107 protein-coding genes, 2 tRNA genes and 1 riboswitch (2 of these 110 running past the window's edge) are annotated in these 113412 nt (G+C 62.0%); of the genes, 59 read left to right on the top strand and 50 right to left on the bottom strand.

Annotation, left to right across the window (positions count from 1 at the left end):
- The 4 genes from DOM58_RS12610 to DOM58_RS12595 all read right to left on the bottom strand — a co-directional run.
- Positions 1-1664, bottom strand: partial view of a TRAP transporter large permease gene (locus tag DOM58_RS12610; RefSeq protein WP_110693137.1) — the 5' portion only. The gene continues 202 nt to the left of window position 1, outside the view; only the first 1664 of its 1866 coding nucleotides appear in the window; it begins with the start codon at positions 1662-1664; its stop codon lies beyond the left edge, outside the window.
- Positions 1665-1740: 76 nt separating this feature from the next.
- A complete protein-coding gene (locus DOM58_RS12605) occupies positions 1741-2742 on the bottom strand; it encodes a TRAP transporter substrate-binding protein (RefSeq protein ID WP_110693136.1) in 1002 nt (333 codons plus the stop codon).
- A gap of 99 nt (positions 2743-2841) precedes the next feature.
- Entirely contained in the window at positions 2842-3585 is a 744-nt protein-coding gene (locus tag DOM58_RS12600; protein ID WP_188113818.1) for a GntR family transcriptional regulator, read from the bottom strand.
- 80 nt (positions 3586-3665) lie between these two features.
- Positions 3666-4433, bottom strand: a complete 768-nt coding sequence (locus DOM58_RS12595; protein ID WP_075560496.1) for an SDR family oxidoreductase — start codon at positions 4431-4433, stop codon at positions 3666-3668.
- Between the two features lie 644 nt (positions 4434-5077).
- Here DOM58_RS12595 and dapB point away from each other — a divergent pair.
- The 4 genes from dapB to greA all read left to right on the top strand — a co-directional run bounded on the left by dapB (position 5078) and on the right by greA (position 11234).
- On the top strand, positions 5078-5887 hold the full coding sequence (dapB, locus tag DOM58_RS12590; protein WP_110693134.1) for a 4-hydroxy-tetrahydrodipicolinate reductase: 810 nt from the start codon (positions 5078-5080) through the stop codon (positions 5885-5887).
- 384 nt (positions 5888-6271) lie between these two features.
- Complete coding sequence (gene carA / locus DOM58_RS12585) at positions 6272-7429, top strand: glutamine-hydrolyzing carbamoyl-phosphate synthase small subunit (RefSeq protein ID WP_075560498.1); 1158 nt, start codon at positions 6272-6274, stop codon at positions 7427-7429.
- A gap of 102 nt (positions 7430-7531) precedes the next feature.
- A complete protein-coding gene (carB, locus tag DOM58_RS12580) occupies positions 7532-10765 on the top strand; it encodes a carbamoyl-phosphate synthase large subunit (protein ID WP_110693133.1) in 3234 nt (1077 codons plus the stop codon).
- Complete coding sequence (gene greA / locus DOM58_RS12575; protein WP_075560500.1) at positions 10758-11234, top strand: transcription elongation factor GreA; 477 nt, start codon at positions 10758-10760, stop codon at positions 11232-11234. Before carB ends, greA begins: the two co-directional genes overlap by 8 nt.
- 220 nt (positions 11235-11454) lie before the next feature.
- Here greA and yhbY read toward each other — a convergent pair whose 3' ends face one another.
- Positions 11455-11781 (bottom strand): ribosome assembly RNA-binding protein YhbY, encoded by a 327-nt coding sequence (gene yhbY / locus DOM58_RS12570; RefSeq protein WP_075560501.1) that lies wholly within the window; start codon positions 11779-11781, stop codon positions 11455-11457.
- Between the two features lie 297 nt (positions 11782-12078).
- On the opposite strand from yhbY, the gene rlmE reads away from it, so the two are divergent.
- From rlmE to hemG, 19 genes are all read left to right on the top strand, one after another.
- A complete protein-coding gene (rlmE, locus tag DOM58_RS12565; protein ID WP_110693132.1) occupies positions 12079-12756 on the top strand; it encodes a 23S rRNA (uridine(2552)-2'-O)-methyltransferase RlmE in 678 nt (225 codons plus the stop codon).
- A gap of 90 nt (positions 12757-12846) precedes the next feature.
- A complete protein-coding gene (gene ftsH, locus DOM58_RS12560) occupies positions 12847-14814 on the top strand; it encodes an ATP-dependent zinc metalloprotease FtsH (protein ID WP_110693131.1) in 1968 nt (655 codons plus the stop codon).
- Between the two features lie 158 nt (positions 14815-14972).
- Positions 14973-15887, top strand: a complete 915-nt coding sequence (folP, locus tag DOM58_RS12555) for a dihydropteroate synthase (RefSeq protein WP_245392256.1) — start codon at positions 14973-14975, stop codon at positions 15885-15887.
- Positions 15884-17269, top strand: coding sequence for a phosphoglucosamine mutase (gene glmM, locus DOM58_RS12550; RefSeq protein WP_110693130.1), 1386 nt, complete (start codon positions 15884-15886; stop codon positions 17267-17269). The genes folP and glmM overlap by 4 nt, the downstream gene beginning before the upstream one ends.
- A gap of 79 nt (positions 17270-17348) precedes the next feature.
- The gene (gene tpiA, locus DOM58_RS12545; RefSeq protein WP_110693129.1) at positions 17349-18098 is read left to right on the top strand and encodes a triose-phosphate isomerase; all 750 of its coding nucleotides are present in this window, start codon (positions 17349-17351) and stop codon (positions 18096-18098) included.
- Positions 18099-18102: 4 nt separating this feature from the next.
- A complete protein-coding gene (gene secG / locus DOM58_RS12540; protein ID WP_075560507.1) occupies positions 18103-18483 on the top strand; it encodes a preprotein translocase subunit SecG in 381 nt (126 codons plus the stop codon).
- An 84-nt stretch (positions 18484-18567) separates the two neighbouring features.
- Positions 18568-18654 (top strand) — tRNA-Leu (locus tag DOM58_RS12535).
- 151 nt (positions 18655-18805) lie between these two features.
- A tRNA-Met gene (locus DOM58_RS12525) sits at positions 18806-18882 on the top strand.
- A 175-nt stretch (positions 18883-19057) separates the two neighbouring features.
- Complete coding sequence (rimP, locus tag DOM58_RS12520; protein ID WP_075560508.1) at positions 19058-19519, top strand: ribosome maturation factor RimP; 462 nt, start codon at positions 19058-19060, stop codon at positions 19517-19519.
- 121 nt (positions 19520-19640) lie between these two features.
- Entirely contained in the window at positions 19641-21134 is a 1494-nt protein-coding gene (nusA, locus tag DOM58_RS12515; RefSeq protein ID WP_075560509.1) for a transcription termination factor NusA, read from the top strand.
- A 27-nt stretch (positions 21135-21161) separates the two neighbouring features.
- Positions 21162-23687 (top strand): translation initiation factor IF-2, encoded by a 2526-nt coding sequence (gene infB / locus DOM58_RS12510; RefSeq protein ID WP_110693127.1) that lies wholly within the window; start codon positions 21162-21164, stop codon positions 23685-23687.
- A gap of 66 nt (positions 23688-23753) precedes the next feature.
- The gene (gene rbfA, locus DOM58_RS12505) at positions 23754-24191 is read left to right on the top strand and encodes a 30S ribosome-binding factor RbfA (protein WP_110693126.1); all 438 of its coding nucleotides are present in this window, start codon (positions 23754-23756) and stop codon (positions 24189-24191) included.
- Positions 24191-25117: a tRNA pseudouridine(55) synthase TruB gene (gene truB / locus DOM58_RS12500; protein ID WP_110693125.1), complete on the top strand. Its 927-nt coding sequence runs from the start codon at positions 24191-24193 to the stop codon at positions 25115-25117. The genes rbfA and truB overlap by 1 nt, the downstream gene beginning before the upstream one ends.
- A 137-nt stretch (positions 25118-25254) precedes the next feature.
- Positions 25255-25524, top strand: coding sequence for a 30S ribosomal protein S15 (rpsO, locus tag DOM58_RS12495; protein WP_075560513.1), 270 nt, complete (start codon positions 25255-25257; stop codon positions 25522-25524).
- A gap of 291 nt (positions 25525-25815) precedes the next feature.
- The gene (gene betC, locus DOM58_RS12490; RefSeq protein ID WP_110693124.1) at positions 25816-27330 is read left to right on the top strand and encodes a choline-sulfatase; all 1515 of its coding nucleotides are present in this window, start codon (positions 25816-25818) and stop codon (positions 27328-27330) included.
- Positions 27331-27510: 180 nt separating this feature from the next.
- A complete protein-coding gene (locus DOM58_RS12485) occupies positions 27511-29100 on the top strand; it encodes an ABC-F family ATPase (protein WP_110693123.1) in 1590 nt (529 codons plus the stop codon).
- An 83-nt stretch (positions 29101-29183) separates the two neighbouring features.
- On the top strand, positions 29184-29816 hold the full coding sequence (locus DOM58_RS12480) for a cysteine hydrolase family protein (protein WP_110693122.1): 633 nt from the start codon (positions 29184-29186) through the stop codon (positions 29814-29816).
- 191 nt (positions 29817-30007) lie between these two features.
- On the top strand, positions 30008-31375 hold the full coding sequence (locus tag DOM58_RS12475; RefSeq protein ID WP_223162180.1) for an aryl-sulfate sulfotransferase: 1368 nt from the start codon (positions 30008-30010) through the stop codon (positions 31373-31375).
- Positions 31376-31480: 105 nt separating this feature from the next.
- Positions 31481-32974 (top strand): protoporphyrinogen oxidase, encoded by a 1494-nt coding sequence (gene hemG / locus DOM58_RS12470; protein ID WP_110693120.1) that lies wholly within the window; start codon positions 31481-31483, stop codon positions 32972-32974.
- A 55-nt stretch (positions 32975-33029) separates the two neighbouring features.
- Here hemG and DOM58_RS12465 read toward each other — a convergent pair whose 3' ends face one another.
- From DOM58_RS12465 to DOM58_RS12445, 5 genes are all read right to left on the bottom strand, one after another.
- A complete protein-coding gene (locus DOM58_RS12465) occupies positions 33030-33863 on the bottom strand; it encodes an HAD-IIA family hydrolase (RefSeq protein WP_110693119.1) in 834 nt (277 codons plus the stop codon).
- 100 nt (positions 33864-33963) lie between these two features.
- Positions 33964-34896: a 2-hydroxyacid dehydrogenase gene (locus DOM58_RS12460; protein ID WP_110693118.1), complete on the bottom strand. Its 933-nt coding sequence runs from the start codon at positions 34894-34896 to the stop codon at positions 33964-33966.
- A 19-nt stretch (positions 34897-34915) separates the two neighbouring features.
- Positions 34916-36523, bottom strand: coding sequence for a gamma-glutamyltransferase (locus DOM58_RS12455; RefSeq protein ID WP_223162178.1), 1608 nt, complete (start codon positions 36521-36523; stop codon positions 34916-34918).
- Entirely contained in the window at positions 36520-37626 is a 1107-nt protein-coding gene (locus DOM58_RS12450) for a serine hydrolase domain-containing protein (RefSeq protein WP_245392255.1), read from the bottom strand. The genes DOM58_RS12455 and DOM58_RS12450 overlap by 4 nt, the downstream gene beginning before the upstream one ends.
- Positions 37627-37729: 103 nt before the next feature.
- Complete coding sequence (locus DOM58_RS12445; protein WP_110693117.1) at positions 37730-38707, bottom strand: TDT family transporter; 978 nt, start codon at positions 38705-38707, stop codon at positions 37730-37732.
- A 154-nt stretch (positions 38708-38861) separates the two neighbouring features.
- On the opposite strand from DOM58_RS12445, the gene DOM58_RS12440 reads away from it, so the two are divergent.
- Positions 38862-39755 (top strand): LysR substrate-binding domain-containing protein, encoded by an 894-nt coding sequence (locus DOM58_RS12440; RefSeq protein WP_110693116.1) that lies wholly within the window; start codon positions 38862-38864, stop codon positions 39753-39755.
- 152 nt (positions 39756-39907) lie between these two features.
- Here DOM58_RS12440 and DOM58_RS12435 read toward each other — a convergent pair whose 3' ends face one another.
- The gene (locus DOM58_RS12435; RefSeq protein WP_075560523.1) at positions 39908-40372 is read right to left on the bottom strand and encodes a DUF2501 domain-containing protein; all 465 of its coding nucleotides are present in this window, start codon (positions 40370-40372) and stop codon (positions 39908-39910) included.
- 266 nt (positions 40373-40638) lie between these two features.
- Here DOM58_RS12435 and DOM58_RS12430 point away from each other — a divergent pair, with 266 nt between their 5' ends.
- The 10 genes from DOM58_RS12430 to DOM58_RS12385 all read left to right on the top strand — a co-directional run bounded on the left by DOM58_RS12430 (position 40639) and on the right by DOM58_RS12385 (position 50052).
- A complete protein-coding gene (locus tag DOM58_RS12430; protein WP_075560524.1) occupies positions 40639-40827 on the top strand; it encodes a hypothetical protein in 189 nt (62 codons plus the stop codon).
- Positions 40828-41009: 182 nt separating this feature from the next.
- Positions 41010-42230, top strand: coding sequence for a 5-demethoxyubiquinol-8 5-hydroxylase UbiM (gene ubiM / locus DOM58_RS12425; RefSeq protein ID WP_110693115.1), 1221 nt, complete (start codon positions 41010-41012; stop codon positions 42228-42230).
- Between the two features lie 107 nt (positions 42231-42337).
- A complete protein-coding gene (gnd, locus tag DOM58_RS12420; RefSeq protein ID WP_110693114.1) occupies positions 42338-43240 on the top strand; it encodes a phosphogluconate dehydrogenase (NAD(+)-dependent, decarboxylating) in 903 nt (300 codons plus the stop codon).
- A gap of 366 nt (positions 43241-43606) precedes the next feature.
- The gene (gene nrdH, locus DOM58_RS12415) at positions 43607-43831 is read left to right on the top strand and encodes a glutaredoxin-like protein NrdH (protein WP_075560527.1); all 225 of its coding nucleotides are present in this window, start codon (positions 43607-43609) and stop codon (positions 43829-43831) included.
- Positions 43832-43913: 82 nt separating this feature from the next.
- Positions 43914-44318, top strand: a complete 405-nt coding sequence (nrdI, locus tag DOM58_RS12410; protein WP_110693113.1) for a class Ib ribonucleoside-diphosphate reductase assembly flavoprotein NrdI — start codon at positions 43914-43916, stop codon at positions 44316-44318.
- The gene (gene nrdE / locus DOM58_RS12405) at positions 44300-46477 is read left to right on the top strand and encodes a class 1b ribonucleoside-diphosphate reductase subunit alpha (RefSeq protein WP_245392254.1); all 2178 of its coding nucleotides are present in this window, start codon (positions 44300-44302) and stop codon (positions 46475-46477) included. The genes nrdI and nrdE overlap by 19 nt, the downstream gene beginning before the upstream one ends.
- A 97-nt stretch (positions 46478-46574) precedes the next feature.
- Complete coding sequence (nrdF, locus tag DOM58_RS12400; RefSeq protein WP_110654928.1) at positions 46575-47555, top strand: class 1b ribonucleoside-diphosphate reductase subunit beta; 981 nt, start codon at positions 46575-46577, stop codon at positions 47553-47555.
- Between the two features lie 198 nt (positions 47556-47753).
- Positions 47754-48515, top strand: coding sequence for a hypothetical protein (locus DOM58_RS12395; RefSeq protein ID WP_110693111.1), 762 nt, complete (start codon positions 47754-47756; stop codon positions 48513-48515).
- 160 nt (positions 48516-48675) lie between these two features.
- Positions 48676-49296 (top strand): NUDIX hydrolase, encoded by a 621-nt coding sequence (locus DOM58_RS12390; RefSeq protein ID WP_075560531.1) that lies wholly within the window; start codon positions 48676-48678, stop codon positions 49294-49296.
- Between the two features lie 99 nt (positions 49297-49395).
- Positions 49396-50052: a tellurite resistance TerB family protein gene (locus DOM58_RS12385; protein ID WP_110693110.1), complete on the top strand. Its 657-nt coding sequence runs from the start codon at positions 49396-49398 to the stop codon at positions 50050-50052.
- Between the two features lie 58 nt (positions 50053-50110).
- Here the strand turns inward: DOM58_RS12385 and DOM58_RS12380 are convergent, their stop codons facing one another.
- Positions 50111-51346: an MFS transporter gene (locus DOM58_RS12380; RefSeq protein ID WP_110693109.1), complete on the bottom strand. Its 1236-nt coding sequence runs from the start codon at positions 51344-51346 to the stop codon at positions 50111-50113.
- Positions 51347-51521: 175 nt separating this feature from the next.
- On the opposite strand from DOM58_RS12380, the gene DOM58_RS12375 reads away from it, so the two are divergent.
- Positions 51522-52103, top strand: coding sequence for a TetR/AcrR family transcriptional regulator (locus DOM58_RS12375; protein ID WP_110693108.1), 582 nt, complete (start codon positions 51522-51524; stop codon positions 52101-52103).
- A 12-nt stretch (positions 52104-52115) separates the two neighbouring features.
- On the opposite strand, the gene DOM58_RS12370 is transcribed toward DOM58_RS12375, so the two are convergent.
- The 14 genes from DOM58_RS12370 to DOM58_RS12305 all read right to left on the bottom strand — a co-directional run bounded on the left by DOM58_RS12370 (position 52116) and on the right by DOM58_RS12305 (position 65272).
- Positions 52116-53165, bottom strand: a complete 1050-nt coding sequence (locus DOM58_RS12370; RefSeq protein WP_110693107.1) for an EscU/YscU/HrcU family type III secretion system export apparatus switch protein — start codon at positions 53163-53165, stop codon at positions 52116-52118.
- Positions 53166-53199: 34 nt separating this feature from the next.
- Positions 53200-56742 carry a hypothetical protein gene (locus DOM58_RS12365; RefSeq protein ID WP_110693106.1) on the bottom strand — a complete coding sequence of 1181 codons (3543 nt, stop codon included), beginning with the start codon at positions 56740-56742 and terminating at the stop codon, positions 53200-53202.
- A 174-nt stretch (positions 56743-56916) separates the two neighbouring features.
- Positions 56917-57735, bottom strand: coding sequence for a type III secretion system export apparatus subunit SctT (gene sctT / locus DOM58_RS12360; protein WP_110693105.1), 819 nt, complete (start codon positions 57733-57735; stop codon positions 56917-56919).
- Positions 57736-57765: 30 nt separating this feature from the next.
- A complete protein-coding gene (gene sctS, locus DOM58_RS12355) occupies positions 57766-58035 on the bottom strand; it encodes a type III secretion system export apparatus subunit SctS (RefSeq protein WP_075560538.1) in 270 nt (89 codons plus the stop codon).
- Between the two features lies 1 nt (position 58036).
- Entirely contained in the window at positions 58037-58696 is a 660-nt protein-coding gene (gene sctR / locus DOM58_RS12350; RefSeq protein WP_075560539.1) for a type III secretion system export apparatus subunit SctR, read from the bottom strand.
- Positions 58689-59861: a type III secretion system cytoplasmic ring protein SctQ gene (gene sctQ, locus DOM58_RS12345; RefSeq protein ID WP_157957539.1), complete on the bottom strand. Its 1173-nt coding sequence runs from the start codon at positions 59859-59861 to the stop codon at positions 58689-58691. The genes sctR and sctQ overlap by 8 nt, the downstream gene beginning before the upstream one ends.
- The gene (locus tag DOM58_RS17490) at positions 59858-60340 is read right to left on the bottom strand and encodes a hypothetical protein (RefSeq protein WP_075560541.1); all 483 of its coding nucleotides are present in this window, start codon (positions 60338-60340) and stop codon (positions 59858-59860) included. Before DOM58_RS17490 ends, sctQ begins: the two co-directional genes overlap by 4 nt.
- Positions 60337-61764, bottom strand: a complete 1428-nt coding sequence (locus DOM58_RS12335; RefSeq protein ID WP_110693102.1) for a FliI/YscN family ATPase — start codon at positions 61762-61764, stop codon at positions 60337-60339. The genes DOM58_RS17490 and DOM58_RS12335 overlap by 4 nt, the downstream gene beginning before the upstream one ends.
- Positions 61761-62348, bottom strand: coding sequence for a type III secretion system stator protein SctL (gene sctL / locus DOM58_RS12330; RefSeq protein WP_110693101.1), 588 nt, complete (start codon positions 62346-62348; stop codon positions 61761-61763). Before sctL ends, DOM58_RS12335 begins: the two co-directional genes overlap by 4 nt.
- Entirely contained in the window at positions 62345-63031 is a 687-nt protein-coding gene (locus DOM58_RS12325; protein WP_110693100.1) for a hypothetical protein, read from the bottom strand. The genes sctL and DOM58_RS12325 overlap by 4 nt, the downstream gene beginning before the upstream one ends.
- Positions 63028-63774, bottom strand: a complete 747-nt coding sequence (sctJ, locus tag DOM58_RS12320; RefSeq protein WP_280951139.1) for a type III secretion system inner membrane ring lipoprotein SctJ — start codon at positions 63772-63774, stop codon at positions 63028-63030. The genes DOM58_RS12325 and sctJ overlap by 4 nt, the downstream gene beginning before the upstream one ends.
- A 78-nt stretch (positions 63775-63852) precedes the next feature.
- Positions 63853-64299 (bottom strand): hypothetical protein, encoded by a 447-nt coding sequence (locus DOM58_RS12315; protein ID WP_223162177.1) that lies wholly within the window; start codon positions 64297-64299, stop codon positions 63853-63855.
- Positions 64300-64521: 222 nt separating this feature from the next.
- Positions 64522-64719, bottom strand: a complete 198-nt coding sequence (locus DOM58_RS12310; protein WP_075560545.1) for a hypothetical protein — start codon at positions 64717-64719, stop codon at positions 64522-64524.
- Positions 64720-64807: 88 nt separating this feature from the next.
- Positions 64808-65272, bottom strand: a complete 465-nt coding sequence (locus tag DOM58_RS12305; RefSeq protein WP_110693098.1) for a type III secretion protein — start codon at positions 65270-65272, stop codon at positions 64808-64810.
- A 458-nt stretch (positions 65273-65730) separates the two neighbouring features.
- Here DOM58_RS12305 and DOM58_RS12300 point away from each other — a divergent pair, with 458 nt between their 5' ends.
- On the top strand, positions 65731-66525 hold the full coding sequence (locus DOM58_RS12300; RefSeq protein WP_223162176.1) for a tetratricopeptide repeat protein: 795 nt from the start codon (positions 65731-65733) through the stop codon (positions 66523-66525).
- A 13-nt stretch (positions 66526-66538) separates the two neighbouring features.
- On the opposite strand, the gene DOM58_RS12295 is transcribed toward DOM58_RS12300, so the two are convergent.
- The 7 genes from DOM58_RS12295 to DOM58_RS17595 all read right to left on the bottom strand — a co-directional run bounded on the left by DOM58_RS12295 (position 66539) and on the right by DOM58_RS17595 (position 73112).
- Positions 66539-67006, bottom strand: a complete 468-nt coding sequence (locus DOM58_RS12295; protein WP_139313544.1) for a hypothetical protein — start codon at positions 67004-67006, stop codon at positions 66539-66541.
- A gap of 47 nt (positions 67007-67053) precedes the next feature.
- The gene (locus DOM58_RS12290; RefSeq protein ID WP_110693096.1) at positions 67054-68397 is read right to left on the bottom strand and encodes a type II and III secretion system protein family protein; all 1344 of its coding nucleotides are present in this window, start codon (positions 68395-68397) and stop codon (positions 67054-67056) included.
- Positions 68398-68611: 214 nt separating this feature from the next.
- Positions 68612-70798 (bottom strand): type III secretion system export apparatus subunit SctV, encoded by a 2187-nt coding sequence (gene sctV, locus DOM58_RS12285; RefSeq protein WP_110693095.1) that lies wholly within the window; start codon positions 70796-70798, stop codon positions 68612-68614.
- On the bottom strand, positions 70795-71187 hold the full coding sequence (gene sctY / locus DOM58_RS12280; protein ID WP_110693094.1) for a type III secretion apparatus assembly chaperone SctY: 393 nt from the start codon (positions 71185-71187) through the stop codon (positions 70795-70797). The genes sctV and sctY overlap by 4 nt, the downstream gene beginning before the upstream one ends.
- A 31-nt stretch (positions 71188-71218) precedes the next feature.
- Positions 71219-71647, bottom strand: a complete 429-nt coding sequence (locus DOM58_RS12275) for a hypothetical protein (protein WP_157957537.1) — start codon at positions 71645-71647, stop codon at positions 71219-71221.
- Positions 71648-71710: 63 nt separating this feature from the next.
- Positions 71711-72664 carry a SctD/MshK family protein gene (locus tag DOM58_RS12270; protein WP_110693092.1) on the bottom strand — a complete coding sequence of 318 codons (954 nt, stop codon included), beginning with the start codon at positions 72662-72664 and terminating at the stop codon, positions 71711-71713.
- A 274-nt stretch (positions 72665-72938) separates the two neighbouring features.
- Positions 72939-73112: a hypothetical protein gene (locus DOM58_RS17595; RefSeq protein WP_167369271.1), complete on the bottom strand. Its 174-nt coding sequence runs from the start codon at positions 73110-73112 to the stop codon at positions 72939-72941.
- Positions 73113-73774: 662 nt separating this feature from the next.
- Positions 73775-73879, top strand: a riboswitch (yybP-ykoY riboswitch).
- A 76-nt stretch (positions 73880-73955) separates the two neighbouring features.
- Between DOM58_RS17595 and mntP the strand changes: the two genes are divergently transcribed.
- Both mntP and DOM58_RS12260 read left to right on the top strand, forming a co-directional pair.
- Complete coding sequence (gene mntP, locus DOM58_RS12265) at positions 73956-74537, top strand: manganese efflux pump MntP (protein WP_075560743.1); 582 nt, start codon at positions 73956-73958, stop codon at positions 74535-74537.
- A gap of 67 nt (positions 74538-74604) precedes the next feature.
- Complete coding sequence (locus tag DOM58_RS12260) at positions 74605-75216, top strand: cyclodeaminase/cyclohydrolase family protein (RefSeq protein ID WP_110693091.1); 612 nt, start codon at positions 74605-74607, stop codon at positions 75214-75216.
- Here the strand turns inward: DOM58_RS12260 and DOM58_RS12255 are convergent.
- The 3 genes from DOM58_RS12255 to rhtA form a co-directional block, all read right to left on the bottom strand.
- Positions 75211-75816, bottom strand: coding sequence for a LysE family translocator (locus DOM58_RS12255; RefSeq protein WP_110693090.1), 606 nt, complete (start codon positions 75814-75816; stop codon positions 75211-75213). The genes DOM58_RS12260 and DOM58_RS12255 overlap by 6 nt on opposite strands.
- A gap of 143 nt (positions 75817-75959) precedes the next feature.
- Positions 75960-76793 (bottom strand): AraC family transcriptional regulator, encoded by an 834-nt coding sequence (locus DOM58_RS12250; RefSeq protein ID WP_110693089.1) that lies wholly within the window; start codon positions 76791-76793, stop codon positions 75960-75962.
- A gap of 146 nt (positions 76794-76939) precedes the next feature.
- Positions 76940-77833, bottom strand: coding sequence for a threonine/homoserine exporter RhtA (rhtA, locus tag DOM58_RS12245; RefSeq protein WP_245392253.1), 894 nt, complete (start codon positions 77831-77833; stop codon positions 76940-76942).
- A gap of 97 nt (positions 77834-77930) precedes the next feature.
- On the opposite strand from rhtA, the gene DOM58_RS12240 reads away from it, so the two are divergent.
- Positions 77931-78503 (top strand): helix-turn-helix domain-containing protein, encoded by a 573-nt coding sequence (locus tag DOM58_RS12240; RefSeq protein ID WP_110693087.1) that lies wholly within the window; start codon positions 77931-77933, stop codon positions 78501-78503.
- 80 nt (positions 78504-78583) lie between these two features.
- On the opposite strand, the gene DOM58_RS12235 is transcribed toward DOM58_RS12240, so the two are convergent.
- Positions 78584-79060, bottom strand: coding sequence for a carboxymuconolactone decarboxylase family protein (locus tag DOM58_RS12235; protein ID WP_110693086.1), 477 nt, complete (start codon positions 79058-79060; stop codon positions 78584-78586).
- Positions 79061-79189: 129 nt separating this feature from the next.
- The gene (gene pdxR, locus DOM58_RS12230; protein WP_110693085.1) at positions 79190-80629 is read right to left on the bottom strand and encodes a MocR-like pyridoxine biosynthesis transcription factor PdxR; all 1440 of its coding nucleotides are present in this window, start codon (positions 80627-80629) and stop codon (positions 79190-79192) included.
- A gap of 89 nt (positions 80630-80718) precedes the next feature.
- Here pdxR and DOM58_RS12225 point away from each other — a divergent pair, with 89 nt between their 5' ends.
- From DOM58_RS12225 to DOM58_RS12215, 3 genes are all read left to right on the top strand, one after another.
- Positions 80719-81171, top strand: coding sequence for a GNAT family N-acetyltransferase (locus DOM58_RS12225; RefSeq protein WP_110693084.1), 453 nt, complete (start codon positions 80719-80721; stop codon positions 81169-81171).
- On the top strand, positions 81168-81761 hold the full coding sequence (locus DOM58_RS12220; RefSeq protein WP_157957536.1) for an FMN-dependent NADH-azoreductase: 594 nt from the start codon (positions 81168-81170) through the stop codon (positions 81759-81761). Before DOM58_RS12225 ends, DOM58_RS12220 begins: the two co-directional genes overlap by 4 nt.
- Positions 81762-82020: 259 nt before the next feature.
- Positions 82021-83628, top strand: a complete 1608-nt coding sequence (locus DOM58_RS12215; protein ID WP_110693082.1) for an inorganic phosphate transporter — start codon at positions 82021-82023, stop codon at positions 83626-83628.
- 107 nt (positions 83629-83735) lie between these two features.
- Here the strand turns inward: DOM58_RS12215 and DOM58_RS12210 are convergent, their stop codons facing one another.
- Positions 83736-84527, bottom strand: a complete 792-nt coding sequence (locus DOM58_RS12210) for a helix-turn-helix transcriptional regulator (RefSeq protein WP_110693081.1) — start codon at positions 84525-84527, stop codon at positions 83736-83738.
- A gap of 126 nt (positions 84528-84653) precedes the next feature.
- Here DOM58_RS12210 and DOM58_RS12205 point away from each other — a divergent pair, with 126 nt between their 5' ends.
- The 5 genes from DOM58_RS12205 to ampC all read left to right on the top strand — a co-directional run bounded on the left by DOM58_RS12205 (position 84654) and on the right by ampC (position 90547).
- A complete protein-coding gene (locus DOM58_RS12205) occupies positions 84654-85325 on the top strand; it encodes a hypothetical protein (RefSeq protein ID WP_110693080.1) in 672 nt (223 codons plus the stop codon).
- 31 nt (positions 85326-85356) lie between these two features.
- Positions 85357-85914 (top strand): 2Fe-2S iron-sulfur cluster-binding protein, encoded by a 558-nt coding sequence (locus DOM58_RS12200; RefSeq protein ID WP_110693079.1) that lies wholly within the window; start codon positions 85357-85359, stop codon positions 85912-85914.
- A complete protein-coding gene (locus DOM58_RS12195) occupies positions 85911-86912 on the top strand; it encodes an FAD binding domain-containing protein (protein ID WP_110693078.1) in 1002 nt (333 codons plus the stop codon). Before DOM58_RS12200 ends, DOM58_RS12195 begins: the two co-directional genes overlap by 4 nt.
- On the top strand, positions 86909-89251 hold the full coding sequence (locus DOM58_RS12190) for a xanthine dehydrogenase family protein molybdopterin-binding subunit (protein ID WP_110693077.1): 2343 nt from the start codon (positions 86909-86911) through the stop codon (positions 89249-89251). The genes DOM58_RS12195 and DOM58_RS12190 overlap by 4 nt, the downstream gene beginning before the upstream one ends.
- Positions 89252-89359: 108 nt before the next feature.
- Entirely contained in the window at positions 89360-90547 is a 1188-nt protein-coding gene (gene ampC / locus DOM58_RS12185) for a class C beta-lactamase (RefSeq protein ID WP_110693076.1), read from the top strand.
- Positions 90548-90596: 49 nt separating this feature from the next.
- Here ampC and acuI read toward each other — a convergent pair whose 3' ends face one another.
- Together acuI and mqo are read right to left on the bottom strand one after the other, a co-directional pair.
- On the bottom strand, positions 90597-91598 hold the full coding sequence (gene acuI / locus DOM58_RS12180; RefSeq protein WP_342588593.1) for an acrylyl-CoA reductase (NADPH): 1002 nt from the start codon (positions 91596-91598) through the stop codon (positions 90597-90599).
- 113 nt (positions 91599-91711) lie between these two features.
- Entirely contained in the window at positions 91712-93319 is a 1608-nt protein-coding gene (mqo, locus tag DOM58_RS12175) for a malate dehydrogenase (quinone) (RefSeq protein WP_075560566.1), read from the bottom strand.
- A 376-nt stretch (positions 93320-93695) separates the two neighbouring features.
- On the opposite strand from mqo, the gene DOM58_RS12170 reads away from it, so the two are divergent.
- Entirely contained in the window at positions 93696-94205 is a 510-nt protein-coding gene (locus DOM58_RS12170; RefSeq protein ID WP_110693075.1) for a DUF6438 domain-containing protein, read from the top strand.
- Between the two features lie 22 nt (positions 94206-94227).
- Here the strand turns inward: DOM58_RS12170 and DOM58_RS12165 are convergent, their stop codons facing one another.
- Positions 94228-95130: a LysR family transcriptional regulator gene (locus DOM58_RS12165; protein ID WP_110693074.1), complete on the bottom strand. Its 903-nt coding sequence runs from the start codon at positions 95128-95130 to the stop codon at positions 94228-94230.
- A gap of 176 nt (positions 95131-95306) precedes the next feature.
- On the opposite strand from DOM58_RS12165, the gene DOM58_RS12160 reads away from it, so the two are divergent.
- The 5 genes from DOM58_RS12160 to DOM58_RS12145 all read left to right on the top strand — a co-directional run bounded on the left by DOM58_RS12160 (position 95307) and on the right by DOM58_RS12145 (position 98771).
- Positions 95307-96275 (top strand): zinc-dependent alcohol dehydrogenase family protein, encoded by a 969-nt coding sequence (locus tag DOM58_RS12160; protein WP_223162175.1) that lies wholly within the window; start codon positions 95307-95309, stop codon positions 96273-96275.
- Positions 96276-96435: 160 nt separating this feature from the next.
- Complete coding sequence (locus DOM58_RS17485; RefSeq protein ID WP_157957535.1) at positions 96436-96609, top strand: hypothetical protein; 174 nt, start codon at positions 96436-96438, stop codon at positions 96607-96609.
- A 157-nt stretch (positions 96610-96766) separates the two neighbouring features.
- Positions 96767-97303 (top strand): gamma carbonic anhydrase family protein, encoded by a 537-nt coding sequence (locus DOM58_RS12155; protein WP_110693072.1) that lies wholly within the window; start codon positions 96767-96769, stop codon positions 97301-97303.
- A 148-nt stretch (positions 97304-97451) separates the two neighbouring features.
- Positions 97452-97778, top strand: coding sequence for a thioredoxin family protein (locus DOM58_RS12150; protein ID WP_110693071.1), 327 nt, complete (start codon positions 97452-97454; stop codon positions 97776-97778).
- A gap of 60 nt (positions 97779-97838) precedes the next feature.
- The gene (locus DOM58_RS12145; protein WP_110693070.1) at positions 97839-98771 is read left to right on the top strand and encodes a DUF808 domain-containing protein; all 933 of its coding nucleotides are present in this window, start codon (positions 97839-97841) and stop codon (positions 98769-98771) included.
- Positions 98772-98815: 44 nt separating this feature from the next.
- Here the strand turns inward: DOM58_RS12145 and DOM58_RS12140 are convergent, their stop codons facing one another.
- The gene (locus DOM58_RS12140; protein WP_075560571.1) at positions 98816-99391 is read right to left on the bottom strand and encodes a gamma-glutamylcyclotransferase; all 576 of its coding nucleotides are present in this window, start codon (positions 99389-99391) and stop codon (positions 98816-98818) included.
- A 223-nt stretch (positions 99392-99614) separates the two neighbouring features.
- Here DOM58_RS12140 and DOM58_RS12135 point away from each other — a divergent pair, with 223 nt between their 5' ends.
- Positions 99615-100265: a hypothetical protein gene (locus DOM58_RS12135; RefSeq protein ID WP_223162174.1), complete on the top strand. Its 651-nt coding sequence runs from the start codon at positions 99615-99617 to the stop codon at positions 100263-100265.
- 25 nt (positions 100266-100290) lie between these two features.
- On the opposite strand, the gene DOM58_RS12130 is transcribed toward DOM58_RS12135, so the two are convergent.
- From DOM58_RS12130 to DOM58_RS12115, 4 genes are all read right to left on the bottom strand, one after another.
- A complete protein-coding gene (locus DOM58_RS12130) occupies positions 100291-100563 on the bottom strand; it encodes a hypothetical protein (protein ID WP_075560573.1) in 273 nt (90 codons plus the stop codon).
- Between the two features lie 125 nt (positions 100564-100688).
- On the bottom strand, positions 100689-102062 hold the full coding sequence (locus DOM58_RS12125) for a uracil-xanthine permease family protein (RefSeq protein WP_110693069.1): 1374 nt from the start codon (positions 102060-102062) through the stop codon (positions 100689-100691).
- A gap of 107 nt (positions 102063-102169) precedes the next feature.
- Positions 102170-102589 (bottom strand): YkvA family protein, encoded by a 420-nt coding sequence (locus DOM58_RS12120; protein WP_110693182.1) that lies wholly within the window; start codon positions 102587-102589, stop codon positions 102170-102172.
- 283 nt (positions 102590-102872) lie between these two features.
- Positions 102873-103853 carry an AraC family transcriptional regulator gene (locus tag DOM58_RS12115; protein ID WP_110693068.1) on the bottom strand — a complete coding sequence of 327 codons (981 nt, stop codon included), beginning with the start codon at positions 103851-103853 and terminating at the stop codon, positions 102873-102875.
- A gap of 79 nt (positions 103854-103932) precedes the next feature.
- On the opposite strand from DOM58_RS12115, the gene DOM58_RS12110 reads away from it, so the two are divergent.
- The 3 genes from DOM58_RS12110 to DOM58_RS12100 all read left to right on the top strand — a co-directional run bounded on the left by DOM58_RS12110 (position 103933) and on the right by DOM58_RS12100 (position 108833).
- The gene (locus DOM58_RS12110; protein ID WP_110693067.1) at positions 103933-105165 is read left to right on the top strand and encodes an MFS transporter; all 1233 of its coding nucleotides are present in this window, start codon (positions 103933-103935) and stop codon (positions 105163-105165) included.
- 242 nt (positions 105166-105407) lie between these two features.
- A complete protein-coding gene (gene pgm / locus DOM58_RS12105) occupies positions 105408-107072 on the top strand; it encodes a phosphoglucomutase (alpha-D-glucose-1,6-bisphosphate-dependent) (protein WP_110693066.1) in 1665 nt (554 codons plus the stop codon).
- A 12-nt stretch (positions 107073-107084) separates the two neighbouring features.
- A complete protein-coding gene (locus tag DOM58_RS12100; protein ID WP_110693065.1) occupies positions 107085-108833 on the top strand; it encodes a DUF4153 domain-containing protein in 1749 nt (582 codons plus the stop codon).
- A 55-nt stretch (positions 108834-108888) separates the two neighbouring features.
- Here the strand turns inward: DOM58_RS12100 and stpA are convergent, their stop codons facing one another.
- Positions 108889-110163, bottom strand: a complete 1275-nt coding sequence (gene stpA / locus DOM58_RS12095; RefSeq protein WP_110693064.1) for a glucosylglycerol 3-phosphatase — start codon at positions 110161-110163, stop codon at positions 108889-108891.
- A gap of 297 nt (positions 110164-110460) precedes the next feature.
- Between stpA and DOM58_RS12090 the strand changes: the two genes are divergently transcribed.
- Both DOM58_RS12090 and DOM58_RS12085 read left to right on the top strand, forming a co-directional pair.
- On the top strand, positions 110461-110949 hold the full coding sequence (locus DOM58_RS12090) for a pyridoxamine 5'-phosphate oxidase family protein (RefSeq protein WP_075560580.1): 489 nt from the start codon (positions 110461-110463) through the stop codon (positions 110947-110949).
- 151 nt (positions 110950-111100) lie between these two features.
- Positions 111101-112138, top strand: a complete 1038-nt coding sequence (locus DOM58_RS12085; protein ID WP_110693063.1) for a CNNM domain-containing protein — start codon at positions 111101-111103, stop codon at positions 112136-112138.
- Positions 112139-112172: 34 nt separating this feature from the next.
- On the opposite strand, the gene phnE (DOM58_RS12080) is transcribed toward DOM58_RS12085, so the two are convergent.
- Both phnE (DOM58_RS12080) and phnE (DOM58_RS12075) read right to left on the bottom strand, forming a co-directional pair.
- Positions 112173-112985: a phosphonate ABC transporter, permease protein PhnE gene (phnE, locus tag DOM58_RS12080; protein WP_110693062.1), complete on the bottom strand. Its 813-nt coding sequence runs from the start codon at positions 112983-112985 to the stop codon at positions 112173-112175.
- Positions 112982-113412, bottom strand: partial view of a phosphonate ABC transporter, permease protein PhnE gene (gene phnE / locus DOM58_RS12075; protein WP_075560583.1) — the 3' portion only. The gene runs 370 nt beyond the window's last position; only the last 431 of its 801 coding nucleotides appear in the window; the start codon falls outside the window, past its right edge; its stop codon occupies positions 112982-112984. The genes phnE (DOM58_RS12080) and phnE (DOM58_RS12075) overlap by 4 nt, the downstream gene beginning before the upstream one ends.

The following is a 113412-nucleotide window of genomic DNA, read 5'->3' as shown; positions in this document are numbered from 1 at the left end:
ATGCCCAGCTGGATGGGGTCGATACCAGCATTGATCATCATCGGCAGGAACAGCGGAGCGATGATCAGCATGGCCGGGGTGAGATCCAGGAACATGCCTGCCGCCACCAGCACGAGAATGAGAATGAAAAAGAGCCCCAGCGGCCCCTCTGCCGCCGTACCGGCCCAGCCGACGATCGCCTGAGGCACCTGCTCGGCGATCAGGACCCAGGCAAAAGGTACCGACGACGCGATGATGAATCCGATCAGGGCAGCGTCCATGGCACAGTCACTGAAAGCACGGTAGAACGTTTTCCAGCCGTACTCCTTGAACACCATTTTCCCCAGGATAAAGGTCCAGAAGAGGGCAACGACGCCTGCCTCGGTGGCCGTTATGATCCCGAAGCGAATCCCGCCCAATACCCCGACGGTGATGACCAACACGGGCAGAGCGCGGAGAAAGCTGTTACGCACGGTCAGCCACGGGGCGTGCTCGCTGGAGGACTGATAGTCGCGTCGAACCGAAATGGCATAGGCGACGCCCATCAGGGCCAGCGCGATCAACACCGCCGGTAGCACGCCTGCCGTGAACAGCTTGGCCACCGAAACGTTGGCGACGGAGGCATAGACCAGCATCGCGATAGCCGGCGGCACGACATTGGGCAGTATCGCCGAGGAGGCGCTGACGGCACAGGAGAACGCCGGCGAATAGCCACGCTTGACCATCTCGGGAACGAGGATTTTGGTGCTGCTGGCGGCATCGGCACTGGACGAACCGGAGATGCCACCCACCATCAGGCTGTTGAGAATGTTGACGTGTGCCAGGCCGCCACGAAAGTGGCCCACGAGAGAGACGGCAAACTCGATCAGTCGAGCGGACAGGCCGCCAAGATTCAGCAGATAGCCTGTCGAGAGAAAGAAGGGAATGGCCAGAAGAATGAATTTGGTCGAGCCGGTCACCATGTTCTGGACGACAGCAGGAGGCGGCAGGATAAAAGACGCAGAGCTGGCAATGAAGACGGCCAGGACCAGAGCGAAAGCCACGGGCACGCCGATGGCGATAGCCAGGAAGAATGCCGCGAGCATCACGAGGCTCGGCGAAAAGCCTCCCAGAAAGGCGAGGCCGCCCGCGTCGATCCACTGGAACAGTAGCCAGGCGACGCCGATGCAGACGAGGTTGCGCAGACAACCCTGCAGAGAATCGACGCGGCGGACCAGCAGGAATCCCAGCGAAATGAGAGCCGATGCGGGGATCACGGCATATTTGATGGCCTTGGGCCATTGCAGGCTGGCGCTCAGGCCCCCGACCATGTCGGTCAGCTGCATGCCGCCCGAATACATCATGATCAACGTCAGCGCCAGCAGCATGGTGGCCACGGGTTCGAGCAGTGCCTGCACCATCGGCAGGCGCGCCAGAGGCAGCAGATCCGCCACGACATGACGACTGCGTCGCACGCCTAGCGCTGCGCCAAGGAAAATCAGCCAGGTGAAGCACCAGATGGCGAATTCTTCGGTCCACGAAAAGGAGCTGTTGAACACATAACGGGCGATGACGCCGGTGAGAACCGCGACGGACATCGCAACCAGGATGGTGAATACGGAAAGCCGGACGAGACCTTCCAGACGGGCCGCCGACCGATCGAGCAGCGATATTGCAAAGGAGAGAGCGGGTTGATCGGCAGCCATGATGCCACCTCCAGGATAGGGATCGATCGTCAATGACAGGCGCGCCACCCAGGCCCGGCCCGGGTGGCGCAAAAGCTTACTTGGCGTTGCGGATCAGTTCGACCAGCTCAGAGCCGTTGGGGATCTGGTCGATGTACTTGTCCCGCACGGGGGCCATCGCTTCCATCCAAGGTGTCTTGTCTTCGATGTCGATGATGGTGGCGCCATCAGCGACCGTCTTTTTCAGCGCTTCCTCGTCATCCTTCTGGCGCATTTCCGGAACATGCGACTGGACCTCGAGCGCCGCCTTGGTGATCGCCTGCTGATAGTTCTCGGGGAGCCGCTTCCACCAGTTCTCGGCGACGACCCAGGTGCCCATGGCATAGATATGGTCGGTTTTTACATAGTAAGGCGCGACTTCGTAAAAACGGTTCGTCAAATAATTGGTTGCCGTATTGTCGAAGAAATCAATGACGCCCGTTTGCATGGAATTGTAGATTTCGGGTGCCGGAACCGGCGTCGGGTTGGCACCGGCTTCTCTCCAGGCGTCCACATGCAATGGGCTCTGGATGACGCGCATCTTTTTACCCTGAATGTCGTCGATGGAGTGAATCGGGAAGCTGCTCATCAGTTCACGCACACCGTTGACGGTGAAGCCGAGCAGATGAAAGCCCTGATCCTCGAAGCTCGAGGAGAGCGCTTCGGTAAGTGGCTCGCTGAGCGCCGTAGCGTTGGCTTCGTCGGTAATGACGTAGGGAAGATCCAGGACCTGGACCTCGGGCACCCAGGATGACAGCACCGAGCTGGTGATGACCCCCATCTGCACGGAACCCAGCCGGATGCCTTCTGCGGACTCGGTTTCTCCTCCCAGAACGCTGTTGGGAAATAGCTTGATATCCACGTTGTCGTCAGTGCGTTCACGGACCAGGTCGGCAAACTCCTGAGCGGCCTTGTACTTGGTATTTCCCTCGGGAACGTCCAGTGACAGTTTCGCATTGTACTGTGCCGCGCTGGCGGAAATGCTACCCATGGCCATGGCAACGCCGAAGGATACGGCGGCAAGGCGGGGAGCGTTTTTCAGGATGGTATGTGTCGTCATGTCATGTCCCTCAGGGAGTTTATGCTGATGTGTCGATCGATTGAGTTTTTGTAGGAAAAGGCTGTTTTTATTGTTGGTGAGTCTGACGTCGGCGGATGATTAGGCCGTATCCAACTCCAGACCCACGTTCAGAAGCTTCGGATCGACGTTTCGCTCGATGGCGTTCACGGTCGCGCCCATGAAATCCATCAGACGATCCGAAGCTTTGGCTGCCGCCTGCGCATCCTGAGCAAGAACGGCTCGCAGAACCCCGAGATGACCGTGAACGGTGTCGGCCAGATCCTGGTTCGGTTTGGCGTGCGTGTGATAGATCCATCCGATTCGACGAAACATGGTGTGCAAGGGCCGCAACGAGTACTCCAGAAAGGGCTCGTCACAGATTTTCAGTATCTGCGCGTCGATTTGAAGATCGAAACGATTGAACGTCGAGAGCGACATCGAAGCTGACTGCTCTTCCATGGCCTGGGAGATCTGGCCCAACAGGGTTCGCTGTTGCGGTGAAGATTTTTCACAGGCCAGCGTGACGAGAAATCGCTCCATATCTCGTCGAAGCTTGAGCAAAATCGCCGTTCGCGGCAGGTCGACGGGCGCGATCTGAACACCTTGACGTGGTCGTATCGTGATCAGCGTGTCCGAGGCCAGTCGGGTTACCGCCTGATAGACCGGCATGCGGTTATAGCCTGTCATGTCCTGCAGATCTCGAATTCGCAGATAGCTACCGGGCCTGAGCTGGCAGGTAACTATCAGCTCTTCGATTTCCTTGTAAGCGTGCTCCAGCAGGCTCTTGTTGTCGCGGCCTTTGTCCTGAGGCACCGGTAACGCTATGTCCTGGCCATCTGGCATGATGTCGGGTCCGGTCGATAATGGAACAGTGGGGCAATATAAGCTGCGGTACGGCTGAATTTTCAGTCGAAATCCCGCTTTTAAAGCACCGATATCATGCCGCCGTCGGCGTAGATAATTTGCCCGTTGATATAGTCGGAAGCCTGGGATGACAGGTACAACACGGTTCCGATAAGCTCTTCGGGCCTGCCCCATCGTCCCGCCGGCGTTCGCCCTTTGACCCAGGCGTCGAATTCGGCATTGGCGGTCAATGCCTCGTTCATGTCGGTCAGCATATAACCGGGGCCAATGGCGTTGGCCTGAAGGCCCAAGCCTCCCCATTCCGCCGCCATGGCCTTGGTCAGCATCTTGATGCCGCCCTTGGCCACGGTATAAGGGGCGACCGTGGCGCGCGCGAGTTCGCTGGTCAGTGAGCCGATGTTAATGATCTTGCCATGGCCGCGTTCGACCATGCGTTTGGCCGCTTCGCGACCGACCACGAACGCCGAGGTCAGATTGGTATCGAGAACTCGCTGCCAGTCGGCGGTTTCGAGCTCCAGCATGGGTTTACGAAACTGAATGCCGGCGTTATTGATCAGAATGTCGATCGTGATTCCCGCGTTATCGAACCGGTTGAAGGCCTCCTTGACGGCGTGATCGTCGGTGACGTCAAAGGCGGCAATCTGGACGTCATGACCCGCCTGAGACATCTCTTCAGCGGTAATGGCGAGCCGTTCCTCGTTGATACCGTTGAGAATGACCTTGGCGCCGGCGGATGCCAGACCTTCCGCGAAAGCGCGGCCCAAGCCTCTCGACGAACCCGTCACCAGTGCGGTCTTTCCGGTCAGGTTGAATAGCTGAATCGACATTCGCGACTTCCTTGTTTTTCGATTGAGTTCATGAAGCGCCTATCGCCATTCTTTTTCTGCGTGTTGAAGAATAAATCTACCGGAGAAACGGTAGATGCTGTCCGGTTAACCCGAATATGACGAAACTTAGTGATGCCTATTTCGCTGTGATATTTTTTGATATATCAGGAATAACAGCGCTGCCAAATGGCGTCAAACGGACTTTGGGTCGATCTCGATGGCGGCGCTTTTTCTTTCCGTTACTTTGTTGTTAGAGATTGATTTCAAAGGATTTAATGTGCGTTATGCTTTGGTTTATGAGGCTAAAGTTTAGTCTTGATGGAGCGCGAATCATTGTCCCTCACCATGCGTTATAGAACTCGATCGACGGCAGGTTTTTATTTAGCGCGTTTATCGTTTCCCCGGTAATTTAGTCGTATGCCCAGGTTTTCTAGGTCAGTTGTGACCTGCCCTTGATGCGCTTTTTAAAAGCGGGTCCTGGCGATTCAGTCTTCAATTTTTCTAGCGCTCGACTCGAAACACGAACGAATGACGGCGTTCGTTGGAGGCGCGGGGGTGTGGCATTGATATACTGCCGCCAATGACGGTCATCGGCGCGGTGAATCTGCGCCAAACCAAACCAGGGCGACGCAACGGGAGGAAGCATGACGCGGATTGCGATCATGGGGGCGGCAGGCCGGATGGGGCGGATCTTGCTGGAAGCCACACACAACAGCGACGCCGCGAAGCTGGGCGCGGCGATCGTGCGCCCGGAGAGTTCGCTGCTGGGCTGTGATGCCGGCGAAATGGCCGGACTCGGGAGGCTCGGGATCAAGCTGTCGGGCTCGCTGGATGGCGCGAGGGACGATTTCGACGTGCTGATCGACTTCTCCACCCCGGCGTTGACGCTGGAGAACCTCGCCTGGTGCGCCGACAACGGCAAGGCGATCGTGATCGGTACGACAGGCCTCGATGAAAGTCAGCTGAAGGCTCTCGACGGTTTTGCCGCGCGAGTGCCGATGGTGTTTGCCGCCAACATGAGCACGGGTATCAACCTGACGGTGAATCTGCTCAAGACTGCGGCCAGGGCGCTGGGTGATGCCGGCTACGACATCGAAGTGATCGAGGCGCACCATCGTCACAAGGTCGATGCGCCTTCCGGGACCGCGCTGATGCTGGGCGAGGCGGTAGCCGAACCGCTGGGTCGCGATCTGAAGACGCACGGCGTATTCGAACGGGTCGGCCAGGTGGGCCCGCGGGATCCCCAGGAGATCGGCTTTGCCACGGTGCGTGGCGGCGATATCGTCGGCGAGCACACGGTGCTGTTCGCGGCCGAGGGCGAGCGCATTGAGATCACCCACAAGGCCTCGAGTCGGCTGACGTTCGGCAATGGCGCCGTGCGTGCGGCGGCGTGGCTGGCCGGGCGTCCGGCAGGTCGCTACGACATGCAGGATGTACTGGGCTTGAAAGACTAGCGTTGCGAAGACCTGAGCTTGCGGAGCCGGGTGGCTCGGAAAACCGGTGGCGCGGAAGAGCAAGCCGGCGCGGCATGGTGATGAATCGCGATCTTCACTGGAGCCGGAAGTCGGTTTCCGGTATCATTTCGCCAATTTGGCCGGGCCAGCGCTGCGGGCATCAAGATTGCCCCAGAGATTGAAGATTCGCCGCTTTCGATGCGGCAATCAGCATAATGAAGCGGGATGAAACCGGTCTTACCGGATTTCGTCCCGCTTTTTTACGACCTTGCGGCGGCTTGTGCGGTCAATACGAAGTGAGGGCGTGATGCCAGGCCTAGACGCCATGTGTTGATGGGCGTGTTTTGATATCCAGTTTGATGACCAGTGAAGGAGGATGTTGCCTTGAACAGACCCGCGATACTGGCTCTTGAAGACGGTAGTGTATTTCACGGTACCGCGATCGGAGCCGATGGACGAACCAGCGGGGAGGTGGTCTTCAATACCGCCATGACCGGTTATCAGGAAATTCTCACCGACCCTTCCTACACCCGACAGATCGTGACCCTGACCTACCCGCATATCGGCAACACCGGCATCAACCTCGAAGACGTCGAGTCGACCCGCATCTGCGCGGCCGGCCTCGTGATTCGTGATCTACCGCTGATCGCCAGCAATTTCCGCAGCACCACATCGCTCTCCGAGTATCTCGCCGCGCAGAACGTCATTGGCATCGCCGATATCGATACCCGTCGGCTGACGCGCATTCTGCGCAGCAAGGGCTCGCTGGACGGTGCCATTCTGGCCGGTGCTGAAGCTCAGGGCGATGATGCCGTCGAGCGGGCTCTGGCGGCTGCCCAGGCCTTTCCGGGGCTCAAGGGCATGGATCTGGCCAAGGAAGCCTCCTGCCAGTCCAGCTACCAGTGGACCGAGGGCGAATGGGCTTTGGGTCAGGGATATGCCGATACCGCCAGCGCCGAGCGCCCCTATCACGTGGTCGCCTACGACTACGGGGTCAAGCACAACATCCTACGCATGCTCGCGTCCCGCGGCTGCCGCCTGACCGTGGTGCCGGCGCAGACCCCGGCCGCCGAAGTGCTGGCGATGAACCCGGACGGCGTCTTCCTGGCCAATGGACCGGGCGATCCCGAGCCCTGCGATTACGCGATCACGGCGATTCGCGAGATTCTCGAGACCGACGTTCCGGTGTTCGGCATCTGCCTGGGTCATCAACTGCTGGCGCTGGCCGCCGGCGCCAAGACCGTCAAGATGAACCACGGCCATCATGGCGCCAACCATCCGGTCCAGGATCTGGACTCGGGGCAGGTGATGATCACCAGTCAGAATCACGGCTTTGCCGCCGACGAGACCACGCTGCCCGCCAACGTGCGAACCACGCACCGCTCCCTGTTCGATGGCACTCTCCAGGGGATCGAGTTGACCGATCGTCCGGCGTTCAGCTTCCAGGGCCATCCTGAGGCAAGCCCCGGGCCGCGTGACGTCTCGCCGCTGTTCGATCGTTTCGTGACGATGATGCAGAGCCGTCAGCGGCAGGTCGCCTGAGCCGTCAGCGACAGGTCGCATGCCATCAGCGGCAGTTTGGAATTCAGTCATCCTGGGTCGGCGCCAGCCGCCGACACCACCATTTTCGACGAGTGTTAGCGCATGCCAAAACGTACGGATCTCGACAGCATTCTGATCATCGGCGCCGGCCCCATCGTCATCGGGCAGGCGTGCGAATTCGACTACTCCGGGGCCCAGGCCTGCAAGGCGCTGCGCGAAGAGGGTTATCGCGTCATCCTGGTCAACTCGAACCCGGCGACCATCATGACCGACCCGGTGATGGCGGATGCCACCTACATCGAGCCGATCACCTGGCAGACGGTGGAGAAGATCATCGAGCGCGAGCGGCCCTCGGCGATCCTGCCGACCATGGGCGGCCAGACCGCGCTCAACTGCGCGCTGGAGCTCGACAAGCACGGCGTGCTCGAGAAGTACGGCGTGGAGATGATTGGCGCCAACGCCGATGCCATCAACAAGGCGGAAGACCGCGATCTGTTCGACAAGGCGATGAAGAACATCGGTCTCGAGTGTCCCAAGGCCGAAGTCGCCCACAGCATGGATGAAGCGTGGAGAATCCAGGCAACGCTCGGATTCCCGGTGATCATCCGCCCCTCCTACACCATGGGCGGTTCCGGTGGCGGCGTCGCGTATAACAAGGAGGAGTTCGAGGAGATCTGCGATCGCGGGTTCGAGCTTTCCAACAACCACGAGCTGCTGATCGACGAGTCGCTGCTGGGTTGGAAGGAGTACGAGATGGAGGTCGTTCGTGACAAGAACGACAACTGCATCATCGTCTGCGCGATCGAGAACTTCGACCCGATGGGCGTGCATACCGGCGACTCCATCACCGTCGCGCCAGCGCAGACGCTGACCGACAAGGAGTACCAGATCATGCGTAACGCATCGCTTGCGGTGCTGCGCGAGATCGGTGTCGAGACCGGGGGTTCCAACGTCCAGTTCGGCGTCGACCCGGACACCGGGCGCATGGTCGTGATCGAGATGAACCCGCGGGTGTCGCGTTCGTCGGCGCTGGCCTCCAAGGCGACGGGTTTCCCGATCGCCAAGATCGCCGCCAAGCTGGCGGTGGGCTACACCCTGGACGAACTGCAGAATGACATCACTGGCGGCGCCACGCCGGCGTCTTTCGAGCCGTCGATCGACTATGTCGTGACCAAGATTCCACGCTTCACCTTCGAGAAGTTCCCCCAGGCCAACGATCGTCTGACCACGCAGATGAAGTCGGTGGGCGAGGTGATGGCGATCGGGCGGACGTTTCAGGAGTCGATGCACAAGGCGCTGCGCGGCCTCGAAATCGGTGCCGACGGCCTCGATCCGAAAGTCTCCGACTTCGGCCCGGAAAACATGGCGCTGATCAAGGGCGAGCTGCAGGCCGCCGGCGCCGACCGCATCTTCTATATCGGCGATGCCATGCGCAGCGGCATGAGCGTCGACGAGATCTTCGCGCTGACCCATATCGACCGCTGGTTCCTGGTCCAGCTCGAGGATCTGATTCTGACCGAGGCGGCCGTTACCAAGCGCTCACTGCACGATCTGAGTGCCGATGAGCTCTACCGTCTCAAGCGCAAGGGCTTTTCCGACGCGCGCCTGGCCACACTGCTGGGCGTCTCCGAGAGTGAATTCCGTCAGCGCCGTCAGCAGCTCGATATCCGCCCGGTCTACAAGCGGGTCGATACCTGCGCGGCTGAATTCGCTTCCGATACCGCCTACATGTATTCGACCTACGAGGAGGAGTGCGAGGCGGAGGTCACGGATCGCCAGAAGATCATGGTGCTGGGCGGCGGGCCCAACCGGATCGGCCAGGGGATCGAGTTCGACTACTGCTGCGTGCATGCGGCGCTGGCCATGCGCGAGGATGGTTACGAGACCATCATGGTCAACTGCAACCCGGAAACTGTCTCCACGGACTACGACACCTCCGATCGACTCTACTTCGAGCCGGTCACGCTGGAAGACGTGCTCGAGATCGCCGACAAGGAGAAGCCGGTCGGGGTGATCGTGCAGTTCGGCGGTCAGACGCCGCTGAAACTGGCGCGGGCCCTGGAAGCCGCCGGCGTGCCGATCATCGGTACCACGCCGGACGCCATCGATCGCGCCGAGGATCGCGAGCGCTTCCAGCAGATGATCGACAAGCTGGGTCTCAAGCAGCCGCCCAACGCCACCGCGCGCAGTTTCGAAGATGCCTTCGCCAAGGCCGAGAAGATCGGCTATCCGCTGGTCGTGCGGCCGAGCTACGTGCTCGGCGGCCGGGCCATGGAGATCGTCTATACCGCCGAAGAGCTCGAGCGCTACATGACCCATGCGGTCAAGGTCTCCAACGATTCGCCGGTACTGCTGGATCACTTCCTCAATGCCGCCATCGAGATCGATATCGATGCGGTCAGTGACGGCGAGCAGGTCGTCATTGGCAGCATCATGCAGCATATCGAGCAGGCCGGCGTGCACTCCGGCGACTCGGCGTGTTCGCTGCCGCCCTACTCGTTGCCGATGGAGGTGCAGGACGAGATGCGCGAGCAGGTCAAGCGCATGGCCGTCGAGCTCAACGTGGTCGGCCTGATGAACGTGCAGCTCGCCTGGCAGGACGGTGAAATCTACATCATCGAGGTCAATCCGCGCGCCTCGCGTACGGTGCCGTTCGTGTCCAAATGCATCGGCACGTCGCTGGCGCAGATCGCGGCGCGCTGCATGGCCGGCCAGTCGTTGGCCGACCAGAACTTCACCCGCGAGTTGATTCCGGATTTCTACGCGGTCAAGGAGGCGGTGTTCCCGTTCAACAAGTTCCCGGGTGTCGATCCGATCCTGTCGCCGGAGATGAAGTCGACCGGCGAGGTGATGGGCAGCGGTGCGACCTTCGCGGAAGCGTTCTACAAGGCGCAGCTGGGTGCCGGCGAGGCGATTCCGCGATTGACCGGCGAGCGCCAAGCGTTCCTCTCGGTACGCGAACCCGACAAGCAGGGTGTTATCGAGGTAGCTCAATCTCTGCTAGCCTTGGGCTTCAGTTTAGTGGCAACACGTGGCACGGCCAGGGCTCTGGAAGAGGCTGGTCTGTCCGTTGCCGTCGTCAATAAGGTTTTTGAAGGCCGTCCGCATATCGTCGATCTGCTCAAGAACGACGAAATCGCCTATATCGTGAATACCACGGAAGGCCGCCAGGCGATCAACGACTCCTCGGTCATCCGGCGCACGGCGCTGGCACGCAAGGTACCCTATGCCACCACGCTGGCGGGTGCGCGTGCGGTGTGCATGGCGCTGGAGTATGGAAACGAGATCACGGTGCGGCGGCTGCAGGAACAGCATGCAGGAGTAGTCAATGAATAAGGTCCCGATGACCGTCCACGGCGAACAGGCCTTGCGTCAGGAGCTGGAGCAGTTGAAAGGCGTGGAGCGTCCGCGAGTCATCAACGACATTGCGGTCGCCCGCGAGCACGGCGATCTCAAGGAGAACGCCGAATATCATGCCGCCCGCGAGCAGCAGGGATTCATCGAAGGGCGTATCCAGGAGATCGAGGGCAAGCTGTCATTGGCGCAGGTCATCGATGTGGCCAAGATACCCAACACCGGCAAGGTGATCTTCGGTGTCACCGTCGAGTTGCTCAATCTGGAGACCGATGAAGAAGTGCGCTATCGGATCGTCGGCGAGGACGAGGCCGGGATCAAGGACGGCAAGATATCGGTGACTTCGCCCATTGCGCGTGCGCTGATCGGCAAGCAGGCGGGCGACGTGGTCAACGTCCGCACGCCGGGTGGCGATGTGGAGTACGAAATTTCCGGCGTCGAGCATCTCTGACCGCTCACGCGCAGCTGCGCGTCGGCCAAACGGCGTTGAAAACGGCCTCGGCATGCTGATTTACACCCCGTAAACTTCGCTGTCTCGGCCGCTTCCGCCTTGTTCGTTCCTAGCTCGCAAGCGCTTGCAAGATAGGCAGCCGCAAACGAGAGAAGCAGCGACAGTGTCGCGGCTTCTCTCGTTGTGGAGTATCTGTATTCGCGGCTCGCGGCTTTCGTGTTCAGTGCCGGCCGTGATGTTCCTCGGCGCGCTGGATGTTGGAAAGCTTGGGGTTGACCTTGGGGTTGTGGCGATAGAGCAGGGCGACCTTGCCCAGCGTCTGGACCAGTTCTGCGCCGGAGGCCTCGACCAGCTCTTCGACCATCGCCTGGCGTTCCTCGCGGTCGGCAATCGCCAGCTTGACCTTGATCAGCTCGTGGTCTCTCAGCGCGCGGTCGAGTTCCTGCTGGGCGCCTTCGCTCAGACCGTTTTCACTCACGGTGACAATCGGCTGCAGGTGGTGGCCGATGCTGCGAAAGGCTTTCTTTTGTGCGGATGTTAGGCTCATGGTAATCTGACCGTTGGACTTCGCGATATTTTACAGCGGTGCTGCAATCGGTCTCACCACCGCACTGTCGAAACGCGCCATGTTACGGGTTTCGATGGCAACAGGAAAGATGCCGTTGCTCGTCGGCCGTGTTCGGGTACGACCCGATTTTGGGATGGCCGGATCTGGGCATCGCCAAGTCCTGACACGGCTCAGTCCTGGCATGGCACGGTCGATGTGTCCGGCAGCTTGCGAGCTGCACTCCAGTCCCGCAGTACCGCTCTTCGCTTTCTCGACTATTCTTCCAGGTGATCATCAGTGGCGCGCTCTTCCAGCTCTAGCTCCTCATCCGGCGCTGACAAGGCCGGTTCTCCCACGCGGCAAAGCAAAAGCAGCGCCGGCTGGATGAAAGAGCATTTCGACGATCGCTATGTTCAGCAGTCCTGGAAGGATGGGTATCGTTCGCGTGCAAGCTATAAGTTGCTGGAACTGGACGAGCGTGACAAGTTATTGCGTCCCGGCATGGCGGTGATCGATCTGGGCGCCGCGCCGGGCGGCTGGAGTCAGGTCGCCGCCGAGAAAGTCGGCACCGAGGGGATGGTGATCGCCTCCGATATTCTGGAGATGGATGCGCTGGCCGGCGTCAGCTTCATTCAGGGCGATTTCACCGAAGAGCAGGTGCTGGCAGCGATTCTGGGCGAGCTCGGTGAGCGCCGTGTCGACCTGGTGCTGTCAGACATGGCGCCGAACATGAGCGGCATGGCGGCGATCGACCAGCCGCAGTCGATGTATCTGGTCGAGCTGGCTCTCGATCTGGCGAAACAGACGTTATCGCCCGGCGGCCATTTCCTGGCCAAGGTTTTTCAGGGCGAAGGATTCGATGACTACCTGCGGGATCTGCGAGGCAGTTTCCGCAAGGTAGTAACACGCAAGCCGGAGGCGTCACGGGCCCGGTCCCGGGAAGTCTACCTGCTGGCGCAAGGATTTCAGGGCTAGGCTTGCAAGCGTGGTTGAGCGACCCCATCTGGTGTAGTGTCAGATCACGGCAAGCGCAGGCAGCAAGGTTCGTACTACGAGGGTGGTGTCTTGAACGACATGGCGAAAAATCTAATTCTCTGGTTGGTCATCGCGGCTGTACTGCTGACGGTGTTCAACAATTTCAGTGTCGATAGCTCGCCGCAGACGATGAGCTATTCACAGTTCGTGCAGCAGGTCCAGAAGGACCAGGTGCGCAGCGTGACCATTGAGGGTTATACCATCAATGGCGAGCGGGACGACGGTACGCAGTTCCAGACCATCCGCCCGGCAGCCCAGGATCCCAAGCTGATGGACGACCTGCTGGCGCACGACGTCACGGTCGTCGGCCAGAAGCCCGAAGAACAGAGCCTGTGGACGCGCTTGCTGATTGCCAGCTTCCCGATCCTGCTGATTCTGGGCATCTTCGTCTTCTTCATGCGTCAGATGCAGGGCGGTGGCGGTGGCAAAGGCGGACCGATGAGCTTCGGCAAGTCGAAAGCCAAGCTGCTGAGCCAGGACCAGATCAAGTCCACCTTTGCCGATGTCGCCGGCTGTGACGAAGCCAAGGAGGAGGTCGTCGAACTGGTCGACTTCCTCAAGGATCCTTCGAAGTTCCAGCGTCTGGGTGGGCAGATTCCCCGCGGCGTGTTGATGGTGGGCCCGCCAGGGACGGGTAAGACCCTGTTGGCGAAAGCGATTGCCGGTGAAGCCAAGGTGCCGTTCTTCAGCATCTCGGGTTCGGACTTCGTCGAGATGTTCGTCGGCGTGGGTGCTTCCCGTGTCCGCGACATGTTCGAGCAGGCCAAGAAGCAGGCGCCTTGCATCATCTTCATCGACGAGATCGATGCCGTCGGTCGCCATCGTGGTTCCGGCATGGGCGGTGGTCATGACGAGCGCGAGCAGACGTTGAACCAGCTGCTGGTCGAGATGGATGGTTTCGAAGCCAACGACGGTATCATCGTGATCGCCGCCACCAACCGCCCCGACGTGCTCGATCCGGCGCTGCTGCGCCCGGGCCGCTTCGACCGCCAGGTCACCGTACCGCTGCCGGACATTCGGGGGCGCGAGCATATCCTCAACGTGCACCTGCGCAAGGTGCCGATGTCCGACGGCGTCCAGGCCAGCATCATTGCCCGCGGGACGCCCGGTTTCTCCGGCGCCGATCTGGCCAACCTGGTCAACGAGGCGGCGCTGTTCGCGGCGCGGCGCAATCGTCGCACCGTCGGCATGGAAGAGCTGGAGCTGGCCAAGGACAAGATCATGATGGGCTCCGAGCGGCGCTCCATGGTCATGTCGGAGAAGGACAAGCTCAATACCGCTTATCACGAGTCCGGCCACGCCATTATCGGTCTGGTGATGCCCGAGCACGATCCGGTCTACAAGGTCACCATCATTCCGCGCGGTCGAGCGTTGGGCGTGACCATGTTCCTGCCGGAAGAAGATCGTTACAGCTACTCCCGTCAGCAGATTATCAGTCAGCTCTGCTCGCTGTTTGGCGGACGTATTGCCGAAGAGATGACATTGGGGCCGAATGGCGTCACCACCGGTGCCTCCAACGATATCAAGCGTGCCACCGAACTCGCGCACAGCATGGTCGCCAAGTGGGGCCTGTCCGAAGAGATGGGGCCGCTGATGTACGACGAGGACGAGTCGCATCAGTTCCTCGGCGGTCCGGGCCAGGGTGGTGGCAAGCTGAGCTCCGGGGAGACCTCGACCCGTCTGGACAAGGAAGTGCGTCGGATCATCGACGAGTGCTATGCCATGTCGCGCAAGATCCTCGAGGACAATCGCGACAAGCTCGACCTGATGGCGGAAGCGTTGATGCAGTACGAAACCATCGATGCCTTGCAGCTCAAGGACATCATGGAAGGCCGCAAGCCACGCCCGCCGAAGGATTGGGGCGACGACGGCCCGACCTCGGGTTCCGGTCGACCCGTCGACGACCCCGAGCCGCAACCGAAGGAAGATGGCGCCGCGGACGATGAGTCCGACAGCCGTCGCCCGTCCGATCCGCTGGGTGGCCCCACGGGCCTATAAGCGCCTCGGCATGCCTGCCTTGAAAGAACAGCGCTTCGAATAAGGAAGCGACAGCAATTGCGACAGGGCGTCAGAAATGGCGCCCTGTCGCGTTTCGAGCCAGTTGCGCGACGATCCCGGCCTGCCTAGAGTGGGCGTTTTTGCGAGTACGGATTTTCATGACTGACCCGGCACCCGTCGGCGCTCGCCTGCGCTGCGGTCATCACACTCTCGATCTTTCACGTCCCTGCGTCATGGGTATTCTTAACGTGACGCCGGATTCGTTTTCGGATGGTGGCCGACACAACGGCCTGGACGCCGCCCGGCGCCACGCCGAGCGCCTGCTGAACGAGGGGGCGGCCATCCTCGATGTCGGTGGAGAATCGACTCGTCCGGGTGCCGAGGCCGTACCGCTGGAGGTCGAGCGCGAGCGCGTATTGCCGGTGGTCGACATGCTGGTATCGGAGTTCGATGCGCTGGTATCGGTCGATACCAGCACCCCGGAACTGATTGGCGAGATCGCCCAGGCGGGCGCCGGCTTGATCAACGACGTGCGCTCGCTGACTCGTCCGGGTGCGCTGGCGGCAGCGGCGGCCACCGAGCTGCCGGTCTGTCTCATGCATATGCTGGGTGAGCCGCGAACGATGCAGCAGGCCCCCCATTACGAGCGGCCGGTCGAGATCGCCGTGGCCGATTTTCTCCGCGAAAGAGTGGCGGCCTGCGAGGCGGCGGGAATTGGGCGCGAGCGGCTGCTGCTGGATCCCGGGTTCGGTTTTGCCAAGACCCTCGAGCATAATCTGCGACTGCTCAATCGGCTGGAATCGCTGATGGCGCTGGAGTTGCCGCTCTTGGTGGGCATGTCGCGCAAGAGCATGATCGGCCAGACATTGGGGCGCCCCGTCGACCAGCGACTCCCCGGCGGATTGGCCTTGGCGGTGATGGCGGTGGAACGGGGCGCTAGAATCGTCAGAGCGCACGATGTCGCCTCCACGGTGGATGCAATCAATATGGCTTGGACTGTGCTTCAGGAGCGACCTTGCTTCAGGAACGACCAGCTTCAGGAACGACCAGCTTCAGGAACGGAGCGATCATGAGTAGACGTTATTTTGGTACCGACGGTATTCGCGGGACCGTCGGCGAGTATCCCATCACTGCCGATTTCATGCTCAAGCTGGGCTGGGCGATGGGCCGGGTGCTGGCCCGCAAGCTCTCCGGTCATCAGGCGCGGCACAAGTTTTCCCAGTCGACGCGGCCCAAGGTGATCATCGGCAAGGACACGCGGATCTCGGGTTACATGTTCGAATCGGCGCTGGAGGCAGGATTGTCGGCCGCCGGTGCCGATGTGTCGTTGCTGGGCCCCATGCCGACGCCGGGTATCGCCTATCTGACCCGGACGTTTCGTGCCGATGCTGGCATCGTGATCTCCGCGTCACACAATCCGTACCAAGACAACGGCATCAAGTTCTTCTCGGCGGAAGGGCTGAAGCTCGCCGACGAGGTCGAAACGGAGATCGAGAACGAGCTGGATAGACCGCTGGAGACGATGGCGCCGAATCAGCTCGGCAAGGCGGTCCGGATCAACGATGCCGCCGGACGCTATATCGAATTCTGCAAATCCACGGTCCACAATCGTCTCGAGCTGCACGGCCTGCGAATCGTGCTGGACTGCGCCCACGGGGCGACCTATCACATCGCACCCAATGTCTTTCGCGAGCTGGGAGCCGACGTCAGCGTGATCGGCGGCGAGCCCGACGGTCTCAATATCAACCAGGACGTAGGCTCGACGCATACCGGTCGCTTGAGCGAAGCCGTGCTGGCACGCCAGGCCGACCTGGGTATCGCCTTTGACGGCGACGGCGACCGGGTGCTGCTGATCGATCGCCACGGCAAGCTGGTGGATGGCGACGAGATTCTCTATATCATCGCGCGGGATCTGCACGCCCGGGGCAAGCTCAATGGCGGGGTCGTGGGTACGCTCATGACCAACTTCGGTCTGGCGGCGGCTTTCGAAAAACAGGGCATTCCCTTCGAGCGGGCCAAGGTGGGCGATCGATATGTGGTCGAACGGCTGCTCGCCAACGATTGGCTGCTGGGGGGCGAGGCGTCCGGCCACATCGTCTGCCGCAACGTACAGACGACCGGGGACGGAATCGTCGCCGCGCTGCAGGTGTTGGCGGTGATGATGCGAGAAGGCGCGCCGCTGGAGCAGCTGCTCGATGGCTTCGAGAAGGCGCCGCAGTCGCTGATCAATGTTCGACTGCCCGCGGGCTTCGATGCCAGATCGCTGTTGGACAGCCAGGCGCTGCGCCAGACGGTAAGTTCGGTCGAAGATGAGCTGGGCGGTAGCGGTCGGGTGTTGTTGCGCCCGTCGGGCACGGAGCCGTTGATCCGGGTCATGGTGGAAGGACGGCCACGATTCGATGTTCAAGCCATGGCCCAACGGATCGCCGATAGCGTCGAAACCTTGATCGCCTGAACCAACGAGATAGCCGGCGGCACTTGTTGTCTTGCTGTCAAGGCTCTTATACCATGTCGCACCACCGATGGGAGGTTGCATGCGCAAGCCGTTGATCGCGGGTAACTGGAAGATGAACGGCTCGGCGGAATTGGTCGAGACGTTTGGTCGAGCATTCGCCGAGATTGAGTTGCCGTCGCCAGCCGACGTGGTGATCCATCCTCCGTTTCCCTACCTCGATGCCGCGCGCCGCGCGTTCGCGGACACGCCTCTCGGCCTGGGTGCGCAAACGCTGAATCCGTTGTCCTCCGGTGCGCGCACCGGTGAAGTCAGCGGCCAGATGCTCGGCGAATTCGGGGTCGAGTACGTGCTGGTTGGCCACTCCGAGCGTCGCCAGCTCTTTCAGGAAAGCGACGAGCAAGTTTACGAGCGTGTGGTCGCCGCGCTTCAGGCTGGGATCAGCCCGATCCTGTGCGTGGGCGAGACGCTCGAAGAGCGCGATGCCGGCCACTCCGAGGAAGTCGTGTTGCGTCAGGTAGGCTACGTCATGGCCCGGCTCGAGCCGAGTCAACGGCGACAGATGACGCTTGCTTACGAGCCCGTCTGGGCCATCGGTACCGGACGTACTGCGACACCGGAGCAGGCTCAGCAGATGATGGCCGCGATTCGCGCCTATCAGGCCGGCTTCGACCGTGAGTTGGCCGAGTCGCTGCGTCTGCTTTACGGCGGCAGCATGAGTGCGGATAACGCACGGGCGTTGCTCGCGCAGCAAGATATCGACGGCGGCCTGATCGGCGGAGCGTCGCTCAAGGTCGACGATTTTATAGCGATTTGTCAGTCAGCAGGTTGATTTCATGCAAATAGCAATTTTGTTGGTTCACGTTCTGGCCGCCATCGCACTGGTGGTGTTTGTCCTGCTGCAGCAGGGCAAGGGAGCCGAAGCGGGCGCGGCTTTTGGCGGCGGTTCCTCGCAGACCGTCTTCGGTTCGCGCGGTAGCGGCGGGTTTCTGTCCAAGCTGACAGGTGGTCTGGCGGCGCTGTTTTTCGTCACGTCGCTGGGGCTCGCATACTTCGCCACCAACGCGGGCAATGCGCCGCAAAGTGGTATTCCCGACGCTCAAGTGATCGAGCAGCAACAAAATGGCGCCCCTTCGCTTGACGATGGTGCCCAAAGCGGGAATAATGCTGCGCCAGCACTCGAGGAAGGTGGCGGTCAGGAATCGTCAAATCCTTGAGTGGAAAGGAAAACTCGCTACGTTTAGCTAGACCCGTAGATGTGGCGAGATTGGTGTAGCGCTTAGGTGCTACACACCCCTGATGCCGAAGTGGTGGAATTGGTAGACACGCTATCTTGAGGGGGTAGTGACCTTATGGTCGTGCGGGTTCAAGTCCCGCCTTCGGCACCATCGCCAAGCTTACCGATTCGGTAAGTCGGGCGATAAAGCAAGAGTTCCAGCAAGACGATTCCGATTGCCGATGTCGGCAAAAAGAATCGGGCGATATCACGGCCTTCCTTGACCCATCTCAAGGTCGTTTCTATAATCGCCAACCTGATGTTGCGGGGTGGAGCAGTCTGGTAGCTCGTCGGGCTCATAACCCGAAGGTCATCGGTTCAAATCCGGTCCCCGCTACCAAGTTTTTTGAAAGGCCCCTTCCTGAGAAGGGGCTTTTTGTTAGCGGCTCTGTCGTTTTCAACGTGTTGTCGTTGTCGACGTCGCTGCTGACGCCAATGCCAGTCAGCCACCTAGCACCTTGCATGTCTCTCAACTCCCGGTCAGGTGCCTGATGCAACTGCTGTAGGAGTCGTTTGTGGTCACCAAGGACGCAGCACTGTATGCGCTCATCGAGCCGGTGGTTACCGCCATGGGCTTCGAGCTGTGGGGCCTCGATTATCTGGCTCAGGGTAAGCACTCCAAGCTGATGGTCTATATCGATAGCCCCAACGGCATCTCGGTCGATGATTGCGCTGGCGTCAGTCGCCAGATCAGCGGCGTCATGGATGTCGAAGATCCCATCCCGGGCAATTACAGCCTGGAGGTTTCCTCTCCAGGACTCGATCGCCCACTTTATACGCTTGATCATTTTTCGCGCTTTCGCGGCCAGGTGGTGCAGCTCAAGCTACGCACCGCGTTTGATGGTCGGCGCAAGTTTCAGGGGCGCTTGGCCGGTATCGACGGCGACGAAGTGCTGCTGCACATGGACTCGGAAGAATACTGCTTTCCCATCGAAAGCATCGATCAGGCTCGCGTCGTCCCGCAGTTCGACGACTGATTTCGATCACCTGTTATTCGATAACCCAGTTGTTCGAGACTGACATTCGAGACTGACTCATTCATTCGAGATCGACTCAGTTATTCGAGATCAAGAACCGGTTTTTCGGCGAGGCATAGCCATGAGCAAAGAGATACTGCTGGTCGTTGACGCCATCTCCAATGAGAAGAGCGTGCCCCGAGACGTCATTTTCGAGGCGGTCGAGGCGGCGTTGGCCAGCGCGTCGCGCAAGCGTTTCGAAGGCCAGGACGTCAGCATTCGCGTTCAGATTGATCGCCGCACCGGCGAGTACGATACTTTCCGCCGCTGGGTCGTGGTCGAAGACGAAGAGTATCTCAGTGAAGATCGCGAAGTGCCGCTGTCCGAGGCGGAAAAACGCGAGCCTCCGCTGGCAGCAGGCGATGTCATCGAAGATCAGGTCGAGTCGGTGGCGTTCGGACGGATCGCCGCCCAGACCGCCAAGCAGGTCATCGTGCAGAAGGTGCGCGAGGCCGAGCGGGCCCAGATCGTCAAGCAGTACACCGAGCGGGAAGGTGAGCTGGTGGCGGGTATCGTCAAGAAAACGACACGTGATGGCCTGATCATTGACCTTGGCGAGAATGCCGAAGGGTTTCTGCCGCGAGGCGAGATGATTCCCGGCGAGCGTTACCGCATGAACGAGCGGGTGCGCGCGCTGCTGTGGAAGGTCGATGCGGAAGCACGCGGCTCTCAGCTGATTCTGTCGCGGACCAAGCCGGGTGTACTGGTCGAGCTGTTCAAGATCGAAGTACCGGAAATTGCCGAACAATTGATCGAGATCAAGGGGGCCGCCCGGGACCCGGGTGCGCGCGCCAAGATCGCGGTCAAGACCAATGACAGGCGCATCGATCCGGTCGGTGCCTGTGTCGGCATGCGTGGTTCACGCGTGCAAGCGGTGTCCAACGAGCTGCGTAACGAGCGCGTGGACATCATATTATGGGACGACAACCCTGCGCAGTTGGTGATCAATGCCATGGCGCCGGCGGAAGTCGCTTCCATCCTCGTCGACGAGGACGCCCATTCGATGGACGTCGCCGTTGGCGAAGACAACCTCGCTCAGGCCATCGGTCGTAGCGGACAGAACGTCAGGCTCGCCAGCGAGTTGACGGGCTGGACGCTCAACGTCATGACCGTCGATGAAGCCGAGGGTAAACGCGAGCAGGAAGTCGACAGCCTGGTCGAATATTTCATCAACCATCTCGAGATCGACGAAGACGTTGCCCGTATCCTGGTCGAGGAAGGGTTCACGACGATCGAAGAGCTGGCCTATGTGCCGCTCGAAGAGATGCTGGAGATCGAAGAGTTCGATGAGGATCTGGTCGAGGAACTTCGTGCACGAGCCAAGGATGAGCTTCTCAACTTGGCCATCGCGTCGGAAGAGCAGCTGGATGGCGCTCAGCCCGCCGAAGACCTTCTCACGATGGACGGCATGGACCGCCACCTGGCTTTCATTCTTGCCAGCCGTGGCATCGTCACCATGGAGGACCTCGCAGAACAGTCCATCGAGGATTTGAAGGATATCGAAGACGTGGACGAGGAGCGCGCAGCGGCACTGATCATGACTGCCCGTGCGCCTTGGTTTCAGAGCGAAGAGTAACGTGGTCACGGGTTCAGGAGGGTCGTAATGTCAGACATGACCGTAGAAGAGTTTGCCGGCAAGGTGGGACGCGATGTGTCCCGCTTGCTGGAACAGATGAAGGATGCGGGTTTGCCGCATCAGAAAGAAAGCGACGCGGTCTCCGAAGAAGACAAGCAACGTCTGCTCGATCACCTGACCAAGAGTCACGGTGGTGGCCGCGGCCCGCGCAATCGCATCACCTTGACGCGCAACACCCGCAGCAAGATCCGTTCGGGCGAGCGCGGCAAGACCATCGAGGTGCAGGTGCGTAAGAAGCGGACCTACGTCAAACGGGATGCGGAACCGGTCGAGGAAGCACCGGCCGAGGAGAGCGGGCCGCGTCAGCTGGTTGGCGACATGGCCGACCAGGCGCAGCAGCAGGCTGACCAGCAGTCCAGCGCCGAGGTGGCCAACGAGTCGGTTCAGGAAAGTGCCGGCCAGGAGGTCTCCAACAAGGCAGCTGCACCGGCTCCCGAGCCGCAGGCGCCAGGTGCCGACATTTCTCAGGAGCCGCAGGTCGAGGACAACGAGCCGACTTCCAACAGTCAGCCGTTCGTCGAGGCGCCGCCCAAGGAACCGCGTACCGAGAATCGTCGCGCCCATCCGAAGAAGGACAAGGAGCGTGATCAGGGTCGCCGCGGACGCCGTGACGACAACGATGATCGCTCCGAGCGTCGTCGCGGTACCGGTGCCAAGAAGGTCAAGCGTGCCGAGCGTCGCGGCAGTCGCCGCGGTCGCAGCGACAACGAGCACGGCTTCCAGCGTCCGACTCAGCCGATCGTGCGCGAAGTCGCCCTGCCGGAGTCGATCAGCGTTGCCGAGCTGGCGGACAAGATGTCGGTCAAGGCCAACGAAGTGATCAAGGCCATGTTCAACATGGGCGCGGCGGTCACCATCAACCAGACCATCGATCAGGACACTGCCGCGATCGTGGTCGAGGAGATGGGGCACAAGCCGAAGCTGGTCAAGGAAGATGCGCTCGAGACCGCAGTGCTTGAAGGCATCTCCTATGAAGGCGACGAGATCACCCGTTCGCCGGTCGTGACCGTCATGGGTCACGTAGACCACGGCAAGACTTCGCTGCTCGACTTCATCCGTCGGACCAAGGTCGCGACTGGCGAAGCCGGGGGTATCACCCAGCATATCGGGGCGTACCACGTCGAAGGCGAACATGGTGGCGTCACTTTCCTGGATACCCCGGGTCACGCAGCGTTTACCGCCATGCGTGCTCGTGGTGCCCAGGCGACCGACGTCGTCATCCTGGTCGTCGCGGCGGACGATGGTGTAATGCCGCAGACGGTCGAAGCCGTCGAGCACGCCAAGGCCGCCAACGTGCCGCTGGTTGTCGCGATCAACAAGATCGACAAGGAAGGCGCCGATCTCGATCGGATTCGCAACGAGCTGTCTCAGCACGGCGTGATTTCCGAAGAGTGGGGCGGCGATACCCAGTTCGTGTCGGTCTCGGCGAAAACCGGTGACGGCATCGATCAGCTGCTCGAAGCGGTACTGCTGGTTTCCGAAGTGCTCGAGCTCAAGGCCGTTCCCGAAGCGCCCGGCAAGGGTGTGGTGGTCGAATCGCGCCTCGACAAGGGCCGCGGTCCGGTGGCAACGGTGCTGGTACAGAACGGTACGCTCAAGCGTGGCGATATCGTCCTCGCCGGCCTGCATTACGGTCGTGTCCGGGCGTTGACCAACGAACTCGGCAAGCAGGTCGAGACGGTGGGTCCGGCCATGCCGGTCGAGATCCAGGGTCTCGATGGTACGCCAGAAGCCGGCGAAGACTTCATGGTGCTCACCGACGAGAAGAAGGCGCGTGAAATCGCCAACTTCCGCCAGGGCAAGTACCGCGAAGTTCGTCTCGCACGGCAGCAGAAGGCCAAGCTGGAGAACATGTTCAGCCAGATGGGCCAAGGCGATGTCGCCAAGGTCAACGTCGTCCTCAAGGTCGACGTGCAGGGCTCGCTGGAAGCGATCCGTGGCGCACTGGAAGAACTCTCCACCGACGAAGTTCAGGTCGCGGTCGTCTCCTCCGGGGTCGGCGGTATCACCGGAACCGACGCTAACCTGGCGCTCGCCAGTGAAGCGATTTTGGTCGGCTTCAACGTCCGTGCCGACGCCTCCGCTCGCGAAATCGTCGAACGTGAAGGGCTGGATCTGCGCTATTACAGCGTCATCTACCAGCTGATCGACGAGGTCAAGCAGGCCATGAGTGGCATGCTGGCACCGGAGTGGAAAGAAGAGATCGTCGGTATTGCCGAAGTGCGCGATGTGTTCAAGGCGCCGAAGATCGGTGCCATCGCCGGCTGTATGGTCGTCGAGGGCTCCGTTCACCGCAACAAGAAGATCCGTGTCCTGCGCGACAACGTGGTCATCTACGAAGGCGAGCTGGAATCCCTGCGTCGCTTCAAGGATGACGTCAACGAAGTGCGCAACGGCATGGAGTGCGGTATCGGCGTCAAGAACTACAACGACGTCCAGGTCGGTGACAAGATCGAGGTCTTCGATCAGGTCAAGGTCGAGCGTACCCTGTAAGTGACAGGATCCCGCGAGTGCCTGAGTTTTACGACATAGGCGCTTGCGGGATCTCGAGAGGCAACGATGCGCGAATTCAAACGAACCGACCGGGTCGCCGACCAGCTGCAGCAGGAGCTGGCCGTTCTGATCCAGCGCGAGATCAAGGATCCGCGTCTGGGGATGGTCACGGTCAGCTCGGTGACGGTCAGTCGCGATCTGGGTTACGCCGATATCTACGTGACGCTGCTGGGCGAGAACGATCCGGAGCGGGTCAAGGAAAACATGGCCGTGCTCAAGCGGGCGGCCGGGTTTCTGCGCTCCCAGATCGCGCGTCGGATCAAGCTGCGTCACGTCCCCGAGCTACGTTTTCACTACGATGAAAGCGTGGTACGCGGGCACAAGCTGTCGGCCCTGATCGATGAAGCCGTCGGCAGGGACCGTCCGCCGGAAGGCGGTGAGGTGACTCCGGAAGACGAGGCTCACGATAGCGAGTCTCGGAAAGAGGATGGAGAGTCGCGCTGATGGCTCGGCGTCGTAAGGGGTTGCCCATCAATGGCGTGCTGCTGCTCGACAAGCCCAAGGGCGTATCGAGCAATCATGCGCTCCAGCGTGCCAGGCGGTTGTTTCAGGCCCGCAAGGCGGGGCACACCGGCACGCTGGATCCGATGGCAACCGGCTTGTTGCCGGTCTGCCTGGGGGAGGCGACCAAGTTCTCCGCTCACCTGCTCGAAGCCGACAAGGTCTACCGTACCCGAATCAAATTCGGTGAAGTGACTGCCACCGGCGATGCAGACGGTGAAGTGGTTGAGCGCCGGTCGCTGCCTTCGAGACTGGATCATGACGCGGTCGAAGCCGCTCTCGAACGTTTCCGCGGCGAGATCGAGCAGATCCCGCCGATGTATTCGGCGCTGAAGCATCAGGGGCGCAAACTCTACGAGCTTGCGCGTCAGGGCGAAACGGTTGAACGTGCGCCGCGACGCGTGACGATATATGATATGCGCCCGCTCGGCTGGGAGCCCGATGGTCTCTGGTTGCAGGTTCGCTGCAGCAAGGGCACCTACATTCGGACGCTGGCCGAGGATATCGGAGCCGAACTGGGTTTCGGCGCCCACATCACCGCGCTGGAGCGCCTGGAAACAGGACCGTTCGGCAGTGAAGGGCGGCTATCCTTCGAGGCACTCGAGGCGATGAGCGATGAACAACGACTGGCGCAGCTATTGCCGGTCGATGTCATGCTCGCCCATCTTCCGACGCTCGAGGTCGCGGAAAGCGTGGCGCATAGCCTGCTTCTGGGTCAGCGGGCGGCGGTACCGGAAAGCCAATTGGCACCGGGAGCAACCGCAAGACTCTATCGCGACGAATCCTTTCTGGGATTGGTCGAGATGACCGCGCCGGGGGAAGTGACTCCTCGACGTCTGGTCGACACGACAGCAGCGGAACCGAGCTGAGCCTTTTGGGGCCAGACGGACATGCTGTCAGCATCGCTTCGATGCGCCCGTCTTCGTGACGGTTAACCGGGAGGCTGCAAATATGCGTGGTCTCCGACATTCATCATTCAGGCATATTGCTTGCTGGAGAGTTTTTCATGGCACTAACTGCTGAAAAGAAGGCCGAGATCGTCAAGGAATTTGGTCAGGGCGAAAGCGACACCGGTTCCCCGGAAGTCCAGGTCGCACTGCTGAGCGCCAACATCGACGGTCTGCAGGGTCACTTCAAGGATCACAAGCAGGATCACCACTCTCGTCGTGGCCTGATCCGCATGGTTAACCAGCGTCGTAAACTGCTGGACTACCTCAAGGGCAAGGACTTCGAACGCTATCAGGCGTTGATCAAGAAGCTTGGCCTGCGCCGCTAAATCGCTGAGCCGCCGCTTCCGGCGGTCCTAGCGACAGCCGATGGCCTGGTGTCATTGGTGAAAGAGCCCTACCGATCCGCTCGGTGGGGCTTTTTTGTGGGTGCCTGTTTTTCCTCGACCCTGCGGCGCCACTTCCTGCTATCAGGGGGTCTGCGCTCAAATGAGTGATGGAACGTTCAGCCCAAGCTTCGCTTGGCCTCAGGCGTCGAATTGATCGTTTGCACTGATTCGTTCCCGGCGCGCAAGCTGGAGCCTATCTCGAATGACAAATTCAACGACGCAGGAGGACGCATGACGCGACCCAATATTCTGGTACTGATGGCCGACCAGGTGAACGGCACGTTGTTTCAGGACGGGCCGGCGGACTTTCTGCACGCGCCCAATCTCAAGAAGTTGGCCAAACGATCGGTCAATTTCAGCAACGCCTATACGCCGAGCTATCTGTGCGCGCCGGGCCGTGCGGCCTTCATGTCGGGCCAGTTGCCGTCGCGTACCGGCGTCTACGACAACGCCGCCGAATTCCGGTCCGCCGTACCCACTTGGGCCCATCACCTGCGTCGCGCCGGCTACTCGACCTGTCTCTCCGGCAAGATGCATTTCGTGGGTCCGGATCAGTTGCACGGTTTCGAGACGCGTTTGACCACCGATGTCTATCCCGCCGACTTCGGCTGGACGCCGGACTATCGCAAGCCCGGCGAGCGGATCGACTGGTGGTATCACAATCTGGGCTCGGTCACCGGCGCCGGCGTCGCCGAGATCTCCAACCAGATGGAGTACGACGACGAAGTCGCCTTCCACGCCGAGCAGAAACTGTTCGATCTCTCCCGCGGGCATGACGCGCGTCCGTGGTCGATGTGCGTCAGCTTCACCCACCCGCACGACCCTTATGTCGCGCGGCGCAAATTCTGGGATCTGTACGAAGACTGCGAGCATCTCGATCCGGAGCAGGACGTGGTGCCCTTCGACGAACTCGATCCGCACAGTCAGCGGGTCTTCGAGGCCAACGACTACACCAAGTTCGATATCCAGCCGGAAGACGTGCGTCGGGCACGCCGCGGTTATTTCGCCAATATTTCCTATATCGATGACAAGGTCGGTTCGATCCTGGACGTGCTGGAACGGACCCGGATGCTCGACAACACCATCATCGTGGTCTGCTCCGATCACGGCGACATGATTGGCGAGAAGGGGCTGTGGTTCAAAATGAGCCCGTTCGAAGGCTCCTCCAGAGTGCCGCTGATGATTGCCGCGCCGGGCCTCGAACCGCGCTCGGTCAAGGCGCCGGTATCGACCATCGACATCAATGCCACGCTGGCCGATCTGGTGGGCATCGATCTCTCCGAAGTCGAACCCTGGACCGATGGCGAGTCGCTGCTGCCGCTGGCGCGAGGTGGCAGCCGCGAGACGCCGGTCTACATGGAGTACGCCGCCGAGGGCACGCAGGCGCCGCTGGTGACGATTCGCGAAGGCCAGTGGAAGTTCAACCACTGCGAGATCGACCCGCCGCAGCTGTTCGATCTCGAGGCCGATCCGCACGAGACCCGCAATCTGGCCGACGACCCGGGCTACGCCAAGACGCTGGCGGAATTTCAGGCCAAGGTCCGCGAGCGCTGGGACATGCAGCGTTTCGACGCCGAGGTTCGCGAAAGCCAGGCACAGCGGCTGATCGTCTACGAAGCGCTGCGCAACGGGCACTACTATCCGTGGGATCACCAGCCGTTGCAGGACGCTTCCCAGCGCTACATGCGCAACCACATGGATCTCAACATCGTCGAGGAGTCCCAGCGCTTCCCCCGCGGTGAGTGATACGCCGGCTGCAGGAGGCCGAGGCGGCAATCATTTCGCGCCTGACGTATGAGCGAGCGTCGCATCCGCGTATAATCTGTCTACGACGAACGTCCCAGACGAAAGCCGAGCCTGTCTCGGCTTTCGTCTTTTCATTCTGTCGTCGTTTCATTCACGCCCTTTCCCGCGAGATTCCCCGCTGTGCTCTCTACTGCCAACATCACCATGCAGTTTGGCCCCAAGCCGCTGTTCGAGAACGTTTCCGTCAAATTCGGCGGTGGCCATCGCTACGGCTTGATCGGCGCCAACGGCTGCGGCAAGTCTACCTTCATGAAGATTCTGGGGGGCGACCTGGAGCCAAGCGGCGGCCAGGTGATGAAGGATGCCACCACGCGGCTGGGTAAACTGCGCCAGGATCAGTTCGCGTTCGAGAACGAGCGGGTGATCGATACCGTGATCATGGGCCACGAGGAGCTGTGGGAGGTGGCCGCTGAACGCGAGCGGATCTACTCCCAGGCGGCGATGAGCGACGAGGACGGCATGAAGGTCGCCGATCTGGAAGTCCGCTTCGCCGAACTCGAGGGTTATACCGCCGAATCCCGCGCCGGCGAACTACTGCTGGGGCTGGGCATTCCGCTCGAACAGCACACTCAGCCGATGAGCGTGGTGGCGCCGGGCTGGAAGCTGCGGGTGTTATTGGCACAGGCGCTGTTCAGCGATCCCGACGTGCTGCTGCTCGACGAGCCCACCAACCATCTGGATATCAACACCATCCGCTGGCTGGAAGACATCCTGCGGGCGCGCAGCTCGACGATGATCATCATCTCTCACGATCGTCACTTCCTGAACAGCGTCTGCACCCATATGGCGGATCTCGACTACGGCGAGCTGCGGTTGTTCCCGGGCAACTACGACGAGTACATGATCGCCGCGACCCAGGCTCGCGAGCGCCTGCACTCCGAAAACGCCAAGAAGAAAGCCGAGATCGCCGAGCTGCAGCAGTTCGTCAGCCGTTTCTCGGCCAACGCCTCCAAGGCCAAGCAGGCGACATCGCGTCAGCGCAAGATCGACAAGATCCAGCTCGACGAGGTCAAGCCGTCGTCGCGAGTCAGCCCGTTCATCCGTTTCGAGCAGACCAAGAAGATCCATCGCCATGCGCTCACGGCGGAGAAACTCTCCAAGGCGTGGGGCGACAACGTACTGTTCGATCGCCTGGGCCTGCAGATCGAAGCCGGCGAACGGGTGGCGATTATCGGCCCCAACGGCATCGGCAAGACCACGCTGCTCAATTGCCTGGTCGGCACGATGACGCCGGATGCCGGCGAGGTGAAGTGGACCGACGCAGCGGAAGTGGGTTACTTCGCCCAGGACCACGCCGCCGACTTCGAAAGCGGCGAGACGCTGTTCGACTGGATGCGCCAGTGGACCACCGAGGGCGAGCAGACCGTTCGCGGTGCGCTGGGTCGGATGCTGTTCTCCAACGATGACATCGGCAAGTCGGTCAAGGTGATCTCCGGCGGCGAGCAGGGGCGGATGCTGTTCGGCAAGCTGATCCTGCAGAAGCCCAACGTGCTGGTGATGGATGAGCCCACCAACCACCTCGACATGGAATCGATCGAGGCGCTCAACCTGGCACTGGACAACTATCCCGGCACGCTGATTTTCGTCAGCCACGACCGTGAATTCGTCGGCTCGCTGGCCACCAGAATCATCGAGATGAAAGAGGACGGCATCGTCGATTTCAGCGGCAACTACGACGACTATCTGCGCAGCCAGGGCGTATACGGCTAGCGTTCGCTGCACTACCGCTCTCTGACCGGGTTTGGGCTACGCTAAACGACAGCGAGTCCATCCCCTTTCAGGAGCTTCCCGCCATGACATCCGCCCTTCCCCAGCGCATTGATCCGGTCAGGACCGCCCTGGTACTGATCGAATTCCAGAACGATTTCACCTCTGAAGGCGGCGCGCTTCACGACGCCGTGAAAGGCGTGATGGCGGGCAATGACATGCTGGCCAAGACCCGGGATCTGGTCGCCAGAGCGCGTGCCGCGGGCGTCAGCATTCTCCATGCGCCGATTCAGTTCGCGCCGGGGTACGGCGAGATCACGGCCCGACCCTACGGTATTCTGGCGGGTGTCGTCGACGGCAAGACCTTCGTCAAAGGTGAATGGGGTGCCGAAATCTGCGAGGCACTCACGCCGCAGCCCGGTGACATCGTCATCGAAGGCAAGCGCGGCCTGGACACCTTCGCCTCGACCAACCTCGACTTCATCCTGCGCAGCAAGCGTATCGAAACGATCGCCCTGGCCGGTTTCCTGACCAACTGCTGCGTCGAATCGACCATGCGCTCGGGCTACGAGAAGGGTTTCGAGGTGCTGACGCTGACCGATGCCGTCGCCGCCACCAGCGAAGCCGAGCACGATGCCGCCATCGCCTACGACTACCCGATGTTCTCCAGGCCGATGACCAGCGAGGAATTCGCCGGATTACTCCCGGGCGCCGCGTAGGCGCGAAACGTTTCCGGGTCCGGGAGAGAAACGCCGTCGCGAGGGTCTTATGTAAAGATATCTCTTAAAGATCTATCGTAAAGCCGATGGCGATCAACGACTTTTATCATCGGCCAAGTGGATTTCGCCGACACCGCAGTGCCGGCCACACCCGCGCACGGCGGGACTCGACGAAGGAGCGACGAGCGATGATGTCACGAGCAAGATCGGTTTCGGTATTACTGGGTGCCATGTTGACGACCGTGGCGACCGCAGCCATTGCCTTGCCCAGCAGTTTCCCGACCGGTACCACCTATTACGATCCCGAGCGGGCCTACAACGGCTTCGTGCTGTTTCCCGGCGGCGATCTCAAGACGCACCTGATCGACATGAACGGCAACGAGGTTCACCGCTGGGACTACGAAGGTTTTCCTCCGATCCCGCTCTCCGTCGATCAGGCCGACGGCGAAAAAGGCCATCTGCTGGTGCAGCTGGCGCGGGCCGAAAAACCGCCTGAACATGCCAGTCCCGGTAACGGCCTGACCAACGCCTCGGTCGCGGAAGTGAACTGGGACGGTGAGGTGAAATGGCAGTGGGGCAGTCAGCAGGACCCGATCTATCAGCATCACGATATGCGCCGCCTGCCCAACGGCAACAACCTGGTGATGACCGCCGGCATACGGGAACTCAACGGTTTCGACTACGAGATCATCGACAACGCGGTGGAAGAGGTCGATGCGGACGGCAAAGTCGTCTGGTCCTGGACGGCCGGAGACCACCTTGATGAGATGGGTTTCTCCGACGAACGGCTGCGCTCGCTCAAGGATTCCGAGGATCCGGACTTCCTGCATCTGAATACCGCGGTGCCGGTCGGGCCCAATCACTGGTATGACGACGGCGACGAGCGCTTCGCGCCGGACAATATCCTGATCAACTCGCGCAATGCCAACGTCACTTTCATTGTCGATCGCAAGAGCGGCGAGATCGTCTGGCGCATGGGGCCGGATTTCCCAGCGCTGCAATTGACCGGCAAGCTCGGACGCCCGGTCGACCAGACCGTGGGCTCGCACGATGTGCACATCATTCCGGAGGGCCTGCCGGGCGCCGGCAACCTGCTGATCTTCGACAACCAGGGCAATGCGGGCTTCCCGCCGTCGAAGCAGGGGTTCTTCTCTTCGTCCCGCGTGATCGAGGTCGATCCGACCAGCGACAAGATCGTGTGGCAGTACTCCGGCGACATGTCCGGGCGCTCGCCTTACACCTTCTACAGTTCGTTCATCTCGAGCGCGCGTCGGTTGCCCAACGGCAATACGCTGATCGACGAGGGCCAGAACGGCCGTCTATTTCAGATCACGTCGGAAGGCGAGATTGTGTGGGAGTACGTCAGCCCGTTCTTCGGCAAATCGATGCCTGAGGACGACTACGTCACCAATCAGGTCTATCGCGCGCAGCTGGTGGATTACGACTGGGCACCGGACGGCACGCCCCACGAGGAAACCGCGGTGAAGCCGGACTGCGGTCGCTATCCGGCGGCGCCCGGCTGCCATCCGGGCCAGCCCGACGCGCCTTCCGGCACCTGAGCTTCTCGCCCGGCCGGCGTGACGGCAAGCCGTCGCACGCCGGCCGGATGCAGATGAGGTGAGGTCTGCGTAGACTGCATCACACACTTCCCCGCACGAGTCGCCATGACCAGCCACGCCGCAGATTCCTCGCCCGCCACGAATGTCGCTCGGGATGACCATGCTCGGGATGACCATGCTCGGGATGTCTCCTCTCGGGGTGACGCTGCTCGGGATGATACCGCGCTCGATACCTTGATCGTCGGCGCTGGCGCGACCGGGCTGGCGGCGGCCTGGACGCTGGCCAAGCGCGGGCAGAACGTGACCCTGCTCGAAAGCAACGATCAGGTCGGGGGCAATCTGCATACCGAGCGGGACGGCGAGTGGCAGATCGAGCACGGCCCCAACACCGTGATCATGAAGCCGCCGCTGTATGCGTTGCTCGACGAGCTCAACCTGCTTGGCGAAGCTCAGCCCGCCAATGCGGAAAGCACCAAGCGTTTCGTGGTGCTGAACGGCCAGCCCGTGGCGCTGCCGATGAAGCCGCTGGATGCGCTGACCAGCCCGATCATCGGCTGGCGCGGTTGGGCACGGCTCGCTCGCGAGCCGTTCATTGCCCGCTCGACGGCATCGGAAGAGACACTGGCCGCTTTCGTGTCGCGCCGCCTGGGGCCAAGGATTCTCGGACGCATGGTCGATCCGTTCGTCTCCGGCGTCTATGCCGGAGACCCCGCGCGTCTCTCGGTTCAGGCCGCGATGCCACGGCTGGCAGCGATGGAACAGGAGCATCGCTCGCTGATCATTGGCGGTCTCAAGAAGATGCGTCAGGCGCGCCGCGATCCGTCACCGATACCGGTCGAATGGCGGGGCAAACTGGTCAGCTTTCCGCAGGGGCTGCAGCGTCTGACGGACCGGCTGGCAGAGGGGATTACCGCCCAGCCGACCGCGACAATTCAGACCGGCTGCGAGATCCGCGGCATTCGTCGCGAAGGCGAACAGTGGGTCGTCGAGGATCGCAACGGCCGGCAATGGCGGGCCCGTTCGCTGGTGCTGGCGGTGCCGGCGCCCGTGGCGGCAGCGCTGTTGCGCCCGGTGGACGAGCGGCTGGCGAAGCCGCTGGCCGCCATCGCCTATCCGCCGGTCAATGCCATCGCACTGGGTTTCCGCGAGCAGGATATCGCGCACCCGCTGGATGGTTTCGGCGTGCTGATTCCGCGCGCCGAAAAACGCCGAACGCTGGGCGCACTGTTCTCGTCGACGCTGTTCGAGGGTCGCGCGCCAGCCGGCCACAAGCTGCTCAACGTATTCATCGGCGGTCGCCAGAGTCCCGAAGCGGCAGTCGGAGACGATGCGACACAGGTGTCACGGGTACTCGGCGATCTGCGCGATCTGTTGGGCATCCGCGGCGAACCGGTGTGGCAGAAGGTGACACGCTGGCCGCAGGCGATTCCGCAGTACGAAGTCGGTCATCTGGGGAGAATCGAGGCGCTGGATGACGCGCTTCGGGCGTATTCCGGACTGCACCTGGCGGGTAACTGGCGTGGCGGTATCGCGGTGGGCGACTGTCTCGAGAACGGCCGCCTGCTGGGCGAGAAACTGCTGGCGGCCGAGCCGAGCTGACGGCGGAGGCGCCGTCAGGTCAATATCGATTGATCCACTGGCTCAGCCCATCGATCTACTTGTCCACCAGCTCCGCCACCGACGACAGGATCTCCCGGGGACGGAACGGATAGCGTTCGATCTCGGCCTGATCGGCGATACCGCTCAACACCAGCACCGTGTGCATGCCGGCTTCGATACCCGCGACGATATCAGTATCCATGCGATCGCCGATCATCCCGGCGCCGTCCGAGTGGACGCCGAGCTTGTTCAGCGCCGAGCGGAACATCATCGGGTTGGGTTTGCCGACGATATACGGCTTGCGCCCGGTGGCCTCGGTGATCAGCGCCGCGATGGCGCCGGTAGCCGGCAGCACGCCTTCTTGGCTTGGCCCAGTGGCATCCGGGTTGGTGCAGATGAAGCGCGCGCCCTGAAGGATCAGGCGAATCGCCTTGGTGATCGCCTCGAACGAGTAGGAGCGGGTTTCACCGAGCACGACGTAGTCCGGCTTGGTATCGGTCATGATGAAGCCGGCTTCATGAATCGCCGTGGTCAGCCCCGCCTCGCCGACCACGAATGCCGACCCACCCGGCGCCTGATCACGCAGGAACGAGGCCGTCGCCAGTGCCGAGGTCCAGATCTTGTCCTCGGGCACTTCCAGGCCGCTTTGTCTCAAGCGTGCGCTCAAATCCCGCGGGGTGTAGATCGAGTTGTTGGTCAGCACCAGAAACGGGATCTCGCGCTCCCGCCACTGATTGATCAGCTCCGATGCGCCAGGGATGGCCTTGTTCTCGTGGACGAGGACGCCATCCATGTCGGTCAACCAGGATTTGATGTTACGTCGACTCGCGGTGTTGTCTTTTTTGCCGGTCTCTTTACTGGTCTCTTTATTAGTCTCTTTATTAGACATGGGGCCCCTTGGCACGCGTGTGGAGAGATGATCGATACCGAATTACTGGTTCCGCCAGTTTAGCAACTTGTCGGCAACAAGTGATGTCGACTTCACCCGCTCAGTAGCCGCGTTCGGCATCGGCCAGGTCGGGTACGCTGCCCTCGCGCTCGAAGCGTTCGATATTGGCGCTGACGATCCGGCTGCCGGTGGGCGCGTCGATCAGCGAGGCGATGTGAGGCGTCACCGTGATCCTGGGGTGCGACCAGAACGGATGCTCGCTCGGCAGCGGTTCGACATGGAACACGTCCAGCGTGGCGTGACTCAACTGGCCGCTATCCAGCGCGGCGAGCAGATCGTCGTCGACGAGATGTGGGCCGCGCCCGACATTGATCACGCTGGCGCCTTTCGGCAACTTGGCGAAAAGCTCGGCGTTAAGAATGCCCGTCGTTGCGTCGGTCAGCGGCAGCAGGCAGACCAGGATCTCGCAGCGGCCGAGGAATGCCGCGAATTCGGCGTCGCTGGCGAAGGTCGTTATGCCCTCGATCTCGCGTTGCGTGCGTGACCAGCCCAGCGTCTCGAAACCCAGCGCGGAAAGCGTGGAAGCCGCTGCGCTCCCCAGATTGCCGAGCCCCATGACGCCCACGGGGCGATCCGTCGCTGGCGGGACGACCAGCTGCTTCCACTGTCGGGCGCGCTGGTTGGCGCTGATCGTCGGCATGTCGCGATGGTGGCTCAGCACATGCAAGGCCACGTACTCGCGCATGCGCTGGGTCAGATCCGTACCCACGGTGCGAATGATCGGTATTTGGCGTGGCAGCTTCGTATCGGCCAGTACATGATCGATGCCCGCGCCCAGCGACACGATCGCCTTGAGATTGGCAAAGGGCAGGAACGCCCCGTCAGCCGGCTTCCAGACCACGGCATAGGTCACCGCGTCGGCGTCGCTGGGATCATCGATGGAGCGGATCGTCCAGCCGGGCAGCAGCTTCTGAAGCTGTTCGATCCACCAGTCTGTTTTATCCACACCCGGTATTGAGACAACGATGGACATCTTGGAATCCTGGTAGGGATCAGGGGCGCACGACCGGCTCGTCATCGCCGAGCGGTTCGATGTGAAACGGCGCGGGCGCGGCACCGCCGCCGACGGGTTGCGTCGGGTCGTTGATGCCGACGCATTCGCCCGTGGTCGGATTCCGCGATACCGCCGACACGCAGGCGTAGAGCTTGGGGAAAACTACCTGCTGGGCGATCTCCAGTTCGAAACATTGGCCCAGCTTTGCCAGTGTTTCTGGACTGAAGCGCGGGTCGACGCGCACCGAACCACGGTAGCTGGCATCGATTCGCGGATGATGTATCGCATCCTCGACACTCATGTCGAAGTCCATCATCAGCGCGGCGACCTGGGTCACCGCCGGCATGATCAGATTGCCGCCGGAAGCGCCCACCGAGAATCGCGCCTCGCCGTCTTTCACGGCCACCGTCGGGCACATGTTCGACGAGTTGATACGCTTGCCGCCTTCCATGGTGGTGGGGTAGCCGGGGCGCGGGTCGAAGTAGCTGACGCTGTCGTTCATCAGCATCCCGGTGGAGGGCAACGTGACACCGGAACCGAAACGGTTGAGCAGGGTGTAGGTGAGCGCCACCATGTTGCCCTCGGCGTCCACCGACGACATCGATGAGGTGCAGGCGCCCTGTTCCGTTATGACCCCGTTGCGGATCTTGTGCCGCTTCCAGCACTGCTCCAGCGCCTCGGCGTAGGCGAGCCAGGTTTCTGCCGTCGGGTTTTCCGGTGGCGTCGGCATCGCCTCGAGTGCGTATGCCAGCATCTCGCGCTGGCGCAGGCCGCCGGAAACCTCGCCCGGGGTATAGAGCGTATAGCCGCGGTGCTTGGCGGCCATCGGGGCGTACTCGAACACCTCATAGGCGGCGAGATCCGCGCGGGAAATCCGCGAGCCGCCGGCCTGAAGATCGGAGACGATCCGTTCGGCCAGCGCACCACGATAGAACGTTTCGGCGCCGCCCTCGGCAATCTCGCCCAGCGTCTCGGCCAGATTCGGGATTCGCAACCGGCTCTCCGGCGTCGCCGGGTGGCCGCCAGGCAGATAGATCGATGCCGATATCGGGTCGCGGGCCAGCGTGCGCGCGCAAACGCCAATCTGCAGGCTGGTGAACCAGTCGACGTGCAGCCCGCGCTCGGCCAGCTGAATGGCTGGCGTCATGGCGTCACTGCGTGACCGGGAACCGAAGCGCGAGAGCGCATGATCGAGCCCGGCCACGGCACCGGGCACGGTGATCGAGCGATAGCCTTCGATATTGGCGTTGTCGACCACGCCGGGAAAACCCATCGGTGTCGCCGGTAGCGCAGGATCGACCGGGTAATCCTCGAGCCGCATATCGTCGGGCAACGTGCCCTGGAAATCCAGCGCCACCGCGCGCTGCTCCTGCGCCAGCCAGATCACCATGAAGCCGGCACCGCCGAGGCCGCTCATCCACGGCTCGACCGCATTGAGCGCGTAGGCGGTTGCGACAATGGCATCGATGGCGTTGCCGCCGGCGTCGAGCTGCGCGGCGCCGGCCTGCGCCGCCAAGCGATGCTGGGAAGCCACGGCTCCTCGGCTCGAGCGAGCGGCGGGCGTGGTCAGCGTCCAGTTTTCGATATCGCGATGGGGTTGGATCACGAGTTGGGGCCCTTGTTGTCGTGATTCGCTGTTGCCTCGATCAGATCGCCGACCAGCGCCTCCACGTCGTCCAGGTAATCGCTGCCGCTGGACGGCGGCGTCGGATCGGAAGTCATCACCACGGTCATGGCTCGGGATGGCACGATGTAGAGCAACTGGCCGCCATAGCCCCAGCCGTAATAGACCGGCTCGCCGGCGAGTTCGGTGATGAACCAGCCGTAGCCGTAATCGTCACCGTTGAAGAACGATCGCGTGCGCGGCTGCCACGAGCGCTCGATCCAGTCGGCGGAAAGCACGCGCTGGCCGTCGAGTTGACCGTTGTGACGAAACATCTCGCCGAAACGCAGTATCGCCTGCGGCGTCAGCCCCATCTCGTTGCCGCCGAAGTATATGCCTTGCGGGTCGCGTGTCCACGGCGGAATGGCGAAACCCAGCGGCGCGCCCAGCCAGTCTCGCGCGAGCGAAAGCGTGCTGCGCCCGGTCGCTTCGGTGAGTGCGGCCGAAAGCAGATGGCTGTTACCGGTGGAGTAGAGCATGCGACCGCCGGGCTCGGCGACGAAGGGGCGCTCGAGCGCGTCGGCAATCCAGTTCGAGCTGGCGACCCAGGCGCCGTAGTTGCTGCCGGACGTGCGCTCCAGTCCGGCCTGCATCGAGAGCAGGTTGCCGACGGTGATGTGGTTCACGCGAGGATCGATATCGGCGGGGACGCGATTGCCCAGCAGCTCGACTATCGGCTGATCGACGCTCTCGATCACGCCGCGATCGATCGCCGCGCCCACCAGCGCCGAGATCAGCGTCTTGGAGAGCGACTTGATGTTGGCGGTCTCGTCGGTGGCGTGGCCGCGAAATCCTTCGTCGATCACGGTTTTGCCGTCGATGGCGACCATCAGGGTGTGGCTGCGGGGTAGCTCGCGGGCATGTTCGATCGCGCCGGCGCGAGTGGCTTCGGGCAGCGGACTGGCCAGGGTCAGCGACGGTAGCGTCGCCAGCATCAGGCTGATGGCAAGACGCTGCCAGCGAAGACGGGCGGCGACGGAAAAGGGACGGGGAGAGCGGGTAATCGGCATGCGTTGAGTCTGGCGCATGCCGTCAGGTTCTTCCATGCCGTCATGCGGTACTCATCATCAAGCGCTCGTCCTCAAGCCCTGGTCATCAGGACTCGTCATCAGAGAGTGCGCGTCAGACGATTTACGGCAAAGGAACGCCTCAGACCGGGCGGGGCATCGTGCTCTGGCGCCAGGCATGAAGATAGAAGCCGAGGTAGCGCAGGGCGACATAGCCGACGATGGCGGTGGCAACGATCACTTCCAGTATCGCCAGGCCGTGAACGATAGCGATATCGTGCGCGTCGAAGCCGTGGGCCTGCATCCACCCGGCGGTCTTCGAAAGCGCCGTGGCGCCGATCACCATAGGAAACGTGAACGCGGCGTAGCCCGGGCTGTAGGGCAGCCGTAGCAGCTTGAAGAAGGCCAGGTAGATGATCAGGGTCATCAGCACCGCGATGCCGCCGAGCAGGGCGATCAACAGCGGCGATGGCTCGGTGATCACGGTGAGATATCCGGCCAGCGACAGGCTCGCGGGTGCCGCCACGATGGCGATAGTCGGCTTGGCCGGGTCGGGAATTTCCGGCGCGAAGATCAGCCGATAGATCATCACCGGCAGCAGGATGGCGTAGAGCCCCATGCCGAGGTAGAGCAGACCGATGGCTAGCGGCTGCAGCGCCGCGACACCCGGAAACGCGACATCGGCGACGATGATCCCCACCGGCGGTACGAACCAGGCCGGCACCATATGGTGAAGTTCGAAAGCCTTTGCCCGATGCACGACGAAAGCGGCGAAAAAACCCAGGTGAAGCGCCACCGCGGCGAGCCAGAGGGCGACGCCAGCCTCCGGCATCAGCCAGTCTCCTACGGCTTTCGACACCACCATCAGCGCCATGGCGAAGGTCGGGACGACGCTACCGACGACGGGATGCGCCAGGTCCGCCCAGAGCAGGTGCGGGTGAAGCACGAACTTGGCGCCGAGAACCAGCAGCAGGATCGCGGCGATTGCCGCGCCGCTCAGCTGTGCCACGCCGCCTAGCGGCGCGAAACTTTCCCAGCTCCAGCCCAGGCTGGAGATACCCAGCGCCAGGCCGGCCATCGGGGTCGGGGCGGTCTGGAGTCGCTGAGACATAGCGGGCATGGAGGTTCTCCTCGAAATCGATGGAGACACCTTATGGCAATTCGAGCTATCGTTATATTTTAACTTTCTTCACTTGGCGTTTTATAAAAATTAACGGCCAGGGATTTGACGATCAGGCATTGGGCGATCACGAATTGGGCAATCAGGAGAAACGATGGCGATCACCTTTCGTCAGTTGCAGGTCTTCGTCGCGGTGACTCATGAGCGGACGCTGACGGCGGCGGCATCGACACTGTTTCTGACCAAGCCGGCAGTCAGCATTGCGCTGGCAGAATTGGAGAAGCAGTGCGGCCGTACGCTTTTCGATCGCCATCGCAACCGACTCCATCTCAACGATCAGGGCCGCCGGCTGTTGCCGATGGCGGACGAACTGCTGGCCCGCAGCGAGGCAATCGAGCAGCTGTTCGACAACGACGCCCTGGGCGGGCATCTGCATATCGGTGCCAGCTACACGATCGGTCATCAGTTGCTGCCGTCGCTGCTGCGGGACTTCCGCCTCGAGACCGGGCATCGGGATCAACGGGTCACCATCGCCAATAGCGCGGCAATCTGTGCGTCGCTGGAGGCGTTCGAGCTCGATATCGGCATGATCGAGGGGCGTGCAGCGGGAGAGCGTTTCCACGTGCTGCCGTGGCGGCGCGATCGGATGCTGATCGCGGCGGCCCCTGATCATCCATTGGCGCATCGGGGCAGGATGGCGGTTGGTGCGCTGGCGGACTACGGATGGCTGCTGCGAGAGCCGGGCTCGGGGACTCGCGAACAGTTCATGCGCTTCATTGCGCCCCAGCTGCCGCAATGGGAGCTGAGCCTGGAGATCAACTCGGCGGAGGCGATCATCAATGCTGCCGCGGCCGGTCTCGGATTGACGTGTCTGTCCGCACTGGAGGCGCGTCACGCCCTGAACGATGGTCGCCTTGTCGAGATCGAACTGGCGCTGGATATGACCCGCGAATTCAGCCTGGTGCTGCACCGCGACAAGTATCGTAGCCCGTTGATCGAGCGGTTCGTCGAATTCTGCCGCGATCGGAGTGACAGCTTCGCCACCTGAGCCGTGAACCCGGCCAGCCACCGCGCGCCCCGATTCCGAGAAGCGAACTCGGGGCGCCCGGCCTTGGTGCTGCGGACAGTGGTGAAGTGGATAGTGTTAAAGCGGACAGCGGCGAAGCGGCTACCAGTGCAGCGAATCGCTCGCTGGCGGTATCAGCCGCCGAGGAACGACGACATCGCCTTGTCGGTGATCATGCCGCACGCCTTCTTGCCCACCTGATCCTTGAGCTGGGTCAGGCTGAAGGTCTGACCGTTCCCGCCATCGAGCAGCCCGCTCAAGCCTTGCTGGTAGCTGTCGCTCTCCTCGGCCTGACTCTGGCCGCCGATCTTCTCGAGCAGGCTGTTCTTGACCTTGTCGGTGGTACTTTCGGTATAGCCCTGGTCCTGGCAGTAGCCGAGCACGCCGGCCACGTTCTGCATGCTACCCAAGTTCATCGAGCCGGAGCCTAGCGAGCTCAGCAGCGACGCGCCGCTGGCGGTGCCCGTACTCTGGGAGGATTGGCCGGACATCATCTCGCCGGCGTTTTTCTTGACGCTATCGAAACTGTAAGCCGAGGCCATTGGCGAGGCCGCGACGGAGACGGTCAGCAGCGTGGCGGAAAGGAAACGAAGATTCATCAAATGAGACTCCTGGCTGAAAAAGAAACCCTGCAGGCGAGGGTCCGATGAAGCGATTCGCGGCTGGTGACGCCATGTTGACGATGGGCGATGAGACGCCAAGCTAGCGCTGTCCTACGCTAGGGTAACCATGAATGGCCGTGCCGGCCTGGCGGGACGATCTCCGGAAGATCACATTGACCGAAGACGAAACGCCGAACCGGCGTCATGGTCTAGGCTTGGAGTGTCGGAAGGGATTCGATGTTCCCTCGAAAAAAGGAGATGTCATGATTATTACCGTTGGCGAATTCAGGAAAGTGCTCGAAGAGTATGACGATGATCTGGAATTGAGTTTCAGCGGTCTGGAATATCATCGTGTTCGGGCCAAGGGCGAGATGCATCTGGAAGTCGAGTTCGAAGAGAAAATCTTCAGGGACAAGGTGGGCCACATCAAGGTTCATGGCGAGAAGCACTGAGCTTGTCGATCGGCCTCCGGGCTCCATCGAGATGATCGTTCTCCGGCGCCGCAGCGAACGGGGTGGAGCGCGAAGGACGGGCCGCGAAGAACGATGGGGCCCGCCAGGCGGCACGGCGACGTTTCGCCGTGCCGCTCTTTTCCGTTACCGTTACGGCCCACCGATACCAGGGAGCGGTACCCATGGATGATTCAACCGCTGTGACACGGGTCGACGTCGCCATCGTCGGGGCCGGGCCGATCGGCCTGTGTTTCGCCAATGCGTTGTCGCGTCAGGGTGTCAGCGCCATGCTGATCGATCGTCAGCCGCGCTCGGCGATGATGAATCCCGATAGTGATGGCAGAGAGATTGCGCTGACCCGGTCCTCCCAGCAGATCCTCGATAAACTTGATGTCTGGTCGCGAGTCGAGCCGGCCGAACGCGCCCGGATGCGTGGTGCCAAGGTTTTCGATGGCCAGTCGCTATTCGCGATGCAGATTGCGCCGGATGCGTCGAAAGACGAGCCGCTGGGCTGTCTGGTGCCCAATCGGGTGATCCGGCGAGCGGCTTATGCGGCGTTGCAGACCACTACATCGCAGGCGGCGCCCGGGCCGGGCGAGATCCTGTGGCGTGACGAGCAGGAAATCGCCCACTTCCAGACCGGCGATACCGCCGTCGATCTCGTTCTCGAGAGTGGCGAGCGCATTCATGCCTCGCTGCTGGTGGCGGCGGACAGCCGCTTTTCCACCACGCGCCGGGCCATGGGCATCCCCGTTCACAGCTATCAGCACGGCCAGCACATGCTGGTCTGCCGCATGCATCATGACGAACCTCATGATCAGACGGCGTGGGAGTGGTTCGGCCATGGCCAGACGCTGGCGCTGCTACCGGTCGATACCCACTGCTCGTCGGTCGTGCTGACGCTCTCTCCGGCGGACATGGAGAAGCAACTCGCGCTGAGCGTCGAAGCGTTCGACGCCGATATCACCCGACGTTTCGGCGGCCGCCTCGGGGCGATGCGTCGGGCCGCCGAACCGCACCGCTATCCGCTTGTCAGCGTCTATGCCGAGCGTTTCGTCGGGCCCCGTCAGGCACTGATCGGCGATGCCGCCGTGGGCATGCATCCGGTAACCGCACACGGCTTCAATCTCGGCCTGCAGGGACTGTCGCGGCTGGCGGATCTGATCGGTGACGCGCGGGCGCAGGGCGAGGACATTGCATCGTCATCGCTGCTCAGGCGCTACCAGCGCGAGCAACGTCTGGCGACCGCGCCACTGTTTGCCGCGACCCTGGCGATCGTCGGTCTGTACACCGATGACCGCACACCGGCCAGGCTATTGCGCAAGGCGGTGCTGCGAGCCGGTGAGGCGGCCTGGCCGGTCAAACGGCTGATCGCCGGCCATCTGATGCGCTCGTCGAACTAGTCGCACTCGACACGTGGCCGCCGGATGCCATTCGTCGGGCGATGCCGGGAAGACTCTGGCTCTCGCCTTTCTCTTCTCAAGACCTTTCTCTCTCAAGAGGAGTTCGTATGGATCTTGCAATGGTGGGACTCGGGCGCATGGGCGCCAACATGGCCGAGCGGCTGGTACGCGCCGGGCACCGCGTGGTGGGCTCTGACCCCAGCGAGGAGGCGATGGCGAAGGCGGCCGAGAAAGGCATCGAGTCGTCGGCATCGCTGGCGGCGGCCGTCGAAGCGTTGCCAGCGCCCAGAATCGTCTGGCTGATGGTCCCGGCCGGCCCGCTGGTCGACAAGCTCATCGCCGAGCTCGAACCGATGTTGTCGAAGGACGACATCGTGATCGACGGTGGCAACTCGATGTACAAGGACACCGTGCGCCGGGCAGAAACGCTGCGCGAGCATCATCTTCACTATGTCGATGTCGGCACCAGTGGCGGTGTCTGGGGGCTGCGGGAAGGCTACAGCATGATGGTGGGGGGCGAGACGCCCATCGTCGATTCGCTCAAGCCGCTGTTCGAAGCCCTGGCGCCGGCCGCCGACAAGGGGTGGGGGCATGTCGGCCCCAGCGGTTCCGGCCACTTCACCAAGATGGTCCATAACGGCATCGAGTACGGCATGATGCAGGCCTACGCCGAAGGTTTCGCGATCATGGAGCGCAAGGATTTCGATCTCGATCTGCATCAGGTCGCCGAAATCTGGCGTCATGGCAGCGTGGTACGCTCCTGGCTGCTCGATCTCACTGCCGACGCGCTGGACAAGAATCCATCGCTCGAGGGTATCGCCCCGTACGTATCAGACTCGGGTGAAGGCCGCTGGACCGTGGCCGAAGCCATCGAGCTCGACGTCAGCGCACCGGTGATCACGCTGTCGCTGCTCGAGCGTCTGCGTTCCCGCGAGCAGGACTCCTACGGCGACAAACTGCTCTCCGCCATGCGTAACGAGTTTGGTGGCCACGCGATCAAGAAGGACTAGTCCGGCGCTGCTTTTACCACCCGATCGAGACGCTTGAGCTGTCCGCGCGATTTTCATCGGCTACCAGATGTAGTGTCTCGACGCGCCGGGCGGCACAAGCCTCCGGCGCGTTTTGCGTCCCGAGGCACGACTTTTTGACCCTTGACATGGCGTGAGGCGAGCTACCATGCGGGCTCCGTGAGGGCCCGAAACTGTCCACAGGAAAGTCACAGAAAAAGACCACATCTATGCTTGGAAAATGGGTGGGCTACCATATATAGTGTTTTCCAGAAGCAGCGGAGGCGGTGAGAAAACCGGATCCTTACGCTGCCCAAGCCTGCACCATCGGCCGTCGGTGGGCGATTTTTCCTGTCAAGGATGGTTATCATGAGCATCACGATCTATAGCAAGCCTGCCTGCGTCCAGTGCAACGCCACGTATCGCGCCCTGGACAAGCAGGGAATCGACTATACCGTGGTCGACCTGACCCAAGATGCGGCTGCGATGCAGCGTGTCCAGAATCTGGGTTATCGTCAGGTCCCCGTCGTGGTGGCAGGTGAAGATCACTGGGCCGGCTTCCGTCCGGACAAGATCAGCACGCTGGTAGCCTGATCCGACCCTTTCGAATTTGTCGGGCTAGCGCGGAACCGGGTTCCGCGCTGCCAGAAACCGCGCAGGGCGCAGGAGAGCCGTCATGGCTGGGCTGGTCTATTTCTCGACCAAATCAGGCAATACACGGCGCTTCGTCGAAAAGCTGGGATTACCGGCAAACCGGATTCCACTGAACCGAAGCGACCCGTCCCTGCAGGTTGAAGAACCCTATATTCTCGTTGTACCGACCTACGGTGATGGCGACCCGCGTTCCGCGGTACCCGCGCCAGTCATTCGTTTTCTGAATGACGAACACAATCGGTCCCTGATTCGCGGCGTGATCGCCGGCGGCAATACCAACTTCGGCCATTCCTTCGGTCTGGCCGGTCGAGTCGTTGCGCAAAAGTGTCAGGTACCGCTTCTCTATCGTTTTGAACTGATGGGCACTGTCGAAGATGTCCATCGAGTCCTCGCAGGAGTGACCGAATTTTGGAAACGCTCAGCCTAGATACCGGTACGGCAGCGCGACCCGCCGCCGGCGCCGAACATAACGCCAAGGCGCTCGACTACCACGCGCTCAACGCCATGTTGAATCTGTACGATGCCGACGGCCATCTGCAGCTCGACAAGGACCGCGAAGCGGCGCGTCAGTATTTTCTGCAGCACGTGAACCAGAATACGGTGTTCTTTCACTCGCTGAAGGAAAAACTCGATTACCTGGTGGAAGAGAGCTACTACGAGCAGAGCGTGCTCGATCAGTACGATTTCAGCTTCGTCACCGCGCTGTTCGATCAGGCCTATGCGGCGAAGTTTCGCTTCCAGAGTTTCCTGGGCGCGTTCAAGTACTACACCAGCTACACACTCAAGACGTTCGACGGCAAGCGCTATCTCGAGCGTTTCGAAGACCGTGTCTGCATGGTCGCGTTGAGCCTGGCTCGCGGCGACGAGACGCTGGCCAAGCAACTGGTCGAAGAGATCATTCATGGCCGCTTCCAGCCGGCGACGCCGACCTTCCTCAACTGCGGCAAGCGTCAGCGCGGTGAGCTGGTGTCGTGCTTCCTGCTGCGCATCGAAGACAACATGGAGTCCATCGGGCGCTCGATCAATTCGGCGCTGCAGCTCTCCAAGCGTGGCGGCGGCGTGGCGTTCTCGCTCTCCAACATCCGCGAAGCCGGCGCCCCGATCAAGCGTATCGAGAACCAGTCCTCCGGCATCATTCCGATCATGAAGATGCTCGAAGACGCCTTCTCCTACGCCAACCAGCTGGGCGCGCGTCAGGGCGCGGGTGCGGTCTATCTCAATGCCCACCATCCGGACATCCTGCGGTTCCTCGACACCAAGCGCGAGAACGCCGACGAGAAGATCCGGATCAAGACGCTGTCGCTGGGCATCGTGATGCCGGACATCACCTTCGAGCTGGCCAAGCGTAACGAGGACATGTACCTGTTCTCGCCCTACGACGTCGAGCACATCTACGGCGTGCCGTTCGGTGACATCAGCGTCACCGAGAAGTACGAAGAGATGGTCGCCGACGGGCGTATCCGCAAGAAGAAGATCAACGCCCGCGAGCTGTTCCAGACCATCGCCGAGCTGCAGTTCGAATCCGGCTACCCGTATCTGATGTTCGAAGACACGGTCAACCGCGCCAACCCGATCCACGGCCGGATCAACATGTCGAACCTGTGCTCGGAGATTCTGCAGGTCAACACGCCGACCGAGTACGACGACGATCTCGGCTATCGTCAGGTCGGCGAGGATATTTCCTGCAACCTGGGCTCGCTCAACATCGCCAAGACCATGGATTCGCCGAACTTCGGCACCACGGTGGAAGCGGCCATTCGCGGTCTGACCGCGGTCTCCGAGATGAGCAACATCACCTCGGTGCCGTCGATCGCCGAAGGCAACGCCAAGTCGCACGCCATCGGCCTGGGGCAGATGAACCTGCACGGTTATCTGGCGCGTGAGCACATCCTCTACGGTTCGGAAGAAGGGTTGGATTTCACCAACATCTACTTCTATACCATCGCGTTTCACGCCATTCGCGCTTCCAACCGCATCGCCATCGAGCGCGACAAGCGCTTTGCCGGCTTCGAGAAATCGACCTATGCCAGCGGTGAGTACTTCGACAAGTACACCGAGCAGGCGTGGGAGCCGAAGACCGAGAAAGTGCGCGGGCTGTTCGAGAAGAGTGGTATCGAGATCCCGACCCAGGACGACTGGCGCGAGCTGAAGGCATCGGTCATGGCTCATGGGCTCTTCAACCGTAACCTGCAGGCGATCCCGCCGACCGGTTCGATCTCGTATATCAACAACTCCACCTCGAGCATCCACCCGGTGACGTCCAAGGTCGAAATCCGCAAGGAAGGCAAGCTGGGTCGCGTCTACTACCCGGCGCCGTATCTGACCGACGACAACCAGGAGTACTACCAGGACGCCTACGAACTCGGCCCGGAAAAGATCATCGATACCTACGCCGAGGCGACGCAGCACGTCGATCAGGGCCTGTCACTGACGCTGTTCTTCCGCGATACGGCGACCACCCGTGACGTCAATAAGGCGCAGATCTACGCCTGGCGCAAAGGTATCAAGACGATCTATTACATTCGTCTGCGTCAGGCCGCCCTCGAGGGGACGGAAGTCGAGGGCTGCGTTTCCTGCACTCTGTGATCGTCCTTCCATAACGACCGACTTTGCGTGAACGCGCCGGGAAACCATGGCGAAACGTCTTTCCCGGCGCCAACCGAACGAGAGCACTCCCATGGATATGCCCGCTACCTCTGCCGCCCGTCACCTGAATCGGGTCGATGCGATCAACTGGAACCGTCTTCAGGACGACAAGGACCTGGACGTCTGGAACCGCCTGACCGGCAACTTCTGGCTGCCGGAGAAGATTCCGCTCTCCAACGACATTCCCGCCTGGAATACGCTGACGGAGAAGGAGCAGCAGCTGACGATCCGCGTTTTTACCGGTCTCACGTTGCTCGACACCATCCAGGGAACGGTGGGCGCGCCGGCACTGATCGAAGATGCGGTAACCGCCCATGAAGAGGCGGTTATCACCAACATCAGCTTCATGGAGTCGGTCCATGCGCGCTCCTACAGCTCGATCTTCTCGACGCTGTGCACCACGCGCGATGTCGACGACGCCTATCGCTGGAGCGAAGAAAACCCGTTCCTGCAGAAGAAGGCCGAGCTGATTCTCGAGCGCTATCGCGCCGAAGACCCGCTGATGCGTAAAGTCGCCAGCACCTTCCTGGAGTCGTTTTTGTTCTACTCCGGCTTCTATCTGCCGATGTACTGGTCGAGCCGCGCCAAGCTGACCAATACCGCTGATTTGATTCGTCTGATCATTCGCGACGAAGCGATCCACGGTTACTACATCGGCTACAAGTTCCAGCGTCAGTTGGCCAAGCTGCCGGCGGAGCGTCAGGAAGAGGTCAAGATCTACGCTTACGAGCTGCTGCACGAGCTCTACGACAACGAGGTCAAGTACACCGAGTCGCTCTACGACGACGTCGGCTTCACCGAGGACGTCAAGAAGTTCCTCCACTACAACGCCAACAAGGCGCTGATGAATCTGGGCTTCGAAGCGCTGTTCCCGGCCAGTGTCACCGATGTCAGCCCGGCGATCCTCGCCGCGCTGTCGCCGGGATCCGACGAGAACCACGACTTCTTCTCCGGCTCAGGCTCCTCCTACGTCATCGGCAAGACGGTCAGCACGGAAGACGACGACTGGGCATTCTGAGCTTCATGCGAGAACGGGTCATCGTGTTTCCTGAAAACCGCCTCCGGGCGGTTTTTTCATGTCGGCACGAGGGGAACGACAATGTCAGGCTTTGCCGATTTGGTGATTCACCCTTCCACGTTCACTGCACACTGCCTGCACGAAACGGCGAGATAGTACTCCTGCACCGCGTCTCGGTGCGCAACCGGAGTCGAAGTCATGAAATTTCAAAAATCACTCATCGCGCTGGCCGTTGCCGCTTCCACCTTGTCACCGCTGGCCCTGGCTGCAGCCACTGAACAACCCAAGCAACCCGCGCCTCACGAAGCGCGCATGGTGCATGGCAATCCGCTCAAGGACGCCGTGGTCGCCAGCTGGAATCTCGACAAAGACGAGCTGGCCAGTCTGGCCCAGGCCGACAGCGATTTCCGCGCAGGCCTCAAGCAACTGCACGGTGATTCCAATGATGGCGACGACAAGGCCGCACCGGAACAGCGTCGCGCCGCGATGGAATCCCTGCTGGAGCAGCAGCGTGAGCAGCTGGCCGGCGTGCTGACCGACGAACAGCTGCACGCCTACCAGATGCTGGAGCGCCCGCGGCCTTCGATGATGCGTCATCACGGTGGCCCGAAGATGGATCCGGCGCAGATGAGCGCACAGCTCGAAAAGCGTTACGCGCCGCTGTTCGCGACCTGGGATCTGAACCAGGATCAGAGCACCAAGGTGCTGAACGCCGAACGCACCTTCTTCGATGGTCTGCATCAGCTCAAGCGCCCCGATCCCAAGTCTGACGAGGCGGCGAAAGACTCCCGCGGCGCGCAGTTCAAGCAGCTGCTCGAACAGCGCCACAGCGCGCTCTCCGAGGTACTCGACGACGAGCAGGTTGCCGCTTTCGAGGCGCTGACCCAGCCGCCACGCGGCCCGCATGGTGGCCCGAATCATGGCCCGCAGCCGAAACACGAAGCGCCCGCGGCCAGCTGAAGCCATCGCCACACCTGTCGATTGTCAGCATTGCGAGCCCTTCTCCGGAAGGGCTTTTTCGCGTCTCCCCTCATACCATCGCCTGACGTCTCCAGCCGCAGTTGTTAGTCTTTAGCCGAACGCGCCTTGTCATCCACCCTCTGCGATCGGAAACCCTCTCATGGAAGATCAATGGCTCGCCTGGGCCAAACGCCTCTCGGCGCTGGCCGGTACCGGGCTGCACTACTGCCACGACAAGTTCGACCGCGAGCGCTATGAAGAGGTCGCCGAGCTCTCGACCGCGATGATGGCGGCGCTGGGCGATATTCCCATCGGTCGGGTAAATCTGGCGCTGGGCGAGGGCGAAGGGCACGTCACGCCCAAGATCGATGTGCGTGCGGCGATCATCGACGACGGCAAGATTCTGCTGGTGAAAGAGAAGATGGACGGGCGTTGGACGATGCCCGGCGGCTACGCCGAAATCGGGCTGTCGGCAGCCGACAACACGGTCAAGGAGGTGTGGGAAGAAGCCGGCGTCACGGTCGCGGTCAAACGGCTCTACGCCATCCGCCACAAGGCCAGGCACGCCTACCCGCCGGACGTGCTCGATTTCTACAAGCTGTTCTTCCTCTGCGAGCGCCTCGACGGTGCGCCGCTCGATCCCGGCCATGAAGTGCACGATGCCGCCTATTTCTCGCCCGCCGAGCTGCCGCCGCTCTCGGAGCCTCGCGTCATCGCGCGGGACATTGCCGATGCCTTCGATTTCCATGCCGACCCGCATCGCGCGGCGCTGATCGATTGAGTCATTTGTCGCCGACGTTAAACCTCCTGACATCGAGGCGGTCTATTCAAGGGCAGGGCTTCCCTGCATCGGGGCGAGTGGAAACTGACGGGAGGGGTAATGAACGCACAGAAGATTCTTTCGCAGATCATGAAGCAGGCCGGCGGTGGCGGTAAATCGGCAGGCGGCAGCGGCGGTTTCGACGTTAAATCGCTGATGGGCGGCGGTGCGCTGGGCATGCTGATCGGCAGCAAGCGTGGTCGCAGCATGGGTGGCAAGGCGATCAAGTATGGCGCATTGGCCGGCCTCGGCGCGCTGGCGTGGAAGGCCTGGCAAGCGCACCAGGAGAAGTCCTCCGCGCCCGCCGCCGCAGCCACCACCGAGACCGACCGGCCGCTGGAACAGCTCTCCGGCGAATCTCAGGAGACGCGAAGTCTGCTGATTCTGCGCTCGATGATCGCCGCCGCCCGTGCCGACGGCCACATCGATGCCCAGGAGCGCGCCGCATTGGCCGAGCAGATCGACGCACTGGGCGCCGACGATGAACTGCATGCCTGGGTCGAACAGCAGATGGCCGCGCCGCTGGATGCCGATGCGATTGCGCGCAATGCCGATTCACCCCAGGCGGCGCGCGAGGTCTATCTGGCCAGCGTGGCGATCGTCGATGAGCAGAATCCGATGGAACGAGCCTGGCTCGATCAACTGGCGGCCGCGCTCAAGCTCGACGGCGATCTGTGTCGAACGCTCGAGCGGCAGGCGTCGGAAGCGTCGGTTTAAGCGGGGCTGTGGCTTAACGAACTAGGGCTAAACGAACTGGGGCTATGCGGGACTGTGGCTAAGCCGGGCTATGGCATCTCGCCCGAGGTTCGGCCTCGGGTTGGCGCTGCGTCAGGGTGCCGAAAAACGCCGCCAGGGATAGCAATGCCACCAGGCTGCCATAGGCGTAGGTGGTGGGGATCAGACCGAAATGTTGGGTCGCGATGCCGCCGCAAAGCGCCAGGGTGCTGGCCGACAGGTAACAGATCACGTAGAACGCGGCCATCAGCGCCGACCGTTCGGTAGGCGGCGCCAGCGGCATGACGACGCGCATCGCGCCCATGAACGCGGCGCCGAAGCCGATACCGGCGATCGCCGTGCCCACCAGCAGGATCGCAACCGACTCCAGATAGACTCCCAGCAGCAGACCGGCCATGCCGACGATCAGACAGGCGGTGCCCAGCAGCACGGCCAGCCTTGGTGGTTTGGCGCGCAGGATCAGCACGCTGATGCCGCCGATGAAGGGCAGCAGAAACGTGATCAGGCAACCTACCAGCGGATTGTGTACGCCGCTGATCGTGCCCACCAGTGTCGGCCCCAGCGACAACGAAAAGCCGCCCAGCGCCCACGACGAGACCACGGCCGGAATGACCCGGAACAGCGGACCGCGCACGGCGGGCGGGATTGTCGCGCGGGGGCGAAGCGCCGCCAGTGCGCCGGGCCTTGGCGTTACGCTCTCCGGGATCCGACGCAGACACAGCCCCATGACGACGAGCATGACGATCAGGACCCCGTAGACCAGGCGCATGGGCGCCGGGGCGTAGGTCACCAGCAGGCCGGCGATGAGCGCACCGATTCCCATCCCGGACAGCGGCGCGATGCTGGCCAGCACTGGGCCGCGGGTATGATCGCTGTCGAGCATCGCTGCCGCCAGCGCGCTGGTTACGATACCGGTGGCGATGCCTTGCAGGATTCGCGCCGCCAGTACCCACGCAAGCCCGTCGGCGACCAGGAACAACCCCAACGACAGGATTTCGCCCACGATGGCAATGGCGACGACCGGGCGTCGGCCGATGTAGTCTGATAGCGAGCCGGTGGTGAGCAATGCCAACAGCAGCGCGAACACGTAGCTGGCGAAGACCAGCGTCAGCCAGGTCGTCGAGAAGTGCCAGGTCGACTGGTAGATCTGATACAGCGGCGTCGGAGCGCTCGAGGCGGCGAGGAACGTCACCATCAATACCGCGTAATAGACCAGCGACCCGAGCCTGGGCGCGGGGTAGACATTGGTCGAGCTGCAAGGGGTAGGCGGTGACATCGAGGAATCCGTTAATGCTAAAATTTTGCGTTAATGGTAGTCTGACCGCGCCCGGCGAATAAAGCAAACGCTTTGCGTTTACTAGCGGAACGATGGATGTACCTTATCCGCACCAGGTTTCATTTCGCCGGTTTTAGTCGATTGGATTCATCGAACAGCGCTTGCGGAGAGAGTCATGGCGATCAAGGAAGCCGTTAGGCCAGGGGGGCGCAGCGCCCGCGTGCAGGAAGCGGTCCATCAAGCCGTTCGCGAGCTGCAGACCATCAAGGCTCGAGACGAGCTGACAGTGCCGCAGATCGCCGAGCGCGCCGGGGTTACACCTTCGACGATCTATCGTCGCTGGGGCAATCTTTCGGAGCTGGTGGCCGACGTCTCGGTGGAGCGGATGCGTCCCGACGAGGATCCAGCGGATACCGGCACGCTTGCGGGTGACCTGCTGGCCTGGGGGCAACAGTACCTCGAGGAAATGACATCGGTGCCGGGTCAGCGCGCGCTCAACGACGTCATGGCCAGCGCCCATGACGAGCGGCGAGAGCGCTGCTGCCGTTATAGCGAATCCCTGATGACGACGTTGCACGATCGAGCCCTCTCCCGCGGCGAAACGCCGCCGCCGATCTGCAAGCTCGTCGATGGCGTGGTCGCGCCGATGACGTATCGCCTTCTCTATGACCGCGATTCGGCAACCGTCGACAATCTGCAGCGTTGGATCGACTGCACGCTGAAAGATGGTGACCCCGGGGTCGCATGCCGCCAATAAATCCGTTGACTGTCATATCAGCTTGGCTGCCACCAGCAGGTCGGCGACAGACTGAAAGGTCCCATCGGGAATCGGGTCTCCATTGCCGGCGCGTCTGGCGATGCTCTTGGCCAGCTCCGCATCTGCCGACCGCGGAATATGCCGAGGAATCGAGCTCACCAGCAGAGCGGCCGCCTGTGAGGGGTCTGCCTTGCAGGTGACCAGCGGTACCGGTGTTTCGCCACGCACGTAGCGGATGCCGACCAACCAACCATCTTCGGTGCCGATCATCATCGAGGCATGTTGTACGCCGACCTTGGCATTCAACTGATGCATTTCACGGCGGCGTTTGCGGCGCTCCTGGTTCATCGTCGGATCGCCTTCCTGATCCTTGCGCTCGCGCTTCTGTTCGGTTTTGGTCATGCGCTGGTCGCGCCGAAACAACCAGCGCTGCAACATCACGTCGAAGCCCCCGACCAGCAAGAACGCGATCAGTGCGGTGATGACCAGTGGCTGCAACAGATCGATGAAAGTGCCCTGGATGCAACCGAAGCCGCAACTGGAGGATTCCATCAACGATTGCAGACCGAGCCGATAGACGATGACCAGCGCAACGGCGAGGGCCAGCATCTTGAATAGCGACTTCAGGAACTCGGTCAGGCCGCGCACCGAGAAGATACGCTTGAAACCCTGTACCGGGTCGATCTTCTCCGCTTTGGGCAGCACCGGTTCGGTGGCGAAGACGAAACCCTGCGAGACCACGATGTTAGTCAGCACGATGATCACGAAAGTGAGCGCCACCAGCGGCAACACCGACAGCAGCAAAACCTCTCCCGCCTGCGCCACCAGGCGTGGCCATAGCGAGTCGAAGGGTTCGGTATAGAGCTGCGCTGTCGTGTCGAGCAGGCCCCGGACGCGTGCGATGATGTCGCTGGCACTGACCGCGATGTAAAGCGTGCAGGCCAGCATCACCATTGCCGTGACCAGATCCGCGCTTTTGGAGACCTGGCCCTTTTTGCGCGCATCGCGAAGTTTCTTCGTCGAAGGCGGTAGTGTCTTCTCTTCGGAAGGTTGCTCGCTCATGCGCTCATGGTGTCATGTCGGTTTCTGCCGAATCTCAAGCCATCTGAGTCTCGAGGTTGCTGCCGTCACCGGCGTAATCCTCATGATTGAAATCGTCCCAGCCCGATTCGGGCAGGTGGCCCTCTTCAGTGTAGAACGCGTATTCGTCGCTACGGTATTCGAAGATGCTCTGGTCATCGGGCGCATCGCGCTGACCGTAGTTCTGCATATACTCTTCGAGAAACTCGTAGCGGTTCAAGCCATCTTCGGTCAGCAGACCGTCCTCGTCCAGGGACGTGAAGAGATCCTTGAGATCGGCTTCATGGCTCTCGAGTGCATTGGTGCGCTTGATGTCCTGGATGATGGAGAAGGGTAACGTCGCGAGCGTCAGTGCGGCAGATACCCAGAAAAGCGGACCGGTGGCGGCGCGAGCAACGGCAATACCCTTGAGCGCCGCGAGCGAGGAAGCGCCCCCGGCAAGGCCGAAGGCACCAGCGGCGACGGTCACGGCGCCCTGGCCGATGGTGGCACCATCGCCACTGTCGGCGCCGCGCTTGATCATCAGCCCACCGAGCGCGATATCCAGCGCGCCGGTGGCCGAGTTGGCTGCGCCATCCAGAACCCTCAGGAAGGAGCTCACGGAACGTGTCGTCGTGGTGGCGTCGGGCAATGCCGGGTTCTTGGCGAATCCGTCCTTGGCGCCTTTGACGACTTTCCCGGCGTCGTCATAGGAGATATCCAGTTTCTTGGCCAGGGTCTCCTGATCGCCGACAGGAGCATCCTTGATGATCTGCTGCATGTTGTCGCTGAAACGCTCCCACGTATGAGGATCGGGAGCGGGTGCCTTACCCTTGACCTTGTCGTCGCCCCAGATCTGCGGCAGCGTCTTGTCGAGGCCCAGCATGGCATTGACGTTAGTGCCATTAACCTTGTCGATGATGTTGCTACCGAGATTGACGAAATGCTGGCTGGCGCCGAAGAAGCTGATGAATTCCTTGGCGATCGCCATGCGTCCTTCGGTGGTGTCGGCGAGTGAACCACCCTTGCCGGCCAGCTGATAGATGCCCGAAGCGAGCGAGATCAGACCGCCGGCCGAACCCAGCGCGCCGTTGCCGTTGAGCGTGCCGATCAGCGACATCATGCCGCCATTGGTCTTTTCGTTGAGCGCCTTGTAGACGCCGTTCTTCATCAGACCATCGATATCCTTTTGGGTGATCGAGCCATTCTTCTGGAAGCGATCCCCAAGCTCCTGTAGCGCCTTGCCGAAGTTCTTCGCCGTCTGCTGATCGTTGAGGTATTCGTTGACGAACTTATCGATCGTCTCCGCCGTGCGTCGTGGAATATCGACACCGGCGCGCTTGAGTGCGGTCAGAACGGTCTTGACCACGTCCTGGGTCGCGGTCGCGGTATTGGCATCGTTGATCTGGTCGGGATTGGCGATCAGGTCGTCGAGATCGGTGACCATCGAATCGACCTGCAGATTCTGGGCGAATTCAGCTGCCTTGTCGGTCTCTTCGGTCGCCGGGAATAGCGTGGAGAGGGCATTGTAGGTCTTCGAAATATCCTGTTCGGCGAGTTCGCCCTGTCCGCTCTCGCGGAGGTCGTTGATGTAATCGATGTACGCCTCGCTGAACGCCGTTTCCTCCAGCCGAGAGGCGATATCATCTTTGTTGGCGACCTTGCTGACGGCGCCTGTCTGTGCCGATGCGTAATCCTTCTGCACGGCTTCGGAGGCAAACAGGTCGCCAAGACGAGCATCGAGTTTTTCGCCATCGACGACCGATGACAGATCGTCGCCGCTAGCGTGATCGAGACTCAGTCCCTCGGAGAGGTCGAGTCCGACCAGATCCAGACCGTTTTCGAGCGCACCCTGGGCGCGCAGGGCTCGGTAGAACTGGGCGCGCTCGTCGTTCTTGTCGATGCTGCCGTCTTCGATGCCCGCCTTCCAGTCCTTGATCAGGTTCTGCCAGGTCAGCTCGCTGACGGTCAACTTGCGTGAACTGTCGTCCGGGTCGGTCTCGCTGGTCTCCATCGACTGAATGTCGACATCGCTGAAGACTGGCAGGTCGTGATCGCGCCGCGCCGTATCCAGCTCCGCATTATCCGCGAGGCGTTGAGTATTGGTCTCGCCGCCGTGCTTCGACCAGTAGCCGTCGAAGACATTGGTGACCTTGTCGCCGTCGTCACCCGCGGCACTACCGATTCGCGCGCGCAAATTATCGTTGACCTGAGTCACGGCATCGCTCGCGTTGACGCCCTCCCTGACCTTGCTGTCGATCAGGTTCTGGTAGAGCTGCGACAGCGTTTCAGAACTGTCGATATGCAGAATGTTGCGGCTGTCGGTGAGCGTGCCGCCGGCCATGGCAGAGGCCAGGGCGTTGAGGTTGTCTTCGTAGCTCGGGTTATCTGTCACGGTGTTGTCGGCGAGAAAATTGTCGTACCCGGCATAACCGGCGCTGATGGCGTCGTCCTTGCCGCCGTGACGATCCCAGTAGCCGTTGAAGACGTTGAGACCGTCATCGCTATCTTTTCCGGTATTGCTTAGCGCGTTGCCGGTGCGGTCAAGCAAATCGCTCTTGGCGTCGTCGATGGCCGCCTGGAGATCCGGGGCGTCGCCGCGCTCACGCTGCTGGTCGAGCTGATACGCCACCAGCTGGCTGAACTGGTTGGCGGCGTCTCCCGTCAGCGGTCTCACCTTGCGGTCGTCGATATCGATGCCTTCGGCCATGTCGGAGGAGAGCGAATTCAGCGTGTCGTCGTAGGCGATGTCGGCCTCGTCGCGATTGGCCAGATAGCTCTCCTGGGCCAGCTCCTCGGTGTCCTCTTCGCCACCGTGACGCTTGAAATAGCCGTCGAAGACATTGCCGACGTCGCCACCGCCGACGCTGTCGATGCGCTCGCGCAGATCGTCGTTGACGTGATCCATCGCTTCCTGAGTATCGTCGCCCTGATCGATCCGGTTCTGGATCAGATTCTTGTAGAGTTGGGAGAGCGTGTCCGATGAGTCGAGATGCAGGATCTTGCGCTGGTCGGTCAGCGTGCCGCCGGCCATCCCCAAGGCCAGGGCATTGAGCTTGTCCTCGTAGTCGGGGTTGTCGGTCAGCGTGTTATCGGCCAGAAAACCGTCGTAGGCGTCATAACCCGCGTCGATCGCGGCCTCTTCGCCGCCATGGCGCTTCCAGTAGCCCTCGAAGACATCGAGGCCCTTGTCGGCGTTGCGGTCGGCGTTGTCGAGGGCATGTCCGATGCGATCGAACAGCGCTTTCCTGGCGTTGTCGATCGCCTTGGACAGGTCGGGGTTCTTGCCGTCGGCGCGCTGGGCATTGAGCTCGGCGGTGACCAGCTTCTCGAACTTGTCTGCGGCGTCTCCCGTCAGGCTGGAAACCCGGCGCTTGTCGATGTCGATGCCTTCCGCCATGTCCACCGCCAAAGAATTCAGCGTGTCCTCGTAATCCTGACGGCCGGGCTCGAGAGTTTCCTTCTCCTTGCCGCCATCCCCGGCCATCTTCTGCGCCAGCTTGAGCACGGAGGTGAAAGCTTGAGTGGGGGCGGACGAGATCGTGCTTTTGTCGAGGGTGACATCATCGTTGACGCGCATCGGCTTGTTCTCTCTGGAAGGCGTTGGCTCGAGGACGCCGACGTTCGATCCATGAAAAGGACGGGGCGGCATCGCGGGAAAACGTCTCCAGTATTCAGGCGCCGGATGACGACCCGATGGCAGCGGCGAAACGCTGAGTAACGGACTGTATGGCTTTAGTGGGGCGGAAGACGGCTATCGCATGGCGCCGAGAATGGCCTCGAGGCGGCCCATGTTGAGATTGACGATATCGAGTTGATCCACCATCAACGGAATCAGGAAGACCACGTAGATCAGCATCAGGAAGGCGAACAGCAGGTTCTTGATCGGCAGCGAGAGATCGAAGGCGTGGAGATTGGGCGCCATCCTGGCGACGTAGGCCAGCATCAGGTCGGCGATCAGCAGCGCGATCACCAGCGGGGCGATCATCAACACGCCGATTTCCATCACCTGATCGAGCAGCCCGAGCAGGGCCATCGCCGAGGTTTGCGACATCAACGGGACGAAGTCCACCGCCGGCCACAGGGCGTAGCTGCGGTAAAAGCCGTCGAGCAGCAGCATGAAGCCGCCGGTGATGAAGAACAGCGCCAGCAGCGTGATCGTCAGCAGCGTCGAGGTCACCCCGGTTTCCGTGGCGCCCATTGGATCGACGATCTGCGCCATGGTCGAGCCGCGTTGCAGATCGATCAGTTCTCCGGCGACCTCGGCGGCCCAGAACGGCACGCCGAACACCAGGCCGATAGCGACGCCGACCAGCAGTTCCTTGATCACCATGCCGGCGACGCTGAAGGTCGACAAGGTCTCCGCGTTCACCATCGCATCGAAAAGCGGCACGATCAGCGGCATCGAGATCGTCACCGCCACGGCGGAGCGGATCATGCCGGTCAGTCCCAGTCGATTGAACGCGGGTGTGACCAGCACCATTCCCAGTGCTCGCGCCACACCGACCGCCGCCGCGGCTATCAGTGGATAGGCGAAGTCGGTGAGGAACTGAGCAAAATCTTCGTAGTTCATGCGCGCGGCTCGTTGAAGCTGGCGCCGAGCCTAGCGTGACCAGGCGGCAAAATTATCCAACACCTGATCGGTGATGTTGACGATCTGACCAGCGAGCAGGGGGCCTGAGACGATCAGCACCAATAGCACTGCCACCAGTTTGACCGCCTGGGGCAGTGTCTGGTCCTGAATCTGGGTCAACGCCTGCAACAGACCCACACCGAAACCGACGGCGATCGCCACGAGCAGTGCGGGTGCCGAGACCAGCAGCACCGTCCACAGGGCGTTTTTCATCAGTGAGAGGAAAATGTCGTCCGTCATCCTAGCCGCCTCCGTAGCTCAGAATCAGTCCATGCATGAGTCGCGACCAGCCGTCCACGGCCACGAACAGGAAGATCTTCAACGGAATCGAGATCAGTGTCGGGGAAACCATCATCATGCCCATCGCCATCAGCACATTGGAGACGATCAGGTCGATGATCAAAAACGGGATGTAGAGCAGGAAACCGATCTCGAAGGCGCGGGTCAACTCGGAGCTGACGAAAGCCGGTATCAGCACGATCAGATCATCGCTTTGCAGGTCTTCGCGCGCCTCGTCCGACCACAGCGTGCGGGTGGCATCGATGAAAAATGCTCGCTCGCGCTCGCTGGCGTAGCGGGACAGATACTCCTGCAACGGCCCGCGTAGCGCCTCGCCGGTCTGCTTGATCTCCTCGACGTTGGCCAATCCTGCCGAGCGCTGTTCGAACTGGTGGGCCATCTCCCCGATCAGTGGCGTTGTGATGTAAACCGTCAGGATCAGCGCAATGCCGTAGAGCACCAGGTTGGGCGGCGTCTGCTGCACGCCGAGGGCGTTGCGGATCAGAAACAGCACTACCGAAATCTTGAGAAAGCCCGTCATCGTGACCACCGCCAACGGCACCAGGCCGATAGTGGCGACCACGATGATGATCGCGATCAAGTTGGGCTGGAACTCAGTCATCCCCGGCGTGTCCTTCATCGAGCGCGAGCCTTACGATCTGTACCCCGATGGCGTCGCCGATCGCGACCAGGCGCCCACGCCCCATCCGCCGGCCGTTGACGATCAGGTCCACGGCTCGCTCCGGTTGGCGTTCCAGCGGCAGTACGCTGCCTTCACCGAGCTTGCGCAGCTCGCCGAGCGACAGTTCCAGCCGGCCCAGCTCGCAGGTCAGCTGTACCGGCAGGTTATCCATGACAGCATCGGCTTCCAGCGAGGGTTGGGTGGGCGATTCTTTTTTGTCCACAGGGGGTTCGCTCATGACACTCTCTTCGAGGGATGAATTCGCGTGTGACTCAGGACGATTCGCGATCAACGGCCCAGTGGCCTGAAGTCCGGTTTCGCCAAAACGAGCGCGGCAGCCGAAGTGATCGGCCAGATTCAGTTGGACCTCATCGTCCGTCGCCGTATCGAGCATGATCACATCGCCGGGATGCAGGCTGCGAAACTCGCCCAGCGTCAGCGTTTGCCGGCCACACTCGACCCGAAGTGTGGAGATGATGCCATTGGCCGGCGCTCGCTGTGCCGGAAAGGCACGGTCGAGCTGCGGCAGCAGCCGCTCGGCGGTCGGAATGGCAAGATCGAGGGCCAGCGGGTGAGTTTCGCCATCGAGCTCGAGGATGAAACAGAGACGCATCGTGGACTCGGGCGGTGCCGATTTGCCGGGTATCAGACGAATGCCCGCGCCCAGTGAAGCCTCCAGCGGCTCTAGCCACTCGAGCCAGACGACTTCCAGCCACATGGCGGCCAGTTCGGCATCGATGTCGTGCCATTCGCGCAGGCGGTCGGGGTGCTGGCTAAGTCGATCAAAGGCTCGAGCGCTACCGCTTAGGGTTAGCCGTTCCTCGCCAAGACAGAGCGTGATCGCCTGCGCTTGTTCGACATGCGTGTTTTGGTCGAGCAGACGCAGGCTGGCCACATGGCCGTGCCAGTCGAAGCCGAGCGGCTGGCGGGGCACGTGCAGGGCGTTATGCAGCGCGAGCCGGGAGGCCTCGACGCGTGGCAGTGCCGATATCGCCAGCGGGGTGACTCGGGCCGCTGTGGTATCTCCCGGCGAATCGGCTGTGTCGGTCGTGTCAAACAAGGGCTGGAATCGAGTCTCGGGCGGCGCCGACGACAGGTTCGTCATGTGATGTCTCCTTGCCCCTGGCGCGCCTCTTCCATCTCCAGTTCCGCCAGACGCTCGGCATTTATCGCCATGGTGCGCTGTTGATCGGTTTGCAGACGTTCCAGCGCCCGCTGGGCTCGCAGGCGTCGGCCCCATTCGGCGGCCTGTGCATCGCGTTCTTCTTCGGCGAGCTTGAGATGACGCGCCTGCGATCGGCGCTCGTGAAGCAGCGTCTCTCGATGCGCGGCGTCGTCGGCCATCGTCTGTTGCCAGTCGGCCAGCGCTTCGGCGTTGAGCGGGCGATTCTCGCTGGCTTCGAATTGTGCCTGGTCCCGTTGATTGGCGCTGCGTTGGTGTTCCACCAACGATTGCTCCAGTACCTGACACTGTGCCGCCAGATCTTTGCAGTGGCGCTGGCCTGTCGCCAAGGCTTCCTCGGCCAGACGCGTGCGCTGACGTCGCAGCTGCATCAGGCGTTCGAGCTGATGCGGTGAGGTCATCGGGCGAGCTCCCTGAGCCGCTTCAGAGTCTCTTTAAAATCGCTGAGGTCATCCCGCGACTGGCGCAAAAAGTCATTGATCGCGGCATGCTTGCGAATCGCTTCATCGGTGGCGGCATCGCTGCCTTCACGATATTCGCCCACCTGAAGCAGCAGCTCGACGTCACGATAACGTGCCATCAGGTCGCGAATCTTGCCGGCGTCATGGCGGTGGTCCTTGCTGGCGACGGTCTCCATCAAACGGCTTCGGCTGGCCAGCACGTCGATCGCCGGGAAGTGATCGCGGCGGGCGAGATCGGCACTCAACACGATATGTCCGTCGAGAATGGCGCGCGACTCCTCGGCGACCGGGTCGAGCGTGCCATCACCTTCGGTCAGCACCGTGTAGATTGCCGTGATGCTGCCACCGGAAGCGCCGCCGGGGCCGGCGCGTTCGAGCAGTCGGGGGAGAGCGGCGAACAGCGACGGCGGATAGCCGCGCCGGGTTGGCGGCTCGCCAGCGGCGAGACCGATCTCGCGCTGAGCGCGAGCAAAGCGGGTAAGGCTGTCGACCAGTAACAGCACGTCACGTCCCTGGTCGCGGAAATACTCCGCCACGCTGGTCGCGACCAACGCGGCGCGGGCCCGCTCGATCGCCGGACGGTCCGAGGTGGAGACGACGCAAACGGTACGGCGTCGAGCCTCGGCATCGAGCTGGACATCGAGCAGCTCTCGCACTTCACGCCCACGCTCACCGACCAGCCCGAGGACGACGACTTCCGCGCTACTGCCTTTGACAATGGCCGAGAGCAACGAAGATTTACCCACACCGGGTTCCCCGAACAGGCCGATACGCTGGCCTCGGGCGACCGTGTTGAGCGCGTCGATGGCGCGCACGCCAAGTGCCAGAGGATGCTCGATCAGTTGGCGGGTCAAAGGGGGCGGAGGCTCTGCATGCACAGGATACTCGTGCAGAGAGCCGTCGGTTCGTGAAGCGTTGGCGGTTGGTGGAGAGGCGGATTGTGAGGCGTCGACCGACGGCGCCGGCGGGGTGTCCAGCCACTCGCCGAGCGGGCTGATCACGCGGCCGAGCAGATCATCGCCGACGGCCACGCCCTGAGCGCGGCCGGTGGCGATCACCTCGCTACGGGTCGATAACCCCTGCAGCTCGCCGATCGGCGAGAGCACGGCGTCTTCTTCCTCGAAGCCGATCACCTCGGCAGCGATGCGACGACCGCTGACGGGGTCACGCAGGTAACAGAGTTCACCGATGCTGACGCCTTCGATACTGGCGTGGATCAATAGGCCTCGAATCCGTCGCACTCGGCCGTTGATCTGGCGGGTTTCGGTCTGCGCGATACGTTTGCCGAGCCTCGGCAGCAGACCGTCGAGCGCTGTGAGGGCGTCGTCATTGTCGTCGGGCGTCGCGGATATCTCTGTGTTCATGCCGATGCCTTGCCGTCGAACAACGCCTGACGAAGAACGTCGAGCTGCGAATCCACGCCGATATCCATGACCGCTACCGGGCTGACCAGCAGGCACTGACCTGGCTCCAATTGAGCGTCGGCTTCGACCTGAAAATCGACCGTTACGGGCGGATGCTCGGCAAGCAGTGCGGCCACGCGGGACTCCAGTGCCGGGGCCACGCGAATGCGCAGGCGATGTTCGTGACGCCACTCGGATAGCGCCTGACGTACGCAGCGGGCGATCAGATCGGCGTCATCGAATTCGCCGAGCAGTCTTCGGACCAGATTCAGCGAGAGTTTGGCAAGGGCGGGCTCGAGGCTCTCCAGATAGCGTTTGATGTCGGCCTGGGTTGTCGCCAGCAGCTTTGCGGCCTGAGCTTCGCCATCACGACGGCCGGCTTCGAAACCTTCGGTGTAACCGGTATTCCGCGCCTGCTGGGACGCGGCGGCCTGATCGTCTGCCCGCTGGCGTGCCTGATCGAGAAAGGCATAACCGTCGACCCAGGCTTCGGCTTCCGCGGCGCGCAAGATCACCTTGCTGGGGCGTGGGGGGAGTGAGTTCATGCCGGATCACCGCCTTGTCGAGTGGCCTGGTCCTGCATGACGTTACGCGAGAGTAGATGCGCTGCCGCCAGGCGGGCGATCTCCCTGGCCTTGTCCTTGTCCTCATGGCTGCCGATGTCGATGTGGTCGTCGACTGCAGGCTGTTCAGAGGAATCGCTGGCAGTTAGCTGTCCGAGCCAACCCAACTGAAGCCAGGCTCGCAGCGAGGTCGGTCGTGTCTCCGCCCACACCAACAGGCAGCGGCTGCCGGCCCGTTCGATTCTGGTCTCGAAGGCGTCGAGGTCATCCCCGACGGCTTCGTCGGCGTTGCCATGGCTGCGATGGGTCAAGGCCAGCGCATAGAGATCGGCGCCCAGACGCTGCTTGAGCGCGGCGACGCGTGGCGCCTGGATTTCGCGAACCACGGCATTGGCATGGACGATGACGCCGGCTGCACGAACGCAGTCCGTTAGCGCGGCGGCATCCAGCTGGCGCAACGCGTGATCGGCGGCGTCTGCCTCGGGCAGTGCATCAATCGCGGGTAAGTTGTGGCGGCGCCGCAGTCGCTCGGTCAGGCGCTGTCGAAAACGCGGCTGCGCGACCCAGCGTTGCAGGGTCGCATCCAGGGCGATGCCGTCCAGACATTCGACCCAGTGTGTCCGATCGATGCGCACCGGCAGTTCGGCGTCGGCCGCTGTCATCATGATGGTGTCGCCAAATCATAGGGGCGTTGGCGGCGCTGCCGCCAGATCAGCCAGCCCACCGCAAGGCTCAGTAACAGGATCGCCGCGATCATCAGGCCGAATAACCACCCGACGCTGGCGACGCTGGTAGCCGGCATCGCGATGCCCAGAAACGAACTCATCACCGGCTGCGGCGTCGAGCGTGTCTCTTCCGGGAGGCGAGAGACGACCGGCACCACCGAGACCTTGTCGTAGGAGAGGCCGGCGATGCCGTTGGCGACCAGCGTCTTGATCTGGGGAATCAGCGGATCGATATCCAGCGACGGGATATAGCGCACGAAGACCGATGCCGACGACGGCGTGCTGTTCTGCTGCAGTAGATCGTTGTCCGGCAACACGACGTGAACGCGCGCCGACAGCACGCCGTCGATCTGGGAGACGGTGTGAGACAGTTCCTGGCTCAATGCGTAGATCATCTGGGCGCGCTCCTGTACGGGAGACGATACCAGACCGTTGCCCTGAAAGACCTCGCCGAGGTTGGTGAACTTGCGCTCCGGCAGGCCGGCGCGATCAAGCACGTCGACCGCTTCAGCGAAACGATCCTCGTCGACGGTCACCGTCATCTGGCCTTCGTCGTCGGACTGTCGATTGGCGGGAATCCCGTTGCGTGCCAGTGTGGCCACGATCACGTTCGCCTCGCGCTCATCGAGGTGCGTGTAGAGGTTGGTATCGCAGGCCTGCAGCAGCAGAGCCATCATTAGCAATGCAATGACCTGCAGCGGACGTCGATATGGATATCGGAACACGCGTGAACGGCTAAAGCGTCGATCGAAGTGCAAGTGTCATTGACCTTTCAGCAGAGTATTGGCCGAGCCGGAGACCTGCGTGGCGCCACGCACCACCATGGTGGTTTCGATAGAGTGATCGAAGACCTGCCCCAGCGAGTCGACGACCTTGGCCATTTTTTCATCGCCGATCGCGGAGGGCGCATCACCCGCATCCGGCGCTGGCGAGGTTTCATGGGTCGTTACCTTGGCGAAGCGGTCGGGCGCCTGCGCATCCGGAATCTTGGCCTGCTGCGCGAACGTGTTGACCCGGTCGACGAAACCGTCGAGGTTGTTGATCAGGTTCGAACCCAGCTCGCTGGGGCTAGCCCCGGCAGGAGAAGCGCCAGACTGACTCGCCATATGTTCGAACAGATTCTGCGAGGCCAGCGCCTTGGCGCTCGTTTCCGTTGCAGGGGGCGTCGGTGTCAACGCCCCGGCACTCGGTGGTGTCACGGGAGTCATCATTCACCTCGTCGTCAGGCTCGTGTCTTTTTCGACTGATATCGTCACCAGCAGCGCCGCGAACGGCAGCAACCGCCAATCGTTACTGCATCGAGTGGCGGTTGCTGCCCTGGATGTGTCGAGTCACGGAGTCGTTACTACCCGCTCCAGCTTTCACCATCAGGTCCACTCTTAACCACCCAGCTTGGTCTTACTCGCCCAGCTTGGTCTTCACCACTCAGCTTAGTCTTCACCACCCGACATGGCTTCGCTCAGCATGTCTTTCATCATTGGCATCAGAATCAGCTGTCCGCCGACCTGGACCATGCCCTCGTTCATGGTTTCCTGGAATTTGGCGTTGTCGAGCGCGTCGTCGAAAGCCTGGGAATCGGTGGTCGAGTCACTGGTTGCGTTGCTGCTGCCTACGGCATCGATAGCCATGTATCGTCTCCTTCGGTTTTCGCATTGACCGATCGGCAAACGCGCCGTCGGTGAGTCATCGCAATACTGCTGCCTTTCTTCCCAGGCATCACTCGCGAGTGGCTGGCTGCGCCACACTGCCTCGGAACACTCTGACTTCGCCGGGCTTGGTGAGCGTCGGCGTTCGGCGCAACGCCTCCACGCGCCGTGCCACTTCCGCGAGCCATGACGGTGGTCCCATCGCCTCCAGGCGATGGCTGCCATCACGAATCTCGGCGCTTAGCGGGGCGCCGATCCTGGCGGCTTCGATATCGGTGCGCAGACTTGGCACGTCCACGCCATTGAGATCGAAGCTTTGCCGCCCCAGCTCTTCACGGGCGGCGACATGCAGCACGTATCCGTCGAAGAACCACGCCAGGCCGTTTGCCTGACACACCTGCGCGAGAAAATCGGCGGCGGTGGTGGCATGAATATCGCCACGAACCTCACCATCGACGGCGTCGCTGACTTCCAATGGTAGCGACAGGTTGCGGCCGAATTCCTGCAATACGTCACGTACCTTCTGGTCGATCACCACGTATCGATAACTGCGCTCTCCCCACGGTGGATGGCCAGAAAATGACGCAGGTGCTGCCGCAGACGTCTGTTCCAGAGAAGATGCAGGTGCCGCGAATACTGTGCTCCAAGGCGCGGCAACCAGGATAAGTAATGCCAGCACGGCGGCAGGTGGAAAGCATTCACGTCGTCGTGGAACGCTCAGCCAATGTGATGCATCCTCCCCGTGCAACGGACCGTGTTTATCAACCCTAGCAAGATCGTGATGACGGTTTAGTAGACTGTTGTATGTCTTCTTGTGACTTTCGCTTGTGTTCTGTAAAGGCTTGTCATCACATGATGAAATTCGACGCTGCCCCCAACCGCCGGTTCTCCGGTACGCTGTCTCTCCACTCCACGAGCCCCTGGACTGATTCACGGATGAAGGCACCTTTTAAGCATTCTCGGTTTGCGTACGCCGGATTCGTGCACACTCGGATGACGCACTGTCGGCTCAAGTGCGCACTGGCGGCCATCGGTATCGGCTGTCTGCTCTCGGCGTGTGCGGCTACACCGACCGGTAGCACCGAAGGCCGGCTGCTCAAGCTCGCCGATGACGTCGATCAGCGCGGTGATCATGCGACGGCTGCCGCCATGTACGAACGCGCTCTGGAACAGGGTGAAGCCTCCGCTGATATTCAGGTTCGTCTGGGCAACGCACGCCTGGCTGCCGGTGAGCCTGCCGCGGCTGCCGAAGCGTTTCGCGCGGCACTGCACGAGGATATCAATCTGGCTCCGGCGCTTTTGGGGCTGGGAACGGCGCAGCTGCGTCTGGGCGAGCCGGAGAGCGCGTTGCGTAGCCTTTCCCGAGCCGCGCCAGCGATCAATAGCGTCTCGGGTTGGAGCCGACTCGGTGCGGCTCAGGCGCTGACAGGTCGGCCCGGGCAGGCGGTGGCCGCCTTCGACAAGGCTGTTGCGCTCGAACCGCGGGACCTGGATCTCCAGGCCAATCTGGCGCTGGCCGAGTCGCTGGCCGGCGATAATGCCAGGGCGGTGGCTGCCATGCGTCAGATCACGGCTTCCCCGCTGGCCGAGGCTCGACATTACCGCAACCAAATTCTGGTGCTGGTGCTCGCCGGGCAGACCGACGAAGCGCGTCGCGTCGAGATTCCCGACCTGCCGACCGCAAAGCGCGAGTTGCTGATCGCCAGCGCCGAACGTCTGGCTGCCATCCCCGGTGCCGCCGAGCGTGCCCAGGCACTGGGACTGGCCATGGCATCGCGCCGCGACTGACGGCGTTTCGAAGTTACAGGCCATTGGTGGTCGCGGTGTTGCCCATCGCGCTGCGCGCCTCGTTCTCGAGCATGGCGCGCCGCTCGCTGGCGCGTTCGCGGTCATTGAGACGCTCGCGGGCGGCGTTGGCCACCGGTGCCGCCTGCGCTGGCCCCATCTCTTGCCCGCGAGTCAGATCCTGAGGATTCGCCACCATCAGCTGAAGATTGAGATCATTGGCACAGCCCGGCGGCAGTGACACCAGACCGGTGTCGTCGGGCTGTGTCTGGCACAGATTGGGAATCGTCACCGATTGGCTGCCCGCCACCGCGCCTGATGGTTGGGGATTGGCGACGGCGACTTGTCGATAGCCGCTGGTCCAGTTCATAGGTCCCATCGACGATTGGCAGCCGGCCAGCAACCCGAGGCTCAGAAAAACCGACGCCAGCAGCGGCACGAGGCGCCATGTCTTGCGTATCGATGCGGTCGGACTTGATGACATGGTGCTGTTCTCCTCATTCATTTCAGCTTCGATCATTGCCGCCTCGGTCATTGCAGATAGAAGCCGAAGGGATCATCGATGCCGGCGGATCGAGCATGCTGTGCGGGATCGTCACCCAGTCGCGGATTGGCGCTGACCTGAGCCCGATCCAACGGTGTTCTCGGTGCCGGCGATGAGGAGGGACGAACCAGATAGGGCGTGATCAGAATCACCAGTTCTGTCTCGTTGCGCTGGAAGCGGCGCGAGCGAAACAGCTGGCCCAGAATAGGAATATCACCCAGCACCGGAATGCGCTCCAGCTCATTGGAGACCTGGCGCTGAAACAGTCCGGCAATGGCGAATGTCTGACCGCTGCCGACTTCGACCACGGTATCGGCTCGGCGAACCTGCAGCGACGGTACGTCGTAGCCGGCGATCTGAACGTTGTCGCTGGTCAGACTGCTGACCTCAGGACGCACTTCCATCGAGATACGACCATTGGGCAGCAATGTCGGCGTACTCAGCAGCGATACCCCGAATTGCTTGTACTGAATACCCACCAAATCGCTGTTGACCGGCACGGGAATCGGAATTTCTCCGCCTGCCAAAAAGCTCGCCGTCTGCCCGGAAACCGTGGTGATATTGGGCTCGGCCAGAATTTGCAGCAAGTTGTTCTGCTGTAGCGCTTGCAGCAGACCGTCGACCCCCTCGCTGCCGGGAGAGCTGGCAATATTGCTGGTCAGCACGCCGAACGAGAACGAGCCATTGTTGATCAGCGCATTCCAACTGACGCCGTAGCTGAGCAGTTCGTCGCGGGCGACTTCGGCGAAACGCACTCGGATGTTGATCTGGTTGGTGCCGTCGTAGGTGGATCGATCGAGACTGCCGCCGGCCGGTGCCTGAGCATCGAGCGTCGATTGGGTCGCCATGGCGCCCTCCACCGAATTGCTGCGGCCCTCGGCTATCAGTTGATTGCCGGCCATGTGCAGTCGCACCTGGCTGTCTCCATCGATACCGCGCAGTGCTTCGCTTGCCTGGGCATCGCCATCGCGCACCTGCAGGCGCAGCGATGCCTGGCTTTCATCGTCGGCGCCGAGAGCGATCAGGTTGGTGTCACCGGCCTGCTTGCCGAATAGATAGATCACGCCTGGCGAGACGACCTGCACGTCAGCGACGGCGGGATTGGCGACGAACACCGAAGCCACCTGCTGATCGAATCGCAGAATGCGCCCTTGGCCGGTCTCCACACTCATGGCGCCACCGGAAGCATCGATGGCGACATCACCCTGGGCCGGCAATGAAGTGACGATCAGTGACGTGACGGTGGCCAGTAACAGTAGCGTTACCTGCGATATCAGACGAATGGCGGTCTGGAACGGTTTGACGTCGATGGAGATTGCGCTTGCCTTCATGAATGTTGCTGCCACTGTGTCACGGGTATTCTCCATCCCAGCTGATCCCATTTTTGTTGATCCCGTTCCTGTTAATCCAATCGCCATGCCGGGTCGCCACGCTTGGCTATCATTATTGGTTTTGATGACTTTATATCTTTTTAGGCTGTGTAACGCTTTTCCATTGTGTCCGGAACGGACTCTTTGGAGTGTCAGCGACGCTTTCTCGGTCGAATCAGGACTTGGCTTGCGTCTCGGCCTCCCGTCGAGATGCCGGTTTCGGTAAACGTACTTGGGCGATCGCCTGCAGACTGAATTCCGGCGCAATTTCCGGCCAGGCCATGACCGCAAGGTCTATGTCATGCTGCTTGAGCCACTGCTGCAGCGTGGCGCGCACATCGCTGGCAACGACCACCACGGGATGCAGGTCGGCATCGAGTGTTTCCAGCTGTTGCTGGAACCAGGCGTTGAGCGCTCGTGATAACGGTGCCGGCAGCCCGCTTCGCAGGGGTTGATCCTCGGCATGGCGTTGGGCGCTGCGCAGCGCTTCTTCCATCGGGCGGGTTGCGATCCAAGCCGGTAACACTCTGTCGCTGCGGGCGTGACGATGACTTATCTGGCGCGCCATGGCGGTACGGATGCGATCGGCCAACCGAGCGCTGCTGGATTCCTGCGGTCCCCAGGTCACCATTGCCTCGAGAATGGTGCGCATGGCGCGAACTGGCACGCCTTCGTTGACCAGTCGGCGGAGGATTTCCGCCATCTTCTGCAGCGACACCACACGGACGGCTTCGGTGACCAGCTCGGCGTAATCCGACTCCATGCGCGACAGTAGCGCACGGGCTTCCTGAATGCCGACGAAGTCGCCAGCGTAGCGCATCAACGTACGCTCCAGGCAGCGTTCCAGCACCTGATCTGGCGTGCGATATCTGACACCGGCATCGGTCAATGCGGTGCTCGCGGATTCCGGCAGCCACTGCCAGTTGCCGCGTCCGGCCAGCGCCGGATGCGTCTCCGTCGTCAGTTCGAGCAATTCCAGGGTGCTGGGATCATCATCCAGCAGCACTTGAGATTCCGGCAGTTCGCCGTTGAGCACCGGGACTTCGTCCAGTTCGACCGCAAAGCGGCGTGCGGCAAGTGCCGGTTCCAGCCGTAGTCCGACGGAGGGAATGGCGATGCCGAGATCGCGCTCGACCCGCTCACGGGCAGCCTGCATCCCCTCACGCAGCACTTCTAGCGGCAGCGTATCGGCGAGACCGGCACCCAGGCATAGCATGACACGATGCTGCCGAGGGTCATCGTCGGCCGAGCGAGAGAGACTTGAGTTAGAGAGGTCTGAGTGGGAAGCCGCGGCGTCATGGGCGGCATCGTTGGATCTCAGGGCTGCTGTACCTTCCGCTCCTGCCCCTGTCTCGGGGGCTTCGTCGGTCTGCTCGCGGAGATGACGTCGGCGTAAAATAAAGGCAGCGCTTCCCAGTAACGCCGAGATAGCCAGGAAAACGCCGGTGGCAAAGCCCGGAATGAAGGCCGCGCAGAACAGTACCGCCGCCGTCAGCCCCAGCGCCTTGGAATTGCTGCCCAATTGACCCACGATCTCGCTACCCAGATCGCTGGCGTTGTCGGAGCTAACGCGAGTGACGACGGTGCCGGCACCTATCGAGATCAACAGGGCGGGAATCTGGGCGATCAGACCATCACCGACGGTCAACAGCGAATAGGTTTCCACGGCCTCGCCGAATGGCATGTCGTGTTCCAGCATTCCGATCAACAGGCCGCCGATCAAGTTGACAAAGAGAATCACCAGCCCGGCAATGGCATCGCCCTTGACGAACTTCATCGCCCCATCCATTGCCCCGTAAAGCTGACTTTCGCTTTCCAGCAGCGAACGTCGACGACGAGCTTCGGCGTTATCGATATCGCCGTTACGGGCTTCATTGTCGATACTCATTTGCTTGCCGGGCATGGCATCGAGAGTAAAGCGTGCCGCGACTTCGGCGACGCGCTCCGAACCTTTGGTAATGACCAGGAACTGGGCGACGGTGATGATCAGAAACACCACCATGCCGATGACGACTTCGCCGGCAATAACGAAGTTTCCGAAGGCGTCGACGATCTGGCCGGCATCGGCATCCAACAGAATCAGCCGAGTGGTGGTAATCGATAGCGACAGGCGAAACAGTGTCGCCAGCAAAATGATCGGCGGTAGCGACGAGAACTCGACCGGATGCGAAATATAGAACGCCACTACCAGAATCAATAGGCTGAAGGCGATGTTGATGCCGATCAGCGCATCGACCAGCGCGGTCGGTAGCGGAATGATCATCATCACCACCGCCAGCACCATGAAAGCGGCGATGATCACATCGCTGCGCTGAGAGGCGCGGCGAGCCACCATGTTGAGACGACCGAGAATCTCGTTCATGCCGCAGGCTCTCCCCGTTGATTGGCGTCGGTCGATGGCGCCCCGAGCCGACGCTCTTCCCGCTTTCTTCGTTCGAGATACGTCTGAAAATGTTGCCGAGCGGATGCATGTTCACCGTTCAGCCATTCGGCCCGGCTGCGTAATAGCAGCAGTGTGTTGTCGTGTTGTCCGTTGGCCTCGAGACGAGCGATGACGTTGATCGCGCGTTGTCCATTACCGGTGGTCAGAAATCCTCGACACAGTGCGTGAAGCACGCCGAGATGATCCGGAGCCATGCGATTGGCGATCAACAGCAGTGCCAGTCCTCTCTGAGCCTGCCCACTCTTCAAATACAGATGCCCCATCAAATGGAGCAGGTCGGCGGCGTCGCGATCATCGTTGTCGTTCATGCGATTGTCTGTTTCATGAGTCGAAGAGGGTTCATGAAAGACTCTTCTCACCAGGATCATCGTCTAGCGAGGGTGCCATGGCTTCATTCATGCGGCCTTCCCACGCCTGACGCCATTCGAGCTCTTCGCCAATGATGTCTCGTGCCATGGCGACGATGTCGTCATCCGCTTCCAGCTTGGGCAAGATGCTGTCGACCACGTGCTGTAGCAACTCGATGCTGCGTGCATTTTCATAGCTCCGGGAATCGCTGGCTGCGGGTTGCGCCAATGCATCCAGTCGATCGGCTAGAGCCGGTTGATCGGTCTGTCGGCTACGCGATTCGCTGACCGCACGTGTGAACGCCGTATCCTTGGGCGGCGTCTGATCGAAGGATTCGGCATCGATGCGTCCGATCGGCCCGGCGTCGGCACGAGATGCACGATAGCGATCTCCTGGCATCAGGCGATCAGGAATCTTCATGGAACGACAGCCCCGTCAGCGCGCATGGCGTAGTTGAGAGATGAATCGTTAGAAATCGATCGTTCAAAGCGTCAGCGCAAATTGATCATCACCGCGGCGGAGCATGATCTGATCCGATTGAATCGCTGAGATCACCCAGCCGGACTCTAGCGCCGCACCGGGGTAGAGTCGCTTCCCCTGATGGTCGATGACATAAGGGTTATCACCGAGCCACACGGCCTGTAGGCGCAGATCGGGCTGGGCCGGCGCCTGTTGCGGTTTAGCGTCGTTGAGTAAAACGTTGTGGCTACCATAACGTTGATCGAACCAGCGCTGAGTCTGGTTCCACGTTTCGGCCTGCGCTGCCGTGTATTGACCGGAGACGCTCAGGTAGCCGCCATGATCAGTGACCTCCAACGTGGAGAGCCCGGCGCTTGTTAGCTCCTGGCGCAAAGAGGCCGCCGGGCTGAGGCGTGCGTCGTTGACCAGTTGGCGGGACCCTTCTATGGCCTGCGTATCGAGTGTGGCAGGTGACGAGTAGTTACCGATGCTGGCACCGGCCTGGTTGACGTCGATGAACTCGTAGAGCGCCAGTACCCCAAGCGTTGCCACCAGGGCCAGCAAGGTGAAGGCGCGATTGAGGGAGCTGCGCCAGCGTGGTGGCAGCGTCGGAAGCTTGGGAAAAGCGGGAAGCATCGGTGACGCCGCGGGGCGCGTCAGCTTCAAAGCGACGTCATGGAAACGCAGCTCGGCTGGCAAGTCGCTACGTAGCCCGGTGCCCCGGGTGACAACGCGACCGTTGACGATGACATCGCTGCCAATGGCTTCGACAGCCATCTGGCGCCCGTGAAAACGTAGCACCAAGTGTTCGGCCGTCGTGCCAGAATCGCCCAGCACAACATCGGCAGTCTCATCACTGCCGATTCGGCAAACCGGATCGGTCAGCTCGATCATCGCTCCGCTATGTAAGCCAGCGGTGACCCTAAGCGTCGTTACGACTTCGCTTGCCGACGCCGAAGAGGAGGAGGCGGGTTTCATGCGGTTAACTCGCTAGTGTCGTACGAAGCATTGAGAAATTCCTTGGCTGTCCGTGCCGAATCGATCAGGTCGGAGAGCCAAAGAAGCTCCTGGGATGGGTCTCGTTTTTCAGGTTGTTAGCGACTTTGCGAATGTGTCGCCTCGATTCATCATCTCCCGGCATTACAGTCTTCATTTGTTGGACCAAGGGCCGTCACGTGAACGTTCTGCCGATTTGCCGGATGATGGGGTAGAAACGCCGCGAGCGGCATATCGCCGCTCGCGACTGGCCGCATTAGTTCTGCGGACGCTGCTTGGTCGCGTCGAGCATCGTCTTCTTCTCGGTCGTGACCTTGGTAATTTCCGCGGATTTCTCGATCGCCTGATCAAAAACCGCTTTCAACTGACTAATGGAAGAATCAGCGCTGTCGTTTGAAGTCGACGGATCGATTGCAGGAGTATCAGCCATGGTATTTCTCCTAATAGCGTGAGTTTCAGAGTCCGCAATTCTAGCGGCGCTAGAAAAGGTGCTAGATCGAATCCGCAATATTAGCGAGACGTCAGGAACGCGATCCAACGTAATTCAGGTTACTGGGTTTGCGTGACAAGAGGGCTAATTTGAAGTAAATATTTGATTCTTTGCGTATCGATTAAGTAAGCAAAATAAAAGCTAGGTTTTGCTTTCAAGTTATTGATAATAAATAAAAATATATTATATTGAACGTTCATTCAAATACCTGATATGGCGCTTTTATTACTTTATATTACATTAAATCGGTTGTTTGAATGTGTGTTGCGCCTTCGTTATAGCGGTTCACGATATGAATTGGGGGGTTGTGCAATAAATTGCACGTCTTGCTTGAAATGAGAGTTTCTATTCTAAGAATCAGTATTTTCTTAATTAAAAATGATTGAATAAACGTCCCGGTGTCGTTATCCAGAGACGGCGTTGATTATCAATGTCTCTCAGTGGCGTCATCCCCTGATCGGTTGAGCGCCGCATCTGCAACCCCGCCATCAAAGTCCAACCGGCGTTAACTTGATTAACGCTAACGACATGAATTAACCGTGGTGAATTTTCTCTTTAAATTCAATCATTTATTGATGTTCTTCGGTGGTGTGACTATAGTCTATCTCCTCCTTGGGGAGTAGCCGATCACCGCTGTGCTGACTGCCGGTGGTGATGTTCGTGTCAACACACTCGGCAATGCCGTGGCACGAACGCCGGGTCCGGTTGGCGAGACCATGGACATCCGCAGTGCAACGTCGGGAATTGCGGATGTCGTGGCGATATTACCGGCTGGATAAGACCATGAACCCTGCTTCTCTCGTATTGCTTGCCTTTGCCATGTCGACCGATGCCTTTGCCGCATCGATCGGCAAGGGCGCGGCCCTCACCCGTACACGCTTTCCCGAAGCGCTGCGAATCGGCGTGATCTTCGGTACGGTCGAAGCGATCACGCCGATTATCGGCTGGGCCGTGGGGTTGGCAGCGACGCGATTCGTCTCCGAGTGGGATCACTGGATCGCCTTCGTGCTGCTTGGCGCGCTTGGCGGACACATGATCTGGGAGGGGTTCAAGCCGGTCGACAGCGAAGCGGATCACCAGAAGATACCGGAGCGTAAATCGGTCTGGCTGCTGGCCGTCACGGCGCTGGCGACCAGCATCGATGCCATGGCGGTTGGCGTGACCCTGGCTTTTGCCGACGTCAATATCCTGGTCGCCGCGCTGGCGATCGGTCTGGCGACGACCTTCATGGTGACCATCGGCATCATGCTTGGGCGTGCGATCGGCTCGCTGATCGGCAAGCGCGCCGAGATCGCCGGCGGGATCGTGTTGATCGCAATCGGTATCACGGTCCTCTATGAGCATCTATTCGCCCACATGGGTTGAAGCCTTTCCGCGCGCTGGCGCCGCTCGCTGTCTATGCTGAACCGTGATCCCGTCACGGAGTAACCGCATGTCTCCCTCGCTCTGGCAACGTTCGCTTGCCGATTTCCAGCACGCCGTTGAAACCCGTTCCACACCGGGATGTGGCGCGGCCGCGGCATTGAGTGGCTGCCTGGGTCTGTCGCTGATTCTCAAGGGCGTGCGGTTGCATCGAGGCGAATCCGATCTCGATCGTCATCGCTGCCGACTGATAGAAGAGGGCGATGGGCTGCAGAAAGCGCTGGCCGAGGCCGTCGATGACGATGCCGCGGCGTTCGCCGACTATCTCGAAGCGCAGCGTCTACCGAGTGATACCGGCGCCGAATCGGAGCAGCGTGATTCGGCTCTGCGCGAAGCCCGCGATGCATCGATTCAGATTCCGCTGGCGGCCGCCGAGCGATGCCAGGACGGGCTGGTGCTGGCGGCCGAGGCGCTGTCGCTGACGTCGTCGGCGATGGAGAGCGACACGCTGGCCGGCGCGACCATGCTGCGCGCCGCGATGGACGCGCTACTGATCGGCGTCGAGTCCAATCTCGAGGCTCTGCCCGATCCCGCGGCACGGCGGCAGTTGGAGGTTCGCTGTGGCGAGCTTCGCGACAGCGCTCGAGCCAGCTGTCATCGGCTCGGCATTGACGCCTCATGACGCCAGCACGCTCCCCCACGCCACTGCCAGCAGCAGTAGTGCCAGCGCGCGATTGAACCACTGCCACTGGCGTTTGGTATGAAACAGACGGGCGACACCGCTGCCGATCATCCCCCAGAGGGCCAGGCAGGGGAGCGCCACGATCCCGAACGTTAGCGCCAATAGGCCGATCTGCGTCGCGCTCGACGCCGAGTCGGTGAACACGCCGACGACCGATAGCGCCATCATCCAGGTCTTGGGATTGACCAGCTGCAAGCCGGCAGCCTGTCGGGGGCCGAAAGCCGGCGCGCCTGATCTCTCCGCGTCGGTCTCGATGCTCGGGGGTTGGCTGCGATAGAGCCGCCAGGCCAGCCAGGTCAGCCAGCCGACGCCGATGGCGGCCATCAGCTGGCGAACGACGGGATAGGCCAGCAGCGTCTGCGACAACCCCAGGCCCACCGTCAGCACGATCGTGGCCGCCGCCAGACTCGCGCCGAAGACCGCCGGTAGCGTGCTTTTCCACCCACGGCGCGCGCCTTGAGTGAGTATCAGCAGATTGGTCGGCCCCGGGGTGATCGAAGCGACGAAGGCGAAGAGGGCAAACGGTAGCCAGGCAGACATGAGCGACTCCAGAAATGGCGTGGAGCTGGGACTATCGCGCCGTGATCGCCGCGCGTCTGGAAGGTTTGAGCAGTCGCCTACGTCGAACTCGCCAGGAATTCCGGGTTCGATTCAGTCGGGTTGGATTCAGTCTCGGGTTCAGTTCAGCCGGTCCGGGAGCAGCGCTGACGATAGTCCGCCGGGGTCAGGCCATAGGCGCGCCGGAACCAGCGACCCAGATGGCTCTGGTCGGCGAAGCCGAGCTGGCTGGCGACCGCCGCCGGGGATTCGCCGCCAGCGAGCCGCTGGCGGGCGAGACTCAGGCGCAACTGCACCAGATAGGCATGGGGTGCCAGCCCGAAGGCCGACTTGAAAGCGCGGGTCAGGCGGAAGCGATCGACGCCGCATTGCTCCGCCAGTGACTGCAAGCCGATGTCCTGTTCGCAATGCGCATGCAGAACGTCCCGGGTGCGTCGAGCAACGGCGGGTAGTCGCGGATCTTCCCGCTGGCGTTCTCGCCAGCCCAGATGCGGAATCAGCCCCTGCAGCAAGGCATCGAGAGCGTCATCGCGCTCCAGCCGCGAGGTTGGGAGGCGTAGCGTGGTGAAGGCACGGGCGACATGGGTGATCAATCGGGGGTCCTCGACCAGCGTCGAGGCGAAGCCCGGCTCGCCGGAAGCCGTACCGGTGACCGCGAACTGGCGCAGCTCGCGTTGAAGCCAGGCGGGGTCGAGATAGAGCATGGCGTAGGTGAAACCGCCCTCGGTCGGGGCATGGCCGTCGTGAATCTCGCCGGGCTCGACGAAAAACAATCGTCCCGGCGTGCTGTCATGGCGGGTACGACGACAATGGAACTGCTGCACGCCCTGTTCGGTGAAGCCGACCAGGTAGCTGTCGTGCCAGTGGGGATCGTAGGCGTGGCCCTCGAAGTGGGCGCGGATCGTCTCGATGCCCGTGTCACCGTCCTGCTGCAGATCGATCCAGTTCGTCGATGTCATGCTGCCTCCCGACCGGCGCTAGGACTCGATGCCCGCAACGCCCGATCCGTTCAGCATGCCAGAGGGCGAGGTTCATGTCTGGAACGTTCGTGCAGTCTGTAACGTTCGTGCACCGGCAGGCATCAAAGGCGCCTCTAGCGGGATGTTCAGTCCGGGACCGGTGTCTCGAACGTATCCCGGCGCCGGATCGTCAGCGTGGTGCCGATCGAGGCGGCGATCACTAGCCCGATGGCCAGCCATTGCAGGGTGCTCAATAGCTGGCCCAGGAACAGCAGCCCCGACAGTGCACCGATCGCCGGTTCCAGGCTCATCAGCGTGCCGAAGGTCTGCGTCGGCAGCCGCGGCATCGCGATCATCTCGAGCGTGTAGGGCAGCGCGGTGGAGAGAACCGCCACCGCCAGCGCGTAGGGCAGCACCTCCGGCGCGAACATCGCCGTGCCCACATCGAGCAGGCCCACCGGAGCGATGACGACGGCGGCGATGGTGACGCCAAGCGTGGCGCTCTGGGCGCCGTTGATGGCGCCGGCCTTCTGTCCGAACAGGATATAAAGCGCCCAGCACACCCCGGCGCCGAGCGCACAGGCCGCGCCGTAAGGATCGACCGGGCCGCTGCGATCATCGCCCAGCAGCAGCAGGCAGGCCAGGCCGATCACGGCGAGAGCCACCCACACCAGATCCAGCCAGCGTCGCGACGACAGCATCGCCACCGCCAGCGGGCCAGTGAACTCGAGCGCCACCGCAATCCCCAGCGGCAGGGTCTGCAGCGCCTGATAGAACAGCAGGTTCATGATCCCGAGGGCGACGCCGTAGATCAGCGTCGATTTCCACGCCCGACGGCTCAGCGGCTGGCGCCAGGGGCGCATGACGATCAGCAGTATCAGCGCGGCGAAGATCAGGCGAATCGAGGTCGTACCGGTGGCGCCGATGACCGGAAACAGCGACTTGGCGATGGAGGCGCCGCTCTGGATCGAACACATTGCCACCACCAGCATGGCCACCGGCCAGATCCTGGCAAGCAATTCGCGCATGGCGACTGACATGACACCTCCGAAAGTGTGCGGCATGATGGCTCGCCAGACATTGCCACGGTGCCATGCCGGCGGCCGATGGCATTCGACGAGAGCCGCGATTGTACGGATGGGCAATATATTGCACAAGGCTAACGAGCGTCCCGACGTACTGGTCCACGTGGCTGCCAATGTGAGACGTCGGCGCCAGGCCGCAGGGCTGAGTCAGCAGGCGCTGGCGGATCAGGCCGGTGTGAGTCGACGCATGCTGGTCAATATCGAAAAGGGCGACGTCAACGTCAGCCTGAGCACGCTCGATCGTCTGGCCGAAGCGTTGGGGGTGCTGTTCTATGCGTTGGTGCAGCCGCCCGATAGCGAAGATTCGGCGCGTATCGACGAGGTTGCCTGGGTGGGAAAGCATCCCGACAGTCGCGCTCGACTGCTGGCGAGCAAACCGGCGCGGCAGGAGGTCGAGCTATGGTCGTGGTCGCTCGAGCCGGGGGAGGTCTACGAGTCGGCCGCCGATGATAACGGCTGGCACGAGATGCTGGTGGTAATCGAGGGAACGCTGATCCTGACCCTCGGCGAACGCGAGCTGACGATCGAAGCCGGCGACTTCCATGTCTACCCCAGCGACCAGCCCTATCGTTATCGCAACGACGGGGCGGGCCGGCTGCGCTTCATCCGCAACGTGGTGCACTGAAGCCGAGCTACGAGCTACGAGCTACGAGCTACGAGCTACGAGCTACGAGCTACGAGCTACGAGCCCGGGCGATACCGACTCTACAGCCCGGCCTTGTCCAGTCCGAACGCCTTGTCGGCAGAGCCGGGGATCGCCTGAAACGCCACGCTGAGTCGATTCCAGCCGTTGATGGCGACGATCAGGAAGGTCAGGTCCGAAAGTTCCGCTTCGGAGAAATGACTGCGGGCTTTGTCGTAGAGGCCATCATCTACCCCGTGCTCGGGCAGCCGAGTCAACGTTTCCGTCCAGGCAAGGGCAGCACGTTCGCGCGGGGTGAATAGTGTCGATTCTCGCCAGATAGCGACATGGTGAAGTCGCAGCTCGCGTTCGCCGTCGATTTTCGCCTCCTTGACGTGCATGTCGACGCAGAAGGCGCAGCCGTTGAGCTGGGACGCTCGCAGCGTCACCAGATGCTTGATCTCTTTGATCACCTCGCTCTGCGCCAGCGCCATGTTGAAATCGATGTACTTCTGCGCGGCCTGGGGAGAGGTCTGGTAGTAATTCACTCGGGCTTTCATGTCGCTTACCTGTCTGGATCGTGGGAGTTGAAATTTGAGTACCGAGACAGGATGAAAGGCGGGAAGGCATTCCCACAGAGCCAAGAACGGTGGCGATTTCTGGGCCATGGCAGGACGGCTCGCGCCGTTTCACTCCAGGAGCGTGGCCAGCCTAGCGGCCAGAGCGTGGGCATGATCGGCATCGATGACGTTAGTGAAGCTCAGCAGCATCCCGGACTGTCGTGTCGGTGTCAGGGTCCACGCGGACAGCGCGTGCCCACCCAGCCCGGCGCTGGCGGCCCGGCTCGCGATCGCCACGTCATCGATATCGTCGGCTAGCCTGACCAGCAGGTGCATTCCGCCGGCCTGAAGATCGATACGGATGCGATCGCCCAGGTGATGCTCCAGCGCCTGGCGAAGGTGTTCCCGACGGACTTTGTAGAGCGCCCGCATCCGCTTGAGATGGCGGGCGAAGTGCCCTTCTTCGATGAAATCCGTGACGACCGCCTGGCTCAGCGTCGGGCAGCCATGGCCCAGGCGCTGCATCGCTTGCTGAAAGATCGCGACCTGAGAGAGTGGCACCACCAGGTAGGCCAGTTTGATGGCGGGAAACAGAACCTTGCTGAAAGTGCCGGCATAGAGCACGCGGTCATCGTGATCGAGACTCTTCAGTGCCGGTACGGGATGGCCGTGGTAGCGATATTCGCTATCGTAGTCGTCCTCGATGATCCAGGCGTTTTCACGACTTGCCCACGCCAATAGGGCCTGGCGCCGGGCCAGCGTCATCGTCACGCCAGTGGGGCTCTGGTGAGTGGGCGTGACGACGGCGAAGCGGGCGCTGGTGGCGCGGGATTCGTCTTCGACGTTCAATCCCTCTTCGACGTTCAATCCCTCTTCGACGTTCAATCCTTCGGCGTCGACGCCCACCGGCGTCAGGTGCATCCCCTCGTTCAGCAGTCGTTCTCGCGCCATCAGATAGCCCGGCTCCTCGAACCATCCGCTGTCGCCGGATTTCAGCAGCGCCCGACAGATCAGACCCAGACTGTCCCGGTAGCTGTCGGTGATGAAAATCTGTTCGGGCTGGCAGGCGATGCCGCGCGATACGCCAAGATAGGTCACCAGGGCGCGCTTCAGCGCCGGGTGGCCCGTCGGCGGCGGGTAGTTGAGTTCGGCGCTGGTCTGGGCTCTCAGTCGGCGATGGGTCAGGCGTGTCCACAACTTGTTGGGGAAAGCGTCCAGCGCCGGAAGCCCCAATTGGAACGGTAGCGGAGGTGCAAGACCAGGCTTTGGTTCCTGTCCGGTCGCCGTCTCCGGTGTCGCCGCCGGTTTCGTGGACTCGGGCAGGTGTGGCGAGACGATCGTTCCTGCCGGACCTCGCGGCAGAAAATACCCTTCGCTGACCAGCAGCTGATAAGCCAGCTCGACCGTCCCGCGCGACAGGTTCAGCTCGCTGGCGAGACTGCGTACCGAGGGCACCCGTTTGCCGGGTGGCAGGCGCCCGTCCGCCATCGCTTCGCGCAGGCGCTGATAGAGCTGCCGGTAGATCGGCACGTTTTGCGTGCGGTCGAGCCGAAGTTGCGTATTGGACATGCCGATGTCCCAGAAGATCGAAGACGTCTTGGCGCTGCCAAGCGGGTCTGTCCGATTCTACCCTGGCTGCTCCACCAGGAGGATGTCCGATGACGACCGTTCGACTATTACCGGTGACCACGGAGCAGGAGTGTCTGCGCTGCTTCGATGTCATGCGTGAGCTTCGCCCGCATCTCGACGCACCGCAGACCTTCGTCAGCCAGATCATGCGCCAGATGGCCATGGGGTATCGGCTGTTGGCGGCGTGGAAGGAGAATCGGGTCGTCGGACTGGCGGGCTATCGCTTGACCGAAAACCTGCTGTATGGCCGCTTCGTCTATGTCGACGACCTCGTCGTCAGCGCAGCAGGCCGACGTCACGGTTTGGGTGCCCGGTTGATCGCGGCCGTGCGCGAGCAAGCGAGAGCCATGTCGTGTCGTCATCTGGTGCTGGATACCGGGCTGGGCATGGCGCTGGCACAGCGCTTCTACTTTCGGCAGGGCCTGCTTTCCCGAGGCATGCACTTCGTGGAAGCCTTGAGCGTCGAGGAGATGGCATTGTGACGATACCCACACTGCTCGTGACCGCCAGCCCGCACCGCGAAGAGGCCTTGGGGAACCGCCTAGCGCGGAAGATCGCGGCGCGAAAGGGAGGCGACCTGCTGGTACGGGATCTCGCCGCCGAGCCGCTGGCGCCGTTGACGGTGGACTACGTCCGGGCGCTGACGCTGCGCGATCCCTTGCCTCGCTCGAGCGCGACGCTTGAGTTATCCGAACGCCTGATCGAAGAGCTCGAATCCACCGACCGGCTGATCATCGCGACCCCCATGCATAATTTCGGCATGCCAGCGGCGCTGAAGCTCTGGGTCGATTACGTACTGCGCATCCATCGAACCTTCGCGCCGGCTCCGCAGGGCAAGGTTGGCCTGCTGGCGGACCGGCCGACGCTCGTCATCGTCAGTTCCGGCGGCTTTCACCGCACCGGAGAGTCGAAACAGCCCAATTTTCTCACCCCGCATCTCGACGCCGTGCTGAGTACGCTAGGCATTCGAGCGCCGGAATTCGTGTATCTGGAAGGCCTGGTCAGCCGACGCGCCGCTCCCGAAACGAGGATCGCAGAGGCGGTCGCCGTGTTGGGCGACGCTTGGTACTGACGGCGCCCGGCCGATGCGTCGACATCGCCCTTCGCGACCCGCAGCGACAAGGCTTGCTCCGTCGAGAACTGTCAGCCTAGCTCGCCCGAGAGGTTAGCATTGCGGATCTCCGGCGCCATCAGGGCGTTCAGAGTGATCGTCGATCCTGGCCGGCCTTGCGTCACCTTTCTGTCACGCTCATGCGCCAATCTGCCGAGGAATCAGCCACCAATCACGGCCTGATCCATCTTCATTCAGCGGAGAAGGGGAGGAAGCGAGCATGGCCAATCCGGCAGCCAGCGGTAATCCGACGATACTCGGTGATTCCGGAGGGGGATTGCGGACAAGTCTCTTTTTCGGCGTTCTGCTTGTCGCCACGACGGGTTATTTCCTCGTATGGGGGCTGGGCTACATTCGCGGCGACAATACGCTTTTGTTCGTGCTGGCCACGTTGTTTGGCGTATTCATGGCGTTCAATATCGGCGGCAACGACGTCGCCAATTCATTCGGCACCAGCGTCGGCGCCGGCACGCTGACCATCAGGCAGGCGCTGTTCGTGGCGGCGATCTTCGAGGTCAGCGGCGCGGTCATCGCTGGCGGCGAGGTGACCTCGACCATTCGTGGCGGGATCGTCGATCTCGGTGGTATCCAGGTAGCGCCTCTCGACTTCGTCTACATCATGATGTCGGCGCTGATTGCCGCGGCAATCTGGCTGCTCTTCGCGTCGCGCAAGGGGTATCCGGTTTCGACCACACACTCCATCGTCGGCGCGATCGTCGGCAGCTCGATCACGCTTGGCGTCCTGATCAACGGCAGCGACTCCGCGCTGGACCTGGTCCAATGGGGGCAGATCGGTCAGATCGCGATTTCCTGGGTGCTGTCGCCACTACTGGGTGGCGTGGTCGCCTACCTGCTCTACTCCCAGATCAAGAAGCACATCCTCTCTTACAACGAAATGGCCAAGAGCGAACTCACCGCGGTTCGCGAAGAGAAACGGCAGCATAAACGTGAGCATAAAGCGCGCTTCGAACGGCTTTCGGAAATTCAACAGATCGCTTACACCCACGCGATGGCGCGAGACATGCAGACGGTGAACGAGGGCGATTACGGGACGGAGGATCTGGAGTCCGAGTACTACCGCGACCTGCACCAGATCGACGAGAAGCGGCGCCAGATCCACTCCCATCGCGCGCTGGAGAGCTGGGTGCCCATGGTGGCCGCGCTGGGCGCCATGATCATCTCGGCAATGCTGCTGTTCAAGGGTCTGAAGAACATGCAGCTTGGCCTGAGCACGCTCGATAATTACCTGATCATGGGAATGATCGGCGCCGTGGTGTGGATGGCCACCTTCATCTTCGCCAAGACTCTCAAGGGCGAGTCGCTGGATCGCTCGACCTTCCTGATGTTCAGCTGGATGCAGGTATTCACCGCCTCCGGCTTCGCCTTCAGCCATGGCTCCAACGATATCGCCAACGCCATTGGTCCGTTCGTAGCGATTCTCGATGTGCTGCGAACCGGAGCGATCGCCGACGAAGCCACGATCCCCCCACTGGCGATGCTGACCTTCGGTGTGGCGTTGATCGTCGGGCTCTGGTTCATCGGCAAGGAAGTGATCAAGACCGTCGGCGAGAATCTGACCAAGATGCACCCGGCGTCCGGTTTTTCCGCGGAGCTCGCCGCCGCCGCCGTGGTGATGCTCGCCTCGATGCTGGGCCTGCCGGTTTCCAGCACCCACATTCTGATTGGCGCCGTGCTCGGCATCGGCATGGTCAACCGTCAGACCAACTGGGCACTGATGCGGCCCATTGCCCTGGCCTGGATCATCACGCTGCCGGCCGCAGCGCTGATGGCAGCGATCGCCTTTCTGATACTGAGAACCGTGCTTTGATCGCTTCAACAGACGTTCGGAGTCGAATCGGCGAGCCAGCAACTCACTTTCTGACTCGCCGAGAGCGTGCATCGGTATCGTGAAAGCCTCGCGCCTCGATCGAGCGCTCACTCCACCCCCAGATAGATCATCAGGCAGGCGCCGGGCAGATCGGGAATCCTGAGCGGCAGATAATCGAACTCCCGGTTGCTGCCATCCGGCAGCTGCATCGACTTGCGACCACTGCCAAGGTCGAGCACGTCCTGTTCGGCCCAGAGTTCGCGAAAGACGTCGCTCGCCTCGAGCAGGTCGTCGATCAACTGGCGCATGCGCGGATCGCCGGCGTAACGCGTGGCCTGACTACGAAAGATCGACACCAGCGTGCGGGCGGATCTAAGCCAGTCGGCCTCGTGCGTTTCGATGCGCTTCTGGGTAAAGACCCACCAGAGCTTGTTGCGCGGATGCTTATCACCAGTGCGCTCGATATCGAAGAGCTGCGCCGCGGCCTGGTTCCAGGCGATCACTTCCCAGTAGGCGTCCATGACGTAGGCCGGGTCCGGCTCCATTCGGTCCAGCAGACGCTGAAGGATCGGGTTGATCGTCGAGCCATTGTCGATGGCGCGCGGCGGTGCCGGCCGCCCCGCCAGCGCATAGAGGTGTTCGCGCTCGGTTTCGGTCATCAGCAGGGCGCGCGCGAGACAGGCCAGCGCCTGATCGGAAGGCTGAACGTTGCGCCCCTGTTCCAGTGCGGTGTACCAGGCCGTGCCCATGCTGGCGCGAGTGGCGACCTCTTCGCGGCGAAGGCCGGGCGTGCGCCGCCGACGACCCGGCGGAAGTCCCGCCAATTCCGGCGTGACGGCGGCGCGTCGGGTGCGCAGGAATTCGCCCAGTGAGGGCGCGTTTGAAGCGGAGGAAGACATGCAGCGTCGCTTTAACCTGTCATTGGTAAACGTAGGATAACGTCGGGGATTATGTAGGATCAGCGGACATATTAGGGTTTTCGACAGGGATTGGAAATCAATCGGACGACGGATCGGAGATTCTGGATGACCTGCTATCCGCGCATCACGCTGATCATCGGCTCTGATGGCCGGGCCGAGCTGGGCGTAGTCCCATTCGAGCCCCCCGAAAACACGGCGGCGACCGACGTGGTGGAGGCCATGTCAGAAACCCCACTGAAGACAACGGAATACATCCCGCCGGAAATGCTGCTTCTGGACGGCGCCGGCGCGCTGCAACGCGTGGCGGACCATATCGCGGCGATCCATGGGCGACTCGATCTGCTGATCCTGGATGCCGATCCACGCTCGAGTGAACCCGCGCCGGAATCACCGCTCGTGCGTCGCAGCCTTCCGTTTCGCTTTCATCTGTTGGCACCGCTTTTGCTGCTGTCGCCCTTGCTCGAGCGCTCTCGAACCGGGCGCGTGGTGGTGTTCCACACGGGCGATGCCGAGCGTGCGGCCTGCGGGGTCAGGCATCTCGGCCCATGGGCGGAAAGCGCCGGGATTCGGCTCGAGTCCGTCTCGCTGGCCGCCACCATGACCGAGCGCATCGGAAACAGGGTGATGACGGATCTGGTCAGGCGCCTGGACGACGAAATCGATGGATATGCCGAGGAGGGAGTGAATATCCGCACCCCCGCGGACGCCGCGAACAGTCGGGTGAGTGTCGCCCTTTCTCGCTCATCGAAGAGGTCTAAGCTCGAAGTTGGTTCATAACGATAAACGCAACCGTGACCCGAGGCTCGATATGCAATGGACGATCAATGGCCAGGTTCGGGAGGCCGAGGTGGATTTCCGAACGTCACTGCTCGATCTGCTCCGCGAGCAGTTCCAGCTCAGCGGCACAAAGAAGGGCTGCAACCAGGGCGCCTGTGGCGCCTGCACCGTGCTGGTCGACGGTGAACGCATCAACGCCTGTCTGGCGCTGGCGGTTCAGTATCAGGGCCGTACGATCACCACGGTCGAAGGGTTGGCCGAGAACGGTACGCTGCATCCGGTGCAGGCGGCGTTCATCGAACACGACGGCTTCCAGTGCGGTTACTGCACGCCGGGCCAGCTCTGCTCGGCGGTGGGCATGATCGGCGAACTCGAGCGTGACCATCCCAGCGCCGTCACGGCCGACCTGGCGGCGAACGGGATCGAATGGAATCGCGACGAGCTGCGCGAGCGGATGAGCGGCAATCTCTGTCGCTGCGGCGCCTACAACGGCATCGCCGACGCGATTGCCGCCGGGCTCGCCAAGGAGCTGGGTGAGGAGCTGGGTGAGGAGCTGGATGAGGAGCTGGGTGAGGAGATAGCGCGATGAACGCCTTCGATTATCAGCAGGTCGCTGACAGCGAACAGGCGATCGAGCAGGCCGTGCGCTCCCGGCGAGCGAAATATCTGGGCGGCGGCACCAATCTGGTCGATCTGATGCGCGAGACCGTCGAGCGTCCGCAGGCCCTGATCGACGTGACGCGACTCTCCCGCGATATCGACGAGACCGCCGAAGGCGGCCTCATCATCGGCGCTGCCGTCACCAATTCGGCGTTGGCCGGCGATGCTCGCGTGCGCAGCCGCTATCCGGTACTGGCCCGCGCGATTCTGAGCGGCGCCAGCGCGCAGATTCGCAACATGGCGACCGTCGGCGGCAACCTGCTGCAGCGCACGCGCTGCGCCTACTTCTACGACGTGGCGGCCCGCTGCAACAAGCGCGAGCCGGGCGCGGGCTGCGATGCGCTCGAGGGTTTCCATCGCTATCACGCCATCCTGGGTACGTCGCCATCCTGCATTGCCACGCATCCCTCCGACATGGCGGTGGCGCTCGCGGCGCTCGACGCTCGCATTCATCTGCGCGGCCCCGAGGGGGAAAGGCAGCTGGCGATCACCGAGCTCCATCGCGAGCCGGGCGAGCGGCCGGATCTCGAAACCGAACTGCAGCCCGAGGAGCTGATCGTCGCGGTCGAGTTGCCGCCGCTGCCGATGGCGGCCCGTTCGAATTATCGCAAGGTGCGCGACCGCGCCAGCTACGCCTTTGCGCTAGTGTCGGTGGCGTCCATGGTCGAACTCGACGGCGAAACGATCCAGGACGTACGCCTGGCACTGGGCGGCGTGGGGACGAAGCCGTGGCGTGCGTTGCGGGTAGAAGCGGCGCTGCGTGGCCAACCGGCGACCGAGGCGACGATTGCCGCCGCCGTCGACGCCGAGCTGACCGAGGCCCGGCCGCTGCCGGGCAACGCCTTCAAGGTCGAACTGGCACGACGAACGCTGATCGCGGAGCTGTCGCGGCGTATCGCCGATGCGCGTAATGGAGGTGAGGCATGAGTGCTCTCGATAAAGAACGATCGGGCGATAACCAGCCGGCGGGCGTCGCCCTGGCCGGCGATTACTGGCGCCCGGAGGGCGGGCCGGATCCGCTGAGCGAGAAAGGGCGAATCGGAATCGGCGCGCCATTGTCGCGTGTCGATGGGGCGGAGAAGGTCACCGGTAGCGCGCGCTTTGCCGGCGAGTTCACCTTCGAGGGCATGGTCTACGCCGCGCTGGTCTACAGCGCCATCGCCAACGGCCGGATCCTGAATATCGATCGGCGGGAAGCCGAGGCGATGGGTGGCGTGGTATTGGTGATGACCCACGAGAATGCGCCGCGACTCAATACGCCGCCGGTGTTCCTGCGCTCGCCCAACGGTGCCGCCGGCGACGATCATCCGATCATGCAGACCGATCGCGTCCACTGGAACGGCCAGCCGGTGGCGCTGGTGCTGGCCGAGACCCAGGAACAGGCCGATGCCGCCGCCGAAAGCATTCGCGTGGATTACGCGGCGGAGCCGGCGATGACCGATTTCGAGCTGGCGAAGACCCACGCGCGTCGGCCGGACAACGTGCTGGGCGGGCCGGCGGAGATCACGGTCGGCGATGCCGACGCCGCGTTCGAAGCGGCAGCACACCAAATCGATGCCACTTACACCACGCCGCGCCACAACCACAACGCCATCGAGCCTCATGCGCTGACACTGGTCTGGACGACTGGAGATGGGGATGAGAGTGGGCGCGAGGGTGAAACGCTGCGGATTCACGATGCCTCCCAGTGCGTCGATCTGGCCGTGGCGTCGCTGGCCGAGGTGTTCGGCATCGAGACCTCGCAGATTCACATCACTTCACCGTTCGTGGGTGGTGGCTTCGGCGGCAAGGCGCTGTGGCAGCACCAGATTCTGGCCGCGGCGGCAGCGAAGCTCGCGGATCGCCCGGTACGGCTGGCGCTGTCGCGCGAGGGCGTCTATCGCGTCGTCGGCGGGCGGGCCTGCACCGAACAGCGGGTGGCCCTCGGCGCGGACGAGCAGGGCAGGCTGCAGGCGCTCATTCATTCCGGCATCGCTGCGATGACGCAGCACAACAACTTGCCGGAGCCATTCTTCCAGGCGACCAAGTGCCTGTATGCAGCCGACCATATCCGACTGTCGATCGACGTTGCGGACATGCAGATGCTCGCCAATACCTTCATGCGCGCGCCGGGCGAATCGGTGGGCTCCTTCGCGCTGGAATCGGCGCTGGACGAACTCGCCGATCAGCTCGGCATGGATCCGCTGGAACTCAGACGCCGTAACGAGCCGGAGCGTGATCCCACCAGCGGACTGGCGTTCTCCTCGCGCCACCTGCTGGAAGCGGCTCGCAGCGGCGCCGAGCGCTTTGGCTGGTCCGAGCGCAGCGCGACACCCGCTAGCCGGCACGAGGGTGAATGGCAGATCGGCCTGGGATGCGCCACGGCCACCTACCCCTATATCCGCATGCCCGGCGCGGCGGCACGCATCACGCTCACGCCTGACGGCGCGACCGTTGGCATCGCCGCGCACGAGATGGGCATGGGCACGGCGACGGTGCAGACCCAGGTCGCCGCCGCGCGGCTGGGGTTGCCGGTGGAGAAGATCGCTTTCCACTATGGCGATTCGCATCTGGCCGGAAGCGTGCTGGCGGGCGGCTCGCAGCAGACGGCGGCGATCGGCGGTGCGGTGATCGCGGCGCAACGGGCGCTGGTCGCGGAACTGCTGGCGCTGGTGGGGCAGGATTCGCCGCTGTCCGGTCTCTCGCCGGACGAGATCGAATGCCGGAACGAAGGCCTGGGCGCCATCGGCAATGGCTCGCGTTTCGAGACCTACGCGCAGATCCTGGCGCGTGCCGGGCAGAGCGAACTCTCTGTGCAGGCGGACGCCGCCGGGTCGGAAGAGCTCGCCAACTGGTCGATGCACTCCTTTGGCACCATCTTCTGCGAGGCGGGTGTGAATTCGGTGACCGGCGAGGTACGCATACGCCGTCTGCTGGGGTCGTTCGACTGCGGCCGGATTCTCAACACCAAGACGGCGACGAGCCAGTTCCGCGGCGGCATGATCATGGGTCTCGGTCTGGCGTTGATGGAAGAGACGCTGTTCGATCCGCGCAGTGGCCGAGTGATGAACCCGAGCCTCGCCGACTATCACGTCCCGGTACAGATGGACGTGCCGGAGATCGAGGTGATGTGGACTGATATTCCCGACCCGCACACGCCCATGGGCGCCCACGGCATTGGCGAGATCGGCATTACCGGCGTCGGCGCGGCAGTGGCCAATGCCGTCTACAACGCCAGCGGCAAGCGCATTCGCGATCTGCCGATCACGCTGGACAAGCTGCTGTAGCCGATCGACGACGGTTTCGGTTTGCCCGGTTTTTGCGCATGATTGCCGGCATCGTTTTCCGCGCCCGACGATGCCCGTCGGCGCGCACTGCCGAGGATCGAAATCGTCATGAAAGGAATCACGTTGGGAGTGTCGTTGCTGTTGCTGGGCTCATCGAGTCTGGCGTTGGCGGAGGGCGATGACGGCGATGTTCGCGGTGCCGTCGATCCGGTCATCGAGTCGCTGATGCGCCAGCAGAGCATTCCCGGCATGGCGGTGGCGGTGGTGCGTCCGCAGGGCACGCAGATTCTGAATTACGGCGTCGCCGACCGTGATGGCGGGGCATCGGTCGATGACGAGACGCTGTTCGAGATCGGCTCGCTCAGCAAGACGTTCACCGCCACGCTGGCAGCGCTCGCCGCCGTCGAGGGCAAGCTCGATCTCGAGGCGCCGGTCAGTCGTTATCTGCCGACGCTCGAGGGCAGCGCGTTCGACGAGATCACCGGGCGCAATCTGGGCACGCATACCACCGGCGGTCTACCGCTGTTCGTGCCCGATGAGGTGACGGACCGTGACTCGCTGATGAGCTGGTTCCGTCAGTGGCAGCCGACCGAGGCGATCGGCGAGGTGCGCACCTACTCCAACCTGGGTATCGGTCTGCTCGGCGTGGAGACGGCGGCAAGCCTGGACAGCGAGTTCGTGCCGGCGATGCGGGCGCACGTGCTGGATCCGCTGGGATTGCAGCACACCTGGTACGACGTTCCCGATAGCCAGATGGCCGATTACGCCATGGGCGAAAGCAAGGATGGCCAGCCCATTCGCGTGGCGCCCGGCGTGCTCGATGACGAGGCCTACGGCATCAAGACCACCGCCGGCGATCTGGCCAGATTCGTCCAGGCCAATCTCGGTCTGCTCGAGATCGATGACGACCTGAAGCAGGCGATCGACACCACGCGCCACGGTTATTTCCAGGTCGGCGACATGACCCAGGATCTGATCTGGGAGCAGTATCCGCTGCCGGTCTCGCTGGATACGCTGCTGGCGGGCAACGGCTACGACATGATTCTGAAGCCCAATAAGGCCGAGGCGATCGAGTCATCTCGGTCATCGCAAGCTCAGGCGCCGCGGGACGACGTCTGGATCAACAAGACCGGCTCCACCAACGGCTTCGGCGGCTACGTCGTTCTCGTACCCGGCCAGCAGACCGGACTGGTGATGCTGGCCAACAAAAACTATCCCAACGATGCGCGCGTGAAGGCAGCCTACGAGATGCTGTCGAAGCTGAACGTGATCGATGGCGGCGATGCCGGGCACTGAGTAGGCGCCCGGCCTGGCTTCATCAGCGTTCCGGGACGGGGCGGCAGAATCAACGATTCACGTCGACCACGAGTCTGCCCCGAACCTGGCCGGCGAGAAGCTGATCGGCGGCCTCGATGGCGTCGCTCAGGCCGATGTCTCGTGAAATCTCGTCCAATACGGCGGCGTCGATATCCCGCGCCAGTCTGGCCCAGGCCCGCTCCCGCTCTTCCCGGGGGCGGGTGACGCTGTTGATGCCCAGCAGGCTCACGCCACGCAGAATGAAAGGCGCGACGCTGGCGGGAAAGTCCATGCCCTGCGCCAGTCCGCAGGCGGCGACCAGGCCGTCCGGCTGAATCTGCGCGCAGACGTTGGCCAGGGTGTGGCTACCCACGGAATCGATGGCGGCGGCCCAGCGGGCTTTCGCCAGCGGCTTGCCCGGCTCCGACAGACTCTGGCGGTCGATGATCTCGGCGGCACCCAGGCGTTCGAGGAAGGCGGCTTCCTGCGGCCGCCCGGTGGCCGCGATCACCCGGTAGCCACGCTGTGCCAGCAGGGTGATGGCGAAACTGCCGACGCCGCCGTTGGCGCCGGTTACCAGCACCTCGCCGCTCGCCGGTGTCAGGCCGTGCCGTTCAAGTGTCAGCAGACTGAGCATCGCCGTGTAACCGGCGGTGCCGATGGCCATGGCCTGGCGGCAGTCGAGCGTTTCCGGCATTCGCGTCAGCCAGTCGCCGTTGACGCGTGCCTGCTGCGCCAGCCCGCCCCAATGCCTCTCGCCGATACCCCAGCCGTTGAGCAGAACCCGGTCGCCGACACGCCATTCGGGATGCTCGCTGTGCTCGACGACACCGGCAAGATCGATGCCCGGCACCATGGGGAAGTGGCGCACGATCGATCCCTTGCCGGTAATTGCCAGCGCATCCTTGTAGTTGAGCGTGCTCCACTCGATGCGGATATGGACGTCTCCCGCCGGCAACGAGGCTTCGTTCACCGGCTTGAGGCTGGCGTTGCTTCGACCGTTTTCCTGTTCCACCACAATGGCATTGAACATCGACATGGCATCGAACATCGAGTTGTCCTTCTATTCGGCGTAATCCTGATTCATCGAGAGCAAACATGAACGCCCGCCCTGGCTTCTACCAAGGCGGGCGTTCATGTTTGTGCGGTAGCCATCGATCCCGCTCAGCTGCCGCTGGTTTCCGGTTCCGAGCTAGGCGCTGCAGGCGTCGTGGTGAGATCCGGTTCGGTGAGCTCGAGCAGTTCACGCGACATCGCACGAGCGTCGTACAGCAGCTGCGGATTGTCGGATAGCGCCTTGCCGAAGGAAGGAATCATCGCCTTCAACTTGGCTTGCCATTCGGGGCTTGCGATCTGCTCGGGAAAAACCTTTTCCAGCAGCGTGAGCATGATCGAGGGCGCGGTGGAGGCACCCGGCGAGGCGCCCAGCAAGGCGGCAATGGAGCCTTCCGCGCCGGTCACCAGTTCGGTACCGAACTGCAGAGTGCCGCCCTTGCCTTCGACATCCTTGATCGTCTGCACCCGCTGGCCGGCAGTCCAAAGTTTCCAGTCGTCACGCTGAGCTTCCGGGTAATAGTTCTGGAGCTCCTTGAACTGGCCGCTCTCGGACATGCGCAGCTGGCTGATCAGATAACGCACCAGATCCATGTTGTTGATGCCGACCTTGGTCATCGGCCACAGATTGTTGGGCGTCACCGAGCGCATCAGATCGGTCCAGGAGCCGTTCTTGAGAAACTTGCTCGAGAAGGTGGCAAACGGCCCGAACATGATTGCCGGGGTGCCATCGAGGATGCGCTTGTCGATGTGCGGCACCGACATCGGCGGCGAGCCGGCCGGCGCGAGGCCATAGACCTTGGCGTCGTGCTTGGCGACCACTTCCGGGTTGGTCGTGAAGAGGAACTGCCCACCGACCGGGAAACCGCCGTATTGCCGTGCTTCGGGAATACCGGACTTCTGCAGTAGCGGCAGCGCCGCGCCCCCGGCGCCGATGAACACGAACCGCGCGTTGACGCTGCGCTCGTTTTCACCGTCGCTGGTATTGGCCACAGTGACTTTCCAGCTGCCGTCCCGGTTGCGCTCGAGATCGCGAACCTGGGTATTGACGGAAAGGTGGAAATTGTCGCGGCGGGCCAGCGAGTTCATCATCTGGCGGGTAATCTCGCCGAAGTTGACCTCGGTGCCGATCGGCATGCGGGTCGCGGCCACGGGTTCATCCGTATCGCGGCCGGTCATGACCAGCGGAATCCACTCGGAAATCTTCTGCGGGTCGTCGGAATAGTCCATCCCGGCATAGAGCGGATTCTGGCGCATCGCCTCAAAGCGCGTCTTCAGAAACGATACGCGCTCGCCGCTCCAGACGAAGCTCAAGTGCGGAACGGTATTGATGAAGGAGCGCGGATTGGCCAGCACGCCTTCACGGACCTGGCTTGCCCAGAACTGACGTGAAACCTCGAACTGCTCGGTAATGGTGATGGCTCGCTGAATATCCACGCTGCCATCGGGTTGCGGCGAGGTGTAGTTCATCTCGGCAAACGCCGAATGCCCCGTGCCGGCATTGTTCCAGACGTTGGAGCTCTCTTCGGCGGCCTTGTCCAGACGCTCGTAGAGGTGGATGGTCCAGTCGGGCTGCAATGACTGAAGCAGAGTTCCCAAGGTGGCACTCATGGTGCCGCCGCCGATGAGGACGACGTCGACGTTTTGGGTGTCGCTGGATTCGGCTCCAGACTGGGTCTGCAGGCTGGAACAGAATGTCATGCCGTGGCGCAATTTCATGAAGGTTCTCTGTCTGATGGATACGGACAGGCGCGAACGCGACTAGGGCGACAGTTTAATGAGGTCGCGGCGTTAGTGCCATGATTATGACAGAGGCCAGATACGGCGGTGTACGTCGGAAACGTCTCTTTGTTCAACAAAATCATCGTTCTGTCAGGAAATGACGGATTTTTACAACATCGATGGATGTACGCGGCGCTCGCTACCGTTAGAGGATAGGATGTCGCAGAGAAAGCCGCCATTCAAGCGGGCCCAGGCGCCGTTCGAATCGTTCGAGACGTCCAAATCGTTCGCGACGTCCATAGGGGGCCGGCTGCTTTCTTCGGTCGGCTTCGAGCGAGCCGGCTGCCACCATTGAAACGCCGAGGGAAATGACATGACACGACAAACCGCCTGCTGTCTGGCGATGGCATGGGTCGCGCTACTGATCGCCGGATGCAGCCAGCAGCGAACACTCTCAGGCAGCGAGCCGACAGCAAACGCTTCGCCGGTGACCGAGATCCGTTATCAGGTCGGGCCGTGTCATGGCATGTGCCCGGTCTACAGCGTCGGCCTCAGTGAGGACGGCACCACCCGCTTCCATGGCGAGCAGTTCACGGCTCTCGAGGGCGAGCGGGTACGGGTCAGCGATCCCGGGCGCTTTGCGCTTGTCAAACGCCAGCTTTCTTCGTGGCAGCCAGCCATGGGAACAACAATCGACACGCCGGACTGCGGCCCGCGTGCGACGGATCTTTCCCACTACACGGTGACCTGGACGAACAGTGAGGGTGAACAGGCCGTGCTGAACCATGACAGCGGCTGCCACTCGGAAGACGCTCGGAGGTTGACGGAAGTGCTTCGTTCCGTGCCCAAGACGGTGGGAATCGAGGCGTGGGTCGGGCGTTGAGGCGGAGTTAGCGAACGTTACTTTATTGGCCGAATCGGCCGATGACGAAGTCAACGAAGCTCTTCAACTTGGGTGAGGGATAAGGGGTTGGCAGATAGAGTAGATGGAGCGGTCGTGGCGGTGGCAGGTTGTCCTGCAACAAACTGACGAGCGTGCCGGCTGCGATATCTTCCGCCACCAACGCCTCCGGCAACAATACGATGCCCATGTCGGCCAGCGCCATGCGCCTGAGGGCCGGCGCATTATCGGCTTGGTGTAGACCACCAACCGGCACCACGATATCGCTACCCGAGTCCCGCAGTTTCCATTCTCGCCGAGGCGAGCGCCACGCTGCGCCCACCTTGTAGCTGTAGAGCAGACAGTCATGGGCCGCCAAGTCACTCGGACACCGAGGTGTGCCTCGTGCCTCGAGATAGGTGGAGCTGGCGCAACATGCCAGACGCTGTGATCGTAACGGACGGGCGATCCAGCCCGCTTCCTGAGGCTTTCCGATGCGAATCGCGGCCTCGAATCCCTCGTCTACAAGATTCACCAGTCTATCGCCGACCGAGATATCAAGGCTGACCCGAGGATAGTGTCGGGTGTAATCGGTGAGTGCCGGCATTAGCTGATCGACGCCAAAAGCCAGCGGCACGGAGACGCGCAATTGGCCGCTGGGATCGGCAACGGCCGCCTGGGCCATTGCCTGCGACTCTTCGACCCTGGCGAGTATCTCGACGCAACGGGCATAGTAATCGACGCCGAATTCGGTCAGATGCTGCCGCCGCGTGGTGCGATTGAGTAGCGTCATGCCCAGATGCGTCTCGAGCGCTTTCAGATGATTACCGACCATGGTCGTGGAGAGTTTCTGCTCGTTGGCTGCCGCAGTGAGGCTGCCGCGATCCACGATCAAGACGAACAAATGCATGGCTTTGAATAGATTCATTATCAACTTTTCATGGTAAGTGATTCAATTTCTGGTCCGTTTATCAATATATATCAGGTTTATAGAGTGGAGATGCGTGAGGCGGTGAACCGATACCGTCGATTGATCTCATCCCGAGGGACGTATTGATGAAGAGTTATCGTTTCGACTCACTCGATAGCCTGGACAGTCTGAGCTTGCATGAAGAACCACGGACCTCACCGCAACGCGGCGAGCTCCTGCTGCGCGTGCGAGCCGTATCACTGAATTATCGCGATATCGCTTTGGTTGAAGGCACCTACCTTCGGCCTGGGCGTGCAGGCTTGATCCCGGTCAGCGATGCCGCTGCCGAAGTAGTGGCGGTCGGTGAGGAAGTTGAAGAGTTTCGCGTCGGTGATCGTGTCATGGGCAGTTTTACCCCTCGCTGGTTCGGCGGCCCCCGACTGCCGGGGCGTGCGGAGGGTTGCTATGGTAACCAACTGGACGGTTGGCTCACGGAGTACAAGGTGGTCTCGCAGGAGGCGGTAGTGAGGCTGCCGGATGCACTCTCGTTCGAAGAGGGCGCGACGTTGCCGTGCGCTGCGGTGACAGCGTGGAATGCGCTCGCCGGCCCACGACCCATCCGCGCGGGGGATACGGTATTGACGTTGGGTACTGGCGGTGTATCTCTGTTCGCGGTGCAGTTGGCGCGCGCTCTGGGGGCTCGGGTCATCGCCACGACCTCTTCCCCGGGAAAGGCCACACGTTTGAAAGCACTGGGTGCCGATGCGGTGGTCAATTATGCCGAACAATCCGATTGGGGCGCGGCCGTACGCGAGCTGACGGATGGGCGTGGGGTGGATCGCATTGTCGAAGTGGGTGGCCCGGCTACCGTTGGTCAGTCGTTGAAGGCGATCGCCTTCGATCAGGAAATCGTTCTGGTCGGCTTCCTGGGACAAGAGAACCCCGGCATTGACTATTTTGACCTGATGACGAGTGGGGCGCGGATTCGCTCGGTGAACGTGGGGGACCGACCGATGCTGGAGGCCGTGGCCCACGTCGTCGCATGCCATGCTATCGCACCCATCATCGATCGAGTCTTCCCTTTCGTAGAAGCGAAAGGTGCTTTCGAGCATCTCCAGCAAGCTCGTCATATCGGCAAGGTCGTGATCCGTGTCGGCGATTGAGGCATCGAGGTCGTAATGCTGACGTAGCGTGGGTGTCGCGGGCATTCGACCATTCCGAGCTTGACGAATGGCAATTCGTTTAGCATGCTAACTAGGCGTCGCGGCAGAACGTCGCAGGGCGTCTTTTTATTCCAGTAGTGGTCATGAAAGAGGAGTGGTCATGAAAGCGTTCAATAAACTGTTTTCGATGTTGGCCGCCATCGTTGTCTCCGCCGTATTGCCGTTTTCCATGGCTGCGGAGAGCGAAGCCAGCCAGCATCAGAATTCCTACAGTGGCACCAGCGTTACCTCCTCCGTGACCAGCGAGGATAAGCAGGACGACGAGCCGGTCTGAATGCCGCGTGAAGGTGTCGAATGATCGAGAGCCCCGGTATCAGACCGATAGCGGGGCTTTCTCGTGTTCCCGGGCCGGTCTCTAGCGCTAAAGTCGGCTGGCAGTGAACGCCAGCGCAGGCGAGGATGGATTCACTTTCCCCGGCGGAGCCTTGCCCATGCCTGTCTATGCCTATTTCGATGCGGTACCGACGCTACCGGACGACAACCGTTACTGGATCGCGCCGAGCGCCCATGTCATCGGTCAGGTCGAACTGGAAGCGGACGTGGGCGTGTGGTTCAACGTGGTGATTCGTGGCGACAACGATCGGATCGTGGTCGGCGAGGGCAGCAATATCCAGGAAGGCTGCATGCTGCATACCGATCCCGGTTTCGTGCTGCGTGTCGGTCGTGGCTGCACCATTGGCCACCACGCGATCCTTCACGGCTGCACACTGGGCGACAATACATTGATCGGCATGGGCGCGACCGTGCTCAACGGCGCCGAGATCGGCAACAACTGCCTGGTGGGTGCCAACGCCCTGGTGACCGAGGGGAAATCCTTTCCGGACAATTCGTTGATCGTCGGCGCGCCGGCCAAAGCCGTGCGCACGCTCGATGACAAGGCGGTCGAGGGATTGAAAGCGTCTGCCGCGCACTACGTCGAACGCTGGCAGGCATTCGCTCGCGGGCTGAAACGTCTGGACGTCGATTGACGTTCGCCTCCCGATCCGGCTTGCCCGAACCGTCGTCTCGCCGCGCTTGCCATCGAAACCATGACGAAACCCTCGCTGTCGGCGAGGGTTTCGTGTTTTTACAGCTACAGTGTCTAGGGCGCGAGACAACCGCGTTCGAGGAGAGAACATGACTATCGATTACACCACCGACGAACCCGATCGGGAGTCGCTGCGCGACATTCCTGGCCCGGCAGTCGTTGAATTCGGCGCGCCCTGGTGCCCTTGGTGTCAGGCTGCCCAGCCACTGATCGCCGAAGCGTTCGAAGGGCTCGATGATCTGCCGCACGTCAGGATCGAGGACGGCAAGGGCCGACCGCTCGGGCGTGCATTTGGCGTCAAACTCTGGCCGACGCTGATCTTCCTTCGTGACGGCGAAGAGGTTGCGCGTTGCGTGCGGCCGGAGTCGGCAGAACCCTTGCAGCAGGCGTTGGCGAAAATCGTCACGTCTCCTTGAGAATTTCCGCTACGCTTGGCGCTCTCGCCCGTTTCTTGACCGACCGATAGAGGATTCTTCGTGGCCGCAGGCAGTCTACTGACACTACTCGACGATATCGCCACGTTGCTCGACGACGTCTCCCTCATGACCAAGGTGGCCGCCAAGAAAACGGCAGGTGTTCTTGGCGACGATCTTGCGCTCAATGCCCAGCAGGTCACCGGCGTTCGCGCCAACCGTGAACTGCCGATCGTCTGGGCGGTGGCGAAAGGGTCGCTGCGCAACAAGCTGATTCTGGTCCCGGCGGCGCTGTTGATCAGTGTGATTGCGCCGTGGTTGATCACGCCGCTGCTGATGGTGGGCGGTGCGTTTCTCTGTTACGAAGGCGCGGAAAAGCTGGCTCACAAGTTTCTGCACGGTGGTGCCGAGGCGAGCAAGGAAGACGTCCGAGCTGCCGCGCAGTTGAAATCGAAAGAGGAGCGGCTGGCGTTCGAGAAGGACAAGATCAAAGGCGCCGTACGCACCGATTTCATTCTCTCGGCGGAGATCATCGCCATCACGCTCGGTTCGGTGGCGAGTGCCAGTTTCACCCAGCAGGTCGTGGTCCTGGCGATTATTGCGATTGCCATTACTGCGGTCGTCTACGGCCTGGTAGCCGGTATCGTCAAACTCGACGATCTCGGTCTCTATCTCACCGAGCGAGCCTCGTCGCTGGCGAAATCAATCGGTCGCGGGATTCTGTGGGCCGCCCCCTATCTGATGAAGCTGCTGTCGATCGTCGGCACCATCGCGATGTTCCTGGTCGGCGGAAGCATCCTGACGCATGGCGTCCCCTTCATTCACCATGCCATCGAGGATCTTGCCGAGCTCCCCGGAGATATCCCAGGCGTCGGCGCGATCATTCAACCGCTGACGCCGATGCTGTTGAACTTCGGCTGCGGTCTGATCGCCGGCGCGATCGTGCTCGGCGTGGTGCAACTGATCAAGAAACTCAGATCCGGCAACGGGCACTGACGAATGGCCTGGTCACCCGCCGTGCGAGTGATCGGGGACACCTTTCACTCCGCGAGCAGGGCGCGCTCCAGGGCAAACACATGGGCGTCCTCGAACCCCAGCTCGCGCAGCGCCGCGGCGAGGTTGAGCAGATAGTCCCGGTTGGGGCCGCTCGGGCCATGCGATTCAGCGATCTGCCGGGCCATGGCTGCTTCATCGGCGGGGCCGAGATAGGCGGCGTTATCCTCCCCGGCCAGATACACCACACCCTCGGCCTGTTCGACATCGTCTGCGGAGCCATCCTCGAAGCTCATCTCTGTCACGACGCGCAGATAGCCGTTCTTTTCGCGGATATCCAGCGGCTCGAACACGCTGGGGGGAATGCGGTAGGCCATGCCGTGGCAGATGGCCTCGGCGTCCGGCACTAGCGTCACCACCCGCCCCGGGGCTTCCGGCGTGCCGCGATGGTCGTGAGAGCCTTGCCAGAAGCGCCGCGTCCAGCCGCGAATCGAGGCCGGTCGACGCTCCAGATAGTCGAAATCCGCCTTCCAGATCAACGATCCGTAGCCGAACAGCCATACCGAGTCGTGGTCGTCGAAGTAGGTCATCCGACGGTTGTGGGCAGTGGTATCGAAAGACATGGGACTCCGGTGTGAAACGCTGAAGAATGGGCAATATGCGGTGGCAAGCGGTGTATCTCAAGGCCGGTCGCTGGCAGCTGCCTCTGCGACTCGCTGACGACACTCCCTGCGGATTTGACAGCCGGCGTGATGGTGCCATGTTGAAGCTTTGTCATCTTTAAAGCTCTATCATCTTTGGAACTCTATCGCCGTTGAAACTCCGTCTTCGCTTCCAGGAGCTAGCATGGCCAGTCAAAAACGGATCATCGAGACGCTGATGCAACGCCATGGGCGAACCTTCGCCAGTGAGCTGGGCGTCGACCTGCGCAGGAACACGCCGTCACCGCTGTTTCGTCTGCTCTGCTACTCGCTGCTGACCAGTGCGCCGATCAGTGCCGATCTGGCGATGCGCGGTGCCAAGGCGATGGCCAAGGCCGGCTGGACGACGCCGCAGAAACTGAAGGCCAGCGACTGGGCAACCCGGGCGCGGGTGCTCAACGAATCCGGCTATGCGCGCGTCGACGAAAAGACGGCTACCCAGCTGGCGGATATGAACGCCGCACTGCTGGAGACGTACGGCGGCGATCTGCGCAAGCTGCGAGAGGAAGCGGAAGGGAGCCCGAAGGCGCTTCGCAAGCGACTCAAGGCGTTCAAGGGGATCGGTGGCACCGGGGCCGATATCTTTCTGCGCGAGATCCAGCTGGTCTGGGACGAGTGCTATCCCTACGCCGACAAGGCCGCGCTTTCCGCCGCCGAGAAGCTGGGACTCAAGGCCGATGCCGCCAAGCTAGCCAACAAGGTCTCGCGGGAGGATTACCCCAAGCTGATGGCGGCACTGGTACGCTGCAAACTGGCCAAGGACACTCAGGGCGTGCGGGACGCAGCCGAGGCCTGAGCTTTCGTCTGCGCCGCTGATTGATTTACCACTGGCGCTGGGAGTCGCTCAGCCACTTGCCGGCCGGCCCGATACCGTCGGTACACCAGGGTTCGCTCAAGCGTGTGATGAAGAAACGGGTCTTTTTGCCGAAGGCCCGGTTCAGCCGAGAGCGCAGGAACTCGATCGGGTCGGTCGACTCGATCAGCCAGGTCGTGCGAAACAGCGGTATGGACTCGAAGCGTTTGAGCATCGATTCCAGTCGGTGGCTGTCCATTCTTCCCAGCGGCCTGTCGAATGTCAGGCAATAAATGCCCATGGCATGCTCCTTGCTGCCGAGTTGGCCCAATTTCATTCACGTCTAACCAATTCAGGGTAGACCGATCGGCGATGGGTTGTCTTCAACACCGGTGAAATCTTGCCAATCATTGTTGAGACACGCGGTCATCGATCGTTGCTGGAGTCACGGCTCTCTTTGGGCAACACGAGATTGAGCACGATCGACGCCAGTGCCCCCGGGATCAGCCCCGACTCCAGCAGTACCCCGATCTGCTGGGGCGCGCCTTCGTACAGCCCGCTTTGAGCCGGCAGACCGATTGCCAGCGCCAGGGAAATGCCGACGATCAGCATGTTGCGCTTGTTGAAGGCCGCGTGGGAGAGCATTTTCACCCCGGCGCTGGCGATCATGCCGAACATGATGATTACCGCTCCGCCCAGAACGGCAGCCGGAATCGCCGATACCAGCGCGCCCAGTTTGGGAACCAGACCCGCCAGGACGAGAAACCCGCCGCCGATGGCGACGACGAAGCGGCTTGCGACACCGGTGAGGGCGACCAGACCCACGTTCTGACTGAAACTGATCTGAGGGAAGGCGCCGAAGAGTGCCGCGAAGCTGCTGGAAAGACCGTCCGCCATCACGCCACCGGACAGTTCGCGTTTGGTGGCCTCGCGCTCGGCACCGCCGATCGCCGTGCCGGAGATATCGCCGATCGATTCGGCGCAGGTAACCACCGACATCAGCGTGATCGCTACAATCGCCGCCGGATCGAAGCTGATGCCGATTTCGAACGGCATCGGCAGTTGGAACCAGCTTGCCTCTCCGACCTTTGAAAAATCGAGCAGACCGAAAGGTGCCGCGACCACGCAGCCGACCAAAATGCCGATCAGCACCGCGGCTTCGGAGAGAAACCCGCGGCAGAACTGGTGAAACGCCACCGTGACGATGAAAACCAGCGCGGCCAGCAACAGATGGTGGGGGGCACCGAAATCCTCGGCACCGACGCCGCCGCCGACGTAGGCAAAACCGACCGGCAGCAGCAAGATGCCGATCAGCAGCACGAAGGTGCCGGATACCACCGGCGGGAAGAAGATGCTCAGGCGTTTGTAGAAAATCCCTACCACCGCCATGGCCAGGCCGCCGATCAGCGCCCCGCCGAAGACCGCCGGCAGGCCCTGGGCCGCGGCGATCGGGATCATCACCGGCACGAAGCCGAAACTGGTCCCCATCACGATCGGCAGGCGCGCCCCCAGCGGGCCGATACCCAGCGTCTGGACCAGCGTGGCAATGCCTGCCACGAACATCGCCATCTGCACCAGGAACACGGTATCCGCACCGGACAGGCCCGCGGCGCCGGCGATGATGAGTGGCACGGCAGCATTGCTGACGAACATCGCCAGCACATGTTGTATACCAAGTGGAATGGCTTTTCTCAGCGGCGGGAAATAGTCGACGTCGCGTAACCGACTTTCGCTGTCTTTAGCATGGTGGCGGCCTTGGCTGTCCGAATTTCGACGCGCCGCGGCGGTGTCATGAGTCATTGAATACTCCAAAGTCTTTTGTTGTTGTCTCTCTTTGGTGATCTACTCTAGAGCGTTTTTGTGTACAAAAAAAGTCGCTGAACCGGCAAGAGGCGACCGGTACGATTTCATGTCTCGCGTTCGTTTGGCCACCAGTGCGCCAGGGCGGACTCCGCCTGAAGCTTGATGTCTTCATCGATGTAGATCGACACCGCCACCAGCGCTGCGGCCAGGACGCTGGCATCGTCGGTGAAGCCGACACCGACGATGAAATCGGGAATCGCGTCCAGCGGCGAGATGAAATAACCCAGCGCACCGATGATGGTCGATTTGGCCCAGAACGGCACGTCGGGGCGCCTGAGCACGAAATAGAGCTGCAGCGCTTTCAGGGCCACCTCGCGGCCGGCGCGCTTGCCGAAGCGAGTCAGCTTGCGCCAGAAGCGCTCGTCGCTGTAGACGCCCTGATGCGCACTCACGTCCTGAGGGGCGACGGCCTCTGTTTCGAGGGTCTGTGTCTCAAAGTCCTGTGTCTTAAAGGCCTGTGTCATAAGGGGCCGTGTCTCGCCGGGCTCCGTCGGCAGCCGAATGGTGTCGTCGTGCACGATATCGCCCGGAGCTTCGGGCGTTCGCCCGCGAAAAAGTCGGTCACGGTTAAACAGGGGCATGATGGCGATCCGTCGTGGCAGGCAGTCGCTACAGTCTAGTGAGAACGGCGGAGGCGGCACAACGATCGCGGAAAGCGTCCGTGACGGTTCGCGCCTGACATGATGGACGCCGGCTTCTTCGCCGGGTAGATCACGCCGATGGCGTGGCGCCACAGTGAATTCCTATTCATCGGTGGCTGCGAACCGCCCCCGGCGTCCTGCCCGTGGCGCGCTTGAACGCGCGACTGAACGCGGCTTGAGACCCGTAGCCCAGGCGCCAGGCAATCTGGTCAATGGATAGCTGCCGCTCGGCGATCCACTGCGTGGCCAGGCGCATCCGTAACTGGGTGACGTAGCCGAGCGGCGAGACGCCTAGCGAGCCGCGGAAGCGTTCGGCGAACACCGAGCGCGAGCTGCCCATTTCTGCCGCCATCGCAGCGACCGTCCAGTCGCGTCCGGGCTCGCGGTGGACGGCGGCGATAACCTTGCCCAGGCGCGGGTCCCGCAATGCCTCGATCCAGCCGCCGATATCGGCGCAGTCGCACTCGACCCAGCCTCGCACGATGCTGGCAGCCACCACGTCGGCCAGCCGCGAGAGAATGCCGGCGGCGCCGGCCCGCTCGAGACTCGCTTCGCGCGCCATCGCCTCCAGCATCGGCAGCATCTCCGGGTAGCGCGAGAGCAGGGTGCCGACATGCATCACCGCGGGCATCAGCGTCAACAGCGGCTGCATACCGCCCAGATCGAACTGCATGCAGCCGCTGAACAGGCGTACCGGTGGCGTGCCGTCCAGCGTGTCGGGGCATTCATTGACGCAACTGAAGTCATCACACAGCGGCAGCGCGTCGATCTGTTCGATGTCGCGGCTCTTTACCTCGGACGAGGAGAGCAGGCAGTGCTGGCCGCCCCGGGGCAGCAGCACGGCATCGCCTGTCTCCAGAATCTGTTCGTCACCGCCGAGCCGCAGCAGGACAGGCCCCTGGGCGACGAAATGAAATTGCGCACAGCGGATATCGGTATCGAAACGGATGCCGAAAGGCGGGGCTATCTGGACGCGCCGATAGTTCAGCCCGGACAGACGCATGCCTAGCAGCAGCTCATTGATCCATTCGCTGGAGCGCAACGGGGCATCGACGGGCGCAATGATTTCGGACTTTTGATCAATCATGCCGGAGTTTTAGTGATAGAGGATCCTACGATACTACTTTAGTCTAGGCGTCATCCCAAGTCTTGATTGGAATCTCGAAATGACGACGCCAAAAACTCAATTCTCGACGCCCGAGCCGCCCACGCCATCGCTTTGGGTCGCCGTGTTTTCACTGACGATGGGCGTTTTCAGCCTGGTGATGGCGGAATTTCTGCCGGCCAGCCTGCTGACCCCGATGGCGGACTCGCTGGCCATCAGCGAAGGTCAGGCCGGGCAGGCGGTCACGGTGACGGCAGTGGTCGCGCTGCTCTCCGGCTTGCTGGTGACCTCCGTGACGCAGCGACTCGATCGTCGCCACGTGCTGCTGGGATTCTCCGTGCTGATGATCGCCGCCAATCTGGTGGTCGCGTTCGCGCCGCACCTGGCCTGGCTGCTCGTCGGCCGGGTACTGCTCGGCGTGGCGCTGGGCGGGTTCTGGGCACTGTCCGCCGCTACGGTGATGCGGCTGGTGTCGGAGCATGACGTGCCGCGGGCGCTGTCGCTGCTGTTCACTGGAGTCCCCATCGCTACCATCAGCGCCGCCGCGCTGGGCAGCTATCTCGGCGATATGATCGGCTGGCGCAACGTGTTCCTGCTGGCGACGGCGCTGTCGATCGTGACGCTGGTTCTGCAGTATTTCACCCTGCCGCGAATGGAGCCCGGACGGCCGACGCCGCTGGGTACGCTGGTCAGCGTGATGAAGCGACCGGGCATGGCGGCCGGCATCGTGGCCATTCTGCTGGTGTTCTGCGGCCATTTCGCGTTCTTCACCTATGTCCGTCCGTTTCTCGAAGGCGTTTCCCGCATGGGCATCAACGAGCTCTCGTCAACCCTGCTGGCGTTCGGCGTCGCCAACTTCATCGGCACGTTGGCCGCGGGTTACCTGCTCGAGCGGAGCCTGCGTCTGACACTCTTGATGATGCCGCTGATCATGGGCGTGATGGGCTGGTTGCTGGCCACGCTGGGCGGCTTCTCGATGACCACCGACGCCATCATGGTGGCGCTGTGGGGCTTCGCCTTCGGCGCCGTGCCGGTTGCCTGGTCGACCTGGATCACCCGGATCGTGCCGGACGAAGCCGAGAGCGGCGGTGGCTTGATCGTGGCCTCGATTCAGTTGGCGATCGCGCTGGGGGCTGCCGTCGGCGGGGTCATGTTCGATATCAGCGGCGTGCTGGGCGTGTGCGCGACGGCCGGCACGCTGTTGCTGGCCGCCTCTGCGCTGATCCTGGTGGCCGTCAGGACGCGGCCGGAGGCAGCGGCCGATCGCGATGCCGTGGCGACCAGCTGCCAGTAACGAGTGACGAAGGCTGCAGTCCGGCCGACCGGGCCGGATGACCATCGCGGATGGCCGTCGCGAATGAATGGCGCGGATGGCTAGCGTGAGTGAATGGCGGGGATGAGCAGATCGGATGAGTGGGGGATGACCGTGGGCTTCAAGTAAACCGGCAGCATGGACGAGCTCATCTTGCTTGTCGGGCGGGGATGATGGTCTGCTATAGGGAATCTGTCCCCAAGGACCATCGAAAGGAACCGACGATGAGTATCGATCCCCAAGCAGGACGCTTGCCCGACGAACACAGCCTCGCCAATATTCCACGGCTGGTGTCGCGCTATTACAGCGAACGCCCCGATGTCAGCGATCCCGGTCAGCAGGTTGCGTTCGGTACCTCCGGTCATCGCGGCTCGTCGCTGAAGACGAGCTTCAACGAGTGGCACATTCTGGCCACGACCCAGGCGATCTGCGAGTACCGCGACACCCAGGGCATCGAGGGGCCGCTGTTCATCGGCATGGACACCCACGCGCTGTCCGAGCCGGCGTTCGTCTCCGCGCTGGAAGTGCTGGCGGCCAACGGGATCGAGACGCGAATCGACGCCGGCTGCGAGGAAACCGGCGGTGACGTCGGCTTCACGCCGACGCCGGCGATCTCCAACGCGATTCTGGTCTACAACCAGGGCCGCACCGGTGGCCTGGCCGACGGCATCGTGATCACTCCGTCCCACAACCCCCCCACGGACGGCGGCTTCAAATACAACCCGACCAACGGTGGCCCCGCCGATACCAGCGTGACCAAGTGGATCCAGGAACGCGCCAATGAACTGCTCGCCGCCGGGCTCGAGGGCGTTCGGCGGATCAGTTACGCCGAAGCGCTGAAAGCGCCGACGACCCAGCGTTTCGATTTCATCGACAGCTACGTCAGCGGCCTCGACAAGGTCATCGACATGGCCGCGATTCGCGACTCCGGGCTCAAGTTCGGCGTCGATCCGCTGGGCGGCGCCGGCGTTCACTACTGGCCGCGGATCGCCGAAAAGTACGATCTGCCGCTGGAGGTGATCTCCACCACGGTCGACCCGACCTTCCGCTTCATGCGCGTCGACTGGGACGGCAAGATCCGCATGGACTGCTCGTCGCCCTACGCCATGGCCGGGCTGATCGAGAACAAGGATCGCTTCGACGTCTCGTTCGCCTGCGACACCGATCACGATCGTCACGGCATCGTCGCCCGTTCCACGGGATTGCTGAATCCCAACCACTATCTCGCCGTCGCCATCGAGTATCTGTTCACCCATCGCCCGAACTGGAGCGACAAGGCCGCCATCGGCAAGACACTGGTGTCGTCGTCGATGATCGATTACGTCGCCGAAGGCATCGGCCGAGAAGTAATCGAGGTGCCGGTAGGCTTCAAGTGGTTCGTCGACGGCCTGATCGATGGCAGCCTGGGTTTCGGTGGCGAAGAGTCCGCCGGCGCCTCGTTCCTGACACTCGATGGCAAGCCCTGGTCCACCGACAAGGATGGCCTGATCCTGGGCCTGCTGGCCGCCGAGATCACCGCCGTCACCGGCAAGGATCCGGGCGAACGCTACCAGGCATTGACCGAGCGCTTCGGGGCGCCGGTCTACGAGCGCGTCGACGCACCGGCCAACCGCGAGCAGAAGGCCAAGCTCGGCAAGCTCTCGCCGGAGCAGGTGACCGCCGAGACGCTGGCCGGCCATCCGATCACTCGCAAGCTGACCGAAGCACCCGGCAACGGCGCCGCCATTGGCGGGCTCAAGGTCGTCACGGACGCCGGCTGGTTCGCCGCGCGCCCGTCCGGCACTGAAGACGTCTACAAGATCTACGCCGAAAGCTTTGAAGGCGAAGCGCACCTGAAGCAGATTCAGCAGGAAGCCAAGGCGCTGGTCGACGAGGTGCTGGCGAGCTAAGCGGCGAACCGTATGTCGGCGCGCAGCAAAGAGCGCTGGCGGCAACGCCTGCGAGAGATGGCCAGCTATCGGGAGGTGCTGTTGCGCTTCCCGGTGGTGATCGCGTGGCTTCTGGCCGCGACGTTCGTCGCCAACCTGTTGATCGAAGAGATCGGCCCGGCGGATGCCGCGTGGCGCGTGCTGGTGGGACTCGCATGTGCCGCGACGGCCGCGCTTTCGGCCACGCTGGGTTTCGAGGCCGTGACGCGCCGGCGCGAGATGATCGGGCCGGGCGTTCGCCAGCTCGCGGCGGCGATCGCCGGGGCATGCGGGTTCTGTCTGGTCTGGTTTCAGGACGCGTTGCATACCTCGACGTGGCTGCTGGCGTTCGCGCTTGTCGCGCTGATTCCGGTCGCTCCCTACCTGGCGGGGGGCAGCGGGGAATCGTTTCGAGGGTTGCTGGGTCGCCTGACCTTCGCCTTTCTGCTCGCCGCCATTGGCTGGAGTCTGCTCGGGGGCGGTATCTCGCTGGTTCTCGTCAGTCTGAACCTGCTGTTCGGGCTCGAGGTGCCGTTCGAGCTCTATGCGCACCTGGCGGCGATGACGGCGCTGCTGTTCGCCCCCCTGTTCTGGTTGGCATTGATACCTCGGAGATTCGATCTCGCCGCCGACTGCCGTCTCGATACGCTGTCGGCCAGAGCGGTCAGCGTGCTCGGCGAGTGGGTCGCCGCGCCGCTGATTCTCGTCTACGCCGTGATCCTGCATGTCTATGCCGCGAAATGTCTGCTGGTTGGCGCGCTCCCCAGTGGTCAAAGCGGCTGGCTTGTCTCCGGGTTCGGTATCTGTCTGGTGACTGCGCTGGTGATCTGCCGGCCTTTCATGCGCGGCGCGCGGGCGCTAACGAGTGCTTTCCTGCGCCACTGGCCGTGGTTGTTGCCGGTGCCGCTGCTGTTGCTGACCATGGCGCTGACACTGCGTATCGGAGCCTACGGCGTGACACCGGAGCGCTATCTGCTGGCGGCGCTGGCACTGGTGCTGGCGATCATCGCGGCGTTGCAGAGTTTTCCGCGTTGGCGAGGCGATATTCGACCGATGGCCGCGATTCCCGTGCTGGCGATGCTGTTGGCGAGCTTCGGCCCGCAGGGTGCCGAGTGGACATCGATTCGCAGCCAGAGCGAGCGCTTTCTGACGATCGTCGAGCAGCCCGCGAGAAATCCGCAGCAGACCGGCGAAGCCCTGGCGGCGCTGGGTTATCTTCGGAATGTCGACGCGCTGGCGCGGGTGGCACCGGCCGGCGCCAAGTTATCGAACGACACGTCATCGAACGAGAAAGCCCTGAGCTTTGGAACGGTGGCGCGGGCCTGGGAACTCGATCCGTCGACGGCCATCGAGGCAGGCAGCGGCTCGTCCTACTTCTCTCGCGTCTATTCAGGCACGGCGGGGATCGCGCTGGAGGGCTTCGATCTGCTACTGAGCGGCATCGATATGTCAGCCGGGAATGTTATCGAAGCGCCCTTGTCGTCGGGGGAAGTGTTGCGTCTGCAGTTGGAAGGGCGGACGTTGCGGGTCTCTTCGGCCACCAGGACATCGCGTTTCGATCTGCTTCCCGAGATGACCGCGACATCGAGCGGCACTGACAGCGAGCCGGAGTTGGTCACACTGCGCCAAGACGGCGTGCGGCTGGGGCTGGTGCTGGAAACGGTCAGCGGTTCCAACGGCCCCGTGCCGACGCTGGATCATCTCTCCGGCACGATACTGGTAAACGCGAAGGACTGGCGCTGATCTACGTTGTCGATCGACGCCGCCGAATCAACGCCGCCGAATCAACGTCGTCGAGTCACCGCCGCGCGACCAGCTCGCAGAAGAAGTCGATGTACTGTTCGTGACCGCGGGGGAAAATCACATCCAGCTCGAGGGCGTCATCGGGATCGCTGATCCCCTCCAGCGCCGACCAGAGTTCGACGCTCGGGTCTTCGCCATGTTGCGCCAGCCGCTCGGCATCGACACCGGCACGGCGTACTTCGCCGCTGCTGCTGTCGATGTAGAGCACCCGGTTGCCGCTGTCGAAAGCCTTCCCCAGCTGCTGGACCAGCGTCAGAAAGCCGCGGTCGCTGCCGCCACGCTGTCGCTGCGATCCGGCTTTGGAGTCCTGTGTGAATGATGTCACGGTGTCGCCGACGCCGACGATGCGCGGCATCAGCGCCGGATCGAAGTGATCGCGCGCCAGCGCCAGCAGCGCGGCGTAATCGCGAGGCGCTTCCCGGGCGTTGAAACTCTCGCCCAGCGGATATTCACCGGTGTGGCGATGGTAGTAGCGGTTGAGAATGATCAGCACGCCGACTTCCTTGACGGCGCCCCGCAGCATCAATTGGAAATCGGTAGTGCCGGCGTTGCCATTGGCAACGCCGTCGCTCTCGCGCAATCGTTCATTGCCGTTGTCGTCCTGGCCCGCATTGGGGGCGTAGTGGACGAAGAAGGCGTGATCGAGACCGGCCTGATTGCCAGCGTCGAGGCGCTCTCGCATGAAGTCGGCGACGGCGGCCTGTAGCGTCCGGTAATGCGCCGGATCGGCCCGCCAGTGGTGATGGAAGACGTTCAAGTTGAGTGTCGGCGACGCCAGATTGTCGAGCACCGCGGCGGCGATCAGATCGCGCCGCACGTCCGGCGGCAGCGAGTAGGGCGGCCGGGACAGCAGTGATTCGAGAAATGCTTCGGCCTGAGCGGGAAACGCCTTGAGGAACGCGAGCTCGGCGTCGGTGACGCCGGGATGGCTGACATTGCCGAAGCGATCCTGCCACTGCACGCCGCCGGCGGCCAGGCCGGGCAGATAACGCCCCTGTTCACCGGCGCGGTCCCGGGTTTCGAACAGCGCCTCGACGATGCCGTTCACGCCGCGCGAGCCGATATGCTCGCCGTTGGTCAGCACGTAGAAGTGGCCATCGAGCCGGCGCGCGGCGTCGAGATAGCGACGCTCCAGGCGTCGAGTCAACGGATCGCCGACCAGACCCATGCAGACGCCGTCGAGATCCTGAATGATCAGCAGGTTGTCGGTAGCCGCCAGTTCGTCCAGCAGGGCGGCGTGGTCGAGAGAGAAGGGACGAGTCAGGGACATGATGAGCGTCCGGGTCGAAGGCGAATGAATGAGGGCGAATGATGCAGGCTCGGAGCCACGGTTCGTCACCAGTATAACGGCAGCGGCCGCAACGAGTAGCGCGGGTTTGCCCGACCGGGAAGGCGCGACTAGGCTGCTATGAGTCTTTACCGGTGGCCATGGTGATGGCCGATCGAAAGATGCGTCGATCGCAACGACGCCAGATAGGTTAGCCGCAAGACGCTCACGCCCGGATGGCGTGTTGATCGCCCGAAACGGGGACAACCCCGGATAGGGCAACATTAGCAGGAGGCAATAATGTCCAGTCCCGAGCATAAGCAGAAGATCTGGAAGCTGATCGAAAAGATCAAGGTCGGCATGTTGGTGACCCTAGACGATGGCGTGCCGCGTTCACGCCCCATGCATCTGGTGCAGGATGCCTACGACGGCACGCTCTGGTTCTATACCCGGCGCAGCGCGGAGAAGGCATTCGAGGCGAAAGCCGATCAGGATGTCTGTCTCTCCTTCTCGGATCAGGATGACGGCGTCTACGTATCGATGTCGGGCACGGCGCGTCTCAACCACGACCCCGAGCTGATCGAAAAATACTGGAATCCGTTCGTGGCGGCGTGGTTCACCGGTGGCAAGGAAGATCCCGATATCACCATGATGGAGATCGACATCCATTTCGGCGAGCACTGGCAGTCCCGGGACAGCAAGACGTTCCAGCTCTACGAGTTCGCCAAGGCCAATATCAAGAAGGATCACAAGCCGGATATCGGTGAAAACGAGAAATTCGGTCACTGACGTCTGTCGCCTTTTCAGGCACTTTGTCTACTCAACGCCGCCAATGNNCATTGGCGGCGTTGACGTTGGAAGCGGTGCGTCAATCGGTATCATTGACAGCCGTGCGCCAAGTCAGGATAAAGAGTCTTCATAAGTCACATAGCGACCCCCCATGTTTCTGCTGACGGCATTCGTCGTTCTCTCGATCGGTTTTTCCTTCGTCTGTTCGGTGCTGGAAGCCGCGCTGCTTTCGCTGACGCCGAGCTATATCGCGCAGCTCAAGGACACCCGCCCCAAGCTTCACGACAAGCTCAACAAGCTCAAGTCCAACATCGACCGGCCGCTGGCGGCGATCCTGACCCTCAACACCATCGCCCATACCGTGGGGGCGACCGGCGTCGGTGCGCAGGTAGCGGTCGTGTTCGGCGATGCTCACGTGGCGATTGCCTCGGCGTTGATGACGTTCGGCATCCTGATTTTCTCGGAGATCATTCCCAAGACCATCGGCGCCAGCTACTGGCGAGCCTTGGCGCCATTTCTGCCGCGGATTCTGCGCGTCATGGTATTGGTGCTGCTGCCCTTCATCTGGCTTTCGGAGATGATCACCAATCGCATCGCCAAGAGCGAGAATGACGTCGACATGCGCGGTGAGATCAAGGCCCTGGCGCGGATCGGGCTAGAGGAGAAGGCGCTGGATCCGGACGAGACGCGCACCATCACCAATATTCTCAATCTCCACGAGATTCTGGTGAAGAACGTCATGACGCCGCGAACGGTTTGCGAGACGGTGACCCCCGATATGACCGTGGCCGATTTCGATCGTCGCTACGGCAAGACCCCGTTCACTCGTTTTCCGATCATGGATGGTGCCGAGGACGCGCTGGGTTATATCCACAAGGCGGATACCTATCACGCCGAAGACGAGCAGACGCTGAAGTCGCTGATGCATCCGGTTTCCACCGTCGACGAGGCCGATAGCGTCGAGCATGTCTTTGCCGCCATGCTCAAGAATCACAACCACATGCGCGTGGTCTACGACGACCACGGCAGTTGGGTGGGGGTGATCACCATGGAAGACGTGATCGAGACGATCCTGGGTCAGGACATCGTCGACGAGACCGACAACGTCCACAACCTGCGCAAGTACGCCAAGCAGCGCTGGTTGAAGCGAATCAAGCGCGACGAATCCGCCCTGCCGCCGCCGACCTGAATTCGGCGGCAGCCCTCCATTGCCGGGGGCAGGATCAGATGACCTTCTTGCGCAGCCAGGCGGCCAGTGCCTCGCCCAGGATCACCAGCGCGATGATCGCCAGTAGAATGGTCGCCACGGTCTGCCAGGCCAGCGTATCGATGGCGCCCTGCAGGATCACGCCGATGCCGCCGGCGCCGACCAGGCCGAGCACGGTCGATTCGCGCAGGTTGATGTCCCAGCGCAGAATGCTGATCGCGAAGAAGGTGGGGATGACCTGCGGCACGATGGCGTAGAGCACCACCTTGGCGCGCGAGGCGCCGGTGGCTTCCAGCGCTTCCACCGGGCGGCGGTCGATCTCCTCGATCGCCTCGCCCAGCAGTTTGCCGAGAAAGCCGATCGATCGGAACATGATCGCGATGATCCCCGCCAGCACGCCAGGGCCGAAGATCGCCACGAACAGCAGCGCCCAGATCAGCGTGTTGACCGATCGGCTCGAGACCAGAATGAAACGCCCCAGCCACAGCGTGAAGCGGTTGGGCGTGGTGTTCTGGGCCGCGATATAAGCGATCGGCAGCGACATGAATACGGCGACGAAGGTGGCGATGGTGGCGATGTTGAGCGTTTCGACCAGCGCCCACAGGATCGCGCGGATATTGCTCACATCCGGCGGCACCATGCGGCCGAACAGATCGCCGACCTGGGCAGGGGCGCCCCACACCCACGGCCAGATGATATCGATGCTCTCCACCGCCCATACCACGGCAGCGCCCACCACCAGCATCATGGCAAGACGTTTCCAGCGCTGCTGCGGGGTATAGCGTGCCCAGGTGCGCTCGGCTACGTTCGGGGTCGTCTGGATGGTCATCCGATGTTCCTCCTGATTCGCCCGCTGACCGCTTCGCTGATCAGGATGACGCCGATGATCACCAGCGTGATCGCCAGCGCGAAGTCGTAGTCGTAGCGTCCGAAGGCGTTCATCAGCGTCGAGCCGATCCCGCCGGCACCGACGATGCCGACCACCGCCGAGGCGCGCAGATTACTGTCGAGCTGATAGATGCCCAGGCCGATCTGGCGCGGCATGATCTGCGGCAGCACCGCGAACTGCAGCACGCTGATGTAGCGCGTGCCGCTGGCGCGCAGGGCCTCCACCTGACCCCAGTCGATCTCCTCGATGCGCTCAGCCAGCATCTTGGCGACGAAGCCGATCGAGTAGAGCGTCAGGGTCAGAATGCCGGCCACCGGGCCGAACCCGACCGCCTTGACGAACAGGATCGCCACGATCACCGGGTGGA

The organism is Salinicola halophyticus (genome assembly GCF_003206695.1).
In the GTDB taxonomy this organism is placed as follows: domain Bacteria; phylum Pseudomonadota; class Gammaproteobacteria; order Pseudomonadales; family Halomonadaceae; genus Salinicola; species Salinicola halophyticus.
This window is presented reverse-complemented; position numbering and strand designations above follow the sequence as displayed.

What these genes read in the sequence shown, in the direction of transcription:
- DOM58_RS12605 (WP_110693136.1), bottom strand. Translation starts at nt 2,742, where the DNA reads ATGACGACACATACCATCCTGAAAAACGCTCCCCGCCTTGCCGCCGTA.
- DOM58_RS12600 (WP_188113818.1), bottom strand. Translation starts at nt 3,585, where the DNA reads ATGCCAGATGGCCAGGACATAGCGTTACCGGTGCCTCAGGACAAAGGC.
- DOM58_RS12595 (WP_075560496.1), bottom strand. Translation starts at nt 4,433, where the DNA reads ATGTCGATTCAGCTATTCAACCTGACCGGAAAGACCGCACTGGTGACG.
- dapB (WP_110693134.1), top strand. Translation starts at nt 5,078, where the DNA reads ATGACGCGGATTGCGATCATGGGGGCGGCAGGCCGGATGGGGCGGATC.
- carB (WP_110693133.1), top strand. Translation starts at nt 7,532, where the DNA reads ATGCCAAAACGTACGGATCTCGACAGCATTCTGATCATCGGCGCCGGC.
- greA (WP_075560500.1), top strand. Translation starts at nt 10,758, where the DNA reads ATGAATAAGGTCCCGATGACCGTCCACGGCGAACAGGCCTTGCGTCAG.
- yhbY (WP_075560501.1), bottom strand. Translation starts at nt 11,781, where the DNA reads ATGAGCCTAACATCCGCACAAAAGAAAGCCTTTCGCAGCATCGGCCAC.
- folP (WP_245392256.1), top strand. Translation starts at nt 14,973, where the DNA reads ATGACTGACCCGGCACCCGTCGGCGCTCGCCTGCGCTGCGGTCATCAC.
- glmM (WP_110693130.1), top strand. Translation starts at nt 15,884, where the DNA reads ATGAGTAGACGTTATTTTGGTACCGACGGTATTCGCGGGACCGTCGGC.
- tpiA (WP_110693129.1), top strand. Translation starts at nt 17,349, where the DNA reads ATGCGCAAGCCGTTGATCGCGGGTAACTGGAAGATGAACGGCTCGGCG.
- secG (WP_075560507.1), top strand. Translation starts at nt 18,103, where the DNA reads ATGCAAATAGCAATTTTGTTGGTTCACGTTCTGGCCGCCATCGCACTG.
- nusA (WP_075560509.1), top strand. Translation starts at nt 19,641, where the DNA reads ATGAGCAAAGAGATACTGCTGGTCGTTGACGCCATCTCCAATGAGAAG.
- infB (WP_110693127.1), top strand. Translation starts at nt 21,162, where the DNA reads ATGTCAGACATGACCGTAGAAGAGTTTGCCGGCAAGGTGGGACGCGAT.
- rbfA (WP_110693126.1), top strand. Translation starts at nt 23,754, where the DNA reads ATGCGCGAATTCAAACGAACCGACCGGGTCGCCGACCAGCTGCAGCAG.
- truB (WP_110693125.1), top strand. Translation starts at nt 24,191, where the DNA reads ATGGCTCGGCGTCGTAAGGGGTTGCCCATCAATGGCGTGCTGCTGCTC.
- rpsO (WP_075560513.1), top strand. Translation starts at nt 25,255, where the DNA reads ATGGCACTAACTGCTGAAAAGAAGGCCGAGATCGTCAAGGAATTTGGT.
- betC (WP_110693124.1), top strand. Translation starts at nt 25,816, where the DNA reads ATGACGCGACCCAATATTCTGGTACTGATGGCCGACCAGGTGAACGGC.
- DOM58_RS12480 (WP_110693122.1), top strand. Translation starts at nt 29,184, where the DNA reads ATGACATCCGCCCTTCCCCAGCGCATTGATCCGGTCAGGACCGCCCTG.
- DOM58_RS12475 (WP_223162180.1), top strand. Translation starts at nt 30,008, where the DNA reads ATGTCACGAGCAAGATCGGTTTCGGTATTACTGGGTGCCATGTTGACG.
- hemG (WP_110693120.1), top strand. Translation starts at nt 31,481, where the DNA reads ATGACCAGCCACGCCGCAGATTCCTCGCCCGCCACGAATGTCGCTCGG.
- DOM58_RS12465 (WP_110693119.1), bottom strand. Translation starts at nt 33,863, where the DNA reads ATGTCTAATAAAGAGACTAATAAAGAGACCAGTAAAGAGACCGGCAAA.
- DOM58_RS12460 (WP_110693118.1), bottom strand. Translation starts at nt 34,896, where the DNA reads ATGTCCATCGTTGTCTCAATACCGGGTGTGGATAAAACAGACTGGTGG.
- DOM58_RS12450 (WP_245392255.1), bottom strand. Translation starts at nt 37,626, where the DNA reads ATGGAAGAACCTGACGGCATGCGCCAGACTCAACGCATGCCGATTACC.
- DOM58_RS12445 (WP_110693117.1), bottom strand. Translation starts at nt 38,707, where the DNA reads ATGCCCGCTATGTCTCAGCGACTCCAGACCGCCCCGACCCCGATGGCC.
- DOM58_RS12440 (WP_110693116.1), top strand. Translation starts at nt 38,862, where the DNA reads ATGGCGATCACCTTTCGTCAGTTGCAGGTCTTCGTCGCGGTGACTCAT.
- DOM58_RS12435 (WP_075560523.1), bottom strand. Translation starts at nt 40,372, where the DNA reads ATGAATCTTCGTTTCCTTTCCGCCACGCTGCTGACCGTCTCCGTCGCG.
- DOM58_RS12430 (WP_075560524.1), top strand. Translation starts at nt 40,639, where the DNA reads ATGATTATTACCGTTGGCGAATTCAGGAAAGTGCTCGAAGAGTATGAC.
- ubiM (WP_110693115.1), top strand. Translation starts at nt 41,010, where the DNA reads ATGGATGATTCAACCGCTGTGACACGGGTCGACGTCGCCATCGTCGGG.
- gnd (WP_110693114.1), top strand. Translation starts at nt 42,338, where the DNA reads ATGGATCTTGCAATGGTGGGACTCGGGCGCATGGGCGCCAACATGGCC.
- nrdH (WP_075560527.1), top strand. Translation starts at nt 43,607, where the DNA reads ATGAGCATCACGATCTATAGCAAGCCTGCCTGCGTCCAGTGCAACGCC.
- nrdI (WP_110693113.1), top strand. Translation starts at nt 43,914, where the DNA reads ATGGCTGGGCTGGTCTATTTCTCGACCAAATCAGGCAATACACGGCGC.
- nrdF (WP_110654928.1), top strand. Translation starts at nt 46,575, where the DNA reads ATGCCCGCTACCTCTGCCGCCCGTCACCTGAATCGGGTCGATGCGATC.
- DOM58_RS12395 (WP_110693111.1), top strand. Translation starts at nt 47,754, where the DNA reads ATGAAATTTCAAAAATCACTCATCGCGCTGGCCGTTGCCGCTTCCACC.
- DOM58_RS12390 (WP_075560531.1), top strand. Translation starts at nt 48,676, where the DNA reads ATGGAAGATCAATGGCTCGCCTGGGCCAAACGCCTCTCGGCGCTGGCC.
- DOM58_RS12385 (WP_110693110.1), top strand. Translation starts at nt 49,396, where the DNA reads ATGAACGCACAGAAGATTCTTTCGCAGATCATGAAGCAGGCCGGCGGT.
- DOM58_RS12380 (WP_110693109.1), bottom strand. Translation starts at nt 51,346, where the DNA reads ATGTCACCGCCTACCCCTTGCAGCTCGACCAATGTCTACCCCGCGCCC.
- DOM58_RS12375 (WP_110693108.1), top strand. Translation starts at nt 51,522, where the DNA reads ATGGCGATCAAGGAAGCCGTTAGGCCAGGGGGGCGCAGCGCCCGCGTG.
- DOM58_RS12370 (WP_110693107.1), bottom strand. Translation starts at nt 53,165, where the DNA reads ATGAGCGAGCAACCTTCCGAAGAGAAGACACTACCGCCTTCGACGAAG.
- DOM58_RS12365 (WP_110693106.1), bottom strand. Translation starts at nt 56,742, where the DNA reads ATGCGCGTCAACGATGATGTCACCCTCGACAAAAGCACGATCTCGTCC.
- sctT (WP_110693105.1), bottom strand. Translation starts at nt 57,735, where the DNA reads ATGAACTACGAAGATTTTGCTCAGTTCCTCACCGACTTCGCCTATCCA.
- sctS (WP_075560538.1), bottom strand. Translation starts at nt 58,035, where the DNA reads ATGACGGACGACATTTTCCTCTCACTGATGAAAAACGCCCTGTGGACG.
- sctR (WP_075560539.1), bottom strand. Translation starts at nt 58,696, where the DNA reads ATGACTGAGTTCCAGCCCAACTTGATCGCGATCATCATCGTGGTCGCC.
- sctQ (WP_157957539.1), bottom strand. Translation starts at nt 59,861, where the DNA reads ATGACGAACCTGTCGTCGGCGCCGCCCGAGACTCGATTCCAGCCCTTG.
- DOM58_RS17490 (WP_075560541.1), bottom strand. Translation starts at nt 60,340, where the DNA reads ATGACCTCACCGCATCAGCTCGAACGCCTGATGCAGCTGCGACGTCAG.
- DOM58_RS12335 (WP_110693102.1), bottom strand. Translation starts at nt 61,764, where the DNA reads ATGAACACAGAGATATCCGCGACGCCCGACGACAATGACGACGCCCTC.
- sctL (WP_110693101.1), bottom strand. Translation starts at nt 62,348, where the DNA reads ATGAACTCACTCCCCCCACGCCCCAGCAAGGTGATCTTGCGCGCCGCG.
- DOM58_RS12325 (WP_110693100.1), bottom strand. Translation starts at nt 63,031, where the DNA reads ATGATGACAGCGGCCGACGCCGAACTGCCGGTGCGCATCGATCGGACA.
- DOM58_RS12315 (WP_223162177.1), bottom strand. Translation starts at nt 64,299, where the DNA reads ATGACTCCCGTGACACCACCGAGTGCCGGGGCGTTGACACCGACGCCC.
- DOM58_RS12310 (WP_075560545.1), bottom strand. Translation starts at nt 64,719, where the DNA reads ATGGCTATCGATGCCGTAGGCAGCAGCAACGCAACCAGTGACTCGACC.
- DOM58_RS12300 (WP_223162176.1), top strand. Translation starts at nt 65,731, where the DNA reads ATGACGCACTGTCGGCTCAAGTGCGCACTGGCGGCCATCGGTATCGGC.
- DOM58_RS12295 (WP_139313544.1), bottom strand. Translation starts at nt 67,006, where the DNA reads ATGTCATCAAGTCCGACCGCATCGATACGCAAGACATGGCGCCTCGTG.
- DOM58_RS12290 (WP_110693096.1), bottom strand. Translation starts at nt 68,397, where the DNA reads ATGAAGGCAAGCGCAATCTCCATCGACGTCAAACCGTTCCAGACCGCC.
- sctV (WP_110693095.1), bottom strand. Translation starts at nt 70,798, where the DNA reads ATGAACGAGATTCTCGGTCGTCTCAACATGGTGGCTCGCCGCGCCTCT.
- sctY (WP_110693094.1), bottom strand. Translation starts at nt 71,187, where the DNA reads ATGAACGACAACGATGATCGCGACGCCGCCGACCTGCTCCATTTGATG.
- DOM58_RS12275 (WP_157957537.1), bottom strand. Translation starts at nt 71,647, where the DNA reads ATGAAGATTCCTGATCGCCTGATGCCAGGAGATCGCTATCGTGCATCT.
- DOM58_RS12270 (WP_110693092.1), bottom strand. Translation starts at nt 72,664, where the DNA reads ATGAAACCCGCCTCCTCCTCTTCGGCGTCGGCAAGCGAAGTCGTAACG.
- DOM58_RS17595 (WP_167369271.1), bottom strand. Translation starts at nt 73,112, where the DNA reads ATGGCTGATACTCCTGCAATCGATCCGTCGACTTCAAACGACAGCGCT.
- mntP (WP_075560743.1), top strand. Translation starts at nt 73,956, where the DNA reads ATGAACCCTGCTTCTCTCGTATTGCTTGCCTTTGCCATGTCGACCGAT.
- DOM58_RS12260 (WP_110693091.1), top strand. Translation starts at nt 74,605, where the DNA reads ATGTCTCCCTCGCTCTGGCAACGTTCGCTTGCCGATTTCCAGCACGCC.
- DOM58_RS12255 (WP_110693090.1), bottom strand. Translation starts at nt 75,816, where the DNA reads ATGTCTGCCTGGCTACCGTTTGCCCTCTTCGCCTTCGTCGCTTCGATC.
- DOM58_RS12250 (WP_110693089.1), bottom strand. Translation starts at nt 76,793, where the DNA reads ATGACATCGACGAACTGGATCGATCTGCAGCAGGACGGTGACACGGGC.
- rhtA (WP_245392253.1), bottom strand. Translation starts at nt 77,833, where the DNA reads ATGTCAGTCGCCATGCGCGAATTGCTTGCCAGGATCTGGCCGGTGGCC.
- DOM58_RS12240 (WP_110693087.1), top strand. Translation starts at nt 77,931, where the DNA reads ATGGGCAATATATTGCACAAGGCTAACGAGCGTCCCGACGTACTGGTC.
- DOM58_RS12235 (WP_110693086.1), bottom strand. Translation starts at nt 79,060, where the DNA reads ATGAAAGCCCGAGTGAATTACTACCAGACCTCTCCCCAGGCCGCGCAG.
- pdxR (WP_110693085.1), bottom strand. Translation starts at nt 80,629, where the DNA reads ATGTCCAATACGCAACTTCGGCTCGACCGCACGCAAAACGTGCCGATC.
- DOM58_RS12225 (WP_110693084.1), top strand. Translation starts at nt 80,719, where the DNA reads ATGACGACCGTTCGACTATTACCGGTGACCACGGAGCAGGAGTGTCTG.
- DOM58_RS12215 (WP_110693082.1), top strand. Translation starts at nt 82,021, where the DNA reads ATGGCCAATCCGGCAGCCAGCGGTAATCCGACGATACTCGGTGATTCC.
- DOM58_RS12210 (WP_110693081.1), bottom strand. Translation starts at nt 84,527, where the DNA reads ATGTCTTCCTCCGCTTCAAACGCGCCCTCACTGGGCGAATTCCTGCGC.
- DOM58_RS12205 (WP_110693080.1), top strand. Translation starts at nt 84,654, where the DNA reads ATGACCTGCTATCCGCGCATCACGCTGATCATCGGCTCTGATGGCCGG.
- DOM58_RS12200 (WP_110693079.1), top strand. Translation starts at nt 85,357, where the DNA reads ATGCAATGGACGATCAATGGCCAGGTTCGGGAGGCCGAGGTGGATTTC.
- DOM58_RS12195 (WP_110693078.1), top strand. Translation starts at nt 85,911, where the DNA reads ATGAACGCCTTCGATTATCAGCAGGTCGCTGACAGCGAACAGGCGATC.
- DOM58_RS12190 (WP_110693077.1), top strand. Translation starts at nt 86,909, where the DNA reads ATGAGTGCTCTCGATAAAGAACGATCGGGCGATAACCAGCCGGCGGGC.
- ampC (WP_110693076.1), top strand. Translation starts at nt 89,360, where the DNA reads ATGAAAGGAATCACGTTGGGAGTGTCGTTGCTGTTGCTGGGCTCATCG.
- acuI (WP_342588593.1), bottom strand. Translation starts at nt 91,598, where the DNA reads ATGTTCGATGCCATGTCGATGTTCAATGCCATTGTGGTGGAACAGGAA.
- mqo (WP_075560566.1), bottom strand. Translation starts at nt 93,319, where the DNA reads ATGAAATTGCGCCACGGCATGACATTCTGTTCCAGCCTGCAGACCCAG.
- DOM58_RS12170 (WP_110693075.1), top strand. Translation starts at nt 93,696, where the DNA reads ATGACACGACAAACCGCCTGCTGTCTGGCGATGGCATGGGTCGCGCTA.
- DOM58_RS12165 (WP_110693074.1), bottom strand. Translation starts at nt 95,130, where the DNA reads ATGAATCTATTCAAAGCCATGCATTTGTTCGTCTTGATCGTGGATCGC.
- DOM58_RS17485 (WP_157957535.1), top strand. Translation starts at nt 96,436, where the DNA reads ATGAAAGCGTTCAATAAACTGTTTTCGATGTTGGCCGCCATCGTTGTC.
- DOM58_RS12155 (WP_110693072.1), top strand. Translation starts at nt 96,767, where the DNA reads ATGCCTGTCTATGCCTATTTCGATGCGGTACCGACGCTACCGGACGAC.
- DOM58_RS12150 (WP_110693071.1), top strand. Translation starts at nt 97,452, where the DNA reads ATGACTATCGATTACACCACCGACGAACCCGATCGGGAGTCGCTGCGC.
- DOM58_RS12140 (WP_075560571.1), bottom strand. Translation starts at nt 99,391, where the DNA reads ATGTCTTTCGATACCACTGCCCACAACCGTCGGATGACCTACTTCGAC.
- DOM58_RS12135 (WP_223162174.1), top strand. Translation starts at nt 99,615, where the DNA reads ATGGCCAGTCAAAAACGGATCATCGAGACGCTGATGCAACGCCATGGG.
- DOM58_RS12130 (WP_075560573.1), bottom strand. Translation starts at nt 100,563, where the DNA reads ATGGGCATTTATTGCCTGACATTCGACAGGCCGCTGGGAAGAATGGAC.
- DOM58_RS12125 (WP_110693069.1), bottom strand. Translation starts at nt 102,062, where the DNA reads ATGACTCATGACACCGCCGCGGCGCGTCGAAATTCGGACAGCCAAGGC.
- DOM58_RS12120 (WP_110693182.1), bottom strand. Translation starts at nt 102,589, where the DNA reads ATGACACAGGCCTTTAAGACACAGGACTTTGAGACACAGACCCTCGAA.
- DOM58_RS12115 (WP_110693068.1), bottom strand. Translation starts at nt 103,853, where the DNA reads ATGATTGATCAAAAGTCCGAAATCATTGCGCCCGTCGATGCCCCGTTG.
- DOM58_RS12110 (WP_110693067.1), top strand. Translation starts at nt 103,933, where the DNA reads ATGACGACGCCAAAAACTCAATTCTCGACGCCCGAGCCGCCCACGCCA.
- pgm (WP_110693066.1), top strand. Translation starts at nt 105,408, where the DNA reads ATGAGTATCGATCCCCAAGCAGGACGCTTGCCCGACGAACACAGCCTC.
- DOM58_RS12100 (WP_110693065.1), top strand. Translation starts at nt 107,085, where the DNA reads ATGTCGGCGCGCAGCAAAGAGCGCTGGCGGCAACGCCTGCGAGAGATG.
- stpA (WP_110693064.1), bottom strand. Translation starts at nt 110,163, where the DNA reads ATGTCCCTGACTCGTCCCTTCTCTCTCGACCACGCCGCCCTGCTGGAC.
- DOM58_RS12090 (WP_075560580.1), top strand. Translation starts at nt 110,461, where the DNA reads ATGTCCAGTCCCGAGCATAAGCAGAAGATCTGGAAGCTGATCGAAAAG.
- DOM58_RS12085 (WP_110693063.1), top strand. Translation starts at nt 111,101, where the DNA reads ATGTTTCTGCTGACGGCATTCGTCGTTCTCTCGATCGGTTTTTCCTTC.
- phnE (WP_110693062.1), bottom strand. Translation starts at nt 112,985, where the DNA reads ATGACCATCCAGACGACCCCGAACGTAGCCGAGCGCACCTGGGCACGC.